This is a genomic window from Ruegeria sp. AF5 (genome assembly GCF_056541905.1).
The window spans coordinates 1-112141 of record NZ_JBQFYZ010000002.1; the positions used below are offsets into that span (position 1 = coordinate 1).

Annotated in this window: 111 protein-coding genes, 1 tRNA gene and 1 riboswitch (1 of these 113 cut by a window edge); of the genes, 43 read left to right on the plus strand and 69 right to left on the minus strand. The window is 58.0% G+C overall.

The features are described 5' to 3' along the window. Positions 1–248 precede the first annotated feature (248 nt). Positions 249–1055, plus strand: a complete 807-nt coding sequence (locus ACR0DS_RS03495; protein WP_480517711.1) for an NAD kinase — start codon at positions 249–251, stop codon at positions 1053–1055. Between the two features lie 249 nt (positions 1056–1304). Here the strand turns inward: ACR0DS_RS03495 and ACR0DS_RS03500 are convergent, their stop codons facing one another. From ACR0DS_RS03500 to ACR0DS_RS03515, 4 genes are all read right to left on the minus strand, one after another. Next, positions 1305–2732, minus strand: coding sequence for an amidase family protein (locus ACR0DS_RS03500; protein WP_480558320.1), 1428 nt, complete (start codon positions 2730–2732; stop codon positions 1305–1307). Positions 2733–2820: 88 nt separating this feature from the next. Further along, on the minus strand, positions 2821–4710 hold the full coding sequence (gene prpE, locus ACR0DS_RS03505) for a propionate-CoA ligase PrpE (RefSeq protein WP_480485159.1): 1890 nt from the start codon (positions 4708–4710) through the stop codon (positions 2821–2823). A gap of 231 nt (positions 4711–4941) precedes the next feature. After that, on the minus strand, positions 4942–5331 hold the full coding sequence (locus ACR0DS_RS03510) for a GFA family protein (protein WP_480484268.1): 390 nt from the start codon (positions 5329–5331) through the stop codon (positions 4942–4944). Between the two features lie 49 nt (positions 5332–5380). Continuing rightward, entirely contained in the window at positions 5381–7654 is a 2274-nt protein-coding gene (locus ACR0DS_RS03515; RefSeq protein ID WP_480558318.1) for an NADP-dependent malic enzyme, read from the minus strand. A 428-nt stretch (positions 7655–8082) separates the two neighbouring features. On the opposite strand from ACR0DS_RS03515, the gene ACR0DS_RS03520 reads away from it, so the two are divergent. From ACR0DS_RS03520 to upp, 6 genes are all read left to right on the plus strand, one after another. Then, positions 8083–9186, plus strand: coding sequence for a cupin domain-containing protein (locus ACR0DS_RS03520; RefSeq protein WP_480484266.1), 1104 nt, complete (start codon positions 8083–8085; stop codon positions 9184–9186). Positions 9187–9277: 91 nt separating this feature from the next. Then, on the plus strand, positions 9278–9670 hold the full coding sequence (locus ACR0DS_RS03525) for a cytidine deaminase (RefSeq protein ID WP_267365809.1): 393 nt from the start codon (positions 9278–9280) through the stop codon (positions 9668–9670). Positions 9671–9674: 4 nt separating this feature from the next. Next, a complete protein-coding gene (locus tag ACR0DS_RS03530; protein ID WP_480484265.1) occupies positions 9675–10982 on the plus strand; it encodes a thymidine phosphorylase in 1308 nt (435 codons plus the stop codon). Next, positions 10979–12190 (plus strand): phosphopentomutase, encoded by a 1212-nt coding sequence (locus ACR0DS_RS03535; protein ID WP_480558316.1) that lies wholly within the window; start codon positions 10979–10981, stop codon positions 12188–12190. The genes ACR0DS_RS03530 and ACR0DS_RS03535 overlap by 4 nt, the downstream gene beginning before the upstream one ends. After that, complete coding sequence (locus ACR0DS_RS03540; protein WP_480484263.1) at positions 12187–13173, plus strand: adenosine deaminase; 987 nt, start codon at positions 12187–12189, stop codon at positions 13171–13173. Before ACR0DS_RS03535 ends, ACR0DS_RS03540 begins: the two co-directional genes overlap by 4 nt. After that, positions 13170–13802, plus strand: a complete 633-nt coding sequence (gene upp / locus ACR0DS_RS03545; RefSeq protein WP_480484262.1) for a uracil phosphoribosyltransferase — start codon at positions 13170–13172, stop codon at positions 13800–13802. The genes ACR0DS_RS03540 and upp overlap by 4 nt, the downstream gene beginning before the upstream one ends. 6 nt (positions 13803–13808) lie before the next feature. Here upp and ACR0DS_RS03550 read toward each other — a convergent pair whose 3' ends face one another. Next, a complete protein-coding gene (locus ACR0DS_RS03550; RefSeq protein WP_480484261.1) occupies positions 13809–14822 on the minus strand; it encodes a hypothetical protein in 1014 nt (337 codons plus the stop codon). 148 nt (positions 14823–14970) lie between these two features. Between ACR0DS_RS03550 and ACR0DS_RS03555 the strand changes: the two genes are divergently transcribed. Together ACR0DS_RS03555 and ACR0DS_RS03560 are read left to right on the plus strand one after the other, a co-directional pair. Continuing rightward, a complete protein-coding gene (locus tag ACR0DS_RS03555) occupies positions 14971–15906 on the plus strand; it encodes a DMT family transporter (protein ID WP_480558314.1) in 936 nt (311 codons plus the stop codon). Positions 15907–16177: 271 nt separating this feature from the next. Next, the gene (locus ACR0DS_RS03560) at positions 16178–16951 is read left to right on the plus strand and encodes a Hint domain-containing protein (protein ID WP_480558312.1); all 774 of its coding nucleotides are present in this window, start codon (positions 16178–16180) and stop codon (positions 16949–16951) included. 56 nt (positions 16952–17007) lie between these two features. Here the strand turns inward: ACR0DS_RS03560 and ACR0DS_RS03565 are convergent, their stop codons facing one another. The 8 genes from ACR0DS_RS03565 to ACR0DS_RS03600 form a co-directional block, all read right to left on the minus strand. After that, complete coding sequence (locus ACR0DS_RS03565) at positions 17008–19209, minus strand: 3-hydroxyacyl-CoA dehydrogenase NAD-binding domain-containing protein (protein WP_480558310.1); 2202 nt, start codon at positions 19207–19209, stop codon at positions 17008–17010. Then, entirely contained in the window at positions 19202–19690 is a 489-nt protein-coding gene (locus ACR0DS_RS03570) for a cupin domain-containing protein (protein WP_267364657.1), read from the minus strand. The genes ACR0DS_RS03565 and ACR0DS_RS03570 overlap by 8 nt, the downstream gene beginning before the upstream one ends. Further along, the gene (locus ACR0DS_RS03575; RefSeq protein ID WP_267364658.1) at positions 19690–20901 is read right to left on the minus strand and encodes an acetyl-CoA C-acetyltransferase; all 1212 of its coding nucleotides are present in this window, start codon (positions 20899–20901) and stop codon (positions 19690–19692) included. Before ACR0DS_RS03575 ends, ACR0DS_RS03570 begins: the two co-directional genes overlap by 1 nt. A gap of 11 nt (positions 20902–20912) precedes the next feature. Next, the gene (locus ACR0DS_RS03580) at positions 20913–21551 is read right to left on the minus strand and encodes a glutathione S-transferase family protein (RefSeq protein WP_480484256.1); all 639 of its coding nucleotides are present in this window, start codon (positions 21549–21551) and stop codon (positions 20913–20915) included. A gap of 279 nt (positions 21552–21830) precedes the next feature. Further along, positions 21831–22043 carry a hypothetical protein gene (locus ACR0DS_RS03585; RefSeq protein ID WP_209503252.1) on the minus strand — a complete coding sequence of 71 codons (213 nt, stop codon included), beginning with the start codon at positions 22041–22043 and terminating at the stop codon, positions 21831–21833. Between the two features lie 55 nt (positions 22044–22098). Further along, on the minus strand, positions 22099–23880 hold the full coding sequence (locus ACR0DS_RS03590) for an acyl-CoA dehydrogenase C-terminal domain-containing protein (protein ID WP_480484255.1): 1782 nt from the start codon (positions 23878–23880) through the stop codon (positions 22099–22101). A 42-nt stretch (positions 23881–23922) separates the two neighbouring features. Next, entirely contained in the window at positions 23923–24324 is a 402-nt protein-coding gene (locus ACR0DS_RS03595) for a MerR family transcriptional regulator (RefSeq protein ID WP_209503256.1), read from the minus strand. 270 nt (positions 24325–24594) lie between these two features. Further along, positions 24595–24963, minus strand: coding sequence for a MerR family transcriptional regulator (locus tag ACR0DS_RS03600; RefSeq protein WP_480485170.1), 369 nt, complete (start codon positions 24961–24963; stop codon positions 24595–24597). Between the two features lie 115 nt (positions 24964–25078). Between ACR0DS_RS03600 and ACR0DS_RS03605 the strand changes: the two genes are divergently transcribed. From ACR0DS_RS03605 to ACR0DS_RS03615, 3 genes are read left to right on the plus strand one after another with little or no spacing between them, the layout of a single operon-like run. Then, entirely contained in the window at positions 25079–25498 is a 420-nt protein-coding gene (locus tag ACR0DS_RS03605; protein ID WP_480546472.1) for a PaaI family thioesterase, read from the plus strand. Between the two features lies 1 nt (position 25499). Further along, complete coding sequence (locus ACR0DS_RS03610; RefSeq protein WP_267364663.1) at positions 25500–26018, plus strand: PaaI family thioesterase; 519 nt, start codon at positions 25500–25502, stop codon at positions 26016–26018. A gap of 2 nt (positions 26019–26020) precedes the next feature. Continuing rightward, on the plus strand, positions 26021–27337 hold the full coding sequence (locus tag ACR0DS_RS03615; protein WP_480558308.1) for an MATE family efflux transporter: 1317 nt from the start codon (positions 26021–26023) through the stop codon (positions 27335–27337). On the opposite strand, the gene arsC is transcribed toward ACR0DS_RS03615, so the two are convergent. Genes arsC through ACR0DS_RS03635 form a run of 4 tightly spaced genes read right to left on the minus strand, consistent with a single transcriptional unit; the run spans position 27334 to position 29493 of the window. Then, positions 27334–27675, minus strand: coding sequence for an arsenate reductase (glutaredoxin) (gene arsC, locus ACR0DS_RS03620; RefSeq protein WP_480558306.1), 342 nt, complete (start codon positions 27673–27675; stop codon positions 27334–27336). The genes ACR0DS_RS03615 and arsC overlap by 4 nt on opposite strands. Then, positions 27672–28730: a quinone-dependent dihydroorotate dehydrogenase gene (locus tag ACR0DS_RS03625; protein ID WP_480558304.1), complete on the minus strand. Its 1059-nt coding sequence runs from the start codon at positions 28728–28730 to the stop codon at positions 27672–27674. The genes arsC and ACR0DS_RS03625 overlap by 4 nt, the downstream gene beginning before the upstream one ends. Further along, positions 28727–29158, minus strand: a complete 432-nt coding sequence (locus ACR0DS_RS03630) for a DUF1330 domain-containing protein (RefSeq protein ID WP_209503270.1) — start codon at positions 29156–29158, stop codon at positions 28727–28729. The genes ACR0DS_RS03625 and ACR0DS_RS03630 overlap by 4 nt, the downstream gene beginning before the upstream one ends. Next, on the minus strand, positions 29155–29493 hold the full coding sequence (locus ACR0DS_RS03635) for a DUF952 domain-containing protein (protein WP_480558302.1): 339 nt from the start codon (positions 29491–29493) through the stop codon (positions 29155–29157). The genes ACR0DS_RS03630 and ACR0DS_RS03635 overlap by 4 nt, the downstream gene beginning before the upstream one ends. Before the next feature lie 107 nt (positions 29494–29600). On the opposite strand from ACR0DS_RS03635, the gene ACR0DS_RS03640 reads away from it, so the two are divergent. Beyond that, entirely contained in the window at positions 29601–31178 is a 1578-nt protein-coding gene (locus tag ACR0DS_RS03640) for a bifunctional metallophosphatase/5'-nucleotidase (protein WP_480558300.1), read from the plus strand. Between the two features lie 63 nt (positions 31179–31241). On the opposite strand, the gene ACR0DS_RS03645 is transcribed toward ACR0DS_RS03640, so the two are convergent. Next, a complete protein-coding gene (locus ACR0DS_RS03645) occupies positions 31242–32894 on the minus strand; it encodes a tetratricopeptide repeat-containing sulfotransferase family protein (RefSeq protein ID WP_480558298.1) in 1653 nt (550 codons plus the stop codon). A 55-nt stretch (positions 32895–32949) separates the two neighbouring features. Here ACR0DS_RS03645 and ACR0DS_RS03650 point away from each other — a divergent pair, with 55 nt between their 5' ends. Both ACR0DS_RS03650 and mnmH read left to right on the plus strand, forming a co-directional pair. Further along, positions 32950–33615 (plus strand): SOS response-associated peptidase, encoded by a 666-nt coding sequence (locus ACR0DS_RS03650; protein ID WP_480558296.1) that lies wholly within the window; start codon positions 32950–32952, stop codon positions 33613–33615. Between the two features lie 37 nt (positions 33616–33652). Beyond that, positions 33653–34705 carry a tRNA 2-selenouridine(34) synthase MnmH gene (mnmH, locus tag ACR0DS_RS03655; RefSeq protein ID WP_480558294.1) on the plus strand — a complete coding sequence of 351 codons (1053 nt, stop codon included), beginning with the start codon at positions 33653–33655 and terminating at the stop codon, positions 34703–34705. On the opposite strand, the gene selD is transcribed toward mnmH, so the two are convergent. The 7 genes from selD to ACR0DS_RS03690 are packed head-to-tail and all read right to left on the minus strand — an operon-like array spanning position 34696 to position 42788. Continuing rightward, on the minus strand, positions 34696–36855 hold the full coding sequence (gene selD / locus ACR0DS_RS03660; protein WP_480558292.1) for a selenide, water dikinase SelD: 2160 nt from the start codon (positions 36853–36855) through the stop codon (positions 34696–34698). The two genes, mnmH and selD, sit on opposite strands and share 10 nt — an antisense overlap. A 5-nt stretch (positions 36856–36860) precedes the next feature. Then, a complete protein-coding gene (locus ACR0DS_RS03665; RefSeq protein ID WP_209597047.1) occupies positions 36861–37247 on the minus strand; it encodes a Na+/H+ antiporter subunit G in 387 nt (128 codons plus the stop codon). 7 nt (positions 37248–37254) lie between these two features. Then, positions 37255–37524: a K+/H+ antiporter subunit F gene (locus ACR0DS_RS03670; protein WP_209503286.1), complete on the minus strand. Its 270-nt coding sequence runs from the start codon at positions 37522–37524 to the stop codon at positions 37255–37257. Continuing rightward, a complete protein-coding gene (locus tag ACR0DS_RS03675) occupies positions 37521–38018 on the minus strand; it encodes a Na+/H+ antiporter subunit E (protein ID WP_267365959.1) in 498 nt (165 codons plus the stop codon). Before ACR0DS_RS03675 ends, ACR0DS_RS03670 begins: the two co-directional genes overlap by 4 nt. Continuing rightward, positions 38018–39562: a monovalent cation/H+ antiporter subunit D gene (locus tag ACR0DS_RS03680; protein ID WP_480485183.1), complete on the minus strand. Its 1545-nt coding sequence runs from the start codon at positions 39560–39562 to the stop codon at positions 38018–38020. Before ACR0DS_RS03680 ends, ACR0DS_RS03675 begins: the two co-directional genes overlap by 1 nt. After that, positions 39559–39918, minus strand: coding sequence for a Na+/H+ antiporter subunit C (locus ACR0DS_RS03685; RefSeq protein WP_209503290.1), 360 nt, complete (start codon positions 39916–39918; stop codon positions 39559–39561). Before ACR0DS_RS03685 ends, ACR0DS_RS03680 begins: the two co-directional genes overlap by 4 nt. Further along, positions 39918–42788 carry a monovalent cation/H+ antiporter subunit A gene (locus tag ACR0DS_RS03690; protein WP_480558290.1) on the minus strand — a complete coding sequence of 957 codons (2871 nt, stop codon included), beginning with the start codon at positions 42786–42788 and terminating at the stop codon, positions 39918–39920. The genes ACR0DS_RS03685 and ACR0DS_RS03690 overlap by 1 nt, the downstream gene beginning before the upstream one ends. 233 nt (positions 42789–43021) lie before the next feature. Here ACR0DS_RS03690 and ACR0DS_RS03695 point away from each other — a divergent pair, with 233 nt between their 5' ends. Both ACR0DS_RS03695 and ACR0DS_RS03700 read left to right on the plus strand, forming a co-directional pair. Next, a complete protein-coding gene (locus ACR0DS_RS03695) occupies positions 43022–43483 on the plus strand; it encodes a rhodanese-like domain-containing protein (protein ID WP_480476795.1) in 462 nt (153 codons plus the stop codon). After that, positions 43480–44304 (plus strand): CE1 family esterase, encoded by an 825-nt coding sequence (locus ACR0DS_RS03700; RefSeq protein ID WP_480558288.1) that lies wholly within the window; start codon positions 43480–43482, stop codon positions 44302–44304. Before ACR0DS_RS03695 ends, ACR0DS_RS03700 begins: the two co-directional genes overlap by 4 nt. On the opposite strand, the gene mdoH is transcribed toward ACR0DS_RS03700, so the two are convergent. The 13 genes from mdoH to cbiE all read right to left on the minus strand — a co-directional run bounded on the left by mdoH (position 44305) and on the right by cbiE (position 59006). Next, complete coding sequence (gene mdoH / locus ACR0DS_RS03705; RefSeq protein ID WP_480558344.1) at positions 44305–46176, minus strand: glucans biosynthesis glucosyltransferase MdoH; 1872 nt, start codon at positions 46174–46176, stop codon at positions 44305–44307. Further along, positions 46173–47672 (minus strand): OpgD/OpgG family glucan biosynthesis protein, encoded by a 1500-nt coding sequence (locus ACR0DS_RS03710; protein ID WP_480484240.1) that lies wholly within the window; start codon positions 47670–47672, stop codon positions 46173–46175. The genes mdoH and ACR0DS_RS03710 overlap by 4 nt, the downstream gene beginning before the upstream one ends. Continuing rightward, a complete protein-coding gene (locus tag ACR0DS_RS03715) occupies positions 47669–48886 on the minus strand; it encodes an OpgC family protein (protein ID WP_480558286.1) in 1218 nt (405 codons plus the stop codon). Before ACR0DS_RS03715 ends, ACR0DS_RS03710 begins: the two co-directional genes overlap by 4 nt. 28 nt (positions 48887–48914) lie before the next feature. Next, positions 48915–50285, minus strand: a complete 1371-nt coding sequence (locus tag ACR0DS_RS03720; RefSeq protein ID WP_480484238.1) for a tetratricopeptide repeat protein — start codon at positions 50283–50285, stop codon at positions 48915–48917. A gap of 179 nt (positions 50286–50464) precedes the next feature. Beyond that, positions 50465–51649, minus strand: a complete 1185-nt coding sequence (locus ACR0DS_RS03725) for a CaiB/BaiF CoA transferase family protein (RefSeq protein ID WP_480558285.1) — start codon at positions 51647–51649, stop codon at positions 50465–50467. Further along, positions 51636–53255, minus strand: a complete 1620-nt coding sequence (locus tag ACR0DS_RS03730) for a thiamine pyrophosphate-binding protein (RefSeq protein ID WP_480558283.1) — start codon at positions 53253–53255, stop codon at positions 51636–51638. The genes ACR0DS_RS03725 and ACR0DS_RS03730 overlap by 14 nt, the downstream gene beginning before the upstream one ends. A gap of 79 nt (positions 53256–53334) precedes the next feature. Continuing rightward, on the minus strand, positions 53335–53793 hold the full coding sequence (locus tag ACR0DS_RS03735) for a DUF302 domain-containing protein (RefSeq protein WP_480558281.1): 459 nt from the start codon (positions 53791–53793) through the stop codon (positions 53335–53337). An 87-nt stretch (positions 53794–53880) separates the two neighbouring features. After that, entirely contained in the window at positions 53881–54624 is a 744-nt protein-coding gene (gene cobF, locus ACR0DS_RS03740; RefSeq protein ID WP_480558279.1) for a precorrin-6A synthase (deacetylating), read from the minus strand. After that, entirely contained in the window at positions 54617–55345 is a 729-nt protein-coding gene (gene cobA, locus ACR0DS_RS03745) for a uroporphyrinogen-III C-methyltransferase (RefSeq protein ID WP_480484233.1), read from the minus strand. Before cobA ends, cobF begins: the two co-directional genes overlap by 8 nt. Further along, complete coding sequence (locus ACR0DS_RS03750) at positions 55342–56664, minus strand: cobyrinic acid a,c-diamide synthase CobB (RefSeq protein ID WP_480558277.1); 1323 nt, start codon at positions 56662–56664, stop codon at positions 55342–55344. Before ACR0DS_RS03750 ends, cobA begins: the two co-directional genes overlap by 4 nt. Beyond that, positions 56651–57445 (minus strand): precorrin-4 C(11)-methyltransferase, encoded by a 795-nt coding sequence (cobM, locus tag ACR0DS_RS03755; protein ID WP_480558275.1) that lies wholly within the window; start codon positions 57443–57445, stop codon positions 56651–56653. The genes ACR0DS_RS03750 and cobM overlap by 14 nt, the downstream gene beginning before the upstream one ends. Next, positions 57442–57810 carry a cobalamin biosynthesis protein gene (locus tag ACR0DS_RS03760; RefSeq protein ID WP_480504562.1) on the minus strand — a complete coding sequence of 123 codons (369 nt, stop codon included), beginning with the start codon at positions 57808–57810 and terminating at the stop codon, positions 57442–57444. The genes cobM and ACR0DS_RS03760 overlap by 4 nt, the downstream gene beginning before the upstream one ends. Continuing rightward, positions 57807–59006: a precorrin-6y C5,15-methyltransferase (decarboxylating) subunit CbiE gene (gene cbiE, locus ACR0DS_RS03765; RefSeq protein ID WP_480558273.1), complete on the minus strand. Its 1200-nt coding sequence runs from the start codon at positions 59004–59006 to the stop codon at positions 57807–57809. Before cbiE ends, ACR0DS_RS03760 begins: the two co-directional genes overlap by 4 nt. Between cbiE and ACR0DS_RS03770 the strand changes: the two genes are divergently transcribed. Continuing rightward, positions 59005–59736: a cobalt-precorrin-6A reductase gene (locus tag ACR0DS_RS03770; RefSeq protein ID WP_480485192.1), complete on the plus strand. Its 732-nt coding sequence runs from the start codon at positions 59005–59007 to the stop codon at positions 59734–59736. The genes cbiE and ACR0DS_RS03770 overlap by 2 nt on opposite strands. Here the strand turns inward: ACR0DS_RS03770 and cobJ are convergent. Genes cobJ through ACR0DS_RS03805 form a run of 7 tightly spaced genes read right to left on the minus strand, consistent with a single transcriptional unit; the run spans position 59727 to position 67691 of the window. Then, positions 59727–60491, minus strand: a complete 765-nt coding sequence (gene cobJ, locus ACR0DS_RS03775; RefSeq protein WP_480558271.1) for a precorrin-3B C(17)-methyltransferase — start codon at positions 60489–60491, stop codon at positions 59727–59729. The two genes, ACR0DS_RS03770 and cobJ, sit on opposite strands and share 10 nt — an antisense overlap. Continuing rightward, the gene (locus ACR0DS_RS03780; RefSeq protein WP_480485193.1) at positions 60488–61216 is read right to left on the minus strand and encodes a precorrin-2 C(20)-methyltransferase; all 729 of its coding nucleotides are present in this window, start codon (positions 61214–61216) and stop codon (positions 60488–60490) included. The genes cobJ and ACR0DS_RS03780 overlap by 4 nt, the downstream gene beginning before the upstream one ends. Further along, positions 61213–61842 (minus strand): precorrin-8X methylmutase, encoded by a 630-nt coding sequence (locus ACR0DS_RS03785; RefSeq protein WP_480504570.1) that lies wholly within the window; start codon positions 61840–61842, stop codon positions 61213–61215. Before ACR0DS_RS03785 ends, ACR0DS_RS03780 begins: the two co-directional genes overlap by 4 nt. Further along, positions 61842–62963 (minus strand): cobalamin biosynthesis protein CobG, encoded by a 1122-nt coding sequence (locus ACR0DS_RS03790; protein WP_480538176.1) that lies wholly within the window; start codon positions 62961–62963, stop codon positions 61842–61844. The genes ACR0DS_RS03785 and ACR0DS_RS03790 overlap by 1 nt, the downstream gene beginning before the upstream one ends. Then, complete coding sequence (cobN, locus tag ACR0DS_RS03795) at positions 62960–66253, minus strand: cobaltochelatase subunit CobN (protein WP_480558269.1); 3294 nt, start codon at positions 66251–66253, stop codon at positions 62960–62962. The genes ACR0DS_RS03790 and cobN overlap by 4 nt, the downstream gene beginning before the upstream one ends. A gap of 3 nt (positions 66254–66256) precedes the next feature. Beyond that, the gene (cobW, locus tag ACR0DS_RS03800) at positions 66257–67312 is read right to left on the minus strand and encodes a cobalamin biosynthesis protein CobW (protein WP_480484222.1); all 1056 of its coding nucleotides are present in this window, start codon (positions 67310–67312) and stop codon (positions 66257–66259) included. Between the two features lie 4 nt (positions 67313–67316). Next, positions 67317–67691 carry a DUF1636 family protein gene (locus tag ACR0DS_RS03805; protein WP_480558267.1) on the minus strand — a complete coding sequence of 125 codons (375 nt, stop codon included), beginning with the start codon at positions 67689–67691 and terminating at the stop codon, positions 67317–67319. Between the two features lie 94 nt (positions 67692–67785). Then, positions 67786–67990, minus strand: a riboswitch (cobalamin riboswitch). Between the two features lie 102 nt (positions 67991–68092). On the opposite strand from ACR0DS_RS03805, the gene ACR0DS_RS03810 reads away from it, so the two are divergent. Beyond that, a complete protein-coding gene (locus ACR0DS_RS03810) occupies positions 68093–69088 on the plus strand; it encodes an NAD(P)-dependent oxidoreductase (RefSeq protein ID WP_267363687.1) in 996 nt (331 codons plus the stop codon). A 178-nt stretch (positions 69089–69266) separates the two neighbouring features. Here ACR0DS_RS03810 and ACR0DS_RS03815 read toward each other — a convergent pair. Then, positions 69267–69340 (minus strand) — tRNA-Cys (locus ACR0DS_RS03815). Positions 69341–69564: 224 nt separating this feature from the next. On the opposite strand from ACR0DS_RS03815, the gene ACR0DS_RS03820 reads away from it, so the two are divergent. The 3 genes from ACR0DS_RS03820 to ACR0DS_RS03830 all read left to right on the plus strand — a co-directional run bounded on the left by ACR0DS_RS03820 (position 69565) and on the right by ACR0DS_RS03830 (position 72593). After that, on the plus strand, positions 69565–70218 hold the full coding sequence (locus tag ACR0DS_RS03820) for a protein-L-isoaspartate O-methyltransferase family protein (protein WP_480558265.1): 654 nt from the start codon (positions 69565–69567) through the stop codon (positions 70216–70218). A 94-nt stretch (positions 70219–70312) separates the two neighbouring features. Further along, the gene (locus tag ACR0DS_RS03825) at positions 70313–71731 is read left to right on the plus strand and encodes a TolC family outer membrane protein (protein ID WP_209503355.1); all 1419 of its coding nucleotides are present in this window, start codon (positions 70313–70315) and stop codon (positions 71729–71731) included. Between the two features lie 73 nt (positions 71732–71804). After that, positions 71805–72593 carry a hypothetical protein gene (locus ACR0DS_RS03830; protein WP_209596939.1) on the plus strand — a complete coding sequence of 263 codons (789 nt, stop codon included), beginning with the start codon at positions 71805–71807 and terminating at the stop codon, positions 72591–72593. A 3-nt stretch (positions 72594–72596) separates the two neighbouring features. On the opposite strand, the gene ACR0DS_RS03835 is transcribed toward ACR0DS_RS03830, so the two are convergent. Together ACR0DS_RS03835 and ACR0DS_RS03840 are read right to left on the minus strand one after the other, a co-directional pair. Further along, a complete protein-coding gene (locus ACR0DS_RS03835) occupies positions 72597–74054 on the minus strand; it encodes a cobyric acid synthase (protein ID WP_480484219.1) in 1458 nt (485 codons plus the stop codon). A gap of 156 nt (positions 74055–74210) precedes the next feature. Further along, positions 74211–74531, minus strand: coding sequence for a DUF6280 family protein (locus tag ACR0DS_RS03840; RefSeq protein WP_037310273.1), 321 nt, complete (start codon positions 74529–74531; stop codon positions 74211–74213). A gap of 219 nt (positions 74532–74750) precedes the next feature. Between ACR0DS_RS03840 and efp the strand changes: the two genes are divergently transcribed. Then, the gene (efp, locus tag ACR0DS_RS03845; RefSeq protein ID WP_209503361.1) at positions 74751–75314 is read left to right on the plus strand and encodes an elongation factor P; all 564 of its coding nucleotides are present in this window, start codon (positions 74751–74753) and stop codon (positions 75312–75314) included. A gap of 53 nt (positions 75315–75367) precedes the next feature. Here efp and ACR0DS_RS03850 read toward each other — a convergent pair whose 3' ends face one another. Then, complete coding sequence (locus tag ACR0DS_RS03850; protein ID WP_480558264.1) at positions 75368–76309, minus strand: ABC transporter transmembrane domain-containing protein; 942 nt, start codon at positions 76307–76309, stop codon at positions 75368–75370. 106 nt (positions 76310–76415) lie between these two features. Next, complete coding sequence (gene ygfZ / locus ACR0DS_RS03855; protein ID WP_480484217.1) at positions 76416–77159, minus strand: CAF17-like 4Fe-4S cluster assembly/insertion protein YgfZ; 744 nt, start codon at positions 77157–77159, stop codon at positions 76416–76418. A gap of 73 nt (positions 77160–77232) precedes the next feature. On the opposite strand from ygfZ, the gene ACR0DS_RS03860 reads away from it, so the two are divergent. Together ACR0DS_RS03860 and ACR0DS_RS03865 are read left to right on the plus strand one after the other, a co-directional pair. Then, a complete protein-coding gene (locus ACR0DS_RS03860) occupies positions 77233–77907 on the plus strand; it encodes a TIGR04283 family arsenosugar biosynthesis glycosyltransferase (protein WP_480484216.1) in 675 nt (224 codons plus the stop codon). Positions 77908–78914: 1007 nt separating this feature from the next. Then, positions 78915–79754, plus strand: a complete 840-nt coding sequence (locus ACR0DS_RS03865) for an EamA family transporter (RefSeq protein ID WP_480558262.1) — start codon at positions 78915–78917, stop codon at positions 79752–79754. Positions 79755–79782: 28 nt separating this feature from the next. Here ACR0DS_RS03865 and ACR0DS_RS03870 read toward each other — a convergent pair whose 3' ends face one another. Then, positions 79783–80754, minus strand: a complete 972-nt coding sequence (locus tag ACR0DS_RS03870) for a UDP-glucuronic acid decarboxylase family protein (RefSeq protein WP_480546514.1) — start codon at positions 80752–80754, stop codon at positions 79783–79785. 455 nt (positions 80755–81209) lie between these two features. Between ACR0DS_RS03870 and ACR0DS_RS03875 the strand changes: the two genes are divergently transcribed. Beyond that, on the plus strand, positions 81210–81860 hold the full coding sequence (locus ACR0DS_RS03875) for a hypothetical protein (protein WP_480546516.1): 651 nt from the start codon (positions 81210–81212) through the stop codon (positions 81858–81860). A 58-nt stretch (positions 81861–81918) separates the two neighbouring features. Here the strand turns inward: ACR0DS_RS03875 and parE are convergent, their stop codons facing one another. Then, positions 81919–83877 carry a DNA topoisomerase IV subunit B gene (gene parE, locus ACR0DS_RS03880; RefSeq protein ID WP_480484212.1) on the minus strand — a complete coding sequence of 653 codons (1959 nt, stop codon included), beginning with the start codon at positions 83875–83877 and terminating at the stop codon, positions 81919–81921. Between the two features lie 152 nt (positions 83878–84029). On the opposite strand from parE, the gene ACR0DS_RS03885 reads away from it, so the two are divergent. Further along, positions 84030–84638, plus strand: a complete 609-nt coding sequence (locus ACR0DS_RS03885; RefSeq protein WP_480558260.1) for a carboxymuconolactone decarboxylase family protein — start codon at positions 84030–84032, stop codon at positions 84636–84638. A 70-nt stretch (positions 84639–84708) separates the two neighbouring features. On the opposite strand, the gene ACR0DS_RS03890 is transcribed toward ACR0DS_RS03885, so the two are convergent. Next, the gene (locus ACR0DS_RS03890; RefSeq protein WP_480558258.1) at positions 84709–85587 is read right to left on the minus strand and encodes an alpha/beta fold hydrolase; all 879 of its coding nucleotides are present in this window, start codon (positions 85585–85587) and stop codon (positions 84709–84711) included. A gap of 121 nt (positions 85588–85708) precedes the next feature. On the opposite strand from ACR0DS_RS03890, the gene ppk2 reads away from it, so the two are divergent. Then, positions 85709–86632: a polyphosphate kinase 2 gene (gene ppk2, locus ACR0DS_RS03895; RefSeq protein WP_480546520.1), complete on the plus strand. Its 924-nt coding sequence runs from the start codon at positions 85709–85711 to the stop codon at positions 86630–86632. A gap of 107 nt (positions 86633–86739) precedes the next feature. Beyond that, on the plus strand, positions 86740–88110 hold the full coding sequence (locus ACR0DS_RS03900) for an MATE family efflux transporter (RefSeq protein ID WP_480558256.1): 1371 nt from the start codon (positions 86740–86742) through the stop codon (positions 88108–88110). Here the strand turns inward: ACR0DS_RS03900 and ACR0DS_RS03905 are convergent. Next, positions 88107–88508: a hypothetical protein gene (locus tag ACR0DS_RS03905; protein WP_480558254.1), complete on the minus strand. Its 402-nt coding sequence runs from the start codon at positions 88506–88508 to the stop codon at positions 88107–88109. The genes ACR0DS_RS03900 and ACR0DS_RS03905 overlap by 4 nt on opposite strands. A 2-nt stretch (positions 88509–88510) precedes the next feature. Then, positions 88511–89713: a pyridoxal phosphate-dependent aminotransferase gene (locus ACR0DS_RS03910; protein WP_480558252.1), complete on the minus strand. Its 1203-nt coding sequence runs from the start codon at positions 89711–89713 to the stop codon at positions 88511–88513. Positions 89714–89805: 92 nt separating this feature from the next. Between ACR0DS_RS03910 and ACR0DS_RS03915 the strand changes: the two genes are divergently transcribed. The 3 genes from ACR0DS_RS03915 to ACR0DS_RS03925 all read left to right on the plus strand — a co-directional run bounded on the left by ACR0DS_RS03915 (position 89806) and on the right by ACR0DS_RS03925 (position 91028). Beyond that, a complete protein-coding gene (locus tag ACR0DS_RS03915; protein WP_267366820.1) occupies positions 89806–90198 on the plus strand; it encodes a helix-turn-helix domain-containing protein in 393 nt (130 codons plus the stop codon). A 29-nt stretch (positions 90199–90227) separates the two neighbouring features. Further along, entirely contained in the window at positions 90228–90452 is a 225-nt protein-coding gene (locus ACR0DS_RS03920; RefSeq protein WP_480558342.1) for a succinate dehydrogenase assembly factor 2, read from the plus strand. A gap of 78 nt (positions 90453–90530) precedes the next feature. Continuing rightward, positions 90531–91028 carry a MarR family winged helix-turn-helix transcriptional regulator gene (locus tag ACR0DS_RS03925; protein ID WP_480484207.1) on the plus strand — a complete coding sequence of 166 codons (498 nt, stop codon included), beginning with the start codon at positions 90531–90533 and terminating at the stop codon, positions 91026–91028. On the opposite strand, the gene ACR0DS_RS03930 is transcribed toward ACR0DS_RS03925, so the two are convergent. From ACR0DS_RS03930 to ACR0DS_RS03940, 3 genes are read right to left on the minus strand one after another with little or no spacing between them, the layout of a single operon-like run. Continuing rightward, entirely contained in the window at positions 91029–91742 is a 714-nt protein-coding gene (locus tag ACR0DS_RS03930) for a DUF1194 domain-containing protein (protein ID WP_480504601.1), read from the minus strand. After that, entirely contained in the window at positions 91739–92440 is a 702-nt protein-coding gene (locus tag ACR0DS_RS03935) for a DUF1194 domain-containing protein (protein ID WP_480484205.1), read from the minus strand. The genes ACR0DS_RS03930 and ACR0DS_RS03935 overlap by 4 nt, the downstream gene beginning before the upstream one ends. Continuing rightward, positions 92437–92865: a VOC family protein gene (locus ACR0DS_RS03940; RefSeq protein WP_209503395.1), complete on the minus strand. Its 429-nt coding sequence runs from the start codon at positions 92863–92865 to the stop codon at positions 92437–92439. Before ACR0DS_RS03940 ends, ACR0DS_RS03935 begins: the two co-directional genes overlap by 4 nt. Positions 92866–93041: 176 nt before the next feature. Between ACR0DS_RS03940 and thyX the strand changes: the two genes are divergently transcribed. Beyond that, a complete protein-coding gene (gene thyX, locus ACR0DS_RS03945) occupies positions 93042–93950 on the plus strand; it encodes an FAD-dependent thymidylate synthase (RefSeq protein WP_480558250.1) in 909 nt (302 codons plus the stop codon). A gap of 61 nt (positions 93951–94011) precedes the next feature. Next, the gene (locus ACR0DS_RS03950) at positions 94012–94320 is read left to right on the plus strand and encodes a hypothetical protein (protein WP_480484203.1); all 309 of its coding nucleotides are present in this window, start codon (positions 94012–94014) and stop codon (positions 94318–94320) included. Between the two features lie 84 nt (positions 94321–94404). Here the strand turns inward: ACR0DS_RS03950 and ACR0DS_RS03955 are convergent, their stop codons facing one another. Further along, the gene (locus ACR0DS_RS03955; RefSeq protein WP_008758035.1) at positions 94405–94611 is read right to left on the minus strand and encodes a cold-shock protein; all 207 of its coding nucleotides are present in this window, start codon (positions 94609–94611) and stop codon (positions 94405–94407) included. A 214-nt stretch (positions 94612–94825) separates the two neighbouring features. On the opposite strand from ACR0DS_RS03955, the gene ACR0DS_RS03960 reads away from it, so the two are divergent. Beyond that, a complete protein-coding gene (locus ACR0DS_RS03960) occupies positions 94826–95143 on the plus strand; it encodes an ArsC/Spx/MgsR family protein (protein ID WP_480484202.1) in 318 nt (105 codons plus the stop codon). 41 nt (positions 95144–95184) lie between these two features. Continuing rightward, the gene (locus ACR0DS_RS03965) at positions 95185–95553 is read left to right on the plus strand and encodes a hypothetical protein (RefSeq protein ID WP_480558248.1); all 369 of its coding nucleotides are present in this window, start codon (positions 95185–95187) and stop codon (positions 95551–95553) included. A gap of 1 nt (position 95554) precedes the next feature. Here ACR0DS_RS03965 and ACR0DS_RS03970 read toward each other — a convergent pair whose 3' ends face one another. From ACR0DS_RS03970 to thrS, 5 genes are all read right to left on the minus strand, one after another. Further along, entirely contained in the window at positions 95555–96073 is a 519-nt protein-coding gene (locus ACR0DS_RS03970) for a DoxX family protein (protein WP_480504609.1), read from the minus strand. After that, the gene (locus ACR0DS_RS03975) at positions 96070–96831 is read right to left on the minus strand and encodes an HvfC/BufC family peptide modification chaperone (RefSeq protein ID WP_480484200.1); all 762 of its coding nucleotides are present in this window, start codon (positions 96829–96831) and stop codon (positions 96070–96072) included. Before ACR0DS_RS03975 ends, ACR0DS_RS03970 begins: the two co-directional genes overlap by 4 nt. Then, positions 96828–97685 (minus strand): MNIO family bufferin maturase, encoded by an 858-nt coding sequence (gene bufB / locus ACR0DS_RS03980; RefSeq protein WP_480484199.1) that lies wholly within the window; start codon positions 97683–97685, stop codon positions 96828–96830. The genes ACR0DS_RS03975 and bufB overlap by 4 nt, the downstream gene beginning before the upstream one ends. 72 nt (positions 97686–97757) lie before the next feature. Next, a complete protein-coding gene (locus ACR0DS_RS03985) occupies positions 97758–98060 on the minus strand; it encodes a BufA1 family periplasmic bufferin-type metallophore (protein ID WP_209503410.1) in 303 nt (100 codons plus the stop codon). A 221-nt stretch (positions 98061–98281) separates the two neighbouring features. Further along, on the minus strand, positions 98282–100240 hold the full coding sequence (thrS, locus tag ACR0DS_RS03990; protein ID WP_480558246.1) for a threonine--tRNA ligase: 1959 nt from the start codon (positions 100238–100240) through the stop codon (positions 98282–98284). Positions 100241–100434: 194 nt separating this feature from the next. On the opposite strand from thrS, the gene ACR0DS_RS03995 reads away from it, so the two are divergent. From ACR0DS_RS03995 to ACR0DS_RS04010, 4 genes are all read left to right on the plus strand, one after another. Beyond that, complete coding sequence (locus ACR0DS_RS03995) at positions 100435–101184, plus strand: alpha/beta fold hydrolase (protein WP_480558244.1); 750 nt, start codon at positions 100435–100437, stop codon at positions 101182–101184. Then, the gene (locus tag ACR0DS_RS04000; protein WP_480558242.1) at positions 101184–102176 is read left to right on the plus strand and encodes an alpha/beta hydrolase; all 993 of its coding nucleotides are present in this window, start codon (positions 101184–101186) and stop codon (positions 102174–102176) included. The genes ACR0DS_RS03995 and ACR0DS_RS04000 overlap by 1 nt, the downstream gene beginning before the upstream one ends. A gap of 41 nt (positions 102177–102217) precedes the next feature. Beyond that, positions 102218–102832 (plus strand): hypothetical protein, encoded by a 615-nt coding sequence (locus ACR0DS_RS04005; protein ID WP_480558340.1) that lies wholly within the window; start codon positions 102218–102220, stop codon positions 102830–102832. Positions 102833–102915: 83 nt separating this feature from the next. Next, a complete protein-coding gene (locus ACR0DS_RS04010) occupies positions 102916–103632 on the plus strand; it encodes an alpha/beta fold hydrolase (RefSeq protein ID WP_480558240.1) in 717 nt (238 codons plus the stop codon). Here ACR0DS_RS04010 and ACR0DS_RS04015 read toward each other — a convergent pair. Beyond that, complete coding sequence (locus ACR0DS_RS04015; protein WP_480558238.1) at positions 103623–104210, minus strand: DUF6151 family protein; 588 nt, start codon at positions 104208–104210, stop codon at positions 103623–103625. The two genes, ACR0DS_RS04010 and ACR0DS_RS04015, sit on opposite strands and share 10 nt — an antisense overlap. Positions 104211–104215: 5 nt before the next feature. Continuing rightward, complete coding sequence (phaZ, locus tag ACR0DS_RS04020; RefSeq protein WP_480558236.1) at positions 104216–105487, minus strand: polyhydroxyalkanoate depolymerase; 1272 nt, start codon at positions 105485–105487, stop codon at positions 104216–104218. Positions 105488–105598: 111 nt separating this feature from the next. Between phaZ and ACR0DS_RS04025 the strand changes: the two genes are divergently transcribed. The 3 genes from ACR0DS_RS04025 (at position 105599) to phaR (ending at position 108666) form a co-directional block, all read left to right on the plus strand. Then, on the plus strand, positions 105599–107401 hold the full coding sequence (locus ACR0DS_RS04025; RefSeq protein ID WP_480558234.1) for a PHA/PHB synthase family protein: 1803 nt from the start codon (positions 105599–105601) through the stop codon (positions 107399–107401). Positions 107402–107532: 131 nt separating this feature from the next. Further along, positions 107533–107979 carry a phasin family protein gene (locus ACR0DS_RS04030; protein ID WP_209503426.1) on the plus strand — a complete coding sequence of 149 codons (447 nt, stop codon included), beginning with the start codon at positions 107533–107535 and terminating at the stop codon, positions 107977–107979. A gap of 135 nt (positions 107980–108114) precedes the next feature. Beyond that, complete coding sequence (phaR, locus tag ACR0DS_RS04035) at positions 108115–108666, plus strand: polyhydroxyalkanoate synthesis repressor PhaR (protein ID WP_267365377.1); 552 nt, start codon at positions 108115–108117, stop codon at positions 108664–108666. A gap of 48 nt (positions 108667–108714) precedes the next feature. Here phaR and ACR0DS_RS04040 read toward each other — a convergent pair whose 3' ends face one another. The 3 genes from ACR0DS_RS04040 to ACR0DS_RS04050 all read right to left on the minus strand — a co-directional run. Beyond that, a complete protein-coding gene (locus ACR0DS_RS04040; RefSeq protein ID WP_480558232.1) occupies positions 108715–109929 on the minus strand; it encodes a DegT/DnrJ/EryC1/StrS family aminotransferase in 1215 nt (404 codons plus the stop codon). Between the two features lie 113 nt (positions 109930–110042). Further along, positions 110043–111347, minus strand: coding sequence for an NAD(P)/FAD-dependent oxidoreductase (locus ACR0DS_RS04045; protein ID WP_480558230.1), 1305 nt, complete (start codon positions 111345–111347; stop codon positions 110043–110045). An 8-nt stretch (positions 111348–111355) separates the two neighbouring features. Continuing rightward, positions 111356–112141 carry the 3' portion of a glutamine synthetase family protein gene (locus ACR0DS_RS04050; RefSeq protein WP_209596891.1) on the minus strand. The gene runs 573 nt beyond the window's last position, so 786 of the gene's 1359 nt are visible here — the last part of the coding sequence; its start codon lies beyond the right edge, outside the window; its stop codon occupies positions 111356–111358.

Here is a 112141-nt window from a genome sequence, read left to right on the forward strand (position 1 = left end):
GGACGCAATCAGCTCGATCTCGTCGCGCTGACGACCCAGCTCAGACCGGATCGAGCCAAAAAGCTCAGGATCGCGGTCCGACAAGGACTGGGTGAAAAATCCGGTGTCACGAAGATTGGCGTTCATTGGCGCTCCACATGGCTGGGTAAAATCTTGCGGATTTCCTATCGGAAACGCCACTTTCGCAAAAGGCTTAAAGCGACGATTTGGCCTGCTGCGGCGTCAAGACTGGCCTATTGGGGAAAGGTATGTTTGTTTCGGAACCAAATGTGCAACACCGGAAACCACAAAACATGAAAAAGAGAATCGCCTTTCTCGCCAGTGAGGTCAAAGTGGCGCAAACAGCGCGCGACATCCTGGTGGCCAAACATGGAAACGTGGCACCTCGGGACGCAGATATTGTGGTTGCATTAGGTGGGGACGGCTTCATGTTGCACACCCTGCACAACATGCAGCATCTTGATACTCCGGTCTACGGGATGAATCGCGGCACGATCGGCTTTCTGATGAATGAGTATCACGAAGACGACCTGATGGCGCGGCTGGAGGATGCCGAGGAAGAGGTTATCAACCCGTTGGCCATGCAGGCGATGGATCAATCTGGAAAACTGCACGAGGCGCTGGCGATCAACGAAGTGTCATTGCTGCGTGCCGGTCCTCAGGCAGCAAGGCTCAAGATCAGCGTAGACGGCCGGGTGCGCATGGCCGAACTGGTCTGTGACGGGGCGTTGCTTGCCACGCCCGCGGGATCGACCGCCTACAACTATTCCGCGCATGGGCCGATTGTTCCGATTGGCGCCGACGTTCTGGCCCTGACACCCATCGCGGCGTTTCGCCCACGGCGGTGGCGCGGTGCCTTATTGCCGAAAATGGCGAAAGTCAGGTTCGATGTGGTCGAAGCTGACAAGCGCCCGGTCATCGTGGCCGCCGATTCCGTTTCTTTCCCGGATATAGACTGGGTCGAGATCAGGTCGGAACCAGCCATTGCGCACCGTATCCTTTTCGATCCCGGCCATGGGTTGGAAGAACGCCTAATATCCGAACAATTCACATAAAATTAGGATTCCCCAAATTTTTCTCACGCCTGTGTGAAGCAGTTCACAGGAATTCCCTTAACGATTGGCTAATGTGAACTTGCCCGGAGAACGCGCCAAGGTGGGAGTGAGTGGCCACCTGAACGGTGTTTTCGAATGGTTGCGCAGATTTTGCGCTGGCGAGGGTGGGTGGTGCTACGCTCGTCATCAGAAATCCGGGCTTATTTTAGCAGCTGGACCCCGGGCACAATGACCCGGGGTCTATTTTTGCTACATATGATCCCAAAGCGGCAAACACATCTGTCCCACGCGGGCTTCTATCGCGGCGGCGGCATCCACGGCCAGATCCTCGCGCCAGCGCTGTGCCGCGATCTGTACGTTGATAGGTTGAGGCCCTTTGGGAAGATTGGCCAGCCGCGACGGAACGCAAGCTGCTGGCAGTCCTAGAAAGTTCATCGCATAGGAATAGACAGCGCATCCCAAAACATCATGCACGCCTTCCGCGCCTTCGGTGTCCCGGTCAGGTTTGAAAAATGGCTGTGGCAGGAAAGGGGACAAAACCAGCGGGTAGTCCTGCAAAAACAGGGACCATTCGCGTGCATAATGGCTGCGCTTGGCCAGCATCCGAACCAATTCTGTTTCAACGATGGGCGGGAACTCCTGAAAGTAGACGTCAAAGATGTCGCGGATAGTTCTGGAACCAGCGGCTTCAATGTCAGATTTCATCAGGGTCAGCACTTCGCCCATCAAAGTCCGATACCCGATCCGGCCACATTCAAAGACATCGGGTGGATCGACCTCTTCAACGACGTACCCTGCATCGACCAGCGCATCGCGCGCAGTGTCGAGGGCTTTTTCGACCTCGGGGTGCAGGGCATAGCCGAAGGTGTTCTTGGTGAATGCCACCTTGATCGGCTGGTCAAAACGCTCGCCGTGCCAGGGCATTGGAACGTGGAATGGGTCCCGCGCATCGGTGGCGATCAGGCTGGGCATGGACAGGTGCAGATCCGCAGCCGACCGGGTGATCAGGCCCTGAACCGACATTGACTGCGCCAGCAATCCGCGTTCGGCCTTCTGACTTGGGTTCCACGCGGGAACGCGTCCCAACCCCGGTTTGACCGTCACGGCACCGATGGCGGCAGCCGGAAAGCGTAGGCTACCGCCAATATCGTTGCCATGGGCCAGAGCACCGACACCCGCCATCACGGCGGCAGCAGCGCCACCGGATGATCCCCCGGGTGAAATGTGCCGTCCCCACGGGTTGAACGTGCGCCCATGCAGGGGGTTGTCGGTGTCGGCCCTGAAGGAAAACTCGGGCGTATTCGTTCGCCCGATCACAATGGCCCCCGCTTTTTGCAAGTTGCTGACCACCGGCGCGTCATCCGGTGCAATCACATCCTTCAGCGCAATGACACCGTTGGTGGTCGCGTGGCCTTTTTGATCGACATTCACCTTGATTGTTACCGGAACTCCATGCAGCGGGCCGGTCGGCTGACCACGCTCCCGTGCAGCATCTAGCGACTGCGCGCGTTCCAGGGCCTCGGTGCGCAAGTCTTCGACGACCGCGTTCAGCGCGGGGTTCACCGCGTCCATGCGATCAATCGAGGCCTGTACCGCCTCGGTCGCGCTCAGATCGCCGCGTCGGGTCAAGGTGGTCAGCTCTGTGGCGCTGAGACGCCAGATATCGGTATGTGTCATGGGCCCTCACTGTCTTACAGCGACAGTAGGGGCCCAGATTCAGGTTGCAAGGGCGGACATGACATGGGCGGCCTGTGCCGCCCGATGGTTACTTGGCGTAACCAATTGTCTGCAACGCTTCCTTGATCTCATCAAGGATGGCAGGATCATCAATTGTTGCAGGCATTTTGTAGTCCTGACCGTCTGCAATCGACACCATCGTACCACGCAGGATCTTACCGGAACGGGTCTTGGGTAACCTGTCGACGACAACAGCCAGTTTGAAGGCGGCCACCGGCCCGATTTTCTCCCGAACCATTTTGACGACTTCCTGAACCACATCGCCATGATCCCGTGTGGCACCAGCATTCAGGCACAGGAAGCCGACCGGCATCTGCCCCTTCAGCTGGTCCGAAACTCCGATCACCGCGCATTCAGCCACATCGGGGTGGGCAGCCAGCACTTCTTCCATCCCGCCCGTCGACAAGCGATGGCCGGCAACGTTGATGACGTCATCGGTGCGCGCCATGATGTAGAGGTACCCGTCTTCGTCAATCATCCCGGCATCGCCGGTTTCGTAATATCCGGGGAAGTGTTCAAGATAAGATTTCTTGAACCGTGCTTCGGCATTCCACAGTGTTGGCAAGGTGCCTGGGGGCAGGGGCAATTTAACCGCGATGGCACCCAGTTCACCGGCCTTCATCGGGTGACCGCCTTCATCCAGAATTTGCACGTCATAACCCGGCATCGGTTTTGCGGGCGAGCCCAGCTTGACCGGAAGCTCTTCGATACCCAGCGGGTTCCCGGCAATGGCCCAGCCGGTTTCGGTTTGCCACCAATGGTCGATCACCGGAACCTTCAGCGCGTTTTGTGCCCAGATAATTGTGTCAGGGTCGGCGCGTTCGCCTGCCAGATAGAGGGCCTGTAGATGAGACAGATCGTATTTGCCGATCAATTCGCCCTTGGGGTCTTCTCGTTTGACGGCGCGGATGGCCGTAGGTGCGGTGAAGAAGCTTTTGACCTTATGTTCCGAGATCACGCGCCAGAAGGTGCCAGCATCCGGGGTGCCGACTGGCTTGCCCTCGAACACAATTGTGGTGTTTCCGTGGATTAGGGGTGCGTAGCAGATATAGGAGTGCCCCACGACCCAGCCCACATCGGAGGCTGCCCAGAACACGTCGCCTGGATCGACGTTATAGACATTCTTCATTGTCCAGTTCAGTGCCACAAGGTGTCCGGCAGTGGGGCGCACGACCCCTTTGGGTGCACCCGTAGTGCCAGAGGTGTACAGGATATAAGCCGGGTCCTTGCCATCAACCGGCACGCATTCAGCCGGTTCGACACCGTATTGGAAACCATGCCAGTTGAAATCGCGCCCTTCAATCAACTGGGCGACCTCTTGTTCCCGCTGGAAGATCACACAAAAATCAGGTTTGTGGTTGGCCAGTTCGATCGCACCGTCAAGCAGGGGCTTATAGTGAACCACGCGACCGGGTTCCATCCCACAGGACGCGGCGATGATTGCTTTGGGTTTGGCGTCGTCGATGCGCACGGCCAGTTCGTTGCTGGCAAACCCGCCGAACACGACCGAATGCACGGCGCCGAGGCGGGCACAGGCCAGCATCGCCTCAAGCGCTTCGGGGATCATCGGCATGTAGATAATGACACGGTCGCCTTTCTCGACACCCTTTGCGCGCAGCGCGCCGGCCAGAGTGGCCACGCGGTTGCGAAGCTCGACATAGGATATCTCGCGCTTGGTGTGGGTGATGGGACTGTCATAGATGATGGCGGTTTGTTCACCGCGCCCGTTTTCCACATGACGGTCTACGGCATTCCAACAGGTATTGACCCGCGCGTCGCTGAACCATTCGTACAAGGGCGCATTGTCGTCGAACAGTGCTTTGCTGGGGGCCTTGACCCAATCGATCCCTTTTGCAGCGTTCATCCAGAACGCTTCGGGGTCGGTTTTCCAGCTGTCATAAACGTCCTGATACGCCATCTTGTCCTCCTCACAACGGCTTGGACATTGTGTTAGGTCGCAGAAAACAACCGGGCAAGCGCGACGCATGACGACGCGTCAGTTTATCGCAAAAAATTTGCAGATCGGCAAAAAACGACTTGCAAATTTTTGCAAAATTACAGTTGAAGCACAGTTTTTGTCGCAGCAATAGAAAGTTTTGCAAAATTGCAAACTATTGCGTGCAAATATTGTGCCGTTCCGAGAATCAGCTCAACCAGCCGTTTTGGCGTAACGTGGCAGCTTGTCCTGAAGGTTCAGCCAGGGCAGGTGGTCGGCGTGGAACACGTGAAACTGTGGCGGCAGGGTCTCCGGGTTGTCCAGCGTTGCGGTGTAAAGATGAATGTTCACCGTATCGCGCGCTGTGCGATAGGCCATCTGGGTTCCGCAGTTGCCGCAAAACAGACGTTCAACCCCTTCCGATGAGCGATAGATCTTTGGTGCCTGACCCAACCATCTGACCGCCTCATGCGGCAGCCCGAAAAAAGCCGTGACCGGCGCGGCGCAGTTTCGCCTGCAATCTGAACAGTGGCAATAACAGCTCCACGCGGCTTGGGCATCGCTTTCCCAATGCACGGCGTTGCAGTGGCAATGTCCTTTCATGCGCTTCCCCCCCCCCTGTTGGCAGGGGCGCCAGCAAGGCTGCCCCCGGTTAACCGTAATGCGCCACGGGTGTTCCTGCAATCGCCGCCATGTTCAGCAGACCGCGCGCGGTGATGGATGGAGTAACAATATGGGCCTTGTTGCCCATGCCCATCAGGATCGGGCCAACTTCAATCCCGTCCGCCTTCATCTTCAGAATATTGCGTACACCACTGGCAGCATCTGCGTGGGCGAATATCAGAACGTTGGCCGCCCCCTCTAGTCGCGACGCTGGGAAGATACGCGCCCGCAGGTCTGCATCCAAAGCCGCATCCAGATTCATTTCGCCTTCGTAGACAAAATCGCGCGGCTGCCGATCAAGGATTTCAAGCGCCGCCCGCAGCCGTTTGCCTGATCCTTCAGCCTGATTGCCGAATTGCGACTGCGAACAGAAGGCGATCTTGGGCTCGATCCCGAACCGGCGAACATGTCGCGCGGCGCCAATGGTGGTTTCGGCCAATTCTTCCGGCGACGGCAATTGCCGGACATGCGTATCGGCAATGAACAGGGGGCCATCTTCCAGGATCATCAGGGACAACGCACCATGCGGGCGCAGTTTGCTGTCGTCCAACACCTGTTCGACATAGTTCAGGTGCCAGCGGAATTCACCAAATGTGCCGCAGATCATGCTGTCCGCTTCGCCACGATGCACCATGATCGCACCAATGGCCGTTGTGTTGGTGCGCATGATCGCCTTGGCCAGATCCGGCGTCACACCGCGGCGCTGCATGATTTGGTGGTAGGAAGTCCAGTAATCGTAATAGCGCGGGTCGTTCTCCGGGTTAACGATCTGACAGTCCTTGCCCGGACGAATGGTCAGCCCCAGCTTTTCACATCTGGTTTCGATCACATCGGGTCGCCCGATCAGAATTGGTGTTTCCGTCGTCTCTTCGAGAATGGCCTGCGCGGCCCTCAAAACCCTTTCATCTTCACCCTCTGCAAAAACGATGCGACGGGATGCGACGGCCGCAGCCTCGAACACAGGACGCATCAGAAGGGCAGACTTGAAGACAGTCTGGTTGAGCTTTTCCTTATAGGCGTCAAAGTCGTCGATAGGGCGTTTTGCAACACCGCTTTCCATGGCGGCTTTGGCGACCGCCGATGACACCACGCCCACAAGACGCGGGTCAAATGGTTTCGGGATCAGGTAATCCGGGCCAAAGGTCAGTTGCTCGCCCTTATAGGCAGCCGCGGCTTCGGCGCTTGTGGTTGCGCGCGCCATCTCAGCGATACCATCCACGCAGGCAATCTGCATCGCGTCGTTGATCTCTGTCGCTCCGACGTCCAATGCACCCCTGAAGATAAACGGAAAACACAACACGTTGTTGACTTGATTGGGAAAATCGCTGCGACCCGTGGCGATGATTGCGTCTGGTGCAACCGCGCGGGCATCCTCTGGCAGGATTTCCGGCGTCGGGTTGGCCAGGGCGAAGATGATCGGGCGGCTTGCCATTTTCCGGACCATGTCAGGCTTCAGAACATTTGGTCCGCTGAGACCTAAAAACAGGTCAGCCCCACCGATCACATCGTCCAGCGTCCGCAAGTCCGACTTCTGCTCGAACTGTGACTTGTGCGGGTTCATGTCCTCGGCCCGTCCTTCGTAGACAAGCCCGTGAATGTCGCACAGCCAAATGTTTTCACGTTTCACGCCCAGCTTGACCAGCATGGTCAGGCACGCGATCCCGGCGGCCCCGCCACCGGTTGACACGACCTTGATGTCCTCAAAAGACTTTCCGGCCACATGTAGCGCATTCTTGGCCGCAGCCCCGACCACAATGGCAGTTCCGTGCTGGTCATCATGGAAAACCGGGATGTTCATACGTTCACGGCAGAGCTTTTCGACGATGAAGCAATCGGGGGCCTTGATGTCTTCAAGGTTAATGGCGCCAAATGTCGGTTCAAGGGCACAGACGATATCCGCCAGCTTTTCGGGATCGGGCTGATCTACCTCGATATCAAAACAGTCGATGCCCGCGAACTTTTTGAACAGAACAGCCTTGCCTTCCATGACCGGCTTCGAGGCGAGTGCCCCGATATTCCCCAGGCCGAGCACGGCGGTGCCGTTTGACACCACAGCAACAAGGTTACCGCGCGCGGTGTACCGCTCGGCATTGGCTGCATCGGCCTTGATTTCAAGGCTGGCCTCCGCCACGCCGGGCGAATAGGCGCGGGCCAGATCGCGACCGTTGGCCATCGGTTTGGTGGCCTTGATCTCAAGCTTTCCGGGTTTGGGGAATTCATGATATTCGAGCGCAGCTTGTCGCAGGCTGGGGGTGTCAGACATCGGCGATTCAGCTCCCATTGAGAATTTGATTTAGCCTTAAACTATTTATTTGAACTTGGCTACGCTACGTAACTCTGCCGTGATGTCGCAACCGTGAATTCGGATTGGTATTGTCTGAGTTCTTTTGCATCTTTTCACATTGCGACGTCCAAGATCACTCTGGCAAGGCCGTCGTGACATTCAGGACTGATGACGTGGCTGGTAACCAACGAGGGATCAGTAGGTTGGATGTTGGTTGCAGCGATGCTGGGCAGTTGTTGTCGCCCAGATTTTGGTCGAGTTCACCGCGCTGAACGGCGGAGTTTTACCTGTGATTATTGAAATGCGCTTCTTCGTTATGGAAGAAATGCCGGAGATGTTCTTTTCGGTTGGCATTTTGACCTCTGTTCTGATCGGATGGCCAAAGTTGCAATTCGAAGAGAATACTGATGACCAAGACATCCGATCTGGCGAAAACGCACGCTGAAATTCGCCTGCCCACACAGGAAATTCGCGACGACATCCCTTTTTACACAAAAAAACTGGGGATGAAGATGGACATGATTTATCCCGCTGACGATCCGCGCGTCGCGGTGTTTTCGGGGCATGGCGTGCGGTTGCGCATTGAAAAAGACGCACCGGAAAGCCCAGGAACATTGCGTATCCTGACGGATAATCCGTCAGATTTCGCCGGTGGTGAACGCGTTCTTGTAGCCCCGAATGGCACCCGAATCGAAGTTGAAGAACGAAATCCGCCACTGGTGATGCCAGAGACCGTGCATTCCTTTGTCGTGCGCAGGCTCAAGGATCAGGCCCCCTGGATCATCGGTCGGGCCGGGATGCACTATCGCGATCTGGTGCCGGATCGGTTGGGTGGGTCGATTATTGCCAGCCATATCCGCATTCCCGATGGTGGGCCGGTTCCGGATATGGTGCATTTTCACAAGGTCGGGTTTCAGCTGATCTTTTGCATCCATGGCTGGGTGGATGTGGTCTATGAGGATCAGGGCGAGAAAATGCGTCTGACAGCGGGGGACTGCTTTATTCAACCTCCGGAAATCCGGCACCGCGTTCTTGAAGCTTCTGATAATGTTCAGGTCATTGAGATCGGAGTGCCGGCTGAGCATGTCACAGAGATCGACCATGACATGACACTTCCCACTCCGCACATCCGCCCGGACCGCGAATGGCAGGGGCAACGCTTTGTCTATAATCAGGCCAAGGGTGCCGAGTGGATGCCCTTCCGCCTGCCGGGGTACATCTGCCGCGACACCACGATTGCCGAGAACACCAAGGGTGTCGCTGGGGTGCAGGTTGTGCGCAAAGGGTCGGGTGATCCGGAATGGGCCAGCCATGACACCGACATTCACTTTACCTTTGTGATGGACGGCGAGGTCACCCTGGAAGGCGAGGGGCGCGATCCCTACCGGCTGGAGCAAGGGGATGCTTTTGTCATCCCACCTGGGATGCGCACACGGTTGTCCGAGCCAACAGACAATATCGAATTGTTGGAAGTCACCTTACCCGGTACCTTCAACACAACGCTGGGTTAAGCGAAAAACATGGGTCAGGGGCTTCAAATTCCCCGCCTTAATACGTTAGCGTGCAAATTTCTGACCAGATGATCAAAAATGAGGATTCGCCATGTCGCTGAAAGACGCTGCCTTGTCTGTCCGGGAAAACGCCTACGCGCCATATTCGAACTTCAAAGTTGGCGCAGCGCTTCGGTCTTCTTCGGGTCATGTCTTTTCCGGGTGCAACGTCGAGAATGTGGCATATCCCGAGGGGACCTGCGCGGAAGCAGGTGCAATTGCCGCAATGGTGGCCGCGGGCGAGCAGGAACTGACCGAGGTCTACGTGGTTGCCTCCAGCCCTCAGCCTGTGCCGCCTTGCGGTGGATGCCGTCAGAAGCTGGCCGAGTTTGGCAAGCGCGATGTAAAGGTTACTCTGGCAACCGTCGATGGTGCGGAGTTTGAGACAACCATCGGAGATTTGCTGCCGGGTGCGTTCGACGCGTCGCACATGGAGGATGTCTGAACGCATGGACGCCCGTTCAATCATAGCCAAACTGCGCAGGCACGAAGTCCCAGGCCGCGACGAGCTTATCTGGTTCGCGCAAGGGTTGGCAGACGGCAGCGTCAGCGATGCGCAGGCCGGGGCGTTTGCCATGGCCGTCTGTATGGGCGGGCTGGGTCCTCAGGGGCGTGCGGACTTGACGATTGCGATGCGCGATAGCGGCGATGTTCTCGGTTGGGATGTGGACGGGCCGGTGATCGACAAGCACTCGACCGGTGGGGTCGGGGACTGCGTCAGCCTTGTGCTGGCTCCGGCGCTGGCGGAATGTGGTGCTTATGTGCCGATGATCTCGGGTCGGGGTTTGGGGCACACGGGTGGAACATTGGACAAGCTCGAGGCGATTCCGGGTGTCAGCACTCAGATCAGTCAGGACCGACTTGCGCAGATATTGCGCGAAACGGGTGCGGCTATCGTCGGCGCGACGGGCCAGATTGCACCGGCGGACAAGCGGCTTTATGCAGTTCGGGACGTGACGGCGACGGTCGAAAGTCTGGATCTGATCACAGCGTCGATCCTGTCCAAAAAGCTGGCGGCCAGCCCGGATGCGTTGGTTCTTGACGTCAAGGTTGGCAGCGGTGCCTTTATGAAAACAATTGAGGATGCCCGCAAGCTGGCCACAGCATTGACCGAGACTGCGAACGCGGCTGGGTGCCGGACTTCGGCGGTGATCACGGACATGAACCAGCCTTTGGCCCCGGCGCTGGGCAATGCACTGGAGGTCGCGGAAGTGATGAAGGTTCTGACCGGTCCTGGCGCTTCGCCACTGGTGGACATTTCTGCCGAGTTGGGCGGCGTCCTGCTGGCCGATGCAGGCATGTGCATCTCGGTCGAGGAGGGGCGTGAGCAGATCGCCAAGATCATCCGTGACGGTCGCGCCGCCGAACGGTTTGGCCGCATGATGGCAGCGGTTGGTGGTCCTGTGAAATTCGTCGATACCTGGACCCGTTTCCTGCCTGAGGCGAGCGTTATTCAGGAGGTTCCTGCCCCCGAAGACGGTTACGTCTCCGCCATCGACGGAGAGGCGCTGGGCCTTGCCGTGGTCGCGCTGGGTGGCGGCCGCCAGGTCGAAAGTGATGAGATCGATCCGGCAGTAGGAATATCCAACATCCTCAGGCTGGGGGATCGTGTGTCAAAAGGTTCACCCATTGCCGTGGTCCACGCTGCACGGGAAGGCGCTGCACGGCGGGCAGCGGAAACTGTGCTGAGTGCGATGACAATCAGCGATACAGTTCCAAAGCTGCCCGATCTGATCCACGAAAGGATCAGCGTATGAGCCGAGCGTTTCTTGTCGTCATGGATTCCGTCGGAATAGGCGGGGCACCTGATGCAGACCGGTTTTTCAACGGTGATGTTCCGGATGCCGGGGCAAACACGCTGGCCCATATCGCCCAAGCCTGCGCGGAAGGCCGCGCAGTAGATGGGCGCACCGGCCCGTTGCACCTGCCCAACCTGGACGCGCTGGGTTTGGGCGCGGCTGTGCGGCTGGCGTCTGGAGACGCCACTCCGGGCCTCGATGCCGAACCTGCTGGACTATGGGGTTGCGCGCGTGAGCATTCGCCGGGTAAGGACACGCCCTCAGGCCACTGGGAACTGGCGGGCCTGCCGGTGCCTTGGGATTGGCATTACTTTCCAAACACGGTTCCGGCTTTTCCAGCGGAACTGAGCCGCGCGGCAGCCGAAGCTGCCGGGACCGAAGGTATTCTTGGTGACTGCCACGCGTCGGGGACAGCGATCATAGCCGAACTGGGTGCCGAACATATGCGCACCGGTTGGCCGATCTGCTACACATCCGCTGACAGTGTGTTTCAGATCGCGGCCCATGAGGAAAGCTTTGGGCTTGAGCGGTTGTTGGACATGTGCCGCGCGCTTGCTCCGCGCTTGCACAAGATGAAAGTGGGGCGTGTCATCGCGCGCCCCTTTGTCGGAACGCCTGAGACGGGGTTCGAACGGACGACCAATCGCAAGGATTTCGCCATTCTGCCCCCGGCACCGGTGCTGACCAACTGGGTGCAGGATGCAGGGCGACGGGTTCATGCAGTGGGCAAGATCGGCGACATCTTCTCGATGCAGGGGATCGACACGCTGCGCAAAGGGTCGGATGCCCAGCTGATGCAGCACCTGTCTGATCTTATAGACGAGGCGGAAGAGGGCAGTCTGACCTTCGCCAACTTTGTCGAATTTGACAGCCTTTATGGGCATCGCCGCGACATCAGCGGCTATGCCCGAGCGTTGGAATGGTTTGACCGCGAGATCGGGGGTATCCTGAAGAAACTTCGACCAGGCGATCTGTTGCTGTTAACAGCTGATCATGGCAATGACCCAAGCTGGACCGGAACAGATCACACCCGTGAACAGGTTCCGGTTCTGATTGCGGGGCAGGGTACCGGACAAATCGGGCAAGTAGATTTTACCGATATTGCGGCCAGCATTGCCCACCATCTGAACATTCCGGCGCAAGGGCCGGGAAGGAACTTTTTATGAGCGTTGCAGACCTGCCCAAAATTGAACTGCATCTTCACCACGAAGGCGCGGCACCTCCGGCCTTCATCCGCCAGCTTGCCCACGAAAAACGCGTTGACCTGAGCGGTATCTTCAAGGCAGACGGATCTTATGATTTTCGTGATTTCGCGCATTTCCTGAGCGTGTACGAAGCCGCTTGCGAAGTTCTGAAAACGCCCGAAGACTTCCGGCGGCTGACATTGGCCATTCTTGAGGAAAGCGCTGAAAATGGCGTGGTTTATTCCGAGACCTTCCTCAGCCCTGATTTTTGCGGCGGTGGCGACCTGCATGCGTGGCGGGATTATCTGAATGCCATTCAGGATGCGGCAGACGAAGCCGAGCGTAAATTCGATATCACCTTGCGCGGTGTCGTTACCTGTGTCCGCCATTTTGGCCCCGAACAAGCCAGGCGGAGTGCCCATTGTGCGGCCGAGACCGCCGGAAACTGGATCACCGGTTTTGGCATGGGCGGCAACGAATCCATTGGCACGCAGGGTGACTTCAAATGGTCTTTCGAATGTGCCCGCGAAGCCGGGCTGCGCCTGACCACGCATGCGGGTGAGTTTGGCGGTCCTGACAGTGTGCGCGACGCTGTGCGCGATCTGGGGGTTGAGCGTATCGGGCACGGCGTCCGCGCCATCGAAGACCTTGAACTTGTTCGTGAACTGGTTGACCGGGATGTCACGCTTGAGGTGTGTCCGGGTTCGAATGTGGTTCTGGGTCTTTTCCCAGATTTTGCCGCCCACCCCATCGCGAAACTGCGCGATGCGGGCGTAAAGGTTACGATTTCCACCGACGATCCTCCGTTTTTTCACACGACCATGCGGCGGGAATATGAGATGTTGAACGCGGCGTTCGGCTGGGAGGCCGGAGATTTTGCGGCATTGAATGAGACGGCCCTGAACGCGGCCTTCTGTGATGATGACACCCGCGCGCGGGTCAAGAAAAGATTGGAGAACACATGAGCGAACACCTGACCGTCGTCGATCACCCGCTGGTGCAACACAAGCTGACGCTCATGCGGGACAAGGGCACCTCGACCGCCGGGTTCCGGCAGTTGCTGCGCGAGATCACATTGCTTCTGGCCTACGAGGTCACGCGCGACATTCCCCTGACCACGCGCAATATCGAAACGCCGATGGAAGAAATGGACGCCCCCATACTGGCAGGTAAGAAAATGGCGCTGGTGTCAATCCTGCGCGCCGGAAACGGGATGTTGGATGGGGTGCTGGAACTTGTGCCTTCAGCACGCGTCGGTTTTGTGGGCCTATATCGCGACGAAGAAACGCTGAAACCCGTACAGTATTATTTCAAGGCCCCCGAAAGCCTGAAGGACCGTTTGGTCATTGCGGTGGATCCGATGCTGGCGACTGGTAACAGCTCGGCCGCGGCCATTGACCTGCTGAAACAGGCCGGGGCGACGGATATTCGCTTTCTGTGCCTGTTGGCGGCACCCGAAGGTGTCGCGCGGATGAAAGAAGCACACCCTGACGTGCGTATCGTCACGGCAGCGCTGGACCGCGAGTTGAACTCGAAAGGCTACATCATGCCCGGTCTGGGGGATGCCGGTGACCGGATGTTCGGAACCAAGTGATCCGGTTTATTCGCCGCAAATATTCTGTAGCCGTACCCAGTCGCGGTCCGGCAGCACCTGTTCCAGCGCCCTTCCCGCCATTGGATCCGCTTCGATCAGGCCAAGAACCGTTTCGCCGGTCACATCACGGGCATAGGCGTAGGGGGTTGAGGGAAGCGCGCTTTGCGAGAACATCGCCAGCACGTCATCGTCAGAAATGGCCGGACGGGGCTGTGACAGGACCTGCTCGGTATATGTGTCGATAATCTCGGGCGTCAGTCCGCCGGTTGTCAGCAGCCTAAAGGCAGAGGTCGCGCCGGTTCTGTCCAGCAGGTCATCAAGCGGATCCTTTTGCGCGGCCCGCGCCCGTTCTGCAATCACATAACCCGCTGCAACGGCAGGATCTTCGTAATCCTCGACCAAAGCACGGCTGAGCAGGACAGTGCCGCCAGGCAAGCTGAGGCTGTCTTGAACGCCTGCTGGCAGAATGATGATCTGCCGTACGCCAGTGCGCCGGGCCAGCTGTTCCAATGAATCCCGAGCATCCCGCGACGTACAGGCCCGGCCCGAGACGCGCTCGATCCGATGCAGGATCATATCGCCGATCTCTTGCCGCTTGACCTGGGGCACGACCGAGACAACATGGTTTTGCAGCGCACCGGGCAGCCAGAACAGCAACAGGGCCAGCACAGCGGCCACGACGCCTCCGACACTCAGCCAGCGCAAACGCCCCGGGTGGGGGCGGGACCGATCAATAGCGCGCTGCAATCGGTCGATCGCTTCAAGCATCGTGGTTTCGGATTCGGCCAGCTCAAGCGTTTCATCCGGATCACCGTCCGGGTTGAATATGGCCGGAAAGGAACCAGGGTTCTGGCGTTCAAGTGCTGCCAGCGACCAGTGGGTCAGCGCCCTGTCATTGAAATCGGAAATGGTCAGGGTGGCTTCACCGATAGACACCACAACCTCGCGCCGCTGTTCATCGGGCGAGGGGCGCCACAGACCGGTGGCTTCGATCCGCTGGTACTGTTTCAGGGCCGTCATCTGGGTGGGTCTGCTCGAATTTGTTTTGCCGCAGCTTAGCATGGTGAAATCGCAGGGCGCAAACCTGTTGCGCAGTCATTGCGAATTGTGCTGGATACCCGAAAGGATCGAGACTGTCGGTCCACGATCACAATCAGGACACGACTTCATGCAGGCGCATTCCTCATCTTCTGCTGTGCTGGCTGCGGCCCTGATGGTCAGTGCGATGGCAATTATCGGCGTCATCGACAATGTTGTGATCCTTTTGGCTGAAACCGTCGGGCTGTGGCAGTTCCATCTGACCCGTGCGCTTTTGATGCTGCCGCTGATCGTCGGCCTGTCGTTTCTGGGGCTGGGCGGGTTGAGGCCCGTGCGGTGGGGCCCTGTCATCTTGCGCAGCGTTCTGATTACCATGGCAATGTTGTTCTATTTTGCATCTCTTGCCATGATGCCAATTGCACAGGCGCTGGCAGGGTTGTTCACCTCACCGATTTTCGTGCTGCTGATCTCCGCTCTGGTGCTCAGGCAACCAATAGGGCCGTGGCGCATACTGGCCGTACTGATTGGATTTACCGGCATCCTTCTGGTGCTTCAGCCAAACCCCGGCGATTTTGACCTGCGCACGCTGGTGCCTGTGGCGACAGGGTTTTTCTATGCCCTCAGCTCGATTCTCACGCGTACGCATTGTTCTCAGGAAAGCACTGTGGCCATGCTGGCTGTCATGGTCATAACAATGGGTCTGGCCGGGGCGTTGGGGGTCACGTTCCTGACAATCTCGCCGGTTGTTACGGCAGACGGTGCTGATGGCTTTGTCTCGCGTGGATGGGTTTGGAACATGGGGCCTGCCATACCGTGGCTGGTTACTCAGGCTATCGGTTCAACAATCGCGGTTTTCATGCTGATCAAGGCGTATCAGGTAGGCGAGCCATCTTATGTGGCGGTGTTCGAGTATTCTGTCATGATCTTCGGCCCGCTCTTCGCATTTGTGGCCTTTGGGCAAACCCTTGGCGTCTTTCAGATTTCGGGCATCCTTATGATTGCAGCAGCGGGTCTGTTGCTGGGGTGGCGTGCCAGCCGATCATCTGACCAGAAAAAAGTTGCCTGACGCATCTTGGGCTGACTGCGCGCCCAAGGCTGAACGGCCATCTACCACGTTACCCGGATGCAACGCCCCGGATTCGGGAGTTCGACAAAATCGCCTTCGTTTCAGAAATGGCAAAAATGCCCAGTGAGGCTAATAGAGTGTTCACGAAAACCCTCGGTAATTACGCGGAATTGGTCAAAATTGGGCGCAAATATGTCTGAAATGTGACGGGCCGAATTTTTGGTGTTAGCTCATTGGCATAACCGTTTTGTGCCAAAAGGGGGTAGGGCACGTGTCCGAAGTAACTAGTATTTCTGTTTATCTGGATCAGCTGCCAGAAGTTGATCGAACCAACACAAAACAGGCGGTAAATGCGCGCCGTGGCGGGTTTTTGCACGGCACCAAGATCGCCACGACTGCCGGGTGGAAGCCGGTCGAACGGATCACGGTGGGTGATCTGGTTAGAACCCTCGATCACGGGTTCAAAGAGGTACGGCGCATCTCGATAAGCGTTGTGGTCATTCCAGCCGATGAACGCCGGGTCGAGTTCCTGCCGGTCCTCGTGCCTGCCCGCGCCGCGTATAACGGGCGACCTGTCTGGTTGATGCCCGAACAGGGCATGGCGCTGAACCTGTCCCGGATCAATGTCACGGCCGATGCGCCTTCGGTGGTGCCCGCGCGTTTGCTGAACGGTGCCGGTCGCCTGACGTCACAGGCACCGGGGTCGTCTTTTGAAGTGTTTTCCCTGTTTTTTGATGATGATCAGGTGATCTTTGTCGAAGGCGGATTGCAGGCTTATTGCGCGTCCGGTCGCTTCAATATGCGCGGCGCAACGACAGGAACACGGTATGAAGTCGCGACCGAAGAGGTCGCCTCCGACCTGATCCATACACTTATAAGCAGGGGTGATATGTCGGCCCTTGCCAACCCATTGGGTGCGCTGCCTGCACCCATTCCCCAGGAACCGATATTTCCGATCCGCCCGCCATTTGGGGTCAGGCGACCGGGTCGACCGGGACGCCCAAGCGCGCCGGTTCTGTTCCTGCGGCCCGAATGGCAGATCTAACCAAACACTGACAAGAACGATGCGGGCGCATGGTGACATGCGCCCGCATCATTGGATTAAGCGGCCTTTGCTTCGGGGTTGAAGCGACCGTAGAAGCTCTGACCTTTTTCTGCCATCTCGCGCAGCAGTGGCGGGCAGGCAAAGCGTTCACCGTATGTCTCGGCCAATTGATCACAACGCTCGGCCGCATAGGGTGTGCCGATGATGTCCAGCCAGCTGAACGGACCACCCGACCACGGGGCAAAGCCCCAGCCCAGAATTGCACCGACATCGCCCTCGCGGATGTCTTCCAGAACACCCTCTTCCAGTGCGCGGACGGCTTCCAGAACCTGAGCAAACATCAGACGTTCCTGCACTTCGATCAGGTCAGGCTGGTCATCGGCAAGCGGATACTTCTCTTGCAGGCCCTTCCAGTATTCGACGCGCTTGCCCTTCTCGTCATAGTCGAAGAATCCGGCATTTGCCTTGCGACCCAGACGGCCCTGTTCCTCCATCCAGAAGATCAGATCGTCCGAGGGGCTTTCCGGATAGGCATCGCCCATCGCCGCCTTTGTCGCGCGGGCGATCTTGGCACCCAGATCAATCGAGGTTTCGTCGGTCAGCTGGATCGGGCCGACCGGGAAACCCAATTGCCGCGCGGCGTTGTCGATCAAAATGGGGCTGACGCCTTCAGTGACCATGCGCGCACCTTCGTTAATGTATGGAATGATGCAGCGGTTTGCGTAGAAGAAACGCGCATCGTTGACCACGATCGGGGTCTTGCGGATCTGACGCACATAGTCCAGCGCCTTGGCCACTGCACGATCCCCGGTTTCCTTGCCCTTGATGATCTCGACCAGGAACATCTTTTCGACCGGTGAGAAGAAGTGAATGCCGATGAATTGGTCAGCCCGTACCGAGGCTTTGGCCAGATCGCTGATCGGCAAGGTTGAGGTATTCGACGCAAAGATACAGTCTTCGGGGATGATCGCCTCGACCTTCTTGGTCATCTCAGCCTTGACGCCCATGTCTTCAAAGACCGCTTCGATGATCAGGTCACACCCTTTCAGGTTGTCCAGATCCGGCGTCGCGGTGATGCGACCCAGCATGGCCTCTTTTTTCTCAGCCGTGACCTTGCCGCGCTTCATGCCTTTGTCCAGATAGGTCTCGGTATAGGCTTTGCCTTTGTCGGCAGCCTCCTGATCGCGGTCGATCAGAACCACTTCCATACCGGCCTGCGCCGATACCAGAGCGATACCAGCCCCCATCATGCCTGCGCCCAGAACGCCGATCTTCTTGACGGACTGATCCGGAACGCCTGCAGGACGCACGGCACCTTTTTCCAGTGCTTCCTTGTTCAGGAACAGCGATCGGATCATCGCACCAGACGACGGGTTCATCAGCACGGACGTGAACCAGCGCGCTTCGATTTTCAGCGCGGTGTCGAAATCGACCAGAGCGCCTTCGTAAACCGCGCTCAGCAGAGCCTTGGCCGCCGGGAAGGCCCCTTGGGTTTTGCCATTCACCATCGCCGACGCGCCAACGAAGTTCATGAAGCCTGCGGGATGATAGGGGGCGCCACCGGGCATTTTATAACCCTTCGCGTCCCAAGGCTTGACCAGATCGGCGTCCTTGGCGCTCAGCACCCATTCCCTGGCTGCTGCCATTGGATCGGCTGCGATTTCGTCGATATAGCCTGCGCCCTTGGCTTTCTTGACGTCCAGCATTTTGCCTTCCAGCAACAGCGGAGCCGCCGCAATGGCGCCAACTTTGCGGACCATACGGGTGGTGCCGCCCGCGCCAGGGAAGATGCCGACCATGATCTCGGGCAGGCCGTACTTTGCCTTTGGGTTTTCGGCTGCAAAGATACGATGGGTAGACAGGGGCAGTTCCATACCGATGCCCGCAGCGGTCCCGGGCAGAACGGTAGCAATCGGCTTGCCGCCTTTCTTGGTCTTGGGGTCCATACCCGCCAGTTCGATCTTGCGCAGCAGGGCGTGCATTTTCATCGTGCCCTCGAACAGACCCTTGGCTGGATTGTCGCCCGCCTGTTCTTTCATCACCGCCAGCAGGTTCAGGTCCATGCCGCCTGCAAATGACCCTTCTTTGCCCGAAGTAACAATGATGCCTTTCACCTCATCGTCGGCCAGCGCCTGATCGATGCAATCGCTCAATTCTGCCAGCCCGTCAAAGGACATCACGTTCATGGTCTTCCCGGGCACGTCCCAGGTGATCGTGGCGACGCCGTCTGCGTCTTTGCTCAGAGTGAAATCAGTCATTGTCATCTCCAATCTGGTCAGCCGTCAGCGGGCTGCCATCCTTGCGGGTGAAGGAGAATCCGTTCTCATCAACCTTCACCATCATGTCCATGTCGCTGTAATAGCCGGTCTCGGTCGGGGTCCGTGTGCCCACCACCAGAAAGGTCATGGGCGCATCGGTGTTGTTCACAAGGTGATGGCCGTTGGCCTCACCTGCGGGCCAGGCGGCGCAATCGCCGGGCTGCATCTCGTGCTCGCCATCATCATCGACCAGCGTGCACGAGCCGCTGAGGATTATGGCAAACTCGTCCTGCTTCATGTGGTAATGGCGCAGCGATGACAGGCCCTGCGGATCCAGCCGCACGATGTTGACCCCGTATTGGGTCAGACCGCCCGCATCGCCCACGCGCTGCGCAAAGCGACCTGTGGTCGCTTCGGCCAGCTTGCCGGGATAGGCCGAGCCGCCCTGAAACGGGATCTGAGAAAGATCCAGCTTAGGCATCAGACACGCTCGATAATGGTAGCCGCACCCATGCCGGATGCAATGCAAAGCGTGGCCAGACCGGTTTCCTTGTCCTGACGCTCAAGTTCATCCAGCAGCGTACCGATAATCATCGCACCCGTGGCACCCAGCGGGTGACCCATCGCGATCGAGCCACCGTTGACGTTGACCAGTGCGGGATCGACATCAAATGCCTGCTGGAACCGCAGCACGACCGAGGCGAAAGCTTCGTTCACTTCAAACAGGTCCAGATCGCTGATCTTCATGCCATTGTCGGCCAAAATCTTCTCGGTCACCGGAACCGGGCCAGTCAGCATGATGGTCGGATCAGTGCCAATCTTGGCGGTTGCTTTGATGCGGGCACGCGGCTTGAGGCCGTATTTCTCGCCAAATTCCTTGTTGCCGATCAGAACAGCAGCGGCTCCGTCCACGATGCCCGAGCTGTTGCCGGCGTGGTGGATGTGGTTCACGCGCTCAAGATGGGGGTATTTCAGCATCGCAACCTTGTCGAAGCCAGGCATCTGCTCGCCCATCATAGCGAACGACGGGTTCAGCGCACCGAGGCTCTGCATGTCAGTGCCGGGGCGCATGTATTCATCGCGGTCCAGAATGGTCAGGCCGTTCTGATCCTTGACGGTGATCACGGATTTCTCGAACCGGTTGTCGGCCCAGGCTTCCGCAGCACGTCTTTGCGATTCAACCGCCAGCGCATCCGCGTCATCACGGGTAAAGCCATACTCGGTCGCGATGATGTCGGCCGAGATTCCCTGAGGTACGAAATAGGTCTCCATCGCCAGCGAGGGGTCAACAGCGATTGCTGCACCGTCGCTGCCCATGGCCACGCGACCCATCATCTCGACACCGCCCGCAATATAGGCATCGCCTGCGCCGCCTTTCACCTGGTTTGCGGCCAGGTTCACGGCTTCCATGCCCGAGGCGCAGAAACGGTTGATCGCGAGACCCGGGATCGACTGGTCGAGGTCGGATGCCAGAACGGCCGAGCGCGCAAGACAGCCGCCTTGCTCCATCACTTGCGTGACGTTTCCCCAGATCACGTCTTCGACGGCGTGACCTTCCAGGTTGTTGCGCTCTTTCATCGCGTTCAGGGTCAGGGCGGACAGGCGCACCGAGGTTACCTCGTGCAGGCTGCCATCCTTGCGGCCCTTGCCGCGCGGCGTGCGCAGGGCGTCATAGATATAGGCTTCGGTCATGGGTCTTCTCCTCAAGCTCGATCCGACGGGTTGCCGGGCATCAGGTCATAGGGGTGTTTCCAGCCGGGCTGTTCGGACAAGCGGGTCAGCCAGGCGTCGATATGGGGCCAGTCGGCACGGTCAAAGCCAAATGGTTCAGGGTAATACAGATAACCACAGCAGCTAAGGTCGGCGTTGGTCACACCATCACCAACGATCCAGTCGCGACCATCCAGGTGGTTGTTCAGGATTTCATAAGCCGCCTTCAAACGTCCTTTATTGAATGCAATGACATCAGGGTTGCGGTGCTGCTCGGGTAGGAAATTGATCAGGAACCGCGTCAAACCTGCCATTGAGCTGAGTTTGTGATTGTCCCACAAAACCCAACGCAGAATATCGTAGTCTTCTTCCCGGTCCTTGCCACCGAACTTGCCGGATTTCTCCGTGACATAGGCCTGAATCGCACCGGATTGGCTGGTGTGAAAATCTCCATCGACCAGAACTGGTGCTTCACCCAACTCGTTTACGTCAGCACGATATTCCGGCGTGCGGGTTACACCTTTGAAGAAATCGACAAAGACCGGTTCCCACTCCAAACCGGACATTTCCAGAGCCAAAGCAGCCTTGTAGCTGTTTCCACTTTCTCCGAAGCAATGAAGTTTGATGGTCATGTGCTCGCCCCTCCCAAGGCGCATGTGGCTAGGCCGGATTTGAGTATTTTTGAAAAGATGAAGGGCAGTAGGTAACGTTTCATCAACCATCTTCGTATTCAGTGGTCGTGCGGTACAGGCTGGAGAGCCGATGACCGCAAAAGGTGAAGTCGTTCCTGTCCTGATGGCGAGTGTGCCCGGTGGCAGGGACGCATCGCCGCTTCATCTTTTCACAAATACTCCCGCCGGAGGCGTCCGGCATTCAAATTAAAGTCGCCGTTGAGTTTTCTCCGCAGCAGTTCACCTCTTCCGTGCCTCAAGTTCGGAATTGAAGATGCGCAGGCGGTGGGTCAGGTTCTCCTCATCAATCACGCTGTTGAAATTCTCGAACAAGAAAGACAGCGCTTCACCTTCGTCCAGACCGGCATCACGCGCGAACGCTTTGAGTTTGCGATACCCATCTTCAGTCATCGCAACCGGGAAACGGCGGGTCAGCCGAAAACGTTTTGGCATTTGGTCTCCTCCGGTAAGCTGGGTCCGGGCGGTGTTGCCCGGACCCAGACTGAGATCAGAAGTTCGCCGCGTCCAGTGCCATTACCGTGTCCGCGCCGGTCTGGATGCGTGCCAGATGCATCGCTGTCGCGGGCAGGCGGCGGGCCATGTAGAAACGGCCGGTGGCAATCTTGGTCTCGTAGAATTCTTTGTCCGAGGCTCCACCATCCAGCGCTTCCTGAGCCGCTTTCGCCATTTGCGCCCACATCAGGCCCAGGCAAACATGGCCGAACATGTGCATAAAGTCATAGGAACCGGACAATGCGTTATTCGGGTTCTTCATGCCTTCCTGCATGAAATACATGCCAGCGGCCTGCAAATCCTTGGATGCGGCTTTCAGCGGTTCGATGAACGCCTTGTCGTATGCTTCGTTCTGGCCCGCGTTTTCCTTGCAGAAGGTTTTGACCATCTCGAAGAACGCCATGACGTGCTTGCCGCCATCCTGCGCCAGCTTGCGACCCACAAGGTCAAGCGCCTGAACGCCATTTGCACCTTCGTAGATCATCGCGATGCGGGCGTCGCGGGTATATTGCGACATGCCCCATTCTTCGATGTAGCCATGGCCACCATAGACCTGCTGCGCCTGAACGGTCATGTCGTAGCCTTCGTCGGTCAAAAACCCTTTGATGACCGGGGTCAGCAGCGAGATCAGCCCGTCCGCATCCTTGTCTCCCGCGCGGTGCGCCTTGTCGATCATGGTCGCGCCCCAAAGGATGAACGCGCGCGCGCCTTCGGTAAAGCTTTTCTGATCCATCAGGTTGCGACGGATATCAGGATGCACGATCAGAGGATCGGCCGGACCATCCGGGTTCTTGACACCGGTCACATCGCGACCCTGCAAACGGTCCTTGGCGTATTCCAGAGCATTCTGATAGGCCGCTTCGGCTTGCGACAGGCCCTGCATGCCCACCCCCAGACGCGCTTCGTTCATCATGGTGAACATGGCGCGCATGCCCTTGTGCTCTTCGCCCAGCAGCCAGCCGGTGGCTTCGTCATAGTTCATGACGCAGGTCGAGTTGCCGTGGATGCCCATTTTCTCTTCGATCTTGCCGACCGATACGCCGTTGCGCTCGCCCAGGCTGCCGTCTTCGTTCACAATGAACTTGGGCACAATGAACAGCGACACGCCTTTGATGCCCTCGGGGCCACCTGGGATCTTGGCCAGCACCAGGTGGACGATGTTGTTTGCCATGTCGTGGTCGCCAGCCGAGATAAAGATCTTCTGGCCGGAGATCTTGTAGCTGCCGTCACCCTGCGGTTCTGCCTTGGTGCGCATCAGGCCCAGATCGGTGCCACAATGTGGTTCGGTCAGGTTCATGGTGCCGGTCCATTCACAGCTGACCATGTTGGGCAGGTATTTGTTCTTCTGCTCGTCTGTTCCGTGCGCCAGAATGGCCGAGGCTGCGCCATGGGTCAGGCCCTGATACATGGTGAAAGCCTGGTTGGAGCCCGAGAACATCTCACCCACGGCTGTGCCGATCACGTAAGGCATGTTCTGGCCACCATACTCTTCCGGCATGTCGAGGCCAGTCCAGCCACCTTCCTTCATCTGCTCGAAGGCGTCTTTGAACCCGGTAGGGGTGTACACAATGCCGTTTTCCAACCGGCACCCTTCGGTGTCACCAACAACGTTCAAAGGATGCAGGACGTTGGTGGCAACCTTGCCTGCTTCTTCCAGAACTGCGCCGGTGAATTCGGGCTCCAGTTCGTCATAGCCGGGGATGTCCGACTGCGAGACTTTCAGAACATCGTGCAGAATGAACTGCATGTCTTTGGTTGGCGCGTTGTAAACGGGCATGTGAAGCTCCCTTAATTCATATGTCCGGAAGGCAGGGCGAGGTTACTCGGCCGCCTTCTTTTCCTGTTTCATCGAGGCGATGACTTTCTCGCCCCAGCGCAACTGCTCTTTCAGATCGTCGATGGCCTGCGTCAGCTCTTCGCGGCGCGATTCCATGTCAGCCAGACGCTCGCACGCGATTTCATATGTGCGATTCATCTGGGTGACCTGTTGATCGCCCACATGGTAGAGATCCAGCAGCTGTCGAATTTCCTCGAGGCTGAACCCGAATCTTTTGCCGCGCAGGATCAGCTTCAGCCGCGCCCGGTCACGTTTGGTGAACAGACGTTTTTGGCCTTCGCGGATCGGGAACAGTAGTTCCTTTGCCTCATAGAACCGCAAGGTGCGTGGTGTGACATCATAGGTCTCGCACATCTCGCGGATGGTCATCACATCTTCGGTCATTCGTCATACTCTCGTCACTGGCGTCATGAAACATGAGTTGCGCAGTTGGTGGGTGCTTTACAACATGTGAGTGACGTTTACGTAATCCAGACGCTGCGTCACTTTGAAGTTGACGTAACATCCGTGCACGTAAGGGGCTTTCGGCGTAATTTTGTTACCGTTGCGTCAACTGATTTCCGGCATGAATAAACGGGTGCCTTGAAGGGGATGCGCACCGGTTTCGACAGGTTCTGCCACCTGCAATGCTTGATTATGAAATATCGGAAAAGGTTATTCCAGCGACTTGGCCGTTTGGTCGCGCAGGCTTTTGAGTTCGTCCATTGCCTCATCCAGTTGCTGTCGCTGCTGCTGAAGCTCACTCATCTGGCGGTCCGCCATTTCGACAAAGGTGGCCATCTGGGCCTCGTTTCCCTGATCTTCATAGATCAGTAGCCATTGGCGAATCTCTTCTAGAGGAAAACCAAACTTTCGGCCGCGCATGATCAGTTTCATCCGCGCGCATTCCCGGGGCCCGTAAAAGCGCGAACGCCCTTCGCGGTCCGGTTGCAAAAGCTCGATATATTCGTAGTAGCGCAGGGTGCGCGGCGTCACGTCAAACTCGGCGCACATTTCTTTGAATGACAAACGGTTGTTGGACATTCCCGGTCTCCTCGTCAGCAACCTAGGCGGTCCCGATCCCAAGCGCAACAGGTAGGCTTGCTCTTTACCGGAACACCGGCTCATAAAGGCGGTGCAGAGAACAGGACGCATACTTATGGTCGATAAGACAGTTTTAGCCCGCCAGTTTATCGAGGCGATCCCCCATGCGCGGGCATTGAACCTTACGCTCACGCAGATCGGCGAGGGTGAGGCAGAGATAACTCTGCCCTACAACAAAGACCTGATCGGGGATCCGCGTACAGCGGTGATTCATGGGGGAGCGATATCCACGATTCTGGACACCTGTTGTGGCGCTGCGGTGATGAGCCACCCATCGGCCCCCGGAGGAACCGCAACAATCGATCTGCGGATAGACTATATGCGCGCGGCGACGCCAGGTCAGACGATTACTGCACATGCCGTCTGTCACCATATCACGCGAAACGTTGCCTTCGTGCGGGCCACCGCAATGGACAACGACACGGACCTGCCGGTGGCGACAGCCTCAGGGTCCTTTACGGTTGAAGGGAAGTAATATGCCAAGACCTCGTCCCGAGCCGATGCAGGTGGTCAAGCAGCGCCGCGATGCAGCCCTGCGTGCGCTTGTCGACGGCGTACCGTATATACGTTTCCTGAACATCAGTTTTGACAGGCGCGGGGATGAGCTGACCGGCGTTTTGAATTTCGATGACAAGTTGATCGGCAATCCGTTTCTGCCTGCAATTCATGGTGGTGTGACGGCTGCCTTTTTGGAAGTGACAGCCGTTATCACGCTGAGCTGGGAACACATGTTCCCAAGTATTGAAAGCGGAGAGATCGATGCAGAGGCCATCGTGTCAGACGAAAGCATCCGGTTTCCCAAGACGATCGACTTTACCGTTGACTATCTGCGTTCGGGCTTGCCGCGAGACGCCTATGCGCGGGCATTTATCAGCCGGTCGGGGCGGCGTTACGCCTCGGTACGGGTTGAAGCCTGGCAGGACAATCATGCGAAACTGTTTGCGCAGGCCTCCGGGCATTTCCTGATGCCGCAACCGCCTCGGGGCAAGAGCTGACCATGCAGGACGCCTCGGCACCCATCACGCATCGGCGGGTGCTGAAGATCGCTGTGCCGATTGTCCTGTCGAACGCCACCGTTCCGATTCTGGGTGCAGTTGATACCGGTGTTGTCGGCCAGTTGGGGCTGGCTGCGCCAATCGGGGCGGTCGGGATCGGTGCAGTGATCCTGTCAACGATCTACTGGATTTTCGGCTTCTTGCGGATGGGAACCACCGGGATGGCGGCGCAGGCACGCGGGGCAGGTGACGCTATTGAAACCCGGGCATTGCTGATGCGCGGCCTGATGCTTGGCGGCGCGGCCGGGCTGTTCTTTATCCTTACACAAGTGGCCGTGTTCGCGGGTGCGTTCGCTTTATCTCCGGCGAGCCCCGAGGTCGAAACGCTGGCCCACGCCTATCTTGAGATTCGAATTTGGGGCGCGCCTGCCACTATCGCGCTTTATGCGGTTACCGGATGGTTGATTGCGGTTGAACGCACGCGCGGGGTTTTTGTTCTTCAGGTCTGGATGAACGGATTGAACATCGTTCTGGACCTGTGGTTTGTGCTTGGTCTTGGCTGGGGTGTCGAAGGGGTTGCCATAGCCACTTTGATCGCGGAATGGACAGGTCTGGCGCTGGGCCTTTGGCTGTGTCGGGATGGGTTCGAAGACGGAATCTGGCGTGACTGGGCCCGCATATTTGACGCTGCCCGACTGCGCCGGATGTTGCAGGTCAACGGCGATATCATGATCCGGTCGGTTTTGCTAACCGGATCCTTCACGACCTTTCTTTTCGTCGGTTCCGATCTGGGTGATGTCAATCTGGCGGCCAATCAGGTCCTGCTTCAGTTTCTTGAAATCACAGCTTTCGCGCTGGACGGGTTCGCCTTTTCCGCCGAGGCGCTGGTCGGAAGCGCGGTGGGTGCCAGAGACAGGTATCAGGTGCGCCGCGCGTCTTTCATGACCTCGCAATGGGGTGTTGGGGGTGCCCTGTTACTGGGTGTGGTTTTCTTTGTCGCCGGACCGGCGTTGATCGACCTCATGTCAACATCGCCGCAGGTGCGCGAGGCCGGGCGCGAGTTTCTTGTCTGGGCCGCGTTGGCACCCGTTATCGGCGTGGCAAGCTGGATGTTTGACGGCATCTACATAGGTGCAACATGGACCCGGGCCATGCGTAGCGCGATGTTCCAATCGGTCGCTATCCATCTGGTTGCGCTGTTCATTCTCGTGCCAAGTTTCGGAAATCACGGCCTGTGGGCCGCGTTGATGGTGCTTAACATCGCACGTGGCGTGACTTTGGGGTGGCGCTATCCCAAGCTCGAGGCGCAGGTGGCCTAGAGCAGCGTAAGAAGGTTTTCCGGTGGACGCCCGATGGCAGCCTTATCGCCCGCAATGGCAAGCGGACGTTCAATCAGGATCGGGTTTTCAGCCATGGCCCGGATCAGGGCGTCGTCTGGCGAGGTCTTTGTCAGCCCCAGTTCCTTGAACCGGGATTCTCCGGTGCGCATCATCTCGACGGGCGAAAGCCCCAAGGCGGATTGTGCCGCTCGCAGCTCATCAATTGATGGTGCATCCTCAAGATATTTGCGCACCGTGACCCGTGCACCATTTTCTTCCAGCAATGCAAGACCAGCGCGGGATTTTGAACAGCGCGGGTTGCGCCAATATTCGATCATAGCCAGTCCTCTCGTTTGCTGCCGACGGCCTGAGCCACATTGTCAAAGCCGTCGCAGGCCAGCAGTTCATCCAGCCCGTTCGCAATGTCCGCCGCCAGAGAAATGCCGCCATACACCACCGCCGTATAGAACTGCACAGCTGACGCCCCGGCGCAAATCTTGGCATAGGCCTGTTCCGCATTGCTGATGCCACCGACGCCGATCAGGGGAATGTCACCCCCGGTCAACTGGCTAAGCCGCGCCAGAACACGTGTTGATTTCTCGAACAGCGGTGCACCGGACAGCCCACCGGTTTCACCTTTGTGCGAACTGCGCAGCCCTTCGCGTGACAGGGTGGTGTTGGTGGCAATCACGGCATCCACATGGGTCTCGCGCGCAACCTCGGCAATGTCCTGCAATTCGGCATCGGTCAGGTCCGGCGCGATTTTCAGGAAGACAGGCAGCGGGCGAGGCAGCGCATCACGGGTTTCAATCACACCGCTCAAAAGCGCGCTCAGCGCTGCTTTGCCCTGTAAATCCCGCAGCTTTTCCGTATTCGGGGATGACACGTTGACGGTGGCAAAATCCAGATGCGGGGCACAATGCGCCAGCACCTTGACGAAATCACCTGCGCGATCCTCGCTGTCCTTGTTGGCGCCCAGATTCAGGCCGATCACCGCATTTTTGGGGCGATCAGCAAGCCGTTTTGCCATCACCTCCATGCCTTCGTTGTTGAAGCCAAAACGGTTGATCGCCGCTTTGTCTTCGGTCAGGCGAAACAGGCGTGGTTTAGGGTTTCCCGGTTGCGGGCGTGGTGTGACAGCCCCGACTTCGATGAAACCGAATCCTACGCGCGACAGCGGCGTCAGAGCCTCGCCGTTCTTGTCGAAACCCGCGGCCAAACCTACCGGATTAGGCAGGTCCAACCCGGCTAGGCTGGTTTTCAGACGCGGTGTTGTCACCGGCCCCTGCGCAGGCGCAAGCCCCGCCTTCAAAGCCCTGATCGACATCCCGTGGGCGGTTTCGGGGTCCATGCAGTGCAGGGCCGCAAGCCCGAACTTCTCGGTCAGTTTCATCCGAACGCTTTCCCGCTTTTGCTTGATCCGCACCGGATCAGGCGCGAGGTTTCGACCGCAGCCTGCCGATGGACCACCGCTGCCCGGTACACTGGGTCAGTCACCATTTCCAGAAACGCATATGCAGTCGGATAGCGTGCGATAAAGACGGCATCCCATACCTCATCAGCCGGTCCGATCAGTGTCGTTTCAAATGCACCCCGCCACAGGATGCTTGCCCCGATACGGTCAATGATTGGGGCGGTTTCAACCCCGTATTTCTGATAAGCCTGCGCCCCGGTCAGCCCTGCGCCAGCCAATTCATGTGATTTGGGATACTGCGCCTCGGCGCGGAATTTCACCAGATTGAGCATTTCGATCGGCTGGTCGCGCTCCAGAGCCTTGAATGCCTCGAACTGGGCGCGATCCGGATCGACATAGGATGTCATGCCATATCCTCGGGAAACTGATGTGCCGTGCCGACAAAAGGCAGGGGACGCGCCCAGACAACATCGCTTAACCTGATCTGACGATACAGATGCGGAAACAGGGCGTTTCCTCGCGACACTTCCCATTTCAGGTCATCACCCATGGCATCGGCATCGCAGGCCAACAGCGTAAGCCCTTCAACGCCCGCAAAATGCTTGGCGGCGGTTTCAGCAGCTTGTTCAGCGGTGGAAAAGTGAACAAACCCGTCTGACACGTCAATGGGTGCTCCGTCTGTGGCGCCCAGACTTTGCAGTTCAGCCCATTCGTCGGTTCGGAAAATCTTGTAGATCAGCATGATGACCTGATGCCTCGCACGGCGCTTGGAATCAAGCTGGATTTCTCCTTTGACTCTCGGTCGACATAAGCGCACGATCCCCGGCAATAATAACAGGGAGTTCCAAGATGTTGACCCGATTTTTAACTTCGGTCGCGGTGGTGGGCCTGACGGCGGGTGCCGCAGCAGCCGATTACAAGCTGACAATTCTGCACACCAACGATTTCCATTCGCGCTTTGAGCCGATCAACAAATACGACAGCGGTTGCGGTGAGGAAGACAATACAGAAGGCAAGTGCTTTGGCGGATCGGCGCGCCTAGTAACGGCAGTTGCCGACGCGCGCGCACGGGCAGATAATTCGATTCTGGTGGATGGAGGTGACCAGTTCCAGGGGTCCCTTTTCTATACCTATTACAAGGGCAAGGTCGCAGCCGAGTTCATGAACAAGCTGGGCTATAATGCCATGACCGTCGGCAACCACGAGTTTGATGACGGCCCCGAAGTGTTGCGGGGGTTCATCGACTCGGTCGACTTCCCGGTCCTGATGTCCAACGCCGATATTCACGACGAAGAGCTTTTGACAGACAGGATCAAGAAATCGACCGTTATCGAAGTAGGCGGCGAGAAGATCGGCTTGATCGGCCTGACCCCAATCGACACGGATGAGCTTGCCTCGCCCGGCCCCAATGTCACGTTTTCGGACCCGGTGCCAGCTGTGCAGGCCGAAGTCGATAAACTGACAGGTGAGGGTGTCAACAAGATCATCGTTCTCAGCCATTCCGGCTATGGCGTCGATCAGCGTGTCGCGCAAGAGACGACTGGTGTTGACGTGATCGTCGGCGGGCATTCGAACACGTATCTTTCGAATGTGTCGGATAAGGCGGCAGGTCCGTACCCAACAGTGGTAAACGGCGTACAGATCGTTCAGGCCTATGCCTATGGCAAGTTTCTGGGCGAATTGAACGTCACTTTCGATGACGATGGCAAAGTGATCGAGGCAGCTGGCGAGCCTTTGATCATGGACAACGCAGTGACCGAGGATCAGGCCGCGCTGGACCGGATTGCGGAACTGGCGGTGCCTTTGGATGAAATCCGCAACAAGGTTGTTGCAAGCGCTGCAGAAGCCATTGAAGGGGATCGCTCAATTTGCCGCGTGCAGGAATGCCAGATGGGCAACCTGGTTGCCGATGCGATGCTGGCGCGTGTGGCGGATCAGGGCGTTCAGATTGCCATTGCCAACTCGGGTGGGTTGCGGGCTTCTATCGATCCCGGTGATGTGACCATGGGCGAGGTTCTGACGGTGTTGCCTTTCCAGAATACACTGTCGACCTTTGAAATCAGCGGACAGGGTGTCATTGACGCACTCGAAAATGGCGTAAGTCAGGTGGAAGAAGTGAAAGGCCGATTCCCGCAGGTCGCCGGTCTTAGCTTTACCTGGGACCCAAGCGTGGCACCGAACGAGGGGCGCGTCAGCGAGGTGATGATTGCCGAGGGTGACGGTTTTATTCCGATCGACCCGAACAAGACCTACCTGGTCGTCACCAACAACTACGTCCGCAACGGTGGTGACGGGTACAAGATGTTCGAAGGCGATGACAAGAACGCCTATGACTTCGGCCCGGACCTTGCGGATGTCACCGCGGAATACCTGGCGGAAAATGCGCCCTATCAGCCGTATGTAGACGGGCGTATCAAACAGAAGTAACTGGGTTTACGACAAAGACAAAAGCCGCATCCCTGTGATGCGGCTTTTTTGTTTGGGAACGGATCAGCTGAAATCATATTCCGGCCAGAGTTTCGGATCGAACCCGTCCAGCATCGGTTTGATGTGCTCAGCAACCCCGCGCCAGCCGCCGATAGACTTGGTCGAGATCTTGTTGCGCACCTGATCGATGCTTGCCGTACGTACCTGTTTGGTGTTTTTCTCGGGGTGCATCATCGTTTCGGTCCACTCCAAATCGCAGAACGCAGCGACCTGCTGGCTGTAGGTTTTCGGGTCGGCCACCAGTTCTTCGTAAGGTACCGTCAGAATACGATTCCCGAACACGGCATCCCAATGCGCCATATAACGACGATACATATTTGCCGAATGGGCGATGGCCTGCATATTCGAGGCATAGCGCATTCCGCCCGCAGGAAAACATCTGATCCATTTGGACAATCCAACATCACGCGGATCGCGCAGCATGTTGATAATCTTTGCCTTTGGGAAGGCAGACAGCAGGAATCCAATACGTTGATAATTGTGCGGCATCTTATCGACAAAGGCGACAGAGTCGCCCGGAATGGGCGGCATCAATTCGAGGAATTCCCGCGCGAGCTCGGACGCTTTGGCAGCGTCATACTTCTGGCCTTTTTTCTCATACTCACGCGACAGATCGGCCCCCAAAGTCAGTTCGCCGCAACCGGAAATTCCGGGGGCTGAACTCAGCATCATTTCCATCAATGTCGTGCCAGAGCGGGGTTGACCCAGTACAAAGATCGGTGCTGGCCCCTCGGCAAAGCCGGACTCTGGTGCATCGGAATCGACAGGGAACAAGCTGGTGATCCGGAACAGTTTTTCCTCTTCATCCGCCGGGACATAGGGGTTGCCTTGGTGCTGAATTTCATTGGCCCGCGCATAATGCGGCATGGCGGCATTCAACCCGTCTAACTTTGAAATCAAATGCGCCTTGGCGAACTGGAGTTCCAGCTTATCATCTCCCTTTTCGGAGATGGCTTTATTAACGGCTTCCAGCAGCTCCGGAGCTTCTTCTGTGGTTGCAATTGCCGATAATTGCAGCAAAGCCGACATATGTTCGGGTTCGTTTTGAAGAACGCGCCTCAGTATTGCTTTGGACTCGTTCTTTTCACCCGTTTGGTGAAGGTTTACAGACTTAATAAGGGCAATCTTTGTGTTCTCGGGGTCCAACTCGTAGGCGCGGGCGACATCCCGCGAGTTTTCATCGTCAAAGCCGATATTGGCGTAAGCTCTGGCCCGTTTTGCAAGAAGGTCCACATTGTCTGGATCGCTCTCCAGCTTCTTGCTCGCATGTTCGATCATCATGCGCCAATTGGTGCCTTTGAGGTGAATTTCATCCAGCACGCGGTTCAATTCCTGGTTGTTGGGGAATTGCTCCAGCTTTTGTTCGGTATAGTCCAGGGCTTTAGGAATTTGCCCGGTCTGCATCAATGCATTCGCCAGGTTTTCGACAAACTGCAGGTCGTCCGGTTTCATCCGCGAGGCTTCAACAAAATGCGGAATTGATTTCTTGTATTGCTTCATCTCGGTCAAAACAAAGCCGGCGATGGCATGATAATCCGAGTCTTTTGGGAATTTCTTGACACCCAGCTGGGCCTTTTTCAAAGCTTGCGGCAGCTTGCCTGCTTCCAGAAGCGCCAGTGCTTTGCTCTTGAGGGATTGCGTTGTCTGGTATTCCATGTGACCCCGTGAGATCCTGTGCCTGTATCAAGAATGTATCGGTGGTTCATTACCCATGTGCGGACGGTTTGCAATAACTCTTCCCAACGACGCAATGGCGCAGCTGTTTTCGGCGCGCCCGGCAAATGCGCTACCTGTGGTGCCGAATTTCAATGTTTGTCCGACAAATCAGGTACATGTCGTGCGTAGCGGCGAAACAGGCCGCCATCTGGATGCGCTGCGCTGGGGATTTCTGCCACATTGGTACAAGACCGAAACGGCGGGGCCGTTACTGATCAACGCCCGGGCCGAGACCCTGGCGGACAAGCCCGCCTTTCGCGATGCCTGCCGGACGCGCCGCTGCCTGATCATAGCGACTGGGTTCTATGAATGGACAAAAACGGAACAGGGAACGCGCCTGCCTTGGTATATCCACCGTCAGGACAAAGCTCCCATTGCCTTTGCCGGGGTCTGGCAGGACTGGGGCCCTGAAAGCGAACGGCAGGGCACCTGTGCTATCGTGACGACGGCTGCCAGCAAAAGGCTTGAGGTCATTCATCAGCGAATGCCCTTGATCGTAGAACCCAATGACTGGCCATTGTGGTTGGGTGAAGCCGGAAAAGGGGCCGCACGGCTGATGCAGCCGGGGAACGAGGATGTGTTGACCTTCCACCGGGTCGGGCCTGCGGTGAACTCGAACCGGGCCAGCGGGCCAGAGCTGGTCGAACCTTGTGACGCGTGACCTTTTCTTTGGAAACGCGGCAAGCTAGACCTTCGGCATGGCTCTGAAATTTCCTGACCTGACCCAACTTTACGCGCACAGGTATGATACCGTGATCGACGTTCGCAGCCCTGCCGAGTTTGCCGAAGATCATCTGCCGGGTGCAATAAACCTGCCTGTGCTGAACAACGAGGAACGCGCCCGGGTCGGAACCATTTATGTACAGGACAGCCCCTTTCTGGCGCGCAAGCTGGGTGCTGCTATGGTATTCCGCAATGCAGCCAATCACATCGAACACCACCTCAGCCATCATGACGGAGCGTGGCGCCCCTTGGTCTATTGCTGGCGCGGTGGACAGCGTTCCGGATCATTCACATGGATGTTGCAGCAAATTGGCTGGCGCGCCGAAGTGGTAGACGGCGGCTATCGTACCTACCGTCGATTGGTGAACGCTTATTTGTACGATGATCCCTTGCCACATCGGCTGATCGCACTGGATGGCTACACGGGCACCGCAAAGACCGATCTTTTGGCTCTGTTGCACGCACGAGGCGTACAGATTCTGGACCTTGAAGCGCTGGCCAACCATCGCGGGTCCTTGCTGGGCGAAAGGCCAGGGGGGCAGCCCAGTCAGAAGGGGTTTGAATCTGCCCTGTCCGCTGCGCTGTGTTCAATGGATCCGGCGCGTTCAGTCGTGGTCGAAGCGGAATCATCCAAAATTGGCAGCTTGATCCTGCCGCCCAGCCTTTGGAACGCGTTGTGCAAGGCTCCGCGTGTGAACATTACGGCTTCAATTGAAGCCCGTTCTGCCTACTTGGTTCGGGCTTATGACGACATTCTGTCTGACAGTGACCGATTGCGGGACCGGTTATCACCGCTGCGGTTCCATCGCGGGCATGAGGTCGTGGACGGATGGCTGCGATTGATTGATGCGGGTCAAAAACAGGCGCTGACACGGGCCTTGATGGAACAGCATTATGATCCCGCATACACCAAATCCCGGCAATCCCGCCCGGTGCAGGTATTGGCCAGTTTTGATGTGGAAACTTTGGACAACACGGGGCTGAGCAACGCGGCCGCGCAAATTGAAAGCCTTCTGGATCAGCTTTGAAGGCGCAAACCCGGTGTGTCGGTCAGCTGGCCAATGATCATTGCCGTATATCCCGCGTCCAGAAGATCTTGCAGAAGGGTTTCGGCGTCCTTCGCATTCACGGCGGCCAGCAAACCCCCGGCTGTTTGCGGGTCAAAAAGCAGCGCCGCCTTGCCCCCGGACGGAAGATCGGGCGCAATCGCGTTGTTGTCGGCAAAAATCGTTGACCGGACCCCCTGATCCGTCAGCGCAAGCGCGCCGTCCATCACCTTTACCGCGTCCAGTTCAAGCGTAGCGCCGCAATGCGATGCGTCGCAGATGCCTTGCAGATGCCCGGCCAGACCAAACCCGGTCACGTCGGTCATCGCATGGGCGTTGGCCAAAATGCGGGCTGCATCGCCCTGGGGCTGTGTCATATGTTTGTAGGCTGCCGCGACCCAGGCCCCTTCGGCAAGACCAGCCATTTCCGCCGCCATCAGAACACCGCTTCCCAAGGGCTTGGTCAGGATCAGGCGATCCCCCGGCTGACCACCCGCCAATGTAATCGGGGTAGACTTGCACAGGCCAGTCAGCGTGAAACCGACAGTCATCTCATCGCCCATTGAGCTGTGCCCGCCCACGATTTCCGCGCCCGCAGCCCGCATGACGTCACTCGCGACCGACATGATTTCGGACATTGTGCGGCTTTGCAGGGCGGCAGACATGCGCGGCAGGATGATTGTTGCCGTGGCCGCCTGAGGTGCGGCCCCCATGGCCCAGATATCCCCCAGAGCGTGAACGGCAGCGATCCGCGTCATAAGTGCGGGATCGTTGGTGAAAGCCCGCAGGTGGTCGGACGTCATGACTTGCTGCGCCCCGCCTGTTTGCAAAAGCGCGGCATCGTCGCCGGGTAGGGCGGTGATGTCGGTACGAGTAAGGGCGGGGAGGGATTTCAGGGCGAGTTGCAATGCGTCGCGCCCGACCTTTGCTCCACATCCGCCGCACATGGGCTTTTCACCCAAAACCTCATCAAGCCCGGCTGCCCGGTCGCGTGGCAGGGCGGGCGGTGTCATTTGCGGCAGGTCGCGAAACTTGTTCATAAAGGTCTGGTCGATATGGTTCTTCCATGTCCACATCAACGGGCCGCTGAACGATGTTCCCAAACGCTCGGCCAGTGCTGACTTGCCACCCAGTGAGATCAGTTTGAGATAATCTTTTTGCGGTGTGTATTTTCGCATCTGTCCCGCGCCGAGCGCTGCGCGAAGATTATCGTACAAAACCGGCGCTTCGCGCACCGCATAGACACCAGCCTTCGGTCTGGGGTTGTCCGTAAGATGGGCGCAATCCCCGGCGGCAAACACAGCCGGATCACTGGATTGCAGGTAGCCGTTCACTCGGATGTGTCCGTCCTGAAGGTCAAGCCCTGTGTTTGCGATCCAGTCATAGGCGCGGGCTCCGGCGGCACCGGTCACGAAACCAGCCGGAATTGTGCGCCCGTCCTGTAGTTCCACGTGATCCTGCCCGATCCGGGTGATCACCGCGTTTTCAATCACCTCCACACCAAGGTCATGCATTGCAATCCGGATTGTTGCCGCCGCCTTGGGTTTGGTTGCAGTCAGGGCCGAGGCCCTATCGATCAGGGTAATCTGTGCCGCCCGCCCCCTGGCCTTCAACGCATGTGCCATCGCCATGACCAGTTCGACGCCCGCGACGCCGCCACCGATCACAGCGACCGAGGCCGGGCCTTGACCCTTTAGATACTCGGCCCATTTCGCAGCAAAAGGTCCCAGCGGCTTGGCTGGCACTGCATGTTCCGCAAAGCCTGGCAAGGCGGGCATGTCCGACGTGATCCCTACATTGACCGAAGCCACGTCGAAGCCTACCGGAGGATGCCCGAGGACATGCACTTCGTGTGTTTCGGTATCGATGCCATTGACCGTGCCCAAGATCACCCGCGCACCTGCGAAACGGGCCAGTCTGACAAGATCGATATCCAGCTCCCACCGGTCGTAATGTCCGGCGACATATCCGGGCAACATCCCGGAATAGGGAGCGGTGGGGCTGGGGTTGATCACGGTTACCCGCGCGCCGGGCAAAGGGCTCATTCCCCATTTGCGCAGCAGCAGAGCATGGGTGTGGCCGCCGCCAATTAAAACCAGATCACGGGTCAGGGGCAGCGGAGATGTGTGCATTTGTGTTAATTCGCGCTGTGGTCCGGAACATCCTCGACCTGCTCGACAGCGTGGGTGGCCCAAAGCTCATCCTCGCCAGCATCGGGCAGGTCGCTGGGCAGTTCATGACGGTGAATATGCCATTTTGCAATGAACAGGGCCGTGATCGGAGCCGTCAGGAATAAAAACAGCGTGATCAGAAGCTCGTGCAGCGACAGTTTGCCTTCCAGCAGAACGGAATGGGTGATCGAAGCCAGCAACACCCCACCCACGCCTAAAGTTGTCGCCTTGGTCGGTGCGTGAAGGCGGGACATAGGGTCATTCAGCTTGATCATGCCGAAGGACCCGACAAACCCGAAAACACCCGAGATTATAAGGAAAACGGCGATCAGCAGCTCTGCAATGAATGTCATATCACCCTCATTCGATGATGTTGCCGCGCAGCATGAAGCGCGCATATGCCACGGTCGAGACGAAACCCAGCATCGCGATGATCATGGCCGCTTCAAAGAAAATCTCGGTCCCTTTCGACAGGCCATAAAGGATCATCAGGGCAATCGTATTGATGACCATTGTATCCAGAGCCAGAACCCGGGTCCCAACGCCATCCGCGGTGATGATCCGCCACAGACACATCATGATCGCCGCGCCGAAACAGGCAAATGCAAAGTAGATTGCGTATTCGATCATTCGAAAATCTCCTTCAGGCGACGTTCATAGCGCTGCTTGATTTCGTCGCGCACCTGATCTGGGTTCGGCGCGTCCAGGCAATGAACCAGCAGATTGTGCCCCTGTGCTGACAGGTCGCAACTGACGGTGCCGGGCGTCATCGTGATGGTCCCGGCCAGCACGGTTATGGCTTCGGGTGTCCGAAGCTCCAGCGGAATGCTAACCCAGTTGGGCCGCCGGTCTTCATTGCGTTTGAACAGAACGATCCGGGCCACCGTAATATTTGCAACGACAATATCCCATAGCACGACGATCATGTATTCGGCGACCATGGGCCAGTTGCGCAGCTTGGGCCGGTCGGGCCAGTAAGGTTGTGTGACAAAGGGAATGATGATCCCGAGGATCAGGCCAAAGACCAGAGAATTCAGTGACGGCTTGTTCGCCAGCAGGATCCAGACGATCGTTAATAGAATGGTCAGGTGTGGGTGCGGAAATATCCGGTGCAGTAGTTTCATCACTCGGCCCCTCCCAATACAGCAGAGATGTAGTTTGCAGGCGTAAACAGCTGGTCTGCGGTTTGGCTTGTATATTCCAGCGCTGGGCCCGCGAACAATGTCAGCAGGATCAGGCCGGCTACGGCGCCAAACACGGCAGTAAAGGCCAGACCGGGTTTTGGTTCAGGTGCGACCGGTGCGGGGGCAGCTTCATTTTCCGCTGGTTCAGCTATCGGAACAGCCTGAGTGTCGTAGCTTTTCCAGAAAATCAAAGTTCCGGCTCGGGCCAAGCCAATTATTGTGACGAATGAGCTGATCAGAATCACGGCCCAGACCGCCGTGGCATCCGAAGCATCGCGCGAGGCGTCCAGCACAAGCAGCTTGCCTATAAAGCCGGACAAGGGCGGCATTCCCGCCATCGCAATCGCCCCCACGAAGAACAGTGCAGACACCAGCCCGCTTTGCGGCATGGGTGGCGTTGGTGCGATGGCCCCGCCGCGCCGCGCCATCACCAGATCGGCAACCAGGAACAGCAGGGCTGTCGCCAGCGTCGAATGGAACACATAGTACAGCGCCGCGGCTGTCGCATCAGGCGTAAATTGCGAGATCGCGATCAACAGGGTGCCCATGGATGCAATCGCGCAGAACGCCACCATGCGGGCGATATGTTTTGACCCCAGAATGCCGATAGCCCCGACAGCCAAAGTGACAAGTGCAGCAGGTTGCAACCACTCACCCACCAGACCTTCTGTCGCTGCGACATCGGGGCCAAAGGCCAATGTGAACATCCGCAGAATCGAGTAAGCCCCGACCTTGGTCATGATTGCAAACAGGGCCGCGACGGGCATTGGCGCATTGGCATAGCTGGCAGGTAGCCAGAAATGCAGGGGCAGAACGGCGGCCTTGATGCAAAAGACCAGCAACAAAAGGACTGCGCCAACCCGCAACAATGCCGTATCCTCGGTCGGGATTTCGGCAACCCTTATGGCGATATCCGCCATGTTCAGTGTCCCGGTCACGCCATAGATCGTGCCCAACGCAAACAGGAACAAAGTCGATCCCAACAGGTTGTAAGCCACATATTGCACACCCGCCTTCAATCGCACCGCACCGCCACCATGGGTCATCAGGCCATAAGAGGCGATCAGCAGAACTTCGAAAAACACGAAAAGGTTAAAGGCATCTCCGGTCAGGAATGCGCCGCAGACACCCATAAGCTGAAAATGGAACAGGGCGTGGAAGTGTTTGCCCCGATCATCCCAGCCTGTTGCAATGGCATAAAGCACAATCGGCAAGGCAAGCAGAGCTGTCAGCAAAACCATCATAGCTGACATTCGATCCAGCACCATGACAATGCCAAACGGGGCGGGCCAGTTTCCAAGCTCGTAAACCTGAATATCTCCGCCCGAAGCCTGCGCTGTGATTGTCAGCGCAATCCCAAGCAAGGCCACAACACCGGCGACCGAAAAGATGCGCTGCAGATCCAGATGGTATCGCAGGACCATGATGCTAAACGGAGCCAGGATCGCGGGCAGGACGATCGGCGCAACGATCCAGTGGTTCATGCGTCTTCTCCTGCTGCGTCCACGCTGTCCTGCGCTGTCATGTCGATATGGTCATCCTTGGAGGACAGGTACGCGCTGAGCGAGATCATCACGATCACCGCGGTCATTCCAAAGGAAATCACAATTGCGGTCAGCACCAGCGCCTGTGGCAGAGGATCGGTGTAAGCGACGTCCTTGTATTTGTTCAGAACCGGGGGGGCGTTCAGCGCAAGACGCCCGGTCGCGAACAGGAACACGTTGACCGCGTAAGTGATCAGCGACAGGCCCAGAATGACCGGAAACGTCCGGCGGCGCAGGATCAGGAATATTCCGGCAGCGGTCAATATACCGACGGCAGAGGCTACGAGCGCTTCCATCAGGCCTGCTCCTTCTCTTGTTCTTGTTCCGGTGGAGAGTCCCGCAGGGGATTGATATCCATCGGGAATTCCTGTGCCATTCCGGGCTGCCACGCAAAGCGGGACAGGCTGTCGAGTGCCAGCATGACCGCACCCAGAACCGCAAGGAACACGCCCGTGTCAAACAGCATGGCGGTGGCCCATTCGAATTCCTCAAGCGGGGGCCAGTGGAGATAGCCAAAATCACTGGTCAGGAAGGGGCGTTCATTGAACCAGGCCCCCAGCCCCGTGGCAGCGGCGATCAGCACGCCCCAGCCAATGGTGCCGTGGTAATAAAACCGCTGCCGCTCAATCGCCCAAGTATAGCCGCTGGCCATGTATTGCATCAGATAGGCGATGGCGACGATCAGCCCAGCGATAAATCCGCCGCCGGGCTGGTTGTGCCCACGGAAGAAAATATAGGCTCCGACCATCAGCGCAATCGGCATCATCACGCGGGTCGCCACAACCATCATCAGCGGGTGTGAATCACCAGACTGCGGCCAGTGCGGTTTGCGATTCAGCAGGTAACTGCGGACATTGGTGCTTAGCACGGATTCCGTCAGCGCAAAGATAATCAGCGCGGCAATGCCCAGCACGATGATCTCTCCAAACGTATCAAAACCCCGGAAGTCGACCAGGATCACGTTGACCACATTGGTGCCGCCACCGCCCTTATAGGAATTGGCCAGATGGAACTCTGAAATCGTTGGAAATGCAAAATCGCGCATCATCATCGCGTAGACCAGCGCGCCGGTGCCAAGACCGGCAACGACGGAAATCGCGGCATCCCGCCATCGCCGCGCTGCGCTGCTGTCCCATGGCGTCTCGGTCGGCAGGAAGTTCAGCGACAGCAGCAACAAGATCATCGTTACCACCTCGACCGAGATTTGCGTCAGGGCAAGGTCCGGAGCGGAAAGATAGTTGAACGCGATGGAAACGATCAGGCCCACGACGCCGATCAACACCAGCGACAACAGGCGGTTCCGGTGGAACCACATGATACCAAGCGTTGCGCCCACCAGACAAATCCAGCCGATCATCGGAATGATCTGCGCTGGCAGCGGAACGCGGGTTTCCAAGCCGATGGTTCCTGTCGAATAGGCGTAATAACCAAGGCCCACGGTGAAAGCGACGAAGATGATCGCATAGCGGCTGAGAACACCGTTATGCATTTCATCGGTGATCCAGCGGCTTAATCTGGTCAGCGCGTCGATGATAGCCTCAAAGACTACCTTGGCCTCGGGCCGGGGCAGGGCATTCCAGACCTGCTCGCCGCGTTTGTGCAGCGCCAGCAGGAAAAGGCCGCCCAATGTCGCAACAACCGACATGTAAAGTGCGGGCGTGAAGCCATGCCACAGTTTGAGCGAGTAATACGGCAGCTTCTCGCCGCCTATCACCGCGCTGGAAACCACGGCGATCAGGGGGCCAACGATCGCGGCGGAATTCAGACCGATCAGGACGACCAGTACAACCAGCAGTGCGGGCGCCAGCCACAGCCCGACAGGCGGGTCATGCGGATGGCTGGGATAGTCTTCTCGCTTGGGTCCAAGGAAAACATGGCTGACGAAGCGGAAAGAATAAGCGGCCGAGAACAGCGCTGCCAAAAGTGCCAGCCCCGGAACCAGATAATGTGAATGCAACCAAGTGGTGTGAACGGTCTCTTCCAGCATCATCTCTTTCGACAAAAAGCCGTTCAGCGGCGGCAGGCCCGCCATGGACAGGGCCGCGATGGTGCCGATGGTGAAGGTGATCGGCATCAGGTGACGCAGACCCCCCAGCCGTTTCAGGTTCCGCGTGCCGGTTTCGTGATCCACGATCCCGGCGGTCATGAACAGGGCGGCCTTGAAGGTCGCATGGTTGATTATGTGGAAAATGGCGGCCACGGCGGCAATTTTAGTGCCAAAGCCCAATAGCATGGTGATCAGGCCCAGATGGGATACAGTCGAAAAGGCCAGCAACGCCTTTAGATCATCCTTGAACAGCGCGATGACCGCACCCAGCAGCATGGTGATCAGACCAGTCGTGGCCACGATGTAGAACCACGCATCTGTTCCTGCCAGAACAGGCCACATCCGCGCCATCAGGAACAGACCGGCTTTCACCATGGTGGCCGAGTGCAGATAGGCAGACACCGGCGTCGGCGCGGCCATTGCGTGGGGCAGCCAGAAGTGAAACGGGAACTGTGCCGACTTGGTGAAGGCGCCCAGCAGGATCAGGATCAACGCTGGCAGGTAGTAGGGGGACGCCTGGATCAGCTCCTTGTTCTGCAAAATGACACTCAGGTCATAGGATCCAACGATATTGCCGAGGATCAGCATCCCGGCGATCATCGCCAACCCGCCCGAGCCGGTGACGGCCAAAGCCATGCGCGCGCCCTGACGGCCATCGGGCAGGTGTTTCCAATAGCCGATCAGCAGGAATGAGCTGAGCGATGTAAGTTCCCAGAAAACAATCAAAAGTAGGATATTGTCGGACAGGACAATACCAACCATCGCCCCCTGAAATAGCAGCAGGTAGGTATAGAACTGCCCCATCGGGTCTTCGCGCGACAGGTAAAACCGTGCGTAGAGAATGATGAGCAATCCAATGCCGAGGATCAGCAAGGCGAAAAGAAATCCCAGCCCGTCCAGCATGAAATTCGCGTTCAGGCCCAACCTCGGTATCCAGTCAAACCGGGCAGTCACGACGTCTCCGCGCATGACCGAAGGGATGTGGATCAGCAGCCCCATCAGGGCCAGAAATGTGGTCAACCCGGCTGCGGATGCGGCAGCGTTTCGGCCCGCGCGGATCAGCAGTGCGGGAAATACAGCACCAAGGAAGGGAAGGGCCGCGATAAGGAATAGGGACAAGTGCGATACTCCGGTCTGGGCGGTCAGGGTGAGGTCAATTTTGTAAGGATATTTTGCCGACTGTCCAGAGATGGCAACTTTTTAACGAGCTGAAATGGATCACCAAGGTATTGGCGGCGCAGCGCATTAATGACGCGATCTTGATCTGCGAGCTGTCTTTCACCGCGCAACCTGCTGTTTGGTTGTGATAGAAACAGCACCAGCGAACAGGAGGCTGAGGTGTGGCCGAAAAAATGAACCGATCCCGACGGTGGGTAGTGATTGGCGTCGGTGCCGCGATTGCTGCCGGGTTTGCGATCAGGCAATACAGGCTGATCCCCGAAGATCACAACGGCAGTCGCATCAGCGTGGCCGACGCCCATGAGCAGGCAGTGGACGGGCGCGTTCTGCTGGTTGATATCCGCACACCGCGCGAGTGGCGCGCCTCGGGAATTGGCGAGGGCGCGGTACCGCTGGACTTGCGCCGCGAGGATTTCGTTGACGTTCTGACACAAATGACCGGCGGTGATCAGGCTGCGCCCGTGGCGCTGATTTGCGCCCGAGGGGTGCGGTCCGCGCGCCTCAGCAATCGTTTGATTGAAGCCGGATTCACAAATATCATCGACGTACCCGAGGGTATGTTGGGCTCGGCGGCCGGGCCGGGATGGGTAAGAGCCGGTTTACCGGTCCGCAAATACAATGAGGATGCGGGATGATCAGGGAAATCGGCCTGGCAGCAGTATTTGCCTTCACCGCGCAGTTGGCCCTGGCGGGTTGCGCTGATCAGGGGGAAATTTGCGAAACCTCCTTGGGCGCGTACCATATCGAACTGCCCGATGCGGAAAACCCGCCATTGGTGGTGTTTCTGCACGGATATGGCGGCAGTGGATCGGGAACGATGCGAAATCGCGGGATGGTCGAACCTCTGTTGGCGCGCGGTTATGCAGTGATGGCACCTGAAGGTTCGGAAAGGCCCAACCGGGGTGGCAGAAAAAGCTGGAATTTTATCCCTGGATTTGGCGAACGGGATGAAACCACCTTTCTGTCCGAAGTGGTTCAGGACGCGGAAAACCGGTTCGGAATCAATGCGGATCGGGTCATGCTGGGCGGGTTTTCGGCTGGTGGCTTTATGGTCAACTATCTCGCCTGCAAGTCACCCGGGACATTTTCGGCATATGTTCCGGTGTCCGGAGGATTCTGGCGGCCACACCCAGAAACCTGCAAGGGTCCGATCCGGATGTTACATACCCATGGCTGGACGGACAACGTAGTTCCGCTTGAGGGGCGCGTACTGGGCGGGGGCCGGTTTCAGCAGGGCGATATCTATGCCGGGCTCGAAATCTGGCGCGCGGCAAATGGCTGCGTCGATCACAAACCGGCCGGCTTTAGCACAACGGGGAATTTCATGCGTCGCCGCTGGACCACCTGTGCCAAAGGCAGCGCGCTGGAGTTCGCCTTGTTCCCGGGCGGTCATACAGTTCCAGCCGGTTGGGCCGATATGGTCGTGGATTGGTACGAAGGGCTTCCCGGCAGTTGATCACTCTGCCGGCGCCATCTTGATCTTGCCTTCAACCAGTTGCTTCAGCTCGGCCCGGTAACGGCGGGCCGACCGGGTGATGGCAGGTTCGCGGAAATCCTCGCGCATCCCGACCATCCGGCGTGCGGCACCGGCCGAAACACCGCTGAGTGCCGATAGCGGGATGGCCAGGGCGAGACTGATGGCAATCGGAGCCAACCAGATCGAGACCAGCCCGGACAGGATACCAACACTCAAGGCGATGCCACTGACTGTTTCCAATGCATGACACAGAAGCAGTGTGCGTAATCCGTAACTGCCACCGTCGCGTGCTTGCGGCGACCAGCCCCGCTGAATGCCAAGCGCCGTCCGGAAAACGGCGATCATCTGTTGCACCATCAGGATCGGCGAATACAGGATCGACAGAATGACCTCGGCCAGAAACGAGGTCAGGAACTTGAGGCCGCCTCCGAATTCGGAATAGCGTACACCGCTTAGCGGCAAAGCCAGAACTCCCAGCACCTTGGGTGCCAGCAGCATTGCATACATCACAAGAATGATCAGAACGTGCCGGGTTTCCGACATTTCCGGCCATTGCGGGAACAGCGGATTATCGGGGCTGAAGTAATGCAGGACAGAAGCGTCTTTGCCCTGACCGATCAGTGCCCACATCAAAAGCAGCGCAAACCACAAAGGTGACATCAAATAGCCAACGGCACCGTGGAACATGTGAAAACGCGAGACGGCCCGGAATCCAGTCGAGCCCAACAGTTTCAGGTGTTGCAGATTGCCCTGGCACCAACGCCGATCCCGCAACGCATGATCGATCAGTGTGGGGGGCGTTTCCTCGTAAGATCCCCGAATGCGCGGCAGGAACCGCACCGCCCATCCGGCACGGCGCAGCAATCCAGCCTCGACGAAATCGTGGCTCATGATCAGCTTGTCCTGACCGTTGAACGCACGCAGCTTGGGCAGTCCGGCACTGGTGGCGAAAGCCTTGGTGCGGATTATGGCGTTGTGGCCCCAATAATTACCCTCTTGTCCGCACCAGCGCGCCAACCCTTCGGCAAAGGCGATGCCATAGACCCCATTGGCGAATTGTTGCATACGGGCAAAAACCGATTGCGCGCCGATCAGTTGCGGATAGCTCTGGATCAGCCCGGCACCGGGATCACGCGCCAGCGCATCGGTCAGCCGATGTATGGCGCGACCGGTCATAAGGCTGTCCGCATCCAGAACCAGCATCGCGTCCCAGTCTGCGCCCCAGCGACTGACCCAGTCGGCGATGTTACCCACCTTGCGGTCGGTGTTCTGCTCGCGGCGGCGGTAATACAACTCCAGCCCCGGGGCGAGCGTGGTGCGCAGGGCTTCGACGCTGGCTTGTTCCTGTGCCGCGATTTCAGGGTCGCGTGTGTCGGACAGGATGAACATGGCATAGTGATGCTGCCCACCGCGTGCCTGCAAATCTTCAAGCATGGTGCGGGCGTTGCCCAGCACGTTCCATGGCACTTCGTTGTATACCGGTGTCAAAAGGGCAACGCGCAGGGGCTGTGCTGTGCGTTTGCGCTGCGGACGATCCTGTCTCGACAGCGAAACCATACCCAGCAGAACGGTGCAGACCGTGAACGAAATCCAGAAGAAGTTGAACGAGATAAGCGCCAACAGGATGCCCTCGATCAGATTGATCCCCTGGGCGCTGAACCAGTCGCTCATGATCCAAAGCAGGCCCAATGTCGCTACCATCGCCGGTGAAAACGCAAGCGCGCGCCAAAATCCAGTCGCGCCCGTGTCTGTGCCCGACGGGGCATCAGCATCGTGGAACCCAACGCTGAAATTCTGCGTGGGCATCGCCAGAGGTGCCTCGGGCGGCATGATATGCAGACCGCGGTTCATATGGTCCATCGGTAAAGCCACACCTCAGAGGCAGGCTGTTTGTCTTTCAGCAGTTGCGCGCGCAACTCGACATGATCGCGCCCATCTGGCTGGAATGAAAACGCAAGACGCAACCCACCCGTATCCGGGTTGCGTTGCAGAACACCGTCCGAGGTTACAGCATGAGGGGAATCCACGAAGACACTGATCGCCTCGATATCATCGAACAAATCGCTGCCTTCGAAATCGATGACGGCCAAACGCCCCTCACCGAAGGTGTTTTCGCCCATGGCGGTGTTGGTCACCCGTGGCATCGGAGTGCGCTGAGGCTCCTCACCCCAGATCAGACGATAGGACAGGTCAACCCGACTGCCTGCCGCATAGGGCTCTGCCGGACGCCAATAGGCGACGATGTTGTCATAGATTTCCTGATCGGCCGGTATCTCGACCAGTGTAACGGTGCCTTTGCCCCAGTCATCCCGAGGCTCGACCCACAGGCCCGGGCGCTTGTGATAATTCGCCTCAAGGTCGGCATAGTCCGAAAACTCGCGCTTGCGCTGCATCAGCCCGAAGCCGCGCGGGTTCTCGTCAACGAAAGACGATATTTGCAGGCGGGCCGGGTTTGCCAGTGGACGCCACAACACCTCGCCCGCGCCATTGCGGATCAACAGCCCGTCGCTGTCATGGACGGCCGGACGGAAATCGTCGAACCGGCTGTGGTTGGTCTGGTCGAACAGAAACATCGAGGTGCCCGGCGCGATACCTACATGAGGCAGGTCTTCGCGGGGAAACAGCGTGGCCTTGACGTCGATAATGCAATCCGCCCCCGCCGTGACATTGAAGCGATAGGCCCCAGTCACGCTGGGACTGTCCATCAGCGCATGTACGACCATATTCCGTTGGCCGGGCTTGGGGCGCTCCAGCCAGAAACGGATGAACTCAGGAAATTCCTCGCCATCCGGGTCGCCTGTTTTCAGGGCGAGACCGCGTGCCGACAAACCGTAGACCTCGTCCAGACCAATAGCGCGGAAATAGCTGGCACCCTGCCAGACGCAGAACTCATCCGTCTTGCCGGGTCGGTGCATCTCGGTCCGCAGCCGCAGGCCTGAAAAGCCCAGAGTCTCGTCGATGGGCAATTGCGGCACATCTTCGGATTTGTCGAACATCCCCAGATCGAAATCGACTGGTGTTGTCATGCCATTTTCGACCGTTTCCACCTTGACGGTCCGGGGGAAATACAGGCCCGGTGTGAAGAAATCGACGTTGAATGGCGTTTCGGTTTCGTACCACAACGCCCGGTCCAGTCGAAAACGGATCGAGCGATATTGTTCGTAAGTCAGATCCTGCCATTCTTGTGGAACCATTTCGCGTTCCGCATAGGGGCGGCTGGCCAGTTCGCGGGCCAGTTCGATCACGTGGTCGCGGTCAAAGGGGACTGCGCCCCCGGTCGCATAGGCCGATGGGGCAAAGGCCAAGGCAGTCGTCGAGACTAGGAATGCGCGACGGGTGAAATTCATCTCTTCAATTTCCAGGGTTGAGACTTGAACCAAGCTGCCAGATAGGCCACGCCGATGATCATGGCAAAGCCAATTATGTTGGCGACAAAGACGGTGGCAACATCCCGCCCAGTCTGATCGAGGGCAACGCCGATAAGTCGTGCTGCTGCCATGGAAAATACAAACACCGCAAGGGATTGCTGACCGACTTTGGTGATGACCGTCAGCAGGAATTGCCAGACGCGCGCACCCATGCTGTGGCCCGTCGCAATCAGGCGGTGACCATGTTCGCCAGCCGCGACCCAGCCCAGATAGGCCAGTGACAGAAAATGGACATATCGCAGCGCGCCAAACTCGGTCTTGTCGCGCAATTCGTCGGTCAGTGGCCAGATCTTTCGGATCGCAGCGCCCAACTCAGGCGCAGCGCTGTTAACCCAGAGGAAGACCTTCCAAGACCCAAACGGAGCTGACAGGATCAGGAACAAGGCAGCCGCCCAGACCAGAGATTTCGATACTGGTGGAGCGGGAATCCATCCGCGCATCAAGGCAAATCCGGTGAAGAACAGCAATTGCCAGCCAAACGGGTTGAAAAACCATTGCCGATCCGACCACGGCTCGGCCGGAAGGGCCAGCGCGCCGGTCTGAGTGATGCACCAGATGGTCACAGATGCAGCCGCCATCAGCCAGAAACTGACACGGTACAGCGCGATGTAGAGCGGCATCAGCGCCAGTACCACCAGATACATCGGAAGGATGTCAAAGTAGTTCGGTACATAAGTCAGGGTAAAGATCCCCACCATCTGCGGGGCGGGATCATTGAAGAAATGCTGAAGGTTCAGGGACGAGACATAGGTTTTCCCGAACGCGCCGGTTAGGTCCAGCGCTGCCATTGTCATGGCGACAAAGAAGAACAGGGCAATATGGGCCCAATAAACCTGCCAGATGCGATAGGCCACTCGGGCCGTGCCCATCCACCAGCCCTTGTACAGGAACGCCCCGCCAAAGGCGATGGCCGAGGCCATGCCCGAACAGAACACGAAAATCTCGGTTGCGTCCGAATACCCAAAGCGCGCCGGGATCCAATTCGCCCAAGGATCATTGGGAATGTGGGCGATCAGGATGATGAACATCGCGATGCCGCGATAGAAATCCAGTCGCGGGTCACGCGTGCGGGCGGGGGCCGCAGCCGGGGCTGCGACGGGTGCAAAATCAGCAGCGGGCGATATGGTCGCCATACGGTCTCTGTCCTTCTTGGTCGTCTTGTTATTCGGCGGGGACGCTTTGCATGTCTCCGCCGTCGCGTGCCGCATCAATCAGGGCGCGGCGCGCGATGGCATAATTGTCTTCACCCCCGGCGCGCTTGGCGCGACGGTCATCCAGAATGCGTTCAACCGCATCAAGACGACCGGCCCGAAGCCCGGAATCGATGGTAATGCGTTCAAATACATCACGTTGCGCGTGACTGCCACCAGCCAGTTGCATTGAACCGCGCGCTGCCAACAGGTGATCAAATGCCGTGCCATAATGGCCGTCACCAAAGGCTTCAAGGCCCATGGCGGCCGCGACACCGGGATCAGCCATACGGCGGGTGGTGTCGTCATTGGCACGCGCTGCATCCTTGCTCATGCGGTTCAGCATTTTGGCTGTGGCGTCGACGCGATTGTCGCCTGTCAGTGCCAAAAGGTAATGCAGATCGGCGAAGATCAGGCAGCCGTCTTCGGTGCGCGCGGCACTCAGGTCAGCCAGTTCTTCCCAGCGATTTCCAACATTTACGCCTTCTAATTCAAGCCGCATCAGCAGCGAAGTGCCGTTCGAGATGTCGCGGTAATCGTCGGTTTTGTCCTTGCGGACGTGGTTGTCATACAGGTCCATCACCTGATCGACCTGACCCAGATCCAGATGCATCAGGGCCTTGTGCCACCAGACGTGATAGCGGAAGTTGTTGCAATGGGCCCAGGCAGCCTCGCGCCCGGCCAGCCAGTCAAGGCCCAACTGCGCGTTGCCGGTCATTTCATGGACATGGGCCACCGCGTGCAGACCCCAGGCATCGTCGGACACCATCCAAAGCGCCTGACGTCCCGCGATTTCGGCCTTTTCATAGGCTCCGGTTTCTTCCAGCGCGAAGGAATGGCAGCCCAGCAGATAGCCCCGACCGGGGTGATCGGGTTCGTAAGCAGGCATCACCCGTTCGATCGAGCGGCGCATTCCATTCGGATCCCCCAGAACGAAACGGGTCGCATGGCTGAGTTTCATCGCCAACGTATCCTGCGGATGGTCGCGCAGGACCGCTTCGAACTTTTGCACCGCCTGTGTCAGTTGGCCCGCCAGATACAGCCCCAATGCATCGACAAACAGCCGCTCGCGCGTCGAGACGGGCTGCCGTTTCATCGCAGCATTGGCTGCTGCCAAAGCCTCGACCGCAACCGCCATCATCTCTCGTCGACCGAGAAGGGCCATGAACAGGCCTTTAACGGCATGGCCCAAAGCAAAATCGGGCTCAAGCTCCAACACTTTGCCCAGATGTTGGGGCGTAACCGCGGCATGTGCCATGAACCCAAGCAGAACACCATTCCAGGCTTCGACAGCTTCCGGCTGCGCCAAGGTGTTCATCTGTCCAAAAACGTCTTGTTTCATACTTGGGTCCAATCTGATTGCGGTATTTGACACTGTTTGATGTAACAGAGTGTGCGAGAGCGGCGTATCAGTATCGACCCCGCTCTCGAATTGGTGAAATGTCGTGTGTGAAAAAGTCGAAAAAATCCGCCGATTCAAAGGCATGTTTCAGCAACTTGCCGCCTAGTTGTGCAAGTGTTTCAATCGTCGAACGGGTTTTCAGCGTTTAATACCCAGTCAGTGTCCGCCCCGCAGGTGGGTGGCGCGCTGCGATATGTTACAGGCGTACGTGACAGGTTCAGGGGATTCCCGATCAGGTTCACCACACCGGGCTGGGCCTGCATCGAAATCTGCATTTTTCGTGCTGCCACCTGTTCCGTATCAAAAACCTGATCCAGCGTCTGGACCGGTCCTACGGGCACTTTCACGGCTTCAAGACCGGAAATTACTGATCGTGTATCCAGACCTTGGACAGCGGGCCGAAGAATGGCGTTTAGCGCATCACGGTGTTCCAGTCGCGCCGGGTTGGTCACGAATCTGGGGTCGTCGGCAAGTTCGGATTGTCTCAGGAAACCGCACAGCTTTCTGAACTGGCCATCATTTCCAACCGCCAGAATGACATGCCCATCGGATGTCTCGTAGACGTCATAAGGCACGATGTTGGGGTGCCCGTTTCCACGGCGCTGCGGAACGTTGCCAGAAGTCAGGTAATTGACGCCCTCGTTGATCAGCCATGCGATCTGAGAATCAACAAGTGCCAGATCGACCTGCTGGCCTTCACCGGTCAGGTCGCGGTGGCGCAGCGCGGCCAAAATGCCAACGCTTGCATACATTCCGCACATCACATCAGCGATTCCGACCCCCACTTTCATTGGCGCGCCTTCCGGGTCGCCGGTCAGGGACATGATCCCTCCATAGCCTTGCGCCATCAGGTCATAGCCTGGCTTGCTGGCATTTGGTCCGGTTTGGCCGTAACCCGAGATCGAGCAGTAAACGAGGTTGGGGAAGTCCTGTGACAGGGTGGCATAATCCAGTCCATATTTAGCCAGACCGCCAGGTTTGAAATTTTCGATCAGAATATCCGCGTGCGCGGCCAGCCGCCGGATTTCCGCCTGACCTTTCTCAGTCGCGATATCCAGTGCCACGGATTTCTTGTTTCGGTTCGCTGACATGAAATAGGCGCTCAGGTCCGAGCGGTTGCCGTCGGCATTGGTCACATAGGGCGGACCCCATTGCCGCGTGTCGTCGCCCCCGGTGGCAGGGTTTTCGATCTTGATGACGCTTGCGCCCAGATCACCCAGCAACTGCGTGCAGGTCGGCCCGGCCAAAATACGGCTGAGGTCTAGAACCTTGACGCCCTTCAGCGGGCCCTCAGATGCGGCCATCGTATCCTCCACGGTCGATTTCAGCGGCGATGACGGTAAATGTCTCGGCCTTTACAGCAGCTTCAAGTGCTGCACGCAACTCTGCCCGGTTGCGGACAGTGTAGCCGTTCCCACCAAATGCACGGCCCATGGCAGCGAAGTCATGGTGGCCGAAATCCACGCCATTCTTGCCCATCTGCCGCTGCCGCTGTTTCAACTCGATAAGGGCAAGGCTGGCATCTACGAAGACAAGAAAGATCGAATTGCCACCCATTTCGGCCGCCGTCGACAATTCACCGGCGACCATCAGAAACCCGGCATCACCCGAAAAGCTGATCACCGGGCGGTCAGGCGCGGCCAGTTTTAGACCAATGGCCATTGGAACAGCGCAGCCCATGGTGCAGAGCGCCGAGGATTGGATCAGCCCACGTTCTTCGCTGCATTCCCACATCTGGCTCAGCAGAATGCGATGCGCGCCGCTGTCGGCGGTTGCCAGCGTTTCGGGGGGCAGAGTAGCGCGCGTTTCGGCGATGACCGCTGCGGGTCCCCATTCCTCATCGGTGGGAAAGGCCTGTGCCAGTGCGGTTTTGACCTGTGGGGGCTCACCACCCGGCCAGGTCGTGCGGGCAGGGTTTCCCTTGGCAATGGCCTCCAGCGTCTCGCCCGTGTCAGCCACCAGATTAAGACCCGCCTGATGCATGTAGTGGTCATTGATCACCGCTGATATGTCGATGACGCGCTTTTCTTCGGGGTCCCAGATTTCGCGCCAGCCGGGGCGCATTTCGATCGGGTCATACCCCAGACACAGCACCAGATCGGCGTGTTCGACCAATGGGACAAGGTGCTTGTCTGCCAATGGCGACAGGCCAGCGCCGCCCAGACACAAAGGGTGATCTTCGGGAACAACACCCTTGGCCTTGTAGGTGGTCACAAATGGAATTCCGAAATGTTCCAAAAACGCCTGCACCACACTGCGCGAGTCGTCATAGAGGACATCGAGACCGATAATGGCGATGGGGCGCTCGGCCTCAGCCACCCAGCGCCGGGCTTTTTCAAGGCATTCACCATTGGGACTGACAGGCGCGACCTTGGCCAGACGGCGGCGTTTCACACCAGTCACTGGCGTATCGGCGACCGAGATCGGAACATCGATATGGACCGGGCCCGGTCGCGGCTGTGTGGCCAGTGACACCGCCTTGTCTGCGATGATATCCGCGCCCTTGGCCGTCAGTGTGAACGTGCCCTTGGTGATGGAACGGTAAACCTGGCTGTGATCCATGACCTGATGAGTATAGGTCAGCGCTTCGTCCGCATCGACACAACCGGTCAGAACGATCATCGGAACACGGTCCTGCAACGCATTGGCCACCACGTTGATGCCGTTCATCGCGCCCGGACCCAAAGTGGCAACCAGAATCGCAGGCGCGCCGTCGCGGTGATGCACGGCCTCGGCCATGAATCCGGCCGAGTTTTCATGTTTTGTCAGATGAAAAGTGATGCCTGCCTTTTCAAGCGCATCCACCAGTGTCAGCACCTCACCCCCCGGCATTCCAAAGGCGTGGCGGCACCCAGCTTCGTACAGGCGTTGGGCCAGAAGATCGGCGGCGCGCGGCGTGGGGTCCTGCATCAGTCATGCTCCGAGATAACCGTTTCGAAGCAGATTGCGGAGGACGCCACCAGACGCAAGGCGGATCACGTCAGTGTGACTATTTGACTGCGTCTTCAGCGACGGATTGAAAAGTTTTATCCAGTTCCGCGGCAATGTCCTGCAAGACTTGCCCGCCTTCCGCCATGTAAGGGTCAAACACGAAACTGGGGGTCTTGTAAGACAGGGTTGCGGTTCCGTCCTCGTTCTCGGTGACATAGAAACGGATCGGTGCTTCGATCATCGCATTGGTAGAGGTTTCCAGCACCCTTACGGCGTAATCGTTGTTGAACGCGCCAATCACCATGTTACCCGGAATGGTGATCCCGCGCGCCGCAGCTGCCTTGGTGGGTCCAGCCTGCGTCACCACAATCAGCCCGTTGTCCTTGATCGCAACCTTGGTTGCATCGACCAGTTCCGAGTAGGTCTTGTCCGCAGGAAACACAGCCCATCCGGCCGGAACGTCCTGCGCCCAAACGGGTAAAGCGATCAGGCAAAGCAAGGGAATGAGGGCTTTCATTGTCACGTCTCCTGTATTGAGGTGCACCCTGTGTGCCAGACCTGACCGACCCGCGACATCACAAACCCGTGTTCATGTGCCCGTGCGTTACTTCCGCCGCATCTTCAACAGGTAGATATCCATGATCCAGCCATGTTCGGCGCGGGCATTCGCCCGGGTCTCAAGGATATTCTGCGCAACCTCATCCAGCGGGCCACTGATCAGAACCTCTTCTTTCATACCCACATAGGCGCCCCACCAGATGTCATAATCTGCCAAATCAAGGGTTTGGAACGAGCATTCGCCGTCCAGCATCACAGCGACGTTCGAGGCCGCATCAGGCCAGCCTTCATCCCGGATACGACGACCGGTTGTGACAACGTAGGGCGCGCCCAGATCATTGATCGGGATCGCATGGGCGGCGGTCAGCGCCTGCAAGGCGGTGATGCCGGGGATAACCTTGGTATTGGGTTGCGGGTTCAACCGGGCAGCGATGCGCAGTGAGCTGTCATAGAGGGACGGATCCCCCCAAATCAGCAGCGCGACATGCTGCGCCTCTGGATGCGCGGCAATGGCCGCTTGCCAGCGCAGGGCGATGGTGTCGTGCCATTCATCGACACCGCGCAGGTAGCCATCGTCGGCCTGGCGCTGGGGAATATCGATATAGGCAATCTGCGGCGGCGTTTCGGCGACACGCTCGATGATCGCTTCACGCAGCCCGGCCAGATCAGCCTTGTTTTCCCCCTTGCGTGGAATCAGGATCAAATCCGCCGCCCGGATCGCCTGCGCGCCCTGAAACGTTACATGATCCGGATTGCCGGTACCGATACCGATCAAGCTCAGATCAATCATCGTCGAACTCCGCCAGCGGACCATAAAGGATCAGCGCCGGTGCTTTGCCAATCTCGGTTCTCAGCTGCTCTGCCAGCGCGCCAATCGTGGCGCGTTGCAGCTTTTGGTCGGGGGTCGAGACGGATTCGGCCATAAGCGCCGGAGTATCCAACGGCAATCCTTGCGTGTGCAGGGCTTCGACCAGCAGGGGAAAGGTGCGCTTGCCCATGAAAACGACGGTCGTGGCCTGTGGATCGGCCAGCGCCTTGAGGTTCAGGTCGTCGGGCAACTCACCACTGACGTCATGGCCGGTCACGAACTGGACCCGCCGGGCCGTGAGCCTGCGCGTCAATGGAATGCCTGCGGCCGCTGCCGCTGCCACTGCTGAGGGGACGCCGGGAATAATCTCATAGGCGATTCCGGCTGTGCGCAGGGCGACAAGCTCTTCCTCAAGCCGTCCGAACATACCGCCGTCGCCTGATTTCAGGCGCACCACATGCTGACCGGACTGCGCGTAATCCACCAACAACCGGCTGACATGGTCCTGCTTGGGGGACGGACGACCGGCCCGCTTTCCGACGCCAACCAGATCCGCATCGTCGCGCGCATGGCTCAGGATCGGGCCGCTGCTGAGATCGTCGAACAGGATCGCATCGGCCTTTTGCATCCGGTCCACCGCCTTGAGTGTCAGCAGTTCCGGATCACCGGGGCCAGAGCCGATGAAAGAAACAAAGCCGCTCATGCCGACGCCTCCGCAATCAGGTGAAAGAACGTGCCAGTGACATTGCCACGCAGTGATCCGGTTTGCGGACCTTCTTCCCCTTCGGCGTCAAACACGCGTGCCAATGGGGCGTCCGGTTGATCCACGATCGAGGAATAGTGGAACTCGTGCCCGCGCAAGGCTGCGCCTTTGGCAAAGCCGGGCATGGGGGCCAACAACTCAGCTTTTCTGTAGCCAAGATTGAACTTGCGCTTCTGGTAGGATGTGACGAGCCCCAGCAAGCCGGCCATTTCATGTTGCACGCCGTCCTTGTCGATCAGCGCCTGACCAAGTGCCATGTAGCCGCCGCATTCTCCGTGCACCGGCTTTGTTTCCGCATGTTTTCGCAAACCACTCAGGAAGGTGGTGGCCGCTGCCAATGTTCCGGCGTGCAATTCGGGGTACCCGCCGGGCAGCCAGACCAGATCGGCATCCGCCGCCGGAGGTTCGTTCGCCAAGGGGGAAAAAGGCAAGATCTCGGCACCCGCATCGTGCCACCCCTGCAAAAGGTGGGGGTAGGTAAAGGAAAAGGCGGCATCGCGGGCCAGCGCGATCCGCTGGGCGGGGGGGCGCGGCAGCGCGGCTGACGATGGCCCGCCGGGGCCTGAGGAAGCCGCCCGCTTGATTGCGTCAAGGTCCACATGTTCTCGCAAGAACGCGGCATAACCTACAATGGCGCTTTCCAGATCGGGATGTTCGACCGCCTGAATAAGTCCCAGATGCCGCTCGGGCAGGGTCAAATCACCACGCCGGGGCAGGACGCCCAGAACAGGCAGGCCCGCGCGCTCCATTCCCAGACAGGTCAGGCGTTCGTGGCGGGGGCTGGCGCATCGGTTCAGGATAACTCCGGCAAAGGGCAGGTCAGGATTGTACAACCTGAACCCCAGCGCTGTTGCCGCCGCTGATTGTGCTTGCCCGCCCACATCCAAGACAAGCACAACGGGCCAGCCCATGCGCAGGGCGGTCTCGGCGCTTGAACCGTGCCCAACTTCGCCGGGCTTTGCGACACCGTCGAACAAACCCATCGAGCCCTCGGCCACCACAATGTCAGCGCCTTCAGCCTGAGCGGAAATAGCGCTGAATAGGGGATACGTCATTGCCCAGCTGTCCAGATTGAACGAAGCCCGCCCGGCAGCCGCCCGGTGAAAGGCGGGATCGATATAATCCGGCCCGCTTTTGAAGGGTTGCACGGTCAGGCCATCTTCGGCCAGCGCGCGCAAAAGGCCCAGCATGACCGTCGTCTTGCCGGTACCCGAAGAGGGTGCTGAAATCAAAATACCCGGAGGGTTAGTCATCACCATGGCTCCAGCTTGACCAGGGGCTATCGGCACTTTGCGGGCGATAGCGGCGGTCGTAATCTCTGGAATAAAGACAGCTTTCGTCAAAACCTTCACCGGCCAGCGCGGGGCCGACCATGATCAAAGCCGTGCGCGAGATGCTTTCGTCCAGCGACCCTTTCAGGGTTTCCAGCGTTGCGCGGATGATCTTTTCATCCGGCCAGCTTGCGCGATACACAACGGCCACCGGACAATCGGCGCCATAAGCCGGGGTCAGGTCTGCGATAACCTTGTCCAGATTGCCGATTGACAGATGAATAGCCAAAGTCGCGCCGGTACGGGCAAAATTCACCAGCGTTTCACCTTCGGGCATGGATGACGCGCGCCCCGGCGTCCGGGTCAGAACCACCGATTGCGCCAGTCCCGGCAGGGTCAGTTCGGTGCCCAGGGCCGCTGCGGCGGCGGCAAAGGATGGTACGCCAGGGGTCACACTGACCGGAATGCCCATTTCTTTAAGGCGGCGGATCTGTTCGCCCATCGCCGACCAGACTGACAAATCGCCCGAATGCAGCCGCGCCACATCCTGACCCGCTTTATGCGCGACTTCGATCTCGGCCATGATCTGGTCCAGATCCATGGGCGCAGTGTTGATGATTTTTGCGTCTTTGGGGCAGTGGCTCAGAATTTCCTCGGGCACCAGTGATCCGGCATATAGGCACACAGGACACGAGGCGATGATGTCGCGCCCACGCAATGTCAACAGGTCTGCAGCGCCCGGTCCGGCGCCGATGAAATGAACGGTCATGTTTGTCCTCCGATGGCGATGGCGCAGGTGGCCAGCCGGTCGTCCGAAATGTGTCTGGGTGAAAGCAGCCGCGCGCCGGACCCGGCGGCGGCAAGGGCCGATGCTTCGGCTACGCTGCCGGTGCCATAAGCGGCACGGCTGCGGTTCGAGCATGTCAGGGTGCGTTGTCCGGCCAAATCGGCAGCCGCCACGAAATGCAGCGGAAGAGCAAGGCTTTCCGCAAAGGCCGCCAGCGCAGAGTGCCCGCTTTTGTCGGCAACCGTCGCCAGAGCTTGGACATCATGGCTGGCCGCTGCCGCGTCATAGGCGGCGCGCAAACTGTCTGCTGTCGCGTCTGATGAAAAGCCCAAGCCTGCAACGATCATAACGTCACGCTCCACTGGACGACCGGATAGGCAGATTTCCAGCCGCGCCGCGGTCCGAGCGGTGCAGAATGAGCCAGTTCGATCCGCAACAGGTCTCCGCCCAGGTCTTGGTGCCATCGCGCCAACAGGGCTTCGCTTTCCAGCGTTACCGCGTTGGCGACCATCCGGGTGCCAGCGGGCAGGGCGTCGCGAAGCCACGCCAGCAGGCTGGTGCTGAGCCCACCGCCGATAAAAACCACGTCCGGCAGGGGCATTCCGGCCAGCGCTTCGGGTGCGGTACCGTGGACAACCTGTAACCGATCCTGCCCCAGCGCGTCGGCATTGCGACGAATGCGTTCGGCCCTGTCGGCACGGGGTTCGATACTGGTGGCGGTCAGGGTCGGGTCGCACATCAGCCATTCGATGCTGATCGAGCCGGTGCCACCGCCAATGTCCCACAGATGCTCACCCCTCTGTGGCGCCAATGCGGACAGGGTCAGCGCCCGGATCGGGCGTTTGGTGATCTGGCCGTCGGTTTCAAAAAGATCATCCGGCTTGCCCGAGGCCTTGGACACTCCCCGCCCAGTGCCGGTCACTTCCAACCCGACGCAGACAGGATGATCGAAGGTTTCCAGCAGAGCTTCGGTCAGGCTCACTGTCTGGACGCGTTCACGCGGGCCGCCGAGGGCCTGCATCACGTGCAAAGCGCTGTCGGTAAATCCGGTTTCGCTTAGATAGGTCGCCAGTTCAGCAACTGCCTTGCCGTCACGCAAAAGTCCAATGGCGTGCAGGCCCGCGGCCAGATGCGGCCGCAACCGGGTCAAAGGTGCGGCGTGCAGGCCAAAGGTCAGCGTGCTTTCCAAAGGCCAGCCCAGGCGCGCAGCGGCCAGCGAAAACGTGGACTGGCCGGGCAGGGCGGTCCACTCGTTGGCATCGAAGTTACGCGCGATGACGGACCCCGCGCCAAACCAGAACGGATCTCCTGACGCCAGAACCACCGTCTGCCGTCCGCGCAGGCCTTTCAGGATCGGCAATCCGTCCGAGAACGGCACCGGCCATTCGACGCGCTCAGCCTCGTTTTCCGGCAGCAGCGACAGGTGACGAGGCGGCCCCATGATCACTTCGGCCCGGTCCAGCACTTGACGGCTTGCAGGCGACAGGCCATCAAACCCATCTTCGCCCAATCCCAGAACGGTCAGCCACGGAGTTTCAGACATGCCCAACCTCCTGATTCTTGGCGGCACGACCGAGGCCAACGCTTTGGCCAAAGCTGTTGCGGAACAAGGGATTGCGGCTGTGTATTCTTATGCGGGACGGGTGGAAACCCCGCGTCCGCAGCCGTTGCCGGTGCGAGTTGGCGGGTTTGGCGGCCCGGAAGGTCTGGCCCAATACATCCGTGAAAACGCGATCACCCATGTCGTGGATGCGACCCATCCATTTGCGGCGCAGATGAGCCGGAACGCGATTGAGGCGTGTCACACAACGCAGGTTCCACTGGCCGCCTTGACCCGCGCGGCGTGGAAGCCGCAACCCGGCGATGTCTGGCACCGCGTGCCCGATATCACTGCCGCCGTCGATGCGCTTGCAGGTGATCCGCAGCGTGTGTTCCTGGCTGTCGGGCGTATGCATCTTGAAGACTTTGCAGCCCAGCCCCAGCATCACTACCTGCTGCGTCTGGTGGACGAGCCTGACAGCGTGCCTTTTCCTTTGGCGCAGGTTGTCGTGTCCCGGGGTCCTTTTGCAGAAGCCGATGACCGCGCATTGATGCAGCAACACAGGACGCAACTTGTGGTGTCCAAGAACGCGGGCGGCTTGGGCGCGCGTGCCAAGCTGGACGCAGCGCGGGCGCTGGGCCTGCCAGTGCTTATGATCGAGCGCCCTGTTCTGCCAAAGCGGACCGAGCTTTCGACTGTCGCACAGGTGCTGGACTGGGTGTCTCATCCCTGATCCTCGACCGGGGTGAAGCGTGGCGTATAGACGATCGGCGTGCCTTTGCGTTCGATGACCCGGGTGCGCGACGAACCGACAATAACCACGGTTTGCATATCCGCCATCTCGGGCGTGGCCTCGGCCAGAGTAGAAACCCGGATCACCTCATCCGCTCGTGACACGGCGCGCGCAAACAGGATCACCCGCTCGGGCTCGCATTCTTCGCGTAGGATTTCCAGTGTCTTTACAAAGCCTTCCGGGCGAGACTTCGAGCGGGGATTATAGAAGGCCATCGAAAAATCGGCTTGCGCAGCCAAGCGCAAGCGTTTTTCGATCAGCGTCCAAGGCTTTAGGTTGTCGCTAAGGTTGATGGCGCAGAAATCATGCCCCATCGGAGCGCCCGCGCGGGCAGATGCGGCCAGCATCGCGGTGATCCCCGGCAGCACATCTATCTGAATGTCACGCCATTCTGTTGGGCCATTCTCCAACGCTTCGAACACAGCGGCAGCCATTGCAAACACACCGGGATCGCCCGAGGACACAACAACCACCCGCCTGCCTTCGACGGCCATTTGCAGCGCGTGTTGCGAGCGGTCGATTTCAACCCGGTTATCACTGGCGTGCAGGGTCAGGCCGGGTCGGTCGGCCACGCGGGCTACATAAGGGATGTAGCCCACCACATCGGTGGCGTCGGCCAAAGCCGCTGCAACCTCGGGGGTGACCAGCGCCTCGTCCCCCGGACCAAGGCCTGCGATCTTGACCCATCCGCTCATGGTCGGCGCCCCTGACCATGAACAACGATGATCGAGAAATACGGGGTAATCTTCTCGCAGGCCTCAGACAATTTTGTCACCGTCTGATTCGGCATTTGCGCGTATTCGACAATCCATGCGCGGTCATACAGACCAGAGGTTTTCAGCGCGCGTTTCACCTTGTCGATGTTCCGCCCGATTTTCATCACGACCAAAGCATCTGTCTGCGCCATGCGTTCAGCCAGAACTTTCTCGGGCAGGGTGCCGACCAGCACGGTCAGCACATCGTCCCCCCAGGTGATCGGATCGCCCGTGGCCGTCCACGCACCGGACATACCCGTGATGGCTGGCACAACCTCAACCGGAGCTTCGTCACGCAACCGATTGTAAAGATGCATGAACGAGCCGTAGAAAAACGGATCACCCTCGCAAAGGACCACCACATCCTCACCCTGTGCCGACAGCGTCTTCAGGTGTGCTGTGCACTCTTCATAAAACGCGGCCAGCAATTCATTATAACGCGGATCGGTGACCGGAATCTCGGTGGTCACAGGGTATTCCATCGGGAATTCAATCGCGCCTTCGGGGATCATCCCGTTGACGATTTTGCGGGCCTGACCGCTTCGACCCGGTTTGCGAAAGAATGCCACGTGCTTGGCGTTGCGCAGAAGGCGATCGGCCCGGACACTCATCAGATCCGGGTCACCGGGGCCAAGGCCCACACCGTATATGGTACCCATTTTCATTCCGCCCGGCTTGCGATGGCGTTGATTGCTGCAACGGTGATGGCGCTGCCACCCAGACGGCCTTTGACAATGCAGGACGGAACGGGTTGCGCCTGCCACAACGCGTCTTTGGACTCCATCGCTCCGACAAATCCGACCGGGCAGCCGATGATCGCAGCAGGGCGCGGGCAATCGGGGTCTTCCAGCATGTTCAGCAAGTGAAACAGCGCGGTGGGCGCGTTTCCGATGGCGACCAGAGCACCTTCCAGATGCGGTCGCCAGAGTTCCAGCGCAGCGGCCGAACGGGTGTTGCTCATCTCGGCGGCCAGAGGGCGCACACGTTCGTCATGTAGGGTGCAGATCACCTGATTGTCTGCAGGCAGACGGAAGCGGGTCACACCCTCGCTGACCATGCGCGCGTCACACAGGATCGCCGCGCCGTTTTCCAGCGCCGTGCGTGCGGTCTGCACAAATCCGGGTGAGAAATGTACAAACTCCTCCAGCCCGACCATGCCGGCGGCGTGGATCATCCGAACGGCGACCTGCTCTTCATCGGCATCAAAGCGGGTCAGATCAGCCTCGGACCGGATGGTGGCAAAGCTTTCCTTGTAGATCGCCGCGCCATCAGTTTCGTAAGTGTAGGGCATCAGGTGAAGTCCATGGTCATGAGTGTTTCGGGGGCGAGCCCGCGTTGGCAGGGCTCATCCCCTGCGCGGCCCTTTTTGACAAGATCAAATCGCCCGTTGTTTCCGACCACTGTGATGTCGGCCGGGCCCATATGGGCGCATCCTTTGGCGCAGCCCGAGACATGCAGGCGACCGGGAATACGCTGGGCCAATGCACGGGCGATGTCGCGGGTTTCCACTTGCGCTTGCGGGCAGAACGGCGCGCCGGGGCAGGCGTCGGTTGTCATCATCGGATCGGCTCCGTCCGTGACAAAATTCGGGGCGGGTATCGCCGCCCCGCTTTCCAGCAGGATCAGTCGCCACGGGGTGACACGCAGGGCTGAAGCGCCGCTGGCTTCAATCAGTTCACAAAGCTTGCGCGCAGGCAGCGAGCCGAACGCCGCGCCATAGAGAGCGCCCAGTTCACAGGGGCCGGGTTGCAGTTTTTCACCGACAGGACCGGGGGCAAATCCCTGCCATTCCTGTGGCAACGCGTGAGTGACCCGCGCCATGCGACGTGTCTCGGCCGTATAAGTCTGGGCAAACCATTGGGCCAGTGCGATCACGTGGTCAATGGCGTCATCCTCGGTCACACATCGCCCGGTTTTGCAGCCGTCGGCGCGCAGGATCAGACCGTCGGCACCCAGTTCCAGACGAATATCTGCGGAATCTGAGGCTAACAGGCGCTTCGGGCCTGTATCTATGGCAAAACCAAACTTAGCGGGCAGAGCAGGCAATTCGGCCAGTCGATCAATCAACTCCTGTGTCAGCCGCGCGGTCAAATCGCCCGCCTGATAGAGCGGTGTAACCAGAATATTGCGGCGTACTTCGATGCCGGGTTCCGCATCAAACAAGTTCAGCGCTGCAAGTTCCACAAGCAACGGCTGGTGGTCGCGCTCATCCACGCCGCGCAGTTGCAGGTTGGCACGATTGGTCAGGTCGATGGTGCCATTGCCGAACCGTTCAGCCAGTTCGCACAAACCAATAGCCTGCCTGGCATTCAGTCGCGCCAGACGCGGACGGACCCGCACGACCAGCCCGTCGCCTGACATCATCGGACGATGCGCGCCGGGACACCAGCCTTGAACGATAGGTGCACTCATCCCAAACCCTCCAAATCGGCCCGGATCGAATTCCGGCGTGTGTTCCAAAGCCCCGCTTCCAGCAATGCACGGAACCTGTCTTGCATGGCCTGATGGGCCTTCGGGTTGGCCTCTTGCAGAAAGGCATCAACGGTCTCATTGCCCAATGTGGCTTCGTGGTAGAGATCAAACAGATGCGGAGCGACAGTGCCCGACAGATGTGCGAATGAGGCCATGTGATCCAGCGTCGCCGCGATCTCGGCGGCGCCGCGAAACCCATGGCGCTGCATCCCGGCAATCCAGCCGGGGTTGGCAGCGCGGGCATGAACGACGCGGCTGATTTCTTCCGGCAGAGTCCGGGCGCGCGGATTATCGGGGTTGGTGTTGTCCAGATGGTAAAGCTGAGCGGTGCCACCAGTGATGTTTTTGGCGGCGGCAAAACCGGCCTCATGCGTGGCATAATCGTTGGCCAGCAGCAGGTCAGTTTCTGTCAGATCCTGGAGGTGAACAAAACTGTCGGCCTTGGCGACACGATCCGTGATCCCCGCTTTGTCCTGCGCGATGTGTTCACCTTCCAGCGCGTACGAACTGGCCTCAAGCCATGCCTCCCCGGCTTGGGCGCGCGCCTCGTCCGTATAGGTCTCGGACAGATGGGTCATGTTCAGGCCGTAACTGCCGGGTGCCGGGCCAAACACCCGCGCAGCCGGGGCGTGACCGGCATAGGGGTTCCAGTCGGTCGCTTCGTCACGCTCTGACAATGCCCGAACCGCCTGACCATAGAGGGCTGACAACGTGGGGAACACATCGCGAAACAAGCCCGAAACCCGCAAGGTGACGTCCAGGCGCGGGCGGCTCAGGTCGGTGATGGGCAGCACTTCAATACCCGAAACCCGCTCGGATCCCTTATCCCAAACCGGCTTTACACCCAGCAGGTGCAGGGCCATGGCGAATTCTTCGCCCGCAGTGCGCATGGTGGCCGATCCCCACAGATCGACAATCAGCCCTTTCGGGTAATCGCCTTCCTCCTGCAAGTGCCGCCGTACCAGTTCCTCGGCCAGTTTCACGCCTTGCGTGTAGGCTGCGCGGGTGGGCACAGACCGCGGGTCGGTGGTGAACAGGTTTCGCCCGGTCGGCAGCACGTCAGAGCGGCCCCGATAGGGCGAGCCGGACGGGCCAGCCTCGATCCGCTTGCCAGCCAACGCATTGATCAGTGCCTTGCGTTCGGCATGGGCGGATGGGGCTGGGTCGAAACTGCCGATCACATCCGGAACACGCCCATAGACGTGCAGCCCGTCGCCAAACTGGCTTTCTTTGATATCGCAGACAAAGCGGTCGATGCGCGTGATTGCTTCCGCGGTGCTGGTGGCCTGGTTCAGGCCCAGATCGTGCTCCAGCCCAATGGCTTGCGCCTCATCCCGGATATCTTCCTGCAACCGGTCACGGCGTCTGGGGTCAAGGCCGTCCGCGTTTGAGAACTCGTCCAGCAGGGCTTCCAGTCGCACCATCCGGTCAGGCGTTCCGCTTTCTTTCATGGGGGGCGGGATGTGGCCCAGGGTCACCGCGCCGATCCGGCGCTTGGCCTGCGCGGCCTCACCTGGGTCGTTGACGATGAACGGGTAGATCACCGGCAGGTCACGGATCAGCGCCTCGGGCCAGCAGTCTGCTGATAGGGCGACCGATTTGCCGGGCAGCCATTCCAGTGTGCCATGCGCACCGATATGGATCAGCGCGTCCGCGCCAAGACCTTTGCGCAGCCACAAATAGAAGGCGACATAGCTATGGCGCGGGGTACGCGAAAGGTCGTGATAGTCGTCATCACGCAGTTCGGGTGTTCCGCGCTCTGGTTGCAGTGCGACCAGCGCCTTGCCGCGTCGCAAAGCCGTGAAGTGAAACGCACCCTGAGTGAAAGTTGGGTCTTGCTCAGGATTGCCCCATACGGTGTGCAGATCGGTGCGCAGGGTTTGGGGCAATTCAGCGAGTGCGCTCAGATAATCCTCAAGCGGCCACGATATCCGGGCGTCCAAGAGTGCGTCGGCAACCGGATCGCCAGCCGCGATGTCGTAGCCTTCACCGCAAAGATCAGACAGCATCGCCTCAGCCGAGGCCAGCGCGTCGAGACCAACCGCATGGGCCATTTGCCAGTCTTTGCCGGGATATGTGGACAGTACCAACGCGGGGATCTGGTCTGCCTTGGGTTTGTCATTCAGGGCAAGCCAGCCCGATACCCGATCGATGATCGCCTCGATCCGGTCCGACTCGGCCCGATGCGCAAAACGCGAGTATTCCAAATGCGGATCGCGCTTGCCCGGTTCTTTGAAAGAGACAACGCCTGCCGATATTCGCCCGTCCACTTCGGGCAATACCACATGCATGGCGAGGTCGGCGGGTGACAGGCCGCGTTCGGCCTCCGCCCAGGCCTTGCGTCGCGAGGTGGCGAGAGCGACCTGAAACACCGGCACATCCGCTGCGTCCAGAGGCGACGTGCCGGACGCGCCCTTGCCCGAGAATGAAGTGGCGTTGATGATCGCCGACGGTCGCAAGGCGACGACCTGTTCCCTGAGCCAGTCGGCAGCGGCTGGGGTCTTGAGCGACGGGGCAAACAGACCCACCGCCTGAAGCCCGCGGGCGCGCAGGCTGCGGATCAGGGCCGCGACCGGGGCGGTGTCTGCGGATGTCAGATACGCGCGATAAAAGGTGACAAGGATGCGTTTCGTATCGCTCTGGAATGCGGAACCCACCGGGACGACACCCTGATCTGGACACCACGCACCGCATTCGGGCAGGGTTTTCGCGCCCATCACTGGCCCGGCATAAAGCCCTGCTGCCAAGGCCATCTGGGCCAATGCGGCCTGCGCGGCGACTTCGCCGCCGGTGTCACACAGATGTGCCAGCCGCCTCAGGGTCGAGAGGGGCAGGGTCGAATACTCATCCAACCGAGTGTCTTCACGCCCATCCGCCGGTAAAACGGCTAACGCGATGCCTTTGGCTTGCGCCAGTGCCAGAACCTGTTGCAGCCCGTAAGACCAATAGGGCACGCCACCTATCAGACGGATCAGGATGCCCTTTGCGCCCTCAAGTGTCTGTTCGACATAGGTATCGACGGACAGAGGGTGCTTCAGCGCCGCAAGATTGGCTAGCCGCATCGTGGGCATCCGCCCCTCAGGCCCGCCGCCGCGATGCCAGCCCGCCGCGAAAGCGCCCAGGTCACTGTCGGAAAAGGACAGCACAACCAGATCACCCGGGCTTTGGCCCAGATCGGTTGGGGTCTCGGTTTCCTCGAGCCCGTGGCTTTCGCGAAAGACGACGTGCATGACTTACTCGGCAACCTCGGTCACACCCACGAGGATATCACGGATTTCGGCTTCTTTGATGTCGTCATGCTCGGCAATCACGACCAGGCGCGAGCGGCGCTCTTCACCGGGCTCCCACGGGCGGTCGTATTGGTGACGAACCCGCGCGCCGACAGCCTGAACCAGCAGGCGCATCGGTTTGCCAGCGACGGCGGCATAGCCTTTGACGCGCAGGATATTCAGCTCAGTCGCAAGACGTTCGATTCTGGCTACCAGTTCCGCAGGGTCGGTCTGTTCCGGCAACTCGACGATGATGCTCTCGAAATCGTCATGCTCATGATCGTGATGGCCATCGTGATGTGACGGGCGCGCGTCCATGTCATCTTCGACGGCAGCCTCAAGGCCAAGCACGACACGTACGTCGACGACACCCTCGGCGACCTCGACAACGGGAAGCGGCCGCGGTGCCTCGGCGGCGATGATCTGTTTGGCTTTCGCGACACCTTCGGGACCTGCTAGATCGGGCTTGGTCAGCAGGATGATATCCGCGCACGAGATTTGATCTTCGAACACCTCGGACAAGGGTGTTTCGTGATCGATCGAGTCATCAGCCAGCCGTTGGGCATCCACCGCTTCAACGTTCGGAGCAAAGCGACCGGCGGCCACGGCCTCGGCATCGGCCAGCGCAATCACGCCATCAACGGTGATTTTCGAACGGATATCAGGCCAATCAAATGCTTTCAGCAGCGGTTTGGGCAGTGCAAGGCCGGATGTTTCGATCAAAATGTGATCCGGGCGCGGTTCCAGCGCCATCAGCGCCTCGATGGTCGGGATGAAGTCATCGGCCACGGTGCAGCAGATGCAGCCGTTTGCCAGTTCCATGATGTTTTCCGCAGGGCAATCCGGTATCGCGCAGGATTTCAGAATGTCGCCATCAACACCCACATCGCCAAACTCGTTAACAACAATCGCAAGACGCTTTCCCTGCGGGTTCTGCATCAGATGGCGCACCAGCGTGGTTTTGCCCGAGCCCAGAAAGCCGGTGATCACGGTGACGGGAAGTTTTTCTAGGTTCGACATGATCTCAGCCTCCAATCGGGGGAATGCGCGAGGCGCAGTTTTTGCGGAAATGTTCAGGACGGTCGCGCCACTTCACCAGACCATCGTCTGTGGCCAGATACTTGGTCACACCATCGATGATGGCATCGACGTGATCGATTTCGTTCAGGTTCTCGTAAACAAAGGTCCAGCGATCCGGCCCGCCCCGAAGAACGATGGAACAGCCCTGATCGCAGTTCGAAAGGCATTCGACCGGTTTCAGAGTAATACCGTCTGGCAGGGCAGCCTGTTCCAAGGCCTTGTGTAACAATGTGCCGGGACGCTCAGCGTCATCCTCGACGGGCAGACCCCGGCGGCAAGTCGTGCAGACCAGTAGTTCTACCGGTGCGGTCTCGGTCATGTCTCTCATCCCCCCAAATCCTCTTCGCGGGGGACGGGGTTTCATGCGGGCACCACGTCTGCACATGGACCCGACACCGGAACACCCCGCCCGGTTTCAACTTCGGGTGTTGGCAGGTCTCCCGGCTTGCGGATGCCAGAGCGGTCGCTCTGTCGGATGTCCCGCCTTCCCGGCACAGGCCAGTGGCATTGGGCATCCTCTCCGGTCACGGTCGCGGGGGCGGCTGCGTTTGGCGGATGAACCGTTGACGCATTCCCTTTTCATCGGCTGTTGCCGACACCAACGTCCGGGACATGCGGCACCGCCGACCCGCTTGTCAAGCGGTTCGCGCGCAACAAATAAGCCAAGGTGAAAAAAGCGACCTGTAGGCGTCGTTCGGCGGCATGAAGTGCGTGTTCGGTATGTGGTCGCATGACGGGAAAACGACGAACTTGGAGATGCGTCATATGAAAGTGGGATTTATCGGTCTGGGTAACGTTGGCGGCAAGCTTTCGGGATCCCTTTTGCGCAATGGCATTGACCTGACTGTTCATGACCTGAACGCAGAACTGGTGGCCGAATTTGTCGCCAAAGGCGCAAAGGCGGCAGAAGGGCCCGCCCAGCTGATGCGCGATTGCGATGCGGTGATCACCTGTCTGCCGTCTCCGGCAGCATCGGACGCAGTCATGAAGGAGATGTTGCCCGAAGTGGGCCCCGGCAAGATCTGGATGGAGATGTCGACCACAGACGAAGCCGAAGTCAAACGCCTGGGTGCCGAAGTCATATCGCGCGGCGGTGCAGCAGTGGATTGCCCGGTTTCTGGCGGGTGCCACCGTGCCGCGACGGGCAATATCTCGATCTTTGCGGGCTGTGACCGGGAAACGTTTGAACGAATTCTGCCGTTCCTGACGACAATGGGCCGCCGGGTTTTGCACACCGGCGAGCTGGGCTCGGCCTCGGTGCTGAAAGTGATGACCAACTATCTTGCCACCGCCAACCTGATCACCTGCGCCGAAGCACTGGTTACGGCAAAGGCTGCGGGGATGGATCTGAACACGACCTATGAGGCGATCAAAATCTCGTCCGGCACGTCCTTCGTGCACGAAACCGAAAGCCAGGTCATCCTGAACGGGTCGCGCGATATTTCCTTCACCATGGATCTGGTGAAGAAGGATATCGGTTTGTTTCAGGAGGTCGCCGACCGCGCCGGGGTGCCACTGGAAATCAACCCGGTGATGATCAACATCTTTAACGATGGTATCGCACGATATGGCGAACGCGAGCTTTCACCAAATATTATCAAACGGCTGGAAGAGGCAACCGGCCTGGATATCACCGCCCCGGGCTTTCCAGCCGAAATGACGGACGATGAGCCGGAAGAGCCGGGATACGAGGTTGTGCCACAAGGGCGCGCCTGAGGGTAAGGCAAACACCAGACTACATCGCGCCCCGTGAACGAGCAGGGGTAGGCAGGTGTTCCGAAAAAACACGCCATATCTGGCCCGCAGTTCGACAGAATCGCGGGCCATGAACGTCTGAAAATACCAAGCGTCACACGCGCGTACTGCGGGGCCAAGTCAGCGATTTGGATGTAGCTGGAGGCGAGTACCGGAATCGAACCGGTGTACACGGATTTGCAATCCGCTGCGTCACCACTCCGCCAACTCGCCTTTTCAAGTAAAATCAAATACTTGCCGTGGTGTGACTGGGTTTTTAACAGCTTTCCTCTGGGGCGTCCAGTGGATTGCGCGCGAAATTGCCGGCAAGATCGAAATTTGCCGACGTCCACGCCCAAGGAGGTGATCAAGATTCAGGTTGCGGCAACAGGGGCGTTGCTGGAAGGTTCAGGATATGGCACAAGCCCGACATCTTTGGGAATGAGACGAGATATCCAATGACTGACTTCGCAGCCCGGCGCCGCACAATGGTTGATACACAGATCCGCCCCTCTGACGTCACCAAGTTCCCGATCATTGAGGCGATGCTGAGTGTTCCGCGGGAAAGCTTCGTGCCCGATTCTCAGCGCGAGGCGGCCTATGTGGACGGCCTGATTGATCTGGGTGACGGGCGCAGCATGCTGGAGCCGCGAACCCTGGCTAAAATGCTGGACGTGCTGAACATATCCAAGGATGAGATGGTCCTCGATATCGCTCCGGCAATGGGATATTCCACGGCTGTCACCGCGCGGATGGCTGAGTTGGTTGTGGGTGTTGAAAGCGACGAAACCCTTGCAGCCGAGGCGCAAAGCCTCTTGGCCGAAGCTGACGTGCACAACGCTATTATCCACGTCGGCGCGCTGGAGCAGGGTGTGTCAGAACACGGCCCCTATGATGCGATCATGGTGCAGGGCGGTGTCGAGCAGGTGCCCAATGCCCTGTTGGATCAACTCAAGGATCACGGTCGGATCGTGTGTCTGTTTGTCAACGGCAACCTGGGTACAGTTCGGATTGGTCGAAAAACCGGGGGCCGCGTCAGTTGGCGTGATGTGTTCAATGCCAATGCGCCGGTTCTGGAAGGTTTTTCGGCAGAGTGTGCATTTTCGCTATAGTCCGCCGATAGATTTTTCTATCACCTTGATTAGTTGAAAAGAAGGCCGCAAACTGCCTGTAGGGCAGTGTAATTTCGTTTGAGAGGATTTTGGTATGCGTGGTTCGGCGACAGGTAAGCTGGTCAGGGCGTTTGCTGTGACCGCAGGACTTGCCATGAGCGTGATGCCAGGGCGTGCAGCGTGGGCAGACAACATAACGGATGCGTTCATCGGCGCGTATAACACCAGTGGTTTGCTTGAGCAGAACCGGGCGTTGCTGCGAGCGGCGGATGAAGATGTGGCCATTGCGCTTTCCGCGTTGCGGCCAATCATCAACTGGACCGTGCAGGTCAGCCAGGATTACACCCGTTCGCGGGTCAATAACGTCGTGACGACAAACGAGCCGTCGCGGTTCTTTTCGGGCCTGACGCTGAGCCAGCTTTTGTATGATGGCGGCGCGTCGGTGCTGGGCAAGCAGTCGGCGCAGGAAACGGTGCTATCGACCCGGCAAACCCTGATCGATATCGAACAACAGGTTCTTATCCGCGCAGCAAATGCCTATCTGGGCGTCCTGTTGCAAGAAGAGACCGTGGCGATCCGCCAGAACAACGTGGATGTGTCGGCAGAGGAACTTAGGGCGTCGAATGACCGCTTCGAAGTGGGCGAAGTAACCCGGACGGACGTCGCATTGTCCGAAGCGCAGCTGGCAAGCTCTCAGGCGGATCTGGCTGTGGCACGCGGTGAATTGAGCATTGCGCAGGCCGAATACGTGAACGCGGTCGGAAAGGCACCGGGGCGAACAGCTGGTCAGCCGAGCCTGCCCAATCTGCCGCGTTCCGAAGCTGAAGCTGTGAACCTGGCGCAACGCAACCACCCGGCCATTCTGTCGGCTCAGCATCAGGTCAGGGCGTTTGATCTGGTCGTGCAGCAACAGCGGGCAAACCTTGGGCCGAATGTCAGCCTGAATGCCGATGCTGGCGTGTCCGAGCGCTATGACAACAATGACTATGTGAACGACGCGACCGTGTCGCTGAACTTCACACAACCTATCTACGCGGGTGGCCGGTTGGCGGCAAATGTCCGCCGCGCAATGGCCAGCCGGGATGCCTCGCGTGCGAATCTGCTGAACGTTCAAAAGAACATCACGCAGGGTGTTACCGACCGGTATGCGGCGTTTCAGGCGGCCAGCGCCAGTCTGAGGGCGTCAACCGAGCGCGTTAACGCCTCGCAGGTGGCGTTTGATGGCATCCGGGAAGAGGCAACTCTGGGCGCGCGAACAACTCTGGATGTATTGAATGCACAACAGGATTTGCTGGATGCACAGCTGGCAGAAGTCGCTTCGCGCACCGAACGGTCGCGGGCTGCCTATCAGTTGTTGCAGGCGCAGGGCCTTCTGACAGCCGAGCGTCTTGGGCTGGCGGTGCAAATCTATGATCCGACTTTGTATTACAATCTGGTCAAGAATGCGCCGGCACAGGTCAGTAAGCAAAGCAAGGATCTGGATCGCGTTCTCAAAGCATTGCGCCGGGACTGATCGCCAATACTATCTGTTGTGAGGCGCGGATTGTTTGGCTACACTCGATCCAAGGATAGAGCGGTAGAGAACAATGTCTGATAATGTCGTGAAAGCAGGGATCGAAGACGTTCTGTCTTCGGTCAAACGTCTGGTCAGTGAAGACAGTCGTGATAAAACCGTCTCGGATCAAACGACTAAAGCACGAAAGCCGGGGCGGCTGGTGCTTACTGATGCTTTGCGGATCAGCACACCAGATCAATTGGGGGTGATTCCCGCTAAAGCTGTGTCGGAACCCGAAGTTTCAGATGCCGCCAAGCCCATGTTGTTGCGCACCTGTGACATCGTTCAGACGGGTCAACCTGCGAACGCTGACCAGGACAAGCCAGAAACAGCCGAGACGAAACACGCCCCGTCGGATGATGCAACAAACAGCCTGAGTGCAAAGATCGAAGCGCTGGAAGCGGCAATTGCGCAAACAGAAGATCAGTGGGAACCGGACGGTGACAGCCAGGATGCGTATTCGGGCACACCGTCACACGCGCTGCCATGGGATGTCGAAGAAGAATTTGCCGCTGCGATGTCGATTGATGCTGCCGGTGGTGACGAACCAGAGGCGGTTCAGCAGGCCGAAGACGCATCTTGTCAGGCGGAATTCATCCGGTCGTCTCAGGCTGTTGTGTCTGATGCTGATGCCGAAGAACCTGGTTCCGACGAAAATGTCAGGACGATCGACATGGATGAAGACGCTCTGCGCACCCTGATCGCAGAGGTTGTCCGCGCCGAGCTGCAAGGAACGATGGGTGAGCGGATTACACGAAATGTGCGCAAGATGGTCAGGCGAGAGATCGCCCGCGCTCTTGCGGCTCAGGATCTGGAGTAACTCTCAGCCACGGTGCGGGGGCTGCGCGAGGCTGAGCAGCAGGTCAAGGTCCATGTGGCGCTCCAGATGATCGGCCAGATCGTCCAGCGCTTGCTCGACGCCGTCCTCATAGGACAGGTCCGAGGTCACGCCTATCGTTGACAAATACCGCGCCCGGAATGCGTCGGACGAAAAGATACCGTGCAGATAACTTCCCTTGATCCGCCCGTTTGCGCTGGCCGCGCCTTCAGGGCGGCCTTCGACCTCAAGCCATGCATTGGTGCAATCCGGCCCGTCTGTATGGCCCATGTGGATTTCGTATCCGGTGACTGGCTCTCGGTCCGGCAACGCATGGGCCGTACGCAGGACAACTTGCTTTTGTCCTCCCATGACTGTGTCCACATCCAGCAACCCCAACCCGTCGACCTTACCCGGTCGACCGTCTACGCCATCAGGGTCGGAAATGGTCTTGCCCAGCATCTGAAAGCCACCGCAAAGACCCAGCACATGCCCGCCGCGCCGGACATGACCAAACAGGTCGATGTCCCAGCCTTGTGCACGGAAATAGGCCAGATCTCCGATGGTTGACTTGCTGCCCGGTAGCAAAACCAGATCGGCATCGCCCGGCAAAGGGTGTCCGGCCGGAATGATCTCGACGCTCACTCCGGGTTCGGCAGACAAGGGATCAAGGTCGTCGAAATTCGCCATCCGTTCAAGTTGTGGCACAACAACCTTGCATGTGCCGCCTGTGTGAGAACGGATGTCCATCATATCTTCGGCCGGAAGCTTCCAGGCGTCTTGAAACCATGGCACAACCCCCAGACAGGGCCATCCCGTTCGAGAGGCGATATCATCGCGCCCTTCGTCAAAAAGGGATACATCCCCCTTGAACCGATTGACGGCAAAGCCCTGAATTCGAGCAAGATCGCCGTCATCCAGAACCGCCTGAGTGCCAACAATTTGTGCAATCACACCGCCGCGGTGAATGTCGCCGACAAGTATCACCGGAATATTCGCAGCGCAGGCAAAACCCATATTGGCGATGTCACCCTTGCGCAGGTTTGTTTCGGCCGGGCTGCCCGCCCCTTCGATCAGAACCAGATCCGCGTCGCTGCACAATCGGTCAAAGCTTTCCAATGCGGCGCTTAGCAGTCTGGATTTATCCTTGCGGTAATCACCGGCTTTCATGGTGCCCGCGCGCTGCCCCTGAACAATGATCTGCGCGCCGGTATCTGTTTCGGGTTTCAGCAATACAGGGTTCATATCGGTATGTGTCGCCCGCCTTGCCGCCCGTGCCTGAAGGGCCTGCGCGCGACCGATTTCCCCACCGTTTTCCGTAACAGCAGCATTGTTCGACATGTTCTGCGGCTTGAAGGGCGCAACCCGAAGACCTCGCCGTGTGAAAGCTCGCGCAAGCCCTGCCACCAGAACGGATTTTCCGACATTGCTGCCGGTACCTTGAATCATGATGGCGCGAACCATGGATTGTCTCCTACCTGTCAAGGCGCAGATGACCTGATTTGGGCGGGCAGGGGAAGCCCCGAACTCACCCTGACGCCCGGGATAGTGGTGGGATACGCATAGAAAAACGCGCTCTGATGGCAGAGCGCGTTTTTTCTGAGTTGAAACAGCCTTGGATCAGGCAGCTTCAGCCTGCTGAGCGGCATTGCGACGCTCGCTTTCTTCACGCGACAGCGCGACCGAGGTCCGCACGCCACGGCCAACGAACTCCATCAGTCCGCTGACAACCCGCTCGTTCGGGTCGATTCCCGCGCAAGACAGCACTTCGCGTCCATCGCGCGAGCGCGCCCAACGGGCGATTTGTTCCGGGCCATTGCCATACTTCTTGTCATCGGCAATGGCGTCATCGAGTGCGGCCAACACAACGGCCGCGAAAAGTTTGCGAGCACGATTGCCTTGTTCGTTGTTAAAGGCAGTGCCGTCAACGAAATCTCTCATCTCGTCTTCCTTGTTTTTCTTGCTCTTGCAATTTTCGGCGTGACGGTCCTTATGACCGATAAAGTGCGATTCGGATACAGCTAATATGCATAGTTGCGTTGCGTCACTTGCATATCTCGCTGCACGTGCAGCACTAGGTTTGGTTGTCTTGTCAGGTATGTTCCCGCCAGATATAGGAGGCGCAACTGACGCATCAACCGTTTGTGAAGGAATTATGTAATGCCCAAGATAAATGGGAACGAAATTCGCCCCGGCAATGTGCTTGAGCATAACGACGGCCTTTGGGCCGCGGTCAAGGTTGACCATGTGAAGCCCGGAAAAGGCGGCGCTTTCGCGCAGGTCGAGCTGCGCAACCTGCGCAATGGTTCGAAACTGAACGAACGGTTCCGCTCGGCTGACAAGGTTGAGCGTGTGCGCCTTGAACAGAAGGATCAGCAGTTCTTGTATGAAACCGATGGCATGCTGGTCTTCATGGATGCCGAAACATACGAACAGATTGAATTGCCAGCGGATTTGCTGGGCGAGCGTCGTCCGTTCCTTCAAGATGGCATGACGATTGTTGTCGAATTCTACGAAAGTGAAGCGCTGAACGCGACACTGCCGCAGAAAGTGACCTGCAAGATCGTCGAAACTGAGCCGGTCGTAAAAGGTCAGACCGCCGCGAACTCGTTCAAGCCTGCAATTCTGGACAATGGCGTGAAAGTCATGGTGCCGCCGTTCATCGGTCAGGATGAAATGATCATCGTGAACACCGAAACCATGGAATATTCCGAACGCGCGTGACGTTTCGTCGCTTTTAATATCAGACCGCGCAGACAGCCGCTGCGCGGTCTTTTTTATGCACTGTTGCGGTACCGGTAATGCGCGGGGTCCGGGCCGAATAGTTCCAACATAAGTTCGTATTTGATGCGGTTGGCACTGACTTGTCTGTAAAAGGCGATCAGGAACGCGGTCGGGCCCTGTATCCGGCCAAGCCCGCTGATCGCGGCCACCACCGTGCCGACATCGGTCTTTCCTTGCAGCACCAGATAACCGCCCAACATCAGAATACCTACGGTTCCGGCGCCGTTGATTACGCTCAATAGGAACTTGGCCGAAAGCTTCCAAAGAAACATGCGCCGCCTTGTGTCATAGATGTCGTCGAACAGGGCATTGATATCCCGCTCGACGGCATCGATATCCTCGGTGGTCAGCCTATCAGTGGCGCTGCGCAAAAGGCGGACGCGTTCGGCGACAAACGTGTTCACTTTGCGTTGCGACACCAGAACGATAATGATCTGCGGCACAATCATGGAAAACGCGATAAGGCCAAGGCCTGGCTGCGTTGAGGATATGTACCCGATCACGCTGACCAGCGTTCCAACCTGAACCACCGGGTCCGAGAACGCGCCCCCTGCGAACTTGCCCAGCTCCTCAGCCTCGGCTGAGATGGCGGTCGTCATGGTACCTTTGCGCAGATTTTCACCCGTTTCCTTCAGGTCGGTAGCGCGCCACAGCAAGCGTTGCCGGATCAGCCGGATCATGTCTTCGCCCAATGTACCCGCGCGAAAACCCAGAACCCATTTCAGGGCGAGGCTTAGCAGGATGACAATCATCATGCCGATGCCCAGCAGAACCAGCTTTTCGACATGAAGATCGTTGGACGTAAGGTGGTTGACAATATCGCGTTGAAATTCAAGCGGAACCGCGGCAAGCGCAGCAATGGCAATGGATAACAGAATGAGGACAATCTGCCGTCCGGCGCTGGCGCGCCAAATCGCGGAGTAAAGCTGAAACATGCGGGTATCCGTGTTGCCCCTGTGCCGACACATTGGCAGGGCTGGGTAACGGGTTCAAACTTTACGAAACACATGGCGGATAAGGCCGTGCCGATATGGCAACAAGTTACGCTTGATCCGTCAGGCGAACCACGACGTCTCCGGCCATCATGTCTGCATTCGCACGGTCAAAGCGCAGATACGCGATTCCTTGGCCGCCTGATTGCGTGAACAGGGTGCCGACGGGTTTGCCGTTTGCGGTAATCTCAGTCCCCGCCGGAACCGATCCTTCGACAAAGACCCGCCGCAAGCCTTTGCGCAACTCGGTCTTGTGTTTCATGCGCGCAGTCACTTCCTGACCGACATAGCAACCCTTTTTGAAATCCACACCATTCAGCGCCTCGAACCCGGATTCGAGGATATAGCTGTCTGGCGTAAGTTCGACCCCAGCCTCGGGGATGCAGTGTCGAACGCGCAGCGCGTCCCAGTCGGTTCCGTCATCGCCATCTGGGGCTGTCGAATAGTCACGCCAACCCATATCCGCGTGACGGGGGTCGGGCAGGGCGGTGTCCGGTGCTGGACCTGTGCCGCGCTGCAGATGCAGATCCGTGCCTTCGATCACCACATCCGCACGGAGTTTGTACATGTTCAGGCGCTTGATCAGGTCATCTGCAAGTGGCTCGGCCACGTCCAGCAGCACCCCAACGTCATCGCGTTTCAGAAAGAAATCTGCCAGATACTTGCCCTGTGGTGTAAGCAGTGCGGCATAGACCAACCCATTGCCCAATCCCTGAACGTCATTGGTTACAAGATCCTGCAAAAAGTTTTCGGTGTCCGAGCCAGTCAGGCGCAGGATGCGGCGGGTGGGCATGGCTTGGTCCTCGTCATTGCCTTTGGCCTCGTGATATAGGAAGTCTCGCAGCCAAGACCAGAGGTTATCGGACGTGCCCGCACCCGTCACTGTAGTGATTCCAACCTTGAATGCCGCCGATTCCTTGCCTGCGTGCCTTGAAGCCCTGATGGAAGGGGTGCATTCCGGGCTGATCCGGGACCTGATCGTCAGCGATGCAGGCTCAACTGACCAGACGTTGAGAATAGCAGAAGATGTTGGCGCGCATGTCATTAGAGGTGAGCCATCGCGCGGCGGTCAATTGCGCCGGGGGTGCGCGCATGCTGATGGAGACTGGCTTCTGATCCTTCATGCAGATACCGTGTTGCAAGAGGGATGGGCCAAGAGCGTAAGCGCCCATCTGCCATCCAACGCACCAGCGGCGTTTCGGTTGGCTTTTCGCGCGCGTGGGCTTGCGCCAGCCTGGGTGGCCGGATGGGCCAATTTGCGCAGCAGGCTGTTCGGTTTACCGTACGGAGATCAGGGGTTGCTGGTTCAGCGTAATGTCTATCTGGCGGCTGGCGGGTATCCGGACCAACCCTTGATGGAAGATGTGGCGCTGGTGCGCGTATTGCCACGGATCGCAATACTCGAGTCGCGCGCGTTTACGAGCGCGGAGCGCTACGAACAGGCAGGTTGGTTTCGGCGGGGCACGCGGAACTTGTGGACACTTCTGCGCTATTTTCTGGGAGTTGATCCACAGGTGTTGGCGCGGGGCTATCGGCGTTGAGCTTCGTACGTAACTCGACCAAAGATTTTCCCAATCGAAATGGGGCCGCAAAGCTAACAAGACAAAGCGCCACGATTTGCAGCACCAGAATATGGGCGTTGGCCTGCAGGTATTCCCATTCGTTTTTCAACTTGCCGACCTGCTCGATCAGGTCGTCATAGCTTTGTGCCAGGATCTGATAATCTCCGGCAATCGCGGGTACCTTACGGCGCATGTTGTCGATGGCCACCTGAGTTTTGTCGTCCAGAGACGTGAAAACGAGGAACTGGTCGATATCGAAAGCATCAGCTTTTGCCGTCATATCCCGCAGCTCGTCCATTTCATCTTTGCCCTGACTTCCGAACAGGAAGTGCAGGCCCTGCAGGGGGGCCACTTCGTTGGTTACGGCGATGAACAGGGGCAATTCCGAGTTGCTGGCAGTTGATGCCGACAGGAATTCAACCTTGTCGCAAAGCACTGCCGTATCAGGATCGTAAGCAGGGTCGCAGAAACGCAGACGAAACCGTGCGGCATCCCGGTCGAATGCCAATGTTGCGGCGTAGGCCACATCAATCTGGCGATCCAGTCGCGAACTGTCCGACGTGTAAAGCCCCGCCAGAACAGCCACCAATGCGCCGATGCCACCCAGCACGACCCAGACCAGATCGGCCAGTTTCCACGCCCGGTGCCCCGCTGGCTTGCGGAACAAAAAGGCGGTGCCGATCGATCCTGACAGAAAAAACAGGATTAGCAGGGGCAATTGGTTGTCTGTCACAAAACTCATGTGCCCGATCTTAGAACGTGATGCGCGTCCTGCAACCGGGATCACGTGCTGTTGTAACTTCTTACCGGGCACAAGGGTGCGGGACGAGACCGGAAACGGCTTGCGGACACGTCCCCAACAGTGGCGGTAATTTGACCACTGGAATCCGGCTTGACAAAAATCCCGGTTTTGGCAGACACCACGCCCAAGTGAAATGGGGCCAAAGACCCTTTTTACGCACGATTTCTGCGGGAAAGGTTCGGGTATGACCCTGTTCGTCATTCTGATTATTCTGTCGGCGGCGCTGCTGCATGCCGTATGGAATGCCATCGTGAAAACGTCAGCGGACCGCACCACCATGCTGGGTCTGGTCGCGTTGGGTCAGGTCTTGCCGGCGGCGGTAATGGTGATGGTCCTGCCGTTGCCGAACACGCAGAGCTTTGTCTATATCCTGCTCTCGACCGTCGTGCATTTCGGCTATTACTTCATGCTGGGCAAGGCCTACCAGCATGGCGATCTGAGTGTGGTTTACCCCATAGCACGCGGGATTGTTCCGGCACTGGTCTCGCTTTGGGCGATGGCGCTGGTGGGCGAAGTTCTGCCCTGGCAGGCCTGGGGTGGGATCGCCTTGATCGCGGTTGGCATTCAGCTGAGCAGCTGGGCGGCGCTGCGTTCGGGCGTCGGGCGCAGCGCGCTGGGATTTGCGCTGGGAACCGGGTTCTGCATTTCGATCTATTCGGTGGTTGACGGGATTGGGGTGCGGCTGTCAGGCAATACGCTCAGCTATTGGGTGTGGGGGGCCTTTCTGCACCTGTACATTGCAGGGTTTATCGGGGTCAGGAAACGCACCACCCTGAAAGACCTGCCAGTCAGAATATGGATGACGGGCCTTTTGGGTGGGCTGGTTTCGATGACAGCGTATGGTCTGGTGCTTTACGCCAAGAACTTTGCGCCGCTTGGGGCGGTTTCGGCCCTGCGGGAAACCTCGGTCATCTTTGCGGCGCTGATCGGGTTCATTTTCCTGAAGGAAGGCAACTGGATGCGACGCCTGGGTGCCGCGGTCCTCATGGCGATTGGCGTCGCGCTGATCGGCACGGCGGTCTGATCCGGTCCCCGAGCCATGGCAAGACGCGTTATCCGGCTGCGCCTTCTGACTGAAGCGTCCGGAAATACCGGATCGTTGCGTCCAACCCTTCCTTCAGCTGTACTGTGGGTTCCCAGTTCAGCAGGGTCCGCGCCAGCGTGATATCGGGCTGACGTTGTTTCGGATCGTCCTCGGGCAACTCTTTGAAACTGATAGGGGTTTCCGCGCCAACAAGCGCCTGCACCTCGCTGGCCAGCTCGTTCATCGAGAATTCGTTGGGATTGCCCAGATTGACCGGGCCGGTGACCTCCTTGTCGGTGTCCATCAGGCGGACGAACCCTTCGATCAGATCATCCACGTAGCAGAATGACCGGGTCTGCGTGCCGTCGCCAAAGATCGTGATCGGCTCACCCGTCAGGGCCTGCATGATGAAATTCGACACAACGCGCCCGTCGGCGGGGTGCATTCGGGGCCCGTAAGTGTTGAAGATGCGGGCGACCTTGATCTCAAGCCCCATCTGACGGTGATAGTCGAAGAATAACGTCTCGGCACACCGCTTGCCCTCGTCATAACAGGACCGCGGCCCAACCGGATTGACGTTGCCCCAATAGTCTTCGGTCTGCGGATGGATCGTCGGGTCACCGTAGACCTCAGACGTCGAAGCCTGAAATATCTTGCATTTCAGACGTTTCGCCAGACCCAGCATGTTGATCGCGCCGTGAACGCTGGTCTTGGTCGTCTGCACCGGATCGTGCTGGTAATGCACGGGCGAGGCGGGGCAGGCGAGGTTGTATATCTCGTCCACCTCGACGAACAGCGGGAAGGTCACATCGTGGCGCATGAACTCGAAGCGCGGGTTGTTGTGCAGATGGTCGATATTGCGCTTGGTGCCGGTGAACAGGTTGTCGACGCACAAAACCTCATGCCCCTGATCCAGAAGCCGGTCGCACAGATGCGAGCCTAAAAACCCGGCCCCACCGGTTACGAGAACACGTTTTCGACTGTCATAAAGGCGGGCCATTGCAAATCCTTAATCGTTAAATCCAAGCCAGCTTGTCACGGGGAAGCCGGGTGTTGGTTTGATTAGTAAACCGAAGGGATTTGAATTGCAGTAGATTTTGGTTTTTTGAGGGCGCGTGTGGTGTTGTGGTGTCTTCCGCCCCGTCAATGCTTGATGCAGAGCATCAAGCACGCGCCCGACCCGCCCCCGTTTTGCCGAAGGCAAACTTGCGGTTTGACGGCGTGCGCGTTCCGCACCCACCTTCGGGCCAGGCGCGATGGTTGTGGCAAAGTAGGATGGGTGTTTACTCCCATCTTGATGCCGGACTCTGATCGGTGAGAGCACCCATCCTACGCGCGATGCGTAACGGCTCATTTTCTCTTGTTCCTTCGAGGTGAGGAAAACCCCACTTTCAAGAAGTCATTTAATAGGCACGGATATGTCTAAGGATTAGAAAGCGACAAGATCGATAACCAATGCTTGACCAAAGAAAAATGCGAGTCTTGCTTTCAATTGTTGCGCTAGTTGTCGGCTCTGCCTCGGTAAGGGCTGAGATTGGCGCATCGGAAATATGGTCGGAATGTCGACCAACGGCTTCTTGCGTGATCGAATACGATCATCTCTCCACTCAAGACGCCGAACCATTTCTATTTTTAGGTCGCGTTGTGGATAGTAATCATCCTCAGTGGAGGCAGTACCGAAAGGCTATCCGTAAGTTTCCTGATGTGCAAAGCTGTTTAACCAAAGAAGAACAGAAGAAAGAAAACCCAAACTTGCTAAAGCTGGATTGGGAAAGAGTTGGCTACGGACGTAACGCAGAGGTTTGCGTATATCGGATTTCGCGAAGTCTGGTTACGCTCGACAGAGTTCAAAGCTGGATGAGTTATCACGACTTCCGAGTACTGGGATACAGCAGATACAGAAGTGAAAAATTTGTTACTACTAGAACTAACCAGCCTGTCGGGAATGTCTCAGGCTATTGGACTGTAGCACAGTATAGGGAAAGAAATCCTACGCTATTGTGGCGTTTTTTTGAGTTTGACCTGATTTATAGCTACGGAATTGTCTTAGAAATTTCTGAAGAGTTCAAAGTAGTGGGAGCCCATGTCACCACGCCAACAAAATAGACTCACACAGTAGGCCTAAGCTATCGTCCAATACTCGGAGTGTTGAAGGCTTACTGCTTCAAACATCCAACTCCTCCACAAACCGCGCGTTCTCCTGAATGTACTGGAACCGCAGTTCGGGCTTCTTGCCCATCAGACGCTCGACCAGATCGCCGGTTTCGCCGGGTTCATCCTCGTCGATGGTGACCCGGATCAATTTCCGGGATTTGGGGTCCATCGTGGTCTCTTTCAGGTCCTTGGCGTCCATCTCGCCCAGACCCTTAAAGCGGGACACGTCGATCTTGCCCTTGCCGCCCAGACCTTTTTTCAGCCATTCGTCGCGCTCGGCCTCGTCCAGACAATAGACGCGTTTGGCGCCCTGAGTCAGGCGGTACAAAGGCGGGCAGGCCAGGTACAGGTGACCCGCGTCAATCATCGGGCGCATCTGGGTAAAGAAGAACGTCATCAGCAAGGACGCGATATGCGCCCCGTCCACATCCGCGTCGGTCATGATGATGACCTTGTCATAGCGTAGGTCGTCAACGTTGAACTTGGTGCCAAGCCCGACACCCAGCGCTTGGGTCAGGTCGTTGATCTCGGCATTGGTGCCCAGCTTGGAACTGGCCGCACCCAGCACGTTCAGGATCTTGCCGCGCAAGGGCAGCAGGGCCTGCGTTTTGCGGTCGCGACCCATCTTGGCCGAGCCACCCGCAGAATCGCCTTCGACGATGAATAATTCGGTGCCGTCGCGTGTTGAACTGGAACAGTCCACCAGCTTGCCGGGAAGACGAAGTTTCTTAGTGGCGGACTTGCGTTGTGTTTCCTTCTCGGCCCGACGGCGCAGACGTTCTTCGGCCCTCAGGATAAGGAAGTCGAGGATCGCGCCGGCGGATTTCGTATCAGCCGCCAGCCAGTTGTCGAAATGGTCGCGGACCGCGTTTTCGACCAGCCGCTGCGCCTCGACCGTGGCCAGACGGTCCTTGGTCTGGCCCACGAATTCCGGCTCGCGGATAAAGCACGACACCAGCGCGCATCCACCTGTCAGCAGGTCGTCGCGGGTGATCTGCGCGGCTTTCTTATTGTTGATCAACTCGCCATAGGCCTTGATCCCCTTGAGGATCGCAGCCCAGAAACCGGCCACATGGGTGCCGCCTTCGGGGGTGGGAACGGTGTTACAATAGGATTGGATGAACCCGTCACGCGACGGTGTCCAGTTGATCGCCCATTCGACCTTGCCGGGGGTGCCGAATTTCTCGTTGAAATCGACGGTGCCCGCAAAGGGTTGCTCGGCATAGGTAGACGAGCCGTTCATCGTCTCTTTCAGGTAATCCGACAGGCCGCCGGGAAAGTGGAACGAGGCCTCAAGCGGGGTCTCGCCGTCATCGATGGCGGTTTTCCAGCGGATTTCGACGCCCGAGAACAGATAGGCCTTGGAGCGGATGGATTTGAACAGCCGCGCGGGCTTGAACTTGTGATGGCCAAAGATGTCCGGGTCGGCGTGGAAGGTCACCGTTGTGCCGCGCCGGTTCGGGGCCGCGCCAACCTTTTCGACCGGGCCAAGCGGGATGCCGCGCGAGAAACGTTGTTCAAATAGCTGCTTGTCCCGCGCCACCTGCACGACCATCGAATCAGACAGCGCGTTCACCACCGACGCACCAACCCCGTGCAAGCCACCCGAGGTCTGGTAGGCCTTGCCCGAGAACTTGCCGCCCGCGTGCAGGGTACACAGGATCACCTCCAACGCGGACTTGCCCGGAAATTTTGGATGCGGGTCGATCGGGATACCGCGCCCGTTGTCACGGACGGTCAGGGCGTAGTCGGAATGCAGCTCGACCTCGATCCGGTTGGCAAAGCCTGCCACCGCCTCGTCCATCGAGTTGTCGAGGATCTCGGCCAACATATGGTGCAGCGCACGCTCATCCGTGCCGCCAATATACATGCCGGGGCGTTTGCGAACCGGTTCCAGCCCTTCGAGCACCTCGATCGAGGAGGCGTCATAGGTAGAAGTGGCGCTGGGCGTCAACAGATCTTCGGGCATGGGTGCTGCTCTTGTTTTTGGGTTTCCGCCATTATGGCAGGTGATGTGGTCCGGGGGAAGGGGGACGCGAGGTGTTGTGGATTTTCTGTCAAGCCGCTTGCAATCCGTGCAGATAACCAGTCCTTTGATCCCGGTAAAGCGGAGGTGAATAAATGAGCTGGATCAGAACCGTTCCGTTCGAAGACGCGACTGGAAAGTTGAAGAAACTCTACGAACGCGTGACCGGGCCGAACAATAACGTAGACAACATCATGATGGCACACAGCCTTCGCCCGCATTCGATGGAAGGCCATATGGCCATGTACAAGGCAGTGCTGCATCATTCGGGCAACAAGATACCGAAATGGTTTCTGGAAGTGCTGGGGGTTTGGGTCAGCTCACTGAACCGGTGCGGGTATTGCGTCGAGCATCACTTTGCGGGTCTTCAGCGCTTGCTGGGTGACGCGGCGCGCGGCAACGCGATCAGGGCAGCGGTTGAGGCGCGCGATCCCTTGGCTGCACCGCTGGATGCGGCGCAAATGGCTGCCATGGACTATGCTCGCAAGCTGACCGAAGCGCCGGGCGATCTGGTCGAGGCGGACGTCGCTGCCCTGCGCGACGCGGGGTGGGATGATGGCGAAATCCTCGAGATCAATCAGGTCTGCTCCTATTTTTCATATGCAAACCGGACGGTTCTGGGGCTTGGGTGCTCAACCGATGGTGATGAGTTGGGGTTGTCGCCGAACAACTCTGACAACCCTGACGACTGGGGGCACCGGTAAGGTGCTAAAGATGTCGTCGGCGCTGCGACAAAGGCTGCCTGGCTTGCCGTTGCGCGCGGGCGCGGCCTGATTACGTCAGGCCAGTCCATTCCAGAATGGCCTGCGCCACGGCCCGCGGGTTTTGATGATGCAACCAATGATCGGTCCCAGGGATCGTGACACGGGTGAGGTGGGTGGCAAACGCCTCCAGCCCCTCAGTGGCTTCTGGTAAAAGGGCTTTGTCATCCGGCCCCCAAATCAACAAGTGCGGACACCTGACATGCAACCGGTCGAGCGGCAGGTCAGGCAGGTCTGTCGCGGGGACACCGGGTTTGGCGACAACCAACGGAGAGGCTCTGTACCAGTTCAGCATCGCCTGCAGCCGACCGGGTCGGGCCCATTCAGTGCGGTAGTCGGCCATGCGAGCTTCGGTCAACCAGTCCAGCCCCATACCATGGCGAAAGAACTGTTCCAGCATCGCAAAGTTGTTTTCGGACAGTTTTTGTGCGGCATCGGGTGCTCGCAGCAGATTGATATATTGCGAGGCTGTGGATTGTGCGCCACCCGAGGCCATGGCGCGTTGAAACGGCACCGGATGTACGCCGTTTGCAATGATTAACCGATCAACGAGTTCCGGGCGGAACATGGCAACGCCATAAGCCATCGATGCGCCCCAGTCGTGACCCAGCAGCGCAACTGGCGCGCCGCAGGTTTCAATCAGTGCGGCCATGTCTGTGACCAGTTGCGACAGGGTATAGTTCTGCACCCCTTCGGGACACCAGCTTTGGCCATAACCGCGCTGGTCCGGAGCAATACAATAAAAGCGTTCTGCCAGATGAGGCGCAAGATCGGCCCAGGCACCGCTGTATTCGGGGAAACCATGCAGCATCAATAATGGTGGCGCGGCTTTGTCGCCCCATGTCCTGACGTGGAAAGAATGGCCGTTCAGCTTGAAAAAAGACGTCTGCATTGGAACAAGGGATCCGCGCTGGAAATCATGGGTTTTTGAGGCATCTATTTGACACCAATCAAAGCGCATTTCCGAGCTTTCTGCTAGCCACCCTTCAGGACAGTAGAAAAGGACAGGATGTATGGACGCCATTGCCACGACCAACGCAGAACCCACCCAGATCAAGACCACGCTCACCAAAGACACCGACCCTTCAGCGCCCAGCCCCGAGAAAATCCGGCAGGCGTTTGAAAGTGGGAAATACCCCTATGGCCGCAAAATGGCCCGGTCGGTGTATGAGACGCAAAAAGCCAATCTGCAGGCCGAGCTTTTGAAGGTTCAGCTGTGGGCGCAGGAAACGGGGCAGCGGTTTGTCTTGTTGTTCGAAGGGCGCGATGCCGCCGGCAAAGGGGGTACGATCAAGCGGTTCATGGAGCACCTGAACCCGCGTCAGGCCCGTGTCGTTGCATTGAACAAACCCACCTGGGAAGAGAAAGGCCAGTGGTACTACCAGCGCTACATTCAGGAGATGCCGACCGTAGGCGAAATGGTGTTCTATGACCGGTCCTGGTACAACCGTGCGGGCGTGGAACGGGTCATGGGGTTCTGCACGCCCAACGAATATCTTGAGTTCATGCGGCAAACGCCCGAGTTGGAACGGATGTTGGTGCGCTCGGGCATTCAGCTATACAAATATTGGTTCTCGGTTACACAGCAAGAGCAGCAGCGCCGTTTCAAAAGCCGCGAAACCGACCCCTTGAAGCAATGGAAACTGTCGCCCATCGACAAGGCAAGCCTCAGCAAGTGGGACGACTATACCGAGGCGAAAGAAGCCATGTTCTTTTACACAGACACGGCTGACGCACCCTGGACGATTATCAAGTCAAATGACAAGAAACGCGCGCGCCTGAACTGTATGCGTCACTTCCTGTCCTCGCTGGATTACCCTGGCAAGGATCACGATATCGTGGGCGAGCCTGATCCGCTGATCGTAGGGCAGGCGCATCACGTTATTCACCGCTCCGAGCATATTCTGGGTACGGCTCTGCACCCCGACGCCCGCTGATTGCAAAGATGCCCGGCCACAGGAAACGGTTGGGCATCAAAGTCTCAATGTGAAATATTACCGATCCGCCCTTGTCCCGCGCCAAAGCCGCGCATATGGCTGGAGCGATGACAAAGGTGATGACATATCCGGCCCATTTTCGGGCTATTGCCGTTCTTGGCCTGCCACTGGTTGGCGGTCATCTGGCGCAATACGCAATCGGTTTGACCGACACCATCATGCTGGGATGGTACGGGGTCGAGGCGTTGGCGGCCGTTACCTTGGCCAACAGTTATTATTTCGTGTTGTTCTTGTTTGGTGCGGGGTTTGGCTGGGCCGTGATGCCCATGGTGGCCACAGCGGCGGCGGAAGGGGATGAAACCAGCATTCGCCGCTCGACCCGGATGGGTCTGTGGTTGTCGTTGCTGTATGCCGTGGTTGTCATGCCCTTGCTATGGTGGTCCTATCCGATCCTGATCGCCATGAAGCAGGAACCGCAAATTGCTGAAACCGCAGCCGAATATTTGCGAGTTGCCGGTTGGGGATTGTTTCCGGCCCTCATTGTGATGGTGTTGAAAAGCTATCTGGCGGCATTGGAGCGAACGCAGATTGTTTTGTGGATCACAATTGCGGCGGCGGCTGTGAACGGGCTGACCAATTATGCGCTGATCTTCGGCAACTGGGGTGCCCCCGAACTGGGCGTGACAGGGGCGGCAATCGCCTCGATCACGACACAAGTTGTTTCGCTGATCGCGGTCGTTATCTATGTGATCCGGACGTTGCCAGAGCATAGCCTATTCCAACGGTTCTGGCGACCGGATTGGGAAATGTTTGCCAGCGTATGGAAGTTGGGTGTACCCATCGGCTTGACCACATTGGCCGAAGTTTCACTGTTCGCGACTTCTGCGGTGATGATGGGCTGGCTGGGTCAGGTCCCGCTGGCTGCGCATGGGATCGCCCTGAACCTGGCTTCGGCCACCTTCATGGTTCACCTGGGCTTATCAAATGCAGCGACCATCCGGGCTGGCAATGCGCTGGGTCGTCGGGATAGGGCGCATTTGGAAAAGGGCGCAATCTCCGTGACTGGTATGTCGCTGGTCATGTCGGTGGCAACCATCATCCTGTTCCTGACTTGTGCCGAGCATTTGATTTCCCTGTTCATGGAAGCAGATGATCCGCAGCGGGGACAAATCCTGACCATCGGTACCGGTTTGCTTGCCATGGCGGCTTTGTTCCAGCTGGTCGACGGCGCGCAGGTGATTGCGCTGGGCCTGCTGCGCGGGTTGCAGGATGCCAAGATCCCAATGGTCATGGCGGCGCTCAGCTATTGGGTCGTAGGGATTCCCGCGTCGTATTATTTCGGCTTTGTCCGTCATATGGACGGCATCGGCGTCTGGCTGGGCCTGGTGCTTGGTCTCGCCTTCGCGGCCGTGCTTCTCATGACCCGGTTCTGGATGTATTCGGTACAGCAGATACAGATATCGGCCGAGCCCGCTTAGTCTTTGCCCAGCCGATCTGCCTTTTTTCGCACCAGTACCGTACGCAGGTCGTGCATGGCCATCAATAACCTGTCGGTCACATCCTCCAGCTGCGTGTCGCTTGCCTTGGACTGAGCCCATTGCGTGGTCAGATTCAGATAGTCGACCGCGCGATGAATGTCGTCGATGTCGCGCTGGGCCAGCAGGGCCCGGCGCTCTTCCATCCATTGGGCAATCTCGGCCTGATCCCGGTCTGACAACGTCCGCTGCCCGTGCGGCTTGACCTCGCCATTGCGGATATTGATGACGGCAATCTGGTCCATCTCGATCCGGCGCTGACGGTTTTCCGTATCGATCCGAAACACCGCAGCACCGTTTTCACGTATGCGAAAGTAATACTCAGGCAGTTCGGCGGACATGGTCACCTCAGAGAAGCACAAAAACGCTGGATGCGGCTGCAAGCTTCGGTCAGTGCCGCGTCGGACGTAGCATAGCTGACGCGGAAATTCGGCGACAGGCCAAAGGCGGCGCCAAATACAACGGCCACGTCGGCTTCTTCCAGAAGTGCGGTTGCAAAGGCTTCGTCGTCTACCAGAACGGTCCCAGCGGGCGTCGTCTTCCCGATCAATCCGGCGATAGACGGATAGACATAAAAGGCCCCTTCGGGTGTGGGGCAGGTGACGCCATCAATCTCGTTCAGCATCCGAACCACCAGATCGCGCCGGCGCCTGAATGTCTCGTTATTCGGGGCCAGAAAATCCTGAGTTCCGTTCAGGGCCTCGACGGCAGCCCACTGACTGACCGAGCAGGGGTTCGAGGTGGATTGCGACTGGATCTTGCGCATGGCCGCGATGATTTCGACCGGACCGGCAGCATAACCGATGCGCCAACCGGTCATGGCATAGGCTTTTGAAACCCCGTTGCAGGTGAGGGTTCGGTCAAATAGACCGGGTTCAACCTCGGCCGGGGTGCAGAACTCAAACCTGTCATAGGCCAGATGTTCGTACATGTCGTCCGACATGATCCAGACATGCGGGTGACGCATCAGAACATCGGTCAGCGCCTTCAGTTCATCCCAACTGTACCCTGCGCCCGTCGGGTTCGAGGGCGAGTTAAAGATGAACCACTTTGTCTTGGGCGTGATGGCGGCTTCCAGTTGTTCTGGGGTCAGCTTGAAACTGTTTTCCAGCGTCGTCTCGACCACAACAGGGGTGCCCCCGGCCAAAAGCACCATATCGGGGTAGCTGACCCAGTACGGTGCAGGGATGATCACCTCGTCGCCTTCATTCATCGTCGCCATCAGAGCATTGTACAGCGTTTGCTTGCCACCGGTCCCGACCGAGATCTGGGCCGGCGAATAGTCCAGCCCGTGGTCACGTTTCATCTTGGCACATGCCGCTTGTTTCAGCTCGGGGATGCCGTCCGGCGCGGTGTATTTGGTTTTGCCTGCTGCGATGGCCGCAACAGCGGCGTCTTTGATGTTCTGGGGCGTGTCAAAATCCGGCTCACCAGCGCTTAGGCCGATGACATCACGCCCGGCGGCCTTCAGCTCGGCTGCCTTGGCTGTCATGGCGATGGTGGGTGAAGGTTTGACGCGTGACAGTGTCGCAGACAGAAAACTCATGCTCGGCCTCGGTTTGTATGTTCAGCCCGACTGTCATAGGGTGCGTCCGAGTGACGATCAAGCAGTATAGACAATGTGAGATGGAGACCCGAATGAATGATGAAAACGACTGGTACGGTCCGGATTCTGCGACATTCGGAGACCGTCTGGCAGGCGCACGCGAAGCCGCGGGAATGACGCAGGCGCAACTGGCGCGGCGTCTTGGGGTCAAAAAGGCGACAATTTCAGATTGGGAAAACGATCTGTCCGAACCCCGGGCCAACAGGCTGTCAATGATGGCGGGCATGGTCAATGTCTCAATCATGTGGTTGTTGACCGGCGAGGGCGACGGCATGGATGCGCCCGTGGATGAGGGCGAAGGCGGTATGGAACTGTCCTCTGCCGTGGCCGAACTGCGCGCCATCCGTGCGGAAATGCGCGCCTGTTCTGAACGCGCAGCGCGTCTGGAAAAGAAAATGCGTCAGATGCTGGAGCAGAAGAATTGAGCGAACCCCGGGATGTGCGCATCAAACGCATGCAAATGCGGTCGATGCGACGCGGCATCAAAGAGATGGACATTATCCTGTCAGCCTATGCCGGTCGCAATCTGGCCGACATGGATACCGCCGGGCTGGATGTCTATGACGCGCTGTTGCATGAAAATGACCAGGACCTTTATCAATGGGTTACAGGGCAGGTGCAGCCTCCGGCGCGATTTGCCAGCCTGATTGCAGACATAGCTCAAACCTTTCAGAAATAAGGCAAAGTTCCGCTTAACCGATTTTTCGGATTTTCGGTTCATCGTGTGTCAAACAGCGCGACTGAATCGGAGGGTCGGATGAGTATGGAAATGCAGGTCTCCACGCCAGAGACCAAGGGTTTCATAACCAGCTATCTTGAGGCGCTGGCCCTGGTGGAGCGACTGCACCGGTTGTTGCTTGATGTCATCAAGGACGAGTTTGAGCGCGTCGGCGTATTGGAAATCAATGCGGTTCAGGCGTTGTTGCTGTTCAATATCGGTGATCACGAAGTCACGGCAGGCGAACTGAAAAGCCGTGGGTACTATCAGGGCAGCAATGTCAGCTATAACCTCAAGAAACTGGTTGAGATGGGCTATATGCACCACCAAAGATGCGAGATTGATCGCCGTTCAGTTCGCGTGCGCCTGACGCCGCAAGGCAGGGAAATCCGCAATATCGTGTCCAAGCTGTTTGCACGTCACGCCGAAGGCCTGCAAGGCAGGGGGGTGCTTGGGCTTGAAGGCATCGAAGATATCACCAGTTCGCTGCGTCGCGTTGAACGGTACTGGACGGATCAGATAAGGTATATCTATTGATCAGTGGCGGGCGTCAGACAGGACAAGACTGTCCAGCTCACGAAGAAGTTTGCGGGTCATGGCCTCTTCATACGCCTCAAAGCCCAGCGCCACTTCTACGAACGCGTTTGGCCCCAAAATGACCCAGGCTGAATAATAAGCTGAAAGTTCACCCACCTGAACATATCTCCGATCACCTTCCTTCGGATCGTCAGCGCCGATCACCAGCCCGTTAATCGTGATCCCGCCATGTCGTAAACTGGCTTTCACATCTCGTGGATGCGGTCCAAGGTTATGTTTACCATCCCCGGACAGATCCAGCGTACGGCGCCAGCATCCCCTTTGCTGATCAAGCAGGGAAGAGCCAAATAACATGGCCGACCCTACCGCCGTTCCCTGCGGTGCTGTGCTGCGCGAGGTCCGGACCAAACGATCACTGATTGCGATCAGGTCGGCGGGGGACCGTACTTCTGTCCACTCCAACAGCATCCGTTCATGTCCCCGCTCGCTCCATTCGAAGATCGCCAGACGTAAGGAGGTTGCGCCGTCCGACAACATCAGCTGGCTGACCTCGGGGCGGCTCAGGGCCGACGCCAGCCCGTCCAGTTGCAGCCTGTATTCCCGGCTGTCCACCGAACCCGACACATCCAGCCCCAGCGCAAGGGCCTGCCGGCATTCGCCAAAGGCAGGTCCTGATATCAGGCAAGCCAGAAAGACGATCACCTGACGTATCATGGGCCTTCATTCCGTAATGCACCGATTTGCAGACCGCTCAGTTCCCGTTTCAGTTTCTTTCGCATGGCGCGCTCGAAATCTTCAAACCCGGTGGCAATTTCCAAAAAGGCGCCGGGCCCGTGCAGGACGTTATTTTCGAAGAAAGGGATCAAGAACAGCTCTCCCTCGAAATCCGCCGCGTTGATCACAAGCCCATTCACGACAGTGTTTTGGAAGGGAAAGTGCCGATAGGCGATCTGCGGCCCATAGCCATCGTTGTTCGTGCCGTCGCCGGACAGGTCAATGGTTTGAAACAAGCATTGCGGCGCTTGCTCCATAAGACTTGCACCGTATGCCAACGCATAGCCCATAGCTGTTGCCGATCCGCCGTCAGATCGGACGGATTGGCTGACCTGGCTGGATGCGAACAGCAGATCACCAACGTCATCGATCATTGTCCAGTTCAGGACGACATTTTGGGTTGAGCGGCCACTCCACTCATATACCGCCAGGGCAACGGGCATCGGTGAAGAAAAGAAGGCCTCTTGCACTTCGGGTGCAATCAAGGCGGCGGCTAACCCCTGCCGTTGCAACACATCTTCGGCCTCATCGACTGAAACGGAAATATCCATCGCCAAGGCCAGCGCCAAGCGACATTGCTCGGCCTTGACAGGGCTGGCCTGAACGACCAGCCCAAACGCTATCAGCCAACGGATCACCAGTGACCACTGCTCTCCATGCTGGCCCAGGGTTCGGCTGGTTCAAGTGCTTCGCCATTCTGCAGAAGCTCAACCGAGATATTGTCGGGCGATCGAACGAAAGCCATGCGACCATCCCTTGGCGGGCGATTGATCGTAACGCCGTTGTTCTGAAGATGTTGGCAAACCTCGTAGATATTATCGACACCGTAGGCCAAATGGCCGAAGTGACGGCTGTCGGCGGGCAACTCATCATCGCCGTCCCAATTGTACGTCAACTCGATCGGCGCGTCTTCTTGTCCCGGAGGGGCCATGAAGATCAGAGAAAATCGCCCGGCTTCACTGTCATACCGGCGTGTTTCTTTCAGACCCAGAAGCTCGTAAAACGCCATGGATTTTTCCAGATCCTTCACGCGGACCATGGTGTGAAGATATTTCAGCGCCATTTCGGCCATCCTTTTTCGACTCACATTGCCAAGAGCTTAGCGCTCCGCCTCGATGTGTCGATAGAGCCCTCAGCAGCAATTTGTTTTTTGCGTCCGCTGCGGCATATATCGCGGTTCCTGTGCCGGGATCGGCGATATATAGTAGCAGGCGACTCATTGCCAGAAAGGAAGATTCGATGCCGCTGTCCCCTGACCAACAGGCCGAGATCGACGCGCAACGCGCGCAATCGCATCCCACGCGTCGAGTTGTCTCGGCGGGAATGGAAGACCACCTGTACACGGCGCATCAGGTTCTGGATCATGGCTTTGTCCGCGTGATCGACTATATGGGGGACGATGCCGCCATCTGTCAGGCTGCGCGCGTTTCATATGGCACAGGCACCAAATCCGTTCAGAATGACGAGGGGTTGATCCGGTATCTGATGCGGCACTGGCATTCCACGCCATTCGAAATGTGCGAAGTCAAATTGCATGTGAAATTGCCTGTGTTCGTGGCGCGGCAGTGGATCCGGCACCGGACCGCCAATGTGAATGAATACTCGGCACGGTATTCAATTCTGGATCGCGAGTTCTATATCCCAGCCCTAGAACATGTGGCGGCACAGTCCGAAGTGAACAATCAGGGCCGTGGGGCAACGTTGGAAGGTGAAGAGGCCGCGCGCGTATTGGAAACCCTCAAGGCCGACAGCACGCGGTGCTATGACAATTACGAGTCCATGATCAGCCAGGACGGGCAGCAGGGGCTAGCACGTGAACTGGCCCGCATGAACCTACCCGCAAACGTTTATACGCAATGGTATTGGAAGGTGGATCTGCATAATCTGTTCCACTTCCTGCGCCTGCGGGCCGATCCGCATGCTCAGTATGAAATCCGCGTTTATGCCGAGGCGATGTGCAAGATCGTCGCTGATTGGGTGCCGTTTGCGTATAAGGCGTTCGAGGATTACCGGCTGGGTGCGGTGAACCTGTCTGCCCAGATGGTCGAAAGCCTGCAACGCATGCTGGCAGGAGAGGCGGTCACGCAAGAAAACTCGGGGATGACAGCGCGCGAATGGCGTGAGTTCGAGGCGATCATTCGCAAATAGAGCTGACGAGCTGCATAGCTTTTGTCTATACGTGTCGTCATGGAATTGTTACACTTGTTCCATGGCCCGCATTTTGCATTTTGCTCTGTTATGTCTGTTTTTTGGTCTCGCCTTGCCTGCGCAGGCCAAGTCCCCCATAGCTGAGGTTTTGTGCGAACCGACGCTCCGGTTGCACCAGAAACTGGAAAGGCAGTTCGGTGCGCGGCGCGTGGCATCGGGTGTTCGCGGGCCGGAACAGATTATGGAAGTCTGGGCAAGTCAGCACGGGGACTGGACCATGGTTGTCACCTACGCGACAGGCACATCCTGCATCGTTGCCATGGGCGAAAACTGGAATACCCACGCCGACGCCAAGCCCGCGCGAGGGTAATGGAACGAAACCGGTGGGGGATGGATAACGGCCGGAAATTGGCCGTCATCCTTAATGATCAACCGCGTGTTTAGCGGGATGTCGTTACAGTGGTTTCAAATCAGCTGCCATTTGGCGGCCGTCGCGTCCGTCCTGCAACTCGTACGAAACTTTTTGGTTGTCTGCGAGTCCGGTGAGGCCGGACCGTTCTACGGCCGAGATATGTACAAACACATCTTTGCCCCCTTCGTCAGGGGCAATAAATCCATAGCCTTTAGTGGTATTGAACCATTTCACGGTGCCGGTTGGCATGTCCCGTGTCTCCTTCTACTTACGCATTGTCCCACAAATTGGTGGGGGCTGTGGTCAGCGTCACCACGAAAAAGTTGTTTTGGCACTGGCTGAACAGTCCAATTCGTGTGTTTCGCCTTTTTCAACATTGCACGGTGAAGTAAAAAATCAAGAATAACCGCAAGAAGCGGGCAAGATTGCTTAAAATCAAAGCATGGGCAGGAGCGTCAAAGACATGCAGCTTTATGGATTGAAAAACTGTGACACCTGTCGCAAGGCATTGAAATCGCTGCCAGACGTCAAATTTTCTGATGTACGCAGCGACGGTGTGCCGGGTTCGGTGCTGTCACGGGCCTTTGCCGAGTTCGGCAATGACTTGCTTAATACCAGATCGACGACATGGCGCGGATTGGACGAAACCCAGCGTGCCAAGCCCCCTTTGGAGCTTTTGAAAGAGCACCCGACCCTGATGAAACGCCCATTGATCGAAGTCGATGGCAGGCTGTTGTTGGGTTGGACAGCTGAAACCCGTGCTCAGCTTGGCATTTCCTGAACGGGTGCTTATCTGCGTGAAAGCTACAATGAGGGTTTTCAATGCGTAATGCCGCAATGTTATTGGGTGTAATCGCCGGGTTGATCGGAATGATCGTCGGGTTCTTCGGCTATGCAAAGGTGGTCGTGGTTGACCATGTCGGCGAGATTGACGGAGTTCTAAGCCAGGTCGACAATCCTGATCTGGTGCAAACCATTTCGATTATCGCGCCCTTGCTGGCAATCGCGGGCGGGGCCATGGCACCAGCGCGCGCGTTGATTGGCGGGGTCTTGTTGCTGGGGTCAGCGGCTGCGATGTACTACGCCTTTGGTTTTGGTGTTTTCACCATGTTCCCGATCACATTTGCCGGGATCGCCGGGATACTTGGGCTGGCCGCGGGAAAACCGGACCAGCCCAAGGCACATTTCTAAGTTACTTAAGGCGAAGGATCCGGTCGAGCGAGATCGGCCCTGCGCCGTTGATGACGATCACCAGCATCAGGAAGGTCCACATCGTGCGCTGATCCATCAGGGACGGCGCCGCGTCGAACAGGCTGCCCAGTTTCACGCCATGGCCGGTGACGTCGACAAGAGTCTGTACCCAGATAAAACCGATCATGCCCAAAGCCGCCAGACGCGAGAACAGTCCAACCAGAAGAAGGGTCGGAAGAACAAATTCGGCAATTGTTCCCATGAAGATGACGATGCGTTGGAAGAACGTCATTTGGGAGACGTCATACAGAACAGCCTCCGCCGCTTTGGGGAATATCTGACCAAATGCACCTGCCGAAGGCGAAAAGATCGATCCGTCGATCTTCAGCATGGCTGAGTTCCAGTAATAAACCAGAAGAACCGCAACAAAGACCAGCCGTGCCAGCGTAGGGGTCAACCAGCCAGAGGCAAGGTCCAGTTTTCCCATGGTGTTATTGTAGGTTGAGATCAAAGCAGTCATGTCTCGGGCCTTTCGATAGTCACAGAGGTTATTGCACCGCCCTGCAACAGCAGTGCCAGAGTGGTTCCAAGATCAAATTCAGGCAGTTTGGCAGTCGTTTTTTCATATGCGTCACCGATTGTGTCGCCGTTCTGCATACAGGCGATCCAGTCTGCACCACCCGCCGGAAGTGGATTGGGTGTGGGATCGAACTCTGCGCGTGTGATCAACACGTCCTCTGCACCGGCATTCGGTTTCGGTGCGTTCTCTTCGCTGTTAAATCGCCAGATCGCGAAAATTGGCCAATCCGAGCGGATCACCTGCATGGCCGGTGCAAACTGCAACCGGGCCTGCATGACCTGTTCGGGTTCGACGGCTAGAACATCTGCCGGTGCAGGTTCGCTGTCGGCGGCGTGGTAGGACTTGCGCAAGGCAATCTCCAACCGGGCCACGTCCGGCAGGTATCCAAGATGGGCAAGTTGGGGCATTCCTGCCAGAAAATCAGGAAACGCCTCGCCATAAAACATCATCAGCGGAGAGGAGGGCGGGTGCTGACGCAGGAAAATCCCGGCCAACCCATCCATGTTCTGCGCCCCTAGCAATTTGGCAATCACAGGAAACGCCTGATGCATCGCTTCGGTCAGCGACACCGCAACGTTGTTGCGGTAAACGCTGAATCTGCGACCGGCCGGTCGCGCACCGCCGTCCAGCAATCCACCGGGAACGGGCGCTGACGCATCCATCATGGCCGCGCGGAATTCAGATTGAGAAACGCTCATACCGGTATCCGGTCCAATGCGGTTTGCGCGCGAATGGCCTCATCCCGCAGAACGGGCCAATCAGGCACATCAGTGTCCCATTCGATCAGAACGGGTTTTGGCCCCGAACGCTCCAGCACATAATCCAGCAGGGCCCACACCGGATCGACCACTTCACGTCCGTGACTGTCGATTAGCAGCGGATGACCGTGATCGTCTTCATCCTCATCATGGCCGCCAAGGTGGATTTCCGACACCTTTTCAATCGGATAGGCGTCAATATAGCCTTGTGGTGAGAAATCCAGATTGGTCGCCGAGACAAAGACATTGTTTACGTCCAGCAACAAGCCGCAACCGGTGCGCTTGGCAATCTCCCTCAGGAAATCAGGTTCGGACCAGGTGCTTTCCTCGAAGGCCAGATAGCTGGACGGGTTTTCCAGCAGCATCTGACGCCCGACGGTGTCCTGCACCTGATCGATATGTTCACAAACCCGCGTAAGAGTTTCGTCGGTATAGGGCAGGGGCAGCAGATCGTTGTAGAAATGGCTGTCATGGGTAGACCAGGCCAAATGTTCGGAAAAGCTTGCAGGGTTCAGCCAGCCGACCAGGTGTTTCAACCGGGCCAAATGATCGGAGTCCAGCGCGCCTTCACCACCAATGGACAGGCCAACGCCATGGACCGAGATTGGGAACTTTTCGGAAAGGTGGCGCAGTTGCGCCAAGGGTCGCCCGCCGTCGCCCATATAATTCTCGGCATGGATTTCCAACCATGCGACGGGCTGTGCGTGTTCAAGTATCTGAGCGAAGTGTTGCGGCTTGTAACCAACGCCCGGCGCTGCGGGCAGGCGGTTTGACCGGCAGGTGTCATCCAACATGGGCCAGTTCCTTGATCACGAAAGGGAAAGGGCGGGCGATGGTGCCCGCCCCTTGAAATCGTCAGGCCAGTCTTATGCCGGCAGGTCGCGGTCCAGTGCTTCCAGCGAACCTTTGCGCGGTGTGCCGTTTGCTTCCGCAGGCAATTCGATGTCGGCGCAGGTGCCTGCGTCAACCAAGGTCCATGCGTTGCCCTGATAATCAACGGTCGAGGTGCCCGCGCAGGTGGTGCCGGGGCCTGCGGCACAGTCGTTCTGACCGGCCAGCGATACGCCATAGCACTTTTCTTTTGCCTGTGCGCTTGCTGTGGTTGCGACACCCGATACGGCGGCTGCGACTGCGGTTGCGATAACCAGGGACTTAGCTGTGTTCGACATCTCGGTAATCCTCTTGATGACTGGGTATGTCTGCTTGTGACAATGACAAAGGTAGTGGCTTGGTGGGCAGAGTTGAATTCACGAGCCCGTGTCTCACAAGCGCGTCATGGGGCGGCCTGCCCCCTTGCAGCGTAATACACTGTTTTTGATGAAGAAAGGGTGAAATGTTACAATCCGACCCCTTAGTAGGGGTCGGATTTTTTTGGAAATGGTGCTGTTTGTTACAGCAGATCTGGCGGGGTGGCGGCGTGTGCCAGCTCTTTTGTTACAACATCAAGCGGTTGTACCTGGGTCTGTTTTTCACCCAGTCGCCGCACGCTTACGGTGCGTTCGTCAACTTCGCGGTGACCGACGGCCAGAATTACAGGTACTTTGCCGACCGAATGCTCACGGACCTTATAGTTGATCTTTTCATTGCGGATGTCGGCCTCGGCCCGCACACCCGCAGCACGCAGGGTTTCGACCACTTCGGTGACATAGTCGTCCGCGTCGGACGTGATGGACGCGACGACGACCTGACGCGGGGCCAGCCAGAACGGCAATTTGCCTGCGTGTTCCTCGATCAAGATACCGATGAAGCGTTCGAACGAACCAAGTGTTGCGCGGTGCAGCATGACCGGGCGGTGCTTGGCCCCGTCGGCGCCGATATAGGTGGCATCCAGCCGTTCGGGCAGAACGAAATCGACCTGGAAGGTGCCGCATTGCCAGTCACGCCCGATGGCGTCCGTCAGCACGAATTCCAGTTTCGGACCATAGAATGCACCTTCGCCCGGGTTCAGTTCCGGTTCGATCCCGGCGGCACGGGTGGCGGACAAAAGCGCCGCTTCGGCCTTGTCCCAGACATCGTCCGATCCGGCGCGGGTTTCGGGACGGTCTGAGAACTTCACCGAAAAATCCTCGAATCCCAGATCCTTGTAGATCACACTGAGGAAACGGATGAATTCGGCGGTCTCCGCCTCGATCTGTTCTTCGGTTGAAAAGATGTGGGCGTCGTCCTGCGTGAACCCACGCACCCGCATGATGCCATGCAACGCGCCAGAGGGTTCGTACCGGTTGCACGACCCGAACTCGGCCATGCGCAGCGGCAGGTCGCGATAGGATTTCAGGCCTTGCTTGAAAATCTCGACATGGCAGGGGCAGTTCATCGGTTTGAGCGCGTTAACGGCCTTTTCACGGGCATGTTCCTCGTCCACTTCGACGATGAACATGTTCTCCTGATACTTGTCCCAGTGGCCTGAACGTTCCCACAGTTTGCGGTCAACGACTTGCGGCGTGTTTACCTCGACATACCCACCCTTGCGCTGCTGACGGCGCATGTAATCCTGCAACTGGGTGTAGATGGACCAGCCATTGGGGTGCCAGAAGATCTGACCGGGGGCTTCTTCCTGCATGTGAAACAGGTCCATCTCGCGGCCCAGTTTGCGGTGGTCGCGCTTTGCGGCCTCTTCCAGCATATGCAGGTGGTCTTTCAGCTTTTCCTTGCCGGTGAAGGCCACGCCGTAGATGCGTTGCAGCATCGCGCGGTTGCTGTCGCCGCGCCAATAGGCACCGGCGATAGACATCAGCTTGAACGCATCACCGGGAACCTGACCGGTATGTTGCAGATGCGGACCGCGGCACAAATCCTGCCAGTGGCCGTGCCAGTACATGCGCAACGGCTCATCCCCGGGAATGGCTTCGATCAGCTCAACCTTGTAGGGCTCGTTATTGGCCTTGTAGAACTCGATGGCCCGCTCGCGGTCCCAAACCTCGGTGGTGACAGGATCGCGCTTGTTGATGATCTCTTTCATCTTTTTCTCGATGAGGCCAAGATCTTCGGGCGTGAACGGTTCTTCCCGGTCGAAGTCATAATACCAGCCGTTTTCGATAACGGGGCCGATGGTGACCTTGGTCGCAGGCCAGATTTCCTGCACGGCGCGGGCCATGATGTGGGCCAGATCGTGGCGGATCAGTTCGTTGGCCTGCGCGTCATCCTTCATGGTGTGTATGGCAATCTGTGCATCGGCTTCGATCGGCCATTGCAGGTCCCAGTGTTTGCCGTCAACGGTGGCTGAGATGGCCTTTTTGGCCAGCGAACTTGAAATATCGGCAGCCACCTGCGCAGGTGTAACCCCTGCGTCATAGGAACGTGCATTGCCATCTGGGAAAGTGAGAGAGACGGATTTTGAATCCAGGGCCATGTCGGCTCTCCTCGTCGGTTTGGCGCCCACTGAACGCCCGGTTGCGGGTTATTTGCGTCTGGCTGATGTGGCAGGTGCAGCAATTCCTGTCAAGGGTCGCAGGGTACGGTCACTGACGCCACGACACCCCGAATTCGGGAATTGCGACCAACGGGCTGCCGTGCATGATGTTCCCCAAAGCATAAGAGGGTTTCATGGCGGCGACGGATATTCTGGAAACAGCACAAGGGCGAAAACTGGCCTATCACAAAACCGAAGGCTCAGGGCCGACCCTGGTTTTTCTGGGTGGGCTTATGTCGGATATGGAAGGCACCAAGGCAGTCCATCTGGAAGCTTGGGCGCAGGCGCGGGGGCGGGCCTTTTTGCGGTTTGATTATTCCGGTCATGGCGAAAGCTCTGGCGCGTTCAAGGATGGCTGCATTGGGGATTGGCATGAGGACACTGTCGCTGCGGTCGATGCCTTGACCAAAGGGCCGCTGATCGTTGTCGGCTCGTCCATGGGGGGGTGGCAGGCGCTTTTGCTGGCCAAGGCCCTGCCGGACCGGATCGCAGGTATGGTCACGATCGCCGCCGCGCCGGATTTCACGGAAGATGGCTATTGGGCATCCTTCACCGATGACCAGAAAGCCGCCCTGGAAACTGTCGGGCATGTCGAGTTGCCGTCCGATTACATGGAACCTTACATCGTCACCAAACGGATGATCGAAGATGGGCGGCAGCGCCTTGTACTGCGCGACACGTTGAACCTGCCGTTCAAGGTTCGTTTCCTACAGGGAACAGCGGATACAGCCGTTTCGACTGAAACGGCCGTTAGGTTGCTGGACCACGCAACAGGGCCGGACATGCAGCTTCTTTTGGTCAAGGATGCCGATCACAGGTTCTCGGACGATGCATGTCTTGGCTTGATCGAGGCGGCGGTTCTGGATGTGTTGGGAGACGCGTGATGCGGCGTTTGGGATGGCTTCTGGGGCGCTTGTTCCTTGCGTTTATTGTCATCGGCGGCCTTATCTACTGGTTTGGTCCGCGCGAAGAGGTGAACCTGAGCCCAAGCTTTGATCCGCGCAAGTTCGGTGAGGGCGTACAGGTTTATTTCGAAAGCACCGAAGCCGCGTTTGACGATATCGTTCCGGGTGTCGAAAAACGAGTGATCTGGCAGGATGGCTTTAACGAACGGCGCACCCCGTATTCCGTTCTTTACATCCATGGCTTTTCAGCAAGTTCCGAGGAAATCCGGCCAGTGCCGGACCTTGTGGCAGACGCGCTGGGGGCCAATCTGGTTTACACACGCCTGCAAGGTCATGGGCGAACCGGATCAGCCATGGCGGAAGGCACTGCCTCGGGCTGGATGCAGGACACCGCCGAGGGATTGGCGGCCGCGCGTGCTGTTGGGGACAAGGTGATCGTAATCTCAACTTCGACCGGTGCGACGCTTGCAGCCGCCGCCGCTTTGGATGCCAGCCTCAGCGAAGATGTTGTCGGCATGGTCTTTGTCTCTCCGAATTTCGGGGTCAACACGGCCGCGGCATGGATTCCCACTTTGCCATGGGCGAGGGATTGGTTACCGGTCCTGATGGGGGACGAACGCGATGTATCGGGGCCAGACCCGGAAAAGAACAAATATTGGTCTACGGTCTATCCGTGGGAATCGGTCGTGCCGATGTCCGTTCTGGTCGAAAAAGTCTATGCGCTGGATTTCTCGAACGCCTTGGTGCCCGTGCTGTTCTGGTTCTCGGACAACGATCAGGTGGTGCGCCCTGACCGCACACACGAGGTCGCCGAAGCGTGGGGTGCGCCAGCATCCGTCAAACTGGTGACAATGGCCCCCGAGGATGATCCGTCATCTCATGTCATAGCTGGCCGCCTGATGTCGCCAGGGCAGACCGGCGCGGCTGTGGCCGGTATTCTGGATTGGCTAAAAGGGCTGGGGGTGGAATGACGGCGGCCTCGGGTCGAGGGACGATGCGAAAGCCGGGCAGTATGTGGAGCCTTGAGACCTTGGGGCGCGTTCGTCTGTCCCGGTATTTCTTCATGCGCGATTTCCTCTATTCCGAGATCGGGAACTTTCACCAGAAACAGAACATTCCAGACAATCCTGATCTGGCTATCGAGACGGGACGCGAGTTCTGCGAAACTCTGCTGGACCCGCTGGAAGAGACCTTTGGCAGGATCGCTGTGCGCTCGGGCTATCGCTCACCGTCGCTAAACAGGTTTGGCAATGAAAACAAACTGAACTGCGCCCGGAATGATCACCCGTTGGAATGCCACATCTGGGATCGTGGGGACGGGGATGCGCGGATTGCCGGGGCGTCTGTTGTAATTCCGTGGTTTGCAGATCAGCATGCGCAGGGCCGGGATTGGCGGGATCTGGCATGGTGGATGCATGATCACTTGGATTATTCCGAGATCTGGTTTTTTCCGAAACTCTGCGCTTTCAATCTGGTGTGGCGCCCTAAACCGCAGCGCCGGATTGACAGCTACATTGCGCCACGCGGATGCCTGCTGAAACCGGGCGCTGAGCCCGAGGAAAGTGCAGCTTCACGACGGTCCCGCTATGCTGACTTTCCGGCTTTTCGGGCAATCGCCTATCCGTGACGTTCCGCTGGTTTGAATGTGATAAACTCTCAACCTGACTACAAACCCAAAGGCTCGGAATACCGAGCGCATGGAGGCCCCGTGTGATCGAGCCGCTGGTACTGCTACCTGGACTGATGTGCGATGCCCGACTGTATCGCCCTCAGATTGAGGTGTTTTCGCGGACGCGACCCGTAACCGTTGCGCCGATTTCCGCAGGTGAGCGTATCGAAGAGATCGCCTCGGGTCTGCTGGACCAGCTTCCACATCGGTTTGCACTGGCTGGATTAAGCATGGGTGGTGTGGTGGCGTTAGAGCTGATCCGCCGGGCGCCGGAACGTGTGTCACGCCTGTGCCTGATGGCCACTGATGCACAGGCGGACACGCCTCAAATGGCTGCCAGTCGCGAAGACCTGATCATTGGCGCGCAGGGTGGCCGGTTGGAGGAGGTCATGCGGAAACTTGTGGGGTCCGACACGCTGGCACCGGGCTCGCAGCGTATTCCCATCCTGAACGGCTTGTTTGCAATGGCACAGGATTTGGGTGTTGAAACCTTCGTGCGTCAGATGCGTGCTCTGCAACGCCGCCCGGATCAACAAGCCGCATTGCGTCGCATCAAGGTTCCCACGTTGGTTCTGTGCGGTGCGCATGACACTCTGACACCGGTCAAACGGCATTCTTTCATGGCAGAGCTCATACCCGGAGCGGAACTGCTGGTTGTTGAAAAGGCTGGTCACTTGCCGCCCCTCGAAACGCCCGACCTCGTCAATGAGGCGCTGCAAACCTGGTTGGACGCCCAGCAACGGTTTGATTATTGGTAAAGCGTCGCGCGTTCGGTCTTTGAAATGACGTTTGGCGTCACCACGGGTTTACCAGTTTTTTGGTCGAAAAACGGTGTGTTCTTCCACCGCCCGGACAGGCGCGATCCGGCGGCCCTGCGCAACAGCCCAAGAATGGCGGGGCCAGGTTTTTCGTGCTTCTGCTTTCCGTCCGGTTGGGGAACAAACCCACGTGTCGTGACGGGTCCCAGCGCCGAAGCTCCACCCGCAACCCGGCCGACGATAACGCCAGCAAACGGGAATTTCGCGGTTTTGGGCGTTGCTGCCAAAGGTGCGTTACAGCAACTGGCGTACCAACGCAGCATACCCTTGGGGCTGAGTTGCATCGCCGCAAGATACTGTTTTCCGGTGCTGATTTCGATCTCATCCGGTGCGATCTGAAAAATCCCGACAGGCCCGGGTGCCGGGTCCGGCTGCTTGAAAAATAGTTGAGCGGCCCGGCAATCATGGCAGAAACACTCAACATGTGTACCTTGCCGAACACCGCGAGGTGAAATACGCCCCTGCAACGCGCCGCATTGGCAGGAAAAGGTAAGGCCCTCTTGCGCTGACCCGCTCATGTCGCTTAGGCAACCTTGTTGGAATTGGCCGCGCGACGGTTTGGTTTTCGCGCATTTTCGTTCATGAAATCAATCACAAGAGGGCGAATGTTGTCGCGCCAGCTGCGGCCTGCGAAGATACCATAGTGACCGGCGCTGGGTTCGACGTGGCTTGCCTTTTTGCTGTCGGGCAGGCCGGTGCACAAATCCAGCGCGGCAATACACTGGCCGGGTGCAGAGATGTCATCATTTGCACCTTCGACAGTCTTCACCGCAACATCGGTAATCTTACTGATGTCCACCTTGTGACCCGCGACCACGAACTCGTTTCTCGCAATCTCTCGATTCTTGAAGACCCGCTCGACCGTCGAAAGATAGAACTCGGCAGTCATGTCCATCACGGCCAGGTATTCGTCGTAGAAGCGGTTATGGGCATCCTGATCCGAGGCTTCGTCCCGCATGACGCGCTGGATCTGGTCGGAAAACGCTTTGGAGTGACGATCTGCGTTCATGGACATGAACGAGGCCAATTGCAGCAGTCCCGGATATACCATGCGCCCTACGCCCTTGTACTTGAAGCCAACGCGCTGGATCATTGTTTCTTCCAACTGGCCCATAGTGACGCGACGGCCGAAGTCTGTCACATCGGTCGGCGTTGCGTCCGGATCGACGGGGCCACCAATCAGCGTCAGGGTGCTTGGCTGGGCTTTGGGTTCAATCTCGGCCAGGTACGCCGTTGCAGCCAATGTCAGAGGCGCCGGTTGGCAAACGGCAACAACATGGGTGTCTGGCCCAAGCTCTTTCATAAAATCTACAAGATAGAGCGTGTAGTCTTCGACATCGAATTTACCTGCGGATACAGGGATATCGCGCGCATTATGCCAATCTGTGATGTAGACTTCGCAATTGACCAGAAGGCTTTTCACCGTCGAGCGCAGCAACGTTGCATAGTGCCCGGACATCGGGGCAACCAACAGCACTTTGCGCGGTTGTTCTTTCCGGCCATTGACGCGGAAATGTACCAGATCACCAAAAGGGCGTTCCAGAACAGTCGTGATTTCAACCAGGTGGTCCTTGCCATCTTCGCAGGTGAATGTGCGAATACCCCAATCGGGCTTTGCAACCATCCGCTGGAACGTACGCTCGGTCACTTCGCCCCAGGCGGCCATCCAGTTGAATGCGGGGTTCGGCACCATGGAAAACATCGGATAGGACGCCATCGCGCTGGCGGTTGCACCAAGCCACTGGTTGGTGTTTCGCGCAGTTTCCATCAGGTCGTAGGTCATCATGTAGCGCATAAATGGGGCCTCCTGAGTGTCAGCCTGATAGTTCGGACCATTCGTCGCTTTGCCCCCCAGCACCCACGACGTTATTCTGCATAGCAGCGAGGTTAGGGGGGAATTGTTAAAATGACAACTAGTGAAGACCACATGCCAGACGTATCCGAAGAACACATTGAACGCCTTAAAGAAAATATGGATAAGGTCGAGAAGTTATCGAAGCGCCTGATTGAGGTCATGGCTGTAAAACGGCCCCACACGCCCGCGCTGGACGGCCCGAATCAAGAGCTTTTCGCACGAGCAGCAAGTGCCTATTGGGCCGAGGCTTGGCAAAATCCCGCCAAACTGCTGGAACAACAGATAGAATTTTGGGGCAAGTCAGTGTTGAACTTTGCCGAGGCGCAGAAAGCGCTGACTGCGTCTGACGCGGAAAGCGAAGCACCCAAGCCAGAAGACAAGCGATTTTCGAACCCCCTTTGGGAGACCAATCCCTATTTCCGTCTGATCCGCCAGCAATACCAGACCAATGCGCAAGCAATCGCGCAGGCTGTTGCGTCCGTGGATGATCTGGATGCCAAAGACAAAAGGCGGCTGCAATATTTCTCGCAACAAATCGTCGACATGATGGCGCCGACAAATTTTCTGGCGACCAATCCGGATGCCTTGCAAAAAGCGGTCGAAACCGAGGGCCAGTCACTGATCAAGGGGTTGGAAAACCTTGTGTCAGATTTGGAGGCCAATAATGGAGAATTGGTCGTCAAACTGGCAGATGAAAGTGCCTTTGAGGTCGGCGGTAACCTGGCGACGACGCCGGGGGAGGTGGTTTATCGCAACCGGATGATGGAACTGATCCAGTACAAGCCAGCGACTGAAACGGTCTACGAGACTCCGATTGTTCTGTTTCCGCCCTGGATCAACAAGTTCTATATTCTGGACCTGAAAGCCCAGAACAGCATGATCAAATGGATCACCGAACAGGGGTATACCCTGTTTGTTGTAAGCTGGGTCAATCCGGACGAAAGCTATGCCGAAACAGGCATGGAAGACTACATTCAGGATGGTTTCCTGACCGCAATCGAGACGGCCAAGAAGATTTGCAAGGTCAAACAGGTCAACGCAGTGGGGTATTGCATCGCGGGCACCACCCTGAGCCTGACGCTGTCTCTGCTGAAACAGCGAGGAGACAAGTCGGTCAAATCGGCGACCCTGTTCACCGCATTGACGGATTTTTCCGATCAGGGAGAGTTCACGCCCTTCCTTCAAAACGATTTTATCGACGGAATCGAAGAAGAAGTGAAAAAGGAAGGTGTGCTGCGGTCGTGGATCATGGCGCGCACTATGTCATTCCTTAGATCACGTGACCTGATCTATGGCCCGGCCATTCGCAGTTATATGATGGGTGAAGTGCCCCCGGCCTTTGATCTGCTGTACTGGAACGGTGACGGAGCCAACCTGCCTGCGAAAATGGCGGTTGAGTACTTGCGTGGACTATGCCAGCGCAACGAATTCGCCACCGATGGCTTTGAGTTGCTGGGGCATAAGCTAAAGCTTGGTGACGTTGATGTGCCCCTTATGGCCATCACATGCGAAACCGATCACATCGCGGCGTGGAAAGATTGCTATCGCGGTGTGCAAAAGATGGGCTCGCGATCAAAAACTTTCGTGGTTTCCGAGTCGGGTCATATTGCGGGTATTGTGAACCCGCCCAGCAAGAAAAAGTACGGGCATTACACCAACCCGGATTTGAAACCAGACGCCGCCACCTGGTTGAAGGAAGCCGACTTTCATGAAGGGTCATGGTGGCCCATGTGGGATGCTTGGCTGAAAAAACGGTCGGGCAAGCAGGTACCGGCCCGCAAACCCGGCGATTCGAAGCACCCGAGCCTGGCTGCTGCACCCGGAACGTATGTAGTGGCAAAACCAAACGCCTGATTTCATTCTGAAACTTAAATTTTTCTGCAATGCAGCAAGAAAAAACTTGCAATGCTGCATTGCAGCAATCATATTGTCCTCAAGCTGATGAAACCCGGGGTGGGCCCGGACTGGCTAAAAGGATTATGACAATGGCTAAGACCCAAGACTTTACCGCGATCATGAAAGACATGATGGGTGCATTCCCTGTGGACACAACCGCAATGGAAGGCGCATTCAAATCGACCGCTTCGCTGAACGAAAAGCTTTCGGGCGTTGCTTTGGAAGCAGCTGAGAAATCGGCAGAGATCTCGAGCAAATGGACCAAAGACACGCTGGCCAAACTGACCGAGATGTCGAAAGCCAAGGCAGAGCCTGCCGACTACGCAAAAGCAGCAACCGATTTCGCAAGCGCGTCCGCTGAAGTTGCAGCCGAGAACATGGCCGCTTTCGCAGAAATCGCAAAAAAAGTTCAGACCGAAACCGTCGAACTGCTGATGGCTGCTGGTAAAGAAGCTGCGGAAGAAGCATCCGCTGCTGTTAAAAAAGCAACCAACGACGTGACCACGGCCGCTAAAAAAGCTGCTGCTGCGAAGTAAGAAAAGTCAGCGAAACGCACCCGACCCTCCCTATAGGTGCAATCGCGTTGGGCAGGTCCATTGACCTGCCCTTTCTTTTTGTGCTGCACTCGCATAACCTGTGCTGCAACGCATCATCCTTGGGGAGGGAACCCGGTGTCGGACCAAGAAAAACCGCTGCTGATCAAGCGCTATGCCAGCCGTCGGCTGTATAACACCGAGACCAGCGATTACGTGACGCTCGAAGATATCGCGGGATTCATCCGTGACGGGCGCGAAGTACAGATCATCGACCTGAAATCCGGCGACGACCTGACACGGCAGTATCTGCTGCAAATCATTGCTGAACATGAAAGCCGCGGCGAGAATGTGTTGCCGGTCAATGTTCTGAATGATCTGGTGCGCAGCTACATGCTGCCGGGCGGGGGCATGATGCCGCAATTCCTGCAAAGCTCGTTCGATATGCTGCGCGAAAGCCAAAGCAAGATGATGGAAAACATGAACGCCATGAACCCGATGTCCCAGATGCCGGGTTTTGAAGCGTTGCAAGCACAGCAGCAGGCATTTCTGAAGGCTATGACGGGTGGGTTGTCTGGCAGATGGTCCTCGCCAGAGAAGGAAAGTGAAAAGTCAGAGCCGAAAGAGGATCTTGACGATATCAAGAAACAGTTGGCTGAACTTCAACAGAAGCTTTCGAAACTGAATTAGGGTGAGCCGGAGGAAAAGGCCCACCATTTAAGTGGGCCAGTTCTAGTCTCAGGTACCGTAGACCGGCATTGGGCCGGTCACTTCGCCAACGGCAGCCAGCAAAATATCTGCAATCACGTCCAGCTCTGCGCGCGTCAGGCGTACGGGCAGTCGGACGTCACACGCTTTCATCAGCATGTCACGTGTTTGCGGAAGCTCGAACGTTTCCGGCAGGAATTGCCAGTTCCAGAAGGCGCGCGCATTGTCCTGGCTCAGGCCAAAGACCTGAACTTTGACACCGCGTGCCTCGGATGCGGCGGCAAATGCGCGAATCTCGTGTTCCTGCAACCCAACCAGATTGAACTGAATCGAATCCGGCGCGCGCTGCTCGGGGGGCAAGGGTGCGGGCACGTTGATATGGGGTGAGGTATTCAAGCGTCCGGCAACATAGTCGTGGTTCGCCAGACCGTCGCGAACACGACGGGCCAGTTCCGGGATCTGCGGGCGGATCACAGCGGCGCTCAGGTTGTTCAAACGCAGGTTATAAAGCGGCAACTTGTTCTGCCAGCGAGCGAAGGCCTCTTCCAGCTCGGGCGAGTTGTCGCCGTGCGGTCCTTTGTGTTTCTTCCAGTTATGTTCGTACGCGCCCGACATGATGACGGCACGGGCCACCAGATCAGCATCGTTTGAGATCAGAATACCGCCTTCGCCCGCATTGATCATCTTGTAGGACTGAAACGAGAAACAGCCGACCTTGCCGATGGTGCCGATATTTTTGCCATGCCAGGTCGTGCCCAGCGAATGCGCAGCGTCTTCGATAACCGGGATGTCACGCGCGTCGCACAGCGCCATGATCGCGTCCATATCAGATGTGTGGCCGCGCATGTGGCTGATTATCACCGCATGAACGCTGTCGAGCTTGGCCTCGAAATCGGGCATGTCGATGCGATAATTCTCACCCACTTCGCACAGAACCGGGATGCAGTCCGCGTGAATGACTGACGAGGGAACCGCGGCAAATGTGAAGCCGGGGATCAGGACGCGCGCATCGCGCGGCAAACCCAGTGCCTTGAGTGACAGAAACAGCGCAGCAGAACAGGATGAAACAGCGAGAGCGTATTTTGTGCCCAGCAGTTCGGCAAACTCGGCCTCCAGCAAAGACACCGGGGCATCTTGCGGGGCGGTATAACGAAACAAGTCGCCCGACTGCATCAGGGCGTCGATGGCTTCTTTTGCTGCTTCTGGGATGGGTTCGGCGTCATGAACGTTTGGTGGAAGCGTCATATTTGGATTTCCCGAATTCTATCTTTGGTAAAGATAAAGCTATTCAGGTGGCAATCCAAGCCCTCAATCGCCGCGCCAGCGGAAATTCACCAATTTGTCACAAGTAACGTGGATCAGATCCCAAGCCGGTCCCGCAAGGCGAACCATGTCATTGCCAGCACCAGCAGCGGGTTGCGCAGGGCGGACCCGCCGGGGAAGGGCAGAGTTGGCACGCGGGCCATTGTATCGAACCCTTCTGCCTGTCCCTGAATGGCCAGCGCCATCAGTTGCCCGGCATGGGTCGCCGTGCCTACACCATGACCGGAATAGCCGGAAGCAGACAGAATATTGGGTTCGATACGCACCAGATAAGGCATCCGCCGCATGGTAATGGCCAGCGTCCCACCCCAAGCGTAGTCGATTTTGACATCGCGCAGATGTGGGAAAATCTCGGTCATCGGCTTGCGGACCTTCGCAGCGACATCCGCAGGAAAACGATAGCCATAGCTTTCGCCGCCACCGAACAAAAGCCGGCCATCGGCGCTAAGGCGGAAATAGTTCACCACGAACTTGGTATCCGCGACCGCGACATCCTGCGTCAGGACCCGCGCAGCCTCGCTGCCAAGGGGTTCGGTCGCCGCGATGAAGTTGTTGATGGGCATGACACGGGCCGCGACGGTCCGGTTGAGATTGCCAAGATAGCCATTGCAGGCCAGCACAACATGGTCGGCCCTAACGTTCCCCCTGGCGGTCCGGATCAGGGCAGGCCGGGTTTCGTCAATACCGATGACTTCGGTGCCCTCAAAGATGCGAACACCCGTTTTGGCCGCAGCCTGCGCCAACCCCAGCGCAAAGTTCAATGGGTGCAGATGAGCGGCCCCCATGTCCAGATACCCACCCATATAAGCGGGTGAGGGGCACAGTTTGTGGCCTTCGTCTTCATCCAGCAGCTTGATCTGGTCATAGTGATACCGGTCGGACAGATGGCCTGCATGGTCATGCAGCTCTTTTCGTTCCGAAGCTGACAGACCCAGAACCGCGACACCGGGTTGCAAGTCGCACGCGATCTGATGCTTGGCGATCAGTGATTTGACCAGATCCTTGGCGTCTTCGGCCAGGTCCCACAGCTTTGCGGCATCCGGGTCGCCAACAAGACGCTCAAGGTCTTCCTGATCCATCCGCTGCGCGCTGCCCAGTTGACCACCATTGCGCCCCGAGGCACCAAATCCGACACGGTGGGCTTCAAGCAGAACGACATCGAACCCCGCCTCGGCCAGATGCAATGCTGCGGACAGGCCTGTGTAGCCGCCGCCCACAACGCAGACATCCGCCACAATATCTTCGGCCAAAACAGGAAAGCGTTCCGTTGGGTTTGCCGTCGCGGCATACCAGCTGGCAGGGTATTCGCCCTTGCGGTCATTGGAATAGAGCAGGTTCACGAAAAGTCTCAGACGTTGATCAGCAGATGTTCCCGTTCCCACGGAGAGATGACCTGCAGAAATTCTTCATACTCGGCCCGTTTCACGATGCCATAGACACGGGCAAACTCGGGGCCAAGGATTTCGTGCAGGGCTGTGGCTTCGTCAAACAGATCCAGTGCATCGCCCATGACCTGCGGGATATCCCCTTCGCCTTCATAGGCGTCACCATAGAATTGACGACGCGGACGCTCCTGTTCGACCAGACCCAGATAGCCGCACGCCAGCGACAGGGCGATGCCCAGATACGGATTGCAATCCATACCGGCGATGCGGTTTTCGACACGGCGCGATTCAGGTCCGGACAGAGGAACGCGAATGCCGGTAGTGCGGTTGTCGCGAGCCCATTCCAGATTAATCGGCGCCGCGTGGTCTTTCACGTAACGACGATACGAGTTCACATAAGGTGCCATCACGGCCAGACCGGCGGGCAGATGGTTCTGCAGCCCGGCAATGAAGTGATAGAACGCGTCCGTTTCGCCGCCCTGCGGGCCCGAAAAGATGTTCTGGCCGGTCTCCATGTCGATAATCGAATGATGGATATGCATGGCCGAGCCCGGCTCTTCCTCGATCGGTTTGGCCATGAAGGTTGCAAAACAATTATGCCGCAATGCCGCTTCGCGGATCAGGCGTTTGAAGTAGAAAACCTCATCAGCAAGTTTGACCGGGTTGCCGTGGCGCAGGTTGATCTCCAACTGGCCCGCACCGCCTTCCTGGGTGATGCCATCGATTTCGAACCCCTGATGCTCGGCGAA

Bases quoted from the DNA above. Each gene is read 5' to 3' on its own strand.
- ACR0DS_RS03645 (WP_480558298.1), bottom strand. From the start codon at position 32,894: ATGGAATACCAGACAACGCAATCCCTCAAGAGCAAAGCACTGGCGCTT.
- ACR0DS_RS03685 (WP_209503290.1), bottom strand. From the start codon at position 39,918: ATGGAAGCGCTCGTAGCCTCTGCCGTCGGTATATTGACCGCTGCCGGA.
- ACR0DS_RS03565 (WP_480558310.1), bottom strand. From the start codon at position 19,209: ATGACTGATTTCACTCTGAGCAAAGACGCAGACGGCGTCGCCACGATC.
- ACR0DS_RS03595 (WP_209503256.1), bottom strand. From the start codon at position 24,324: ATGACCGAAGATGTGATGACCATCCGCGAGATGTGCGAGACCTATGAT.
- ACR0DS_RS03835 (WP_480484219.1), bottom strand. From the start codon at position 74,054: ATGGTTCGCGCCATCATGATTCAAGGTACCGGCAGCAATGTCGGAAAA.
- cobM (WP_480558275.1), bottom strand. From the start codon at position 57,445: ATGACCGTTCATTTCATCGGCGCCGGACCGGGCGCTGCAGACCTGTTG.
- ACR0DS_RS03510 (WP_480484268.1), bottom strand. From the start codon at position 5,331: ATGAAAGGACATTGCCACTGCAACGCCGTGCATTGGGAAAGCGATGCC.
- phaZ (WP_480558236.1), bottom strand. From the start codon at position 105,487: ATGCGCTACATGATGACCTACGACCTGATGGAAACTGCGCGAAACACC.
- ACR0DS_RS03965 (WP_480558248.1), top strand. From the start codon at position 95,185: ATGCGTAATGCCGCAATGTTATTGGGTGTAATCGCCGGGTTGATCGGA.
- ACR0DS_RS03915 (WP_267366820.1), top strand. From the start codon at position 89,806: ATGAATGATGAAAACGACTGGTACGGTCCGGATTCTGCGACATTCGGA.
- ACR0DS_RS03590 (WP_480484255.1), bottom strand. From the start codon at position 23,880: ATGCCCGTTTACAACGCGCCAACCAAAGACATGCAGTTCATTCTGCAC.
- ACR0DS_RS03725 (WP_480558285.1), bottom strand. From the start codon at position 51,649: ATGGCCGCATCTGAGGGCCCGCTGAAGGGCGTCAAGGTTCTAGACCTC.
- ACR0DS_RS03950 (WP_480484203.1), top strand. From the start codon at position 94,012: ATGGCCCGCATTTTGCATTTTGCTCTGTTATGTCTGTTTTTTGGTCTC.
- prpE (WP_480485159.1), bottom strand. From the start codon at position 4,710: ATGGCGTATCAGGACGTTTATGACAGCTGGAAAACCGACCCCGAAGCG.
- ACR0DS_RS03630 (WP_209503270.1), bottom strand. From the start codon at position 29,158: ATGACATCCTATGTCGATCCGGATCGCGCCCAGTTCGAGGCATTCAAG.
- ACR0DS_RS04040 (WP_480558232.1), bottom strand. From the start codon at position 109,929: ATGACGCTTCCACCAAACGTTCATGACGCCGAACCCATCCCAGAAGCA.
- ACR0DS_RS03790 (WP_480538176.1), bottom strand. From the start codon at position 62,963: ATGAGTGCACCTATCGTTCAAGGCTGGTGTCCCGGCGCGCATCGTCCG.
- ACR0DS_RS03920 (WP_480558342.1), top strand. From the start codon at position 90,228: ATGCAAATGCGGTCGATGCGACGCGGCATCAAAGAGATGGACATTATC.
- mdoH (WP_480558344.1), bottom strand. From the start codon at position 46,176: ATGAACCGCGGTCTGCATATCATGCCGCCCGAGGCACCTCTGGCGATG.
- ACR0DS_RS03520 (WP_480484266.1), top strand. From the start codon at position 8,083: ATGACCAAGACATCCGATCTGGCGAAAACGCACGCTGAAATTCGCCTG.
- ACR0DS_RS03810 (WP_267363687.1), top strand. From the start codon at position 68,093: ATGTGGTCGCATGACGGGAAAACGACGAACTTGGAGATGCGTCATATG.
- ACR0DS_RS03605 (WP_480546472.1), top strand. From the start codon at position 25,079: ATGGTCGATAAGACAGTTTTAGCCCGCCAGTTTATCGAGGCGATCCCC.
- ACR0DS_RS03985 (WP_209503410.1), bottom strand. From the start codon at position 98,060: ATGTCGAACACAGCTAAGTCCCTGGTTATCGCAACCGCAGTCGCAGCC.
- ACR0DS_RS03570 (WP_267364657.1), bottom strand. From the start codon at position 19,690: ATGCCTAAGCTGGATCTTTCTCAGATCCCGTTTCAGGGCGGCTCGGCC.
- ACR0DS_RS03670 (WP_209503286.1), bottom strand. From the start codon at position 37,524: ATGATCGAATACGCAATCTACTTTGCATTTGCCTGTTTCGGCGCGGCG.
- ACR0DS_RS03900 (WP_480558256.1), top strand. From the start codon at position 86,740: ATGACAAAGGTGATGACATATCCGGCCCATTTTCGGGCTATTGCCGTT.
- ACR0DS_RS03710 (WP_480484240.1), bottom strand. From the start codon at position 47,672: ATGAATTTCACCCGTCGCGCATTCCTAGTCTCGACGACTGCCTTGGCC.
- ygfZ (WP_480484217.1), bottom strand. From the start codon at position 77,159: ATGCCCACCCGCCGCATCCTGCGCCTGACTGGCTCGGACACCGAAAAC.
- ACR0DS_RS03495 (WP_480517711.1), top strand. From the start codon at position 249: ATGTTTGTTTCGGAACCAAATGTGCAACACCGGAAACCACAAAACATG.
- ACR0DS_RS03615 (WP_480558308.1), top strand. From the start codon at position 26,021: ATGCAGGACGCCTCGGCACCCATCACGCATCGGCGGGTGCTGAAGATC.
- ACR0DS_RS03580 (WP_480484256.1), bottom strand. From the start codon at position 21,551: ATGACCATCAAACTTCATTGCTTCGGAGAAAGTGGAAACAGCTACAAG.
- ACR0DS_RS03905 (WP_480558254.1), bottom strand. From the start codon at position 88,508: ATGTCCGCCGAACTGCCTGAGTATTACTTTCGCATACGTGAAAACGGT.
- ACR0DS_RS03700 (WP_480558288.1), top strand. From the start codon at position 43,480: ATGATCAGGGAAATCGGCCTGGCAGCAGTATTTGCCTTCACCGCGCAG.
- ACR0DS_RS03525 (WP_267365809.1), top strand. From the start codon at position 9,278: ATGTCGCTGAAAGACGCTGCCTTGTCTGTCCGGGAAAACGCCTACGCG.
- cobF (WP_480558279.1), bottom strand. From the start codon at position 54,624: ATGATTGATCTGAGCTTGATCGGTATCGGTACCGGCAATCCGGATCAT.
- efp (WP_209503361.1), top strand. From the start codon at position 74,751: ATGCCCAAGATAAATGGGAACGAAATTCGCCCCGGCAATGTGCTTGAG.
- ACR0DS_RS03870 (WP_480546514.1), bottom strand. From the start codon at position 80,754: ATGGCCCGCCTTTATGACAGTCGAAAACGTGTTCTCGTAACCGGTGGG.
- ACR0DS_RS03930 (WP_480504601.1), bottom strand. From the start codon at position 91,742: ATGATACGTCAGGTGATCGTCTTTCTGGCTTGCCTGATATCAGGACCT.
- ACR0DS_RS03715 (WP_480558286.1), bottom strand. From the start codon at position 48,886: ATGGCGACCATATCGCCCGCTGCTGATTTTGCACCCGTCGCAGCCCCG.
- ACR0DS_RS03530 (WP_480484265.1), top strand. From the start codon at position 9,675: ATGGACGCCCGTTCAATCATAGCCAAACTGCGCAGGCACGAAGTCCCA.
- ACR0DS_RS03575 (WP_267364658.1), bottom strand. From the start codon at position 20,901: ATGACCGAAGCCTATATCTATGACGCCCTGCGCACGCCGCGCGGCAAG.
- ACR0DS_RS03625 (WP_480558304.1), bottom strand. From the start codon at position 28,730: ATGAAACTGACCGAGAAGTTCGGGCTTGCGGCCCTGCACTGCATGGAC.
- thrS (WP_480558246.1), bottom strand. From the start codon at position 100,240: ATGGCCCTGGATTCAAAATCCGTCTCTCTCACTTTCCCAGATGGCAAT.
- ACR0DS_RS03680 (WP_480485183.1), bottom strand. From the start codon at position 39,562: ATGAACCACTGGATCGTTGCGCCGATCGTCCTGCCCGCGATCCTGGCT.
- selD (WP_480558292.1), bottom strand. From the start codon at position 36,855: ATGCACACATCTCCGCTGCCCCTGACCCGTGATCTGGTTTTAATTGGC.
- ACR0DS_RS03825 (WP_209503355.1), top strand. From the start codon at position 70,313: ATGCGTGGTTCGGCGACAGGTAAGCTGGTCAGGGCGTTTGCTGTGACC.
- ACR0DS_RS03975 (WP_480484200.1), bottom strand. From the start codon at position 96,831: ATGAGCGTTTCTCAATCTGAATTCCGCGCGGCCATGATGGATGCGTCA.
- ACR0DS_RS03640 (WP_480558300.1), top strand. From the start codon at position 29,601: ATGTTGACCCGATTTTTAACTTCGGTCGCGGTGGTGGGCCTGACGGCG.
- ACR0DS_RS03890 (WP_480558258.1), bottom strand. From the start codon at position 85,587: ATGCAGACGTCTTTTTTCAAGCTGAACGGCCATTCTTTCCACGTCAGG.
- ACR0DS_RS04030 (WP_209503426.1), top strand. From the start codon at position 107,533: ATGGCTAAGACCCAAGACTTTACCGCGATCATGAAAGACATGATGGGT.
- ACR0DS_RS03535 (WP_480558316.1), top strand. From the start codon at position 10,979: ATGAGCCGAGCGTTTCTTGTCGTCATGGATTCCGTCGGAATAGGCGGG.
- ACR0DS_RS04005 (WP_480558340.1), top strand. From the start codon at position 102,218: ATGTGGAGCCTTGAGACCTTGGGGCGCGTTCGTCTGTCCCGGTATTTC.
- ppk2 (WP_480546520.1), top strand. From the start codon at position 85,709: ATGGACGCCATTGCCACGACCAACGCAGAACCCACCCAGATCAAGACC.
- ACR0DS_RS03750 (WP_480558277.1), bottom strand. From the start codon at position 56,664: ATGGTGATGACTAACCCTCCGGGTATTTTGATTTCAGCACCCTCTTCG.
- ACR0DS_RS04000 (WP_480558242.1), top strand. From the start codon at position 101,184: ATGCGGCGTTTGGGATGGCTTCTGGGGCGCTTGTTCCTTGCGTTTATT.
- cobN (WP_480558269.1), bottom strand. From the start codon at position 66,253: ATGCACGTCGTCTTTCGCGAAAGCCACGGGCTCGAGGAAACCGAGACC.
- ACR0DS_RS03500 (WP_480558320.1), bottom strand. From the start codon at position 2,732: ATGACACATACCGATATCTGGCGTCTCAGCGCCACAGAGCTGACCACC.
- ACR0DS_RS03600 (WP_480485170.1), bottom strand. From the start codon at position 24,963: ATGTCCAACAACCGTTTGTCATTCAAAGAAATGTGCGCCGAGTTTGAC.
- mnmH (WP_480558294.1), top strand. From the start codon at position 33,653: ATGGCTCTGAAATTTCCTGACCTGACCCAACTTTACGCGCACAGGTAT.
- ACR0DS_RS03910 (WP_480558252.1), bottom strand. From the start codon at position 89,713: ATGAGTTTTCTGTCTGCGACACTGTCACGCGTCAAACCTTCACCCACC.
- ACR0DS_RS03940 (WP_209503395.1), bottom strand. From the start codon at position 92,865: ATGGCGCTGAAATATCTTCACACCATGGTCCGCGTGAAGGATCTGGAA.
- ACR0DS_RS03865 (WP_480558262.1), top strand. From the start codon at position 78,915: ATGACCCTGTTCGTCATTCTGATTATTCTGTCGGCGGCGCTGCTGCAT.
- ACR0DS_RS03635 (WP_480558302.1), bottom strand. From the start codon at position 29,493: ATGCTGATCTACAAGATTTTCCGAACCGACGAATGGGCTGAACTGCAA.
- bufB (WP_480484199.1), bottom strand. From the start codon at position 97,685: ATGTTGGATGACACCTGCCGGTCAAACCGCCTGCCCGCAGCGCCGGGC.
- ACR0DS_RS04015 (WP_480558238.1), bottom strand. From the start codon at position 104,210: ATGAGCGGGTCAGCGCAAGAGGGCCTTACCTTTTCCTGCCAATGCGGC.
- ACR0DS_RS03830 (WP_209596939.1), top strand. From the start codon at position 71,805: ATGTCTGATAATGTCGTGAAAGCAGGGATCGAAGACGTTCTGTCTTCG.
- ACR0DS_RS03585 (WP_209503252.1), bottom strand. From the start codon at position 22,043: ATGCCAAAACGTTTTCGGCTGACCCGCCGTTTCCCGGTTGCGATGACT.
- ACR0DS_RS03650 (WP_480558296.1), top strand. From the start codon at position 32,950: ATGTGCGGACGGTTTGCAATAACTCTTCCCAACGACGCAATGGCGCAG.
- ACR0DS_RS04025 (WP_480558234.1), top strand. From the start codon at position 105,599: ATGACAACTAGTGAAGACCACATGCCAGACGTATCCGAAGAACACATT.
- ACR0DS_RS03730 (WP_480558283.1), bottom strand. From the start codon at position 53,255: ATGCAGGACCCCACGCCGCGCGCCGCCGATCTTCTGGCCCAACGCCTG.
- arsC (WP_480558306.1), bottom strand. From the start codon at position 27,675: ATGATCGAATATTGGCGCAACCCGCGCTGTTCAAAATCCCGCGCTGGT.
- cbiE (WP_480558273.1), bottom strand. From the start codon at position 59,006: ATGTCTGAAACTCCGTGGCTGACCGTTCTGGGATTGGGCGAAGATGGG.
- ACR0DS_RS03515 (WP_480558318.1), bottom strand. From the start codon at position 7,654: ATGTCTGACACCCCCAGCCTGCGACAAGCTGCGCTCGAATATCATGAA.
- ACR0DS_RS03970 (WP_480504609.1), bottom strand. From the start codon at position 96,073: ATGACTGCTTTGATCTCAACCTACAATAACACCATGGGAAAACTGGAC.
- ACR0DS_RS03820 (WP_480558265.1), top strand. From the start codon at position 69,565: ATGACTGACTTCGCAGCCCGGCGCCGCACAATGGTTGATACACAGATC.
- ACR0DS_RS03610 (WP_267364663.1), top strand. From the start codon at position 25,500: ATGCCAAGACCTCGTCCCGAGCCGATGCAGGTGGTCAAGCAGCGCCGC.
- cobA (WP_480484233.1), bottom strand. From the start codon at position 55,345: ATGAGCGGCTTTGTTTCTTTCATCGGCTCTGGCCCCGGTGATCCGGAA.
- cobJ (WP_480558271.1), bottom strand. From the start codon at position 60,491: ATGAGCGGATGGGTCAAGATCGCAGGCCTTGGTCCGGGGGACGAGGCG.
- parE (WP_480484212.1), bottom strand. From the start codon at position 83,877: ATGCCCGAAGATCTGTTGACGCCCAGCGCCACTTCTACCTATGACGCC.
- ACR0DS_RS03885 (WP_480558260.1), top strand. From the start codon at position 84,030: ATGAGCTGGATCAGAACCGTTCCGTTCGAAGACGCGACTGGAAAGTTG.
- cobW (WP_480484222.1), bottom strand. From the start codon at position 67,312: ATGTCGAACCTAGAAAAACTTCCCGTCACCGTGATCACCGGCTTTCTG.
- ACR0DS_RS03805 (WP_480558267.1), bottom strand. From the start codon at position 67,691: ATGACCGAGACCGCACCGGTAGAACTACTGGTCTGCACGACTTGCCGC.
- ACR0DS_RS03875 (WP_480546516.1), top strand. From the start codon at position 81,210: ATGCTTGACCAAAGAAAAATGCGAGTCTTGCTTTCAATTGTTGCGCTA.
- ACR0DS_RS03665 (WP_209597047.1), bottom strand. From the start codon at position 37,247: ATGACATTCATTGCAGAGCTGCTGATCGCCGTTTTCCTTATAATCTCG.
- ACR0DS_RS03995 (WP_480558244.1), top strand. From the start codon at position 100,435: ATGGCGGCGACGGATATTCTGGAAACAGCACAAGGGCGAAAACTGGCC.
- ACR0DS_RS03695 (WP_480476795.1), top strand. From the start codon at position 43,022: ATGAACCGATCCCGACGGTGGGTAGTGATTGGCGTCGGTGCCGCGATT.
- ACR0DS_RS03555 (WP_480558314.1), top strand. From the start codon at position 14,971: ATGCAGGCGCATTCCTCATCTTCTGCTGTGCTGGCTGCGGCCCTGATG.
- ACR0DS_RS03540 (WP_480484263.1), top strand. From the start codon at position 12,187: ATGAGCGTTGCAGACCTGCCCAAAATTGAACTGCATCTTCACCACGAA.
- ACR0DS_RS03785 (WP_480504570.1), bottom strand. From the start codon at position 61,842: ATGCCCTACACTTACGAAACTGATGGCGCGGCGATCTACAAGGAAAGC.
- upp (WP_480484262.1), top strand. From the start codon at position 13,170: ATGAGCGAACACCTGACCGTCGTCGATCACCCGCTGGTGCAACACAAG.
- ACR0DS_RS03760 (WP_480504562.1), bottom strand. From the start codon at position 57,810: ATGATCGTTGCAGGCTTGGGCTTTTCATCAGACGCGACAGCAGACAGT.
- ACR0DS_RS03735 (WP_480558281.1), bottom strand. From the start codon at position 53,793: ATGAAAGCCCTCATTCCCTTGCTTTGCCTGATCGCTTTACCCGTTTGG.
- ACR0DS_RS03850 (WP_480558264.1), bottom strand. From the start codon at position 76,309: ATGTTTCAGCTTTACTCCGCGATTTGGCGCGCCAGCGCCGGACGGCAG.
- ACR0DS_RS03770 (WP_480485192.1), top strand. From the start codon at position 59,005: ATGCCCAACCTCCTGATTCTTGGCGGCACGACCGAGGCCAACGCTTTG.
- ACR0DS_RS03720 (WP_480484238.1), bottom strand. From the start codon at position 50,285: ATGAAACAAGACGTTTTTGGACAGATGAACACCTTGGCGCAGCCGGAA.
- ACR0DS_RS03840 (WP_037310273.1), bottom strand. From the start codon at position 74,531: ATGAGAGATTTCGTTGACGGCACTGCCTTTAACAACGAACAAGGCAAT.
- ACR0DS_RS03675 (WP_267365959.1), bottom strand. From the start codon at position 38,018: ATGAAACTACTGCACCGGATATTTCCGCACCCACACCTGACCATTCTA.
- ACR0DS_RS03960 (WP_480484202.1), top strand. From the start codon at position 94,826: ATGCAGCTTTATGGATTGAAAAACTGTGACACCTGTCGCAAGGCATTG.
- ACR0DS_RS03550 (WP_480484261.1), bottom strand. From the start codon at position 14,822: ATGACGGCCCTGAAACAGTACCAGCGGATCGAAGCCACCGGTCTGTGG.
- ACR0DS_RS03955 (WP_008758035.1), bottom strand. From the start codon at position 94,611: ATGCCAACCGGCACCGTGAAATGGTTCAATACCACTAAAGGCTATGGA.
- ACR0DS_RS03925 (WP_480484207.1), top strand. From the start codon at position 90,531: ATGAGTATGGAAATGCAGGTCTCCACGCCAGAGACCAAGGGTTTCATA.
- thyX (WP_480558250.1), top strand. From the start codon at position 93,042: ATGCCGCTGTCCCCTGACCAACAGGCCGAGATCGACGCGCAACGCGCG.
- ACR0DS_RS03780 (WP_480485193.1), bottom strand. From the start codon at position 61,216: ATGAAAATGGGTACCATATACGGTGTGGGCCTTGGCCCCGGTGACCCG.